Here is a 114,892-nt window from a genome sequence, read left to right as displayed (position 1 = left end):
TCGATCAGTGAGGAAGATCGCGCACGTGCCCAGATGTACCAGTTACTCAGTTCCCTGCTCGATGGCCCACCGTCGGCTGACCTGCTGCAAGGCTTGGCCTTCCTGCGTGGTGATGACACGCCTTTGGGATCTGCCCTCAAAAATCTGGCGGTGCTTGCGGAACGCACCGAACCCGGTGATGTCGAACGGGAATACAACAGCCTGTTTGTCGGAGTCGGTCGTGGCGAACTTCTGCCCTACGCCAGCTACTACCTGACCGGCTTTTTGAACGAAAAACCCCTTGCAAATTTGCGGACCGATCTGATGACCCGGGGCATCAAGTCGAGCAGCGGAGTCAAAGAACCTGAAGACCATATCAGCACGCTGTGCGAAATCATGGCGGGCATCATTACCGGTGAGTACCTGTGCGACAGTGACTTACCCTCACAGAAAGCCTTTTATGACGCCCACCTGGCCAAGTGGGCAGCGTTGTTTTTTACCGATTTAGAGAACGCCAAGGCTTCCGTCTTCTATGCCCCGGTCGGTTCGCTGGGGAAGGCGTTCATGGAAGTGGAGGCTGGCGCCTTTGCAATGCAATGACCGGGAGCGAACCAATCCCTTAAACCAGGTGGAGGTAACCGATGGACAAACAACAAGGTGAGAACAGTCGTCGCCGTTTCTTGCTGATGGCCGCATCCGCAGCTCCGGCTGCCGTTGCCATGGCCGTCGCACCAAACGCAGCCGCCCAGGTCGTCAACGACGCCCCGAAAAGCCGTGGCTTACGTGACACTGAACACACACGTAAATATTTCGAATCGGCTCGCTTTTAAGGAAGCGTGAATCATTCAAGGTTGCGAAAGGCCCTTGAATGGTCACACCTCCAGAAAAACGAGAATAACGAGAGAGGAATGAGACATGTTACGGAAGAAGACCAACGGGGTAGCGAAAGGCCCCCGTGCAGGATCTTTACTTTCATCCCTCGCGGCAAAGACGATGGACCGTCGGGGATTTCTGGCGGCCTCAGGCGTCACCGTGGGTGGTTTGGCCGCTTTGTCACTGACGAGCAAACGCGTTGAGGCTGCTACGCCATCGGATTCCGGAGGCAAAACCGAAGTCAGGAAATCGGTATGTACTCACTGTTCGGTTGGCTGCACGGTCGAAGCCGAGGTTCAAAATGGCGTCTGGACCGGACAGGAGCCCGGCTGGGACAGCCCGTTTAATCTGGGGGCCCATTGTGCAAAAGGTGCTTCAGTACGGGAGCACGCTCATGGGGATCGTCGCCTGAAGAGCCCGATGAAAATGGTCAACGGGGAATGGCAGAAGATTTCCTGGGACGAGGCGATCAACGAGATCGGCGACAAGATGCTGCAAATCCGCGAGGAGAGCGGCCCTGATTCGGTCTACTGGCTGGGCAGCGCCAAGTTCAACAACGAACAAGCCTACCTCTACCGCAAGTTCGCCGCCTACTGGGGCACCAACAACGTAGATCACCAGGCCCGCATCTGCCACTCAACCACGGTCGCCGGCGTAGCCAACACCTGGGGCTACGGGGCCATGACCAACTCCTACAACGACATCCACAAGTCGAAGGCAATCTTCCTGATCGGGGGTAACCCTGCGGAAGCACACCCGGTGTCGTTGCTGCATATCCTGAAAGCCAAGGAAGAAAACAATGCGCCGCTGATCGTCTGCGATCCGCGCTTTACCCGCACCGCCGCCCATGCGGATGAGTTTGTGCGTTTCCGGCCGGGCAGTGACGTCGCGCTGGTCTGGGGCATTCTCTGGCACATCTTCGAGAACGGATGGGAAGACAAAGAGTTCATCCGCACCCGTGTGTGGGGCATGGACGACATCCGGGAAGAAGTGAAGCGCTGGAATCCTGAAGAAGTAGAGCGGGTTACCGGAGCCCCGGGAGCGCAGCTTGAGCGTGTTGCCCGCACCCTGGCCAACAACCGCCCGGGCACGGTCATCTGGTGCATGGGGGGTACCCAGCACACCAACGGCAACAACAACACCCGGGCCTACTGCATCCTGCAGTTGGCACTGGGTAACATGGGCGTTACCGGCGGAGGCACCAACATCTTCCGTGGCCACGACAACGTGCAGGGCGCAACCGACCTTGGCGTTCTGGCCGATACCCTGCCCGGCTACTACGGTCTGGCCGCCGGTTCCTGGGCGCACTGGGCACGGGTCTGGGAAGAAGACCTGGATTGGCTGAAAGGTCGCTTCGCCACACTCGACCGGGGCGGCAAGTCCAAACCCATGATGAACGAGAAAGGCATTCCGGTTTCCCGCTGGATCGATGGGGTTCTGGAAGCCAAGGAAAACCTGGAGCAGCCCGATAACACCCGGGCCATGGTGCTGTGGGGCCATGCGCCCAACTCCCAGACACGGATGCTGGAAATGAAGGAGGCCATGGAAAAACTCGACCTGCTGGTCGTTGTGGACCCCTTCCCGACCGTATCCGCGGTGTTGCATGACCGCAAAGACGGCGCTTATCTGCTACCAACAACCACCCAGTTCGAGACCTACGGTTCGGTCACTGCCTCCAACCGCTCGCTACAGTGGCGTGAGAAGGTGATTGATCCGCTGTTCGACTCGAAGGTTGACCACGAGATCATGAAGCTGTTCGCGGACAAGTTCGGCTTCACCGATCGCATGTTCCGGAACATTGCCATTGAGGGTGACGAACCGTCGATTGAGGACATCACCCGGGAATTCAACCGGGGCATGTGGACCATCGGCTACACCGGTCAGTCGCCCGAGCGCCTGCAGAAGCACATGAAGTACCAACATCACTTCGACAAGACCACCCTGCGAGCCGCTGGCGGTCCCTGCGATGGTGATGTCTATGGTATGCCATGGCCTTGCTGGGGCACTCCGGAAATGAATCACCCGGGTACGCCGAATCTCTACGATATGTCGATGCCGGTATCCGAGGGTGGTCTCACCTTCCGGGCCCGGTTTGGTGTCGAGCGTGACGGCGAGAACCTGCTGGCCGAAGGTGTTTACTCGAAGAATTCCGAGATCAAGGACGGCTACCCGGAATTTACCATGCAGATGCTGATGGATCTGGGCTGGGATGGCGACCTGACGGACGAGGAGCGCTCAGCCATTGAAGCGGTGGCTGGGCCGGAAACCAACTGGAAGACCGATCTTTCGGGCGGTATCCAGCGGGTGGCCATCAAGCACGAATGTGCGCCCTTCGGTAACGCCAAGGCGCGCGCCGTGGTCTGGAACTTCCCGGATCCGGTCCCCATTCACCGTGAACCCCTGTACACCTCGCGCCGGGATCTGGTTGAGGATTACCCGACCTACGAGGACAAAACCTTCTGGCGCGTACCGACCATGTACGAGTCCATTCAGAAGAAGGACTTCAGCAAGGAATACCCCATCATTCTGACGTCCGGCCGTCTGGTTGAGTACGAAGGTGGTGGTGATGAGACCCGTTCAAACCCGTGGCTGGCCGAGTTGCAGCAGGAGATGTTCATCGAGGTGAACCCGCGGGATGCGAACAACCTGAACATTCGGGACGGCAACGACGTCTGGGTGTCCGGCCCTGAGGGCGCGCGCATCAAGGTCAAGGCCATGGTGACCGAGCGGGTTGGCGAAGGCGTTGCCTTCATGCCATTCCACTTCGGCGGGCACCTGGAAGGCAAGGACCTGAGGGAGAAATATCCCGAGGGCGCTGATCCCATTGTTCTGGGTGAATCCACTAACACCGTTCAAACATACGGGTATGACTCGGTCACGCAGATGCAAGAGACCAAGGCCACCCTGTGTTCGATCGCGCCGGCATAATGGAGGGGTAAACCATGGCACTTGAAGGACAAGCACGAGCGAAATTCCTGTGCGATGCCGAACGCTGCATCGAATGCAATGCGTGCGTCACGGCCTGTAAAAACGAGAACGAGGTCCCCTGGGGCATCAACCGTCGACGCGTCGTCACCATCGAGGATGGTAAACCTGGCGAGCGTTCGATCTCGGTAGCCTGCATGCACTGTTCAGACGCGCCCTGTATGGCCGTTTGCCCGGTGGATTGCTTCTACCAAACCGAAGACGGGGTGGTGTTGCACTCCAAGGATCTGTGCATTGGCTGCGGGTATTGCTTCTATGCCTGCCCGTTCGGCGCTCCTCAGTTCCCCCAGGCGGGGAACTTTGGCAGCCGGGGTAAGATGGACAAATGCACGTTCTGTGCCGGGGGCCCCGAAGAGGACAACTCTGACGCAGAGTTCTCCAAGTACGGACGCAACCGTATTGCCGAGGGCAAGCTGCCACTCTGCGCCGAGATGTGCTCGACCAAAGCACTGCTGGCCGGAGACGGCAACGAGGTAGCGGACATCTATCGCCAGCGTGTCGTAAACCGGGGCTTCGGTTCCGGCGCTTGGGGATGGGGCACAGCTTACGAGAAGAAGGGTGCATAAGCAGGCCTGAGCGTTCCGGGACCCTCCAGGGGGTCCCGGAATTCATCGAGGCAACGAAGTCTTCTTGTTGATTCCGCTGGAGTGCTTTCATGAATTCAAAACTGCTGGGTGCCGTCATTCTGTTACTGACGACACTGATCTGTCCCCCTGCGCTGGCTCAGGAGTCCGCTTCGGTTGACCGCTCCTCGACCGGCGGCGCGCAAACCCTTGAAGACATTATGGCTCGTCAGGAACAGCTTAAAATTGACGAGTCCTTCCGCTCTGAAAATCTGGGAAACCCTGACAGTGCGGCGCCGATCAGCGAATCGCTCGGTACGCTGGGCGGTCGCTCTGACGCCGACATCTGGCGCTCTATCCGCTATAACAAGATCGATCCCTCCATTCAGTCACCCGGACCCGCCAACAGCGTTCTGATTCAGGACGCCGGCATGCCCTGGTACAAGCTGCGTGAGGGACCGTTGATCAGCTATGGCGGCGGCGCACTCCTGGCCGTTATTGCGCTGCTGATCATTTTCTACTTTGTGCGTGGCAAAATCATGATCGACGGTGGCCCAGCCGGCACCACCGTCGAGCGATTCAAGGCGATCGAACGATTCGGTCACTGGCTACTGGCAGGCTCGTTCATCGCACTGGCGATCACAGGACTGATCACCCTCATGGGGCGCAGCTTCCTGATTCCGGTCATTGGCAAAGAGGCCTTCGCCCCGCTGGCGAACGGCTCCAAATGGCTGCACAACAACATTGCCTGGGCCTTCATGCTGGGCCTGGTGATGACCTTCTGCATGTGGGTGGTGCACAACATCCCCAGCAAGCTGGACTGGCAGTGGCTGAAAGCCGGTGGGGGAATCTTTACCAAGTCCCACCCGTCGGCGAGGAAGTTTAATGCCGGACAGAAGATTATCTTCTGGACCGTGATGCTACTAGGCCTGTCTGTCTCCTTGTCAGGTCTTTCCATGTTGTTCCCGTTCGAGATGCCGATGTTCGCCAAGACCTTCAACGTCATCAACAGCATCTTCGGAACGGATTTGCCCACCGTACTGGCCCCGCATGAGGAGATGCAATACGCCAATATCTGGCACTCGATTGTCGCGTTCGCCATGATGGTGGCTATTATTGCCCACATCTACATCGGCTCGGTTGGCATGGAGGGTGCGTTCGATGCCATGGGCACCGGCCAGGTGGACCGGGAATGGGCCCGCCAGCACCACGACTTGTGGGTGGCCGAGGTGGAATCCAAACAGGACAGGGGGAATTCATCGTGAAAGTTATGTTTTCCGCATTTGTCGCTGCCCTGGTGATCGCCTTTGCAGCACCCATGGTACTGAACCAGTTCGGCTGGTCCGTAGCCGAGCAAACCAGCAGTGCGAGTGTTCGACTTGACTGATCAATCCGCGGTACACCAGATCGATGCGGTGGGTCTGGTGTGCCCCCTTCCCATCCTGCGCTTCAAGAAGCGCACTCAGGATCTTCCCCGGGGCACCCAGGTTGAGTTTCTCGCCGACGATCCCAGTGGCCGAAAGGACTTACAGGCCTTGTGCGAGCTCACCGGCCACCGGATAGAGTGGATCCGCGAGGAAGATGCCGGGGTTATTCGTTATCGTATCTCGCTCGCCTGAACGCCCGCAGCCTTCTCGCTGAAGGCCTGCCTTTCCTGCTCGTCCTTAGCTGCCAATCGGACACTTTTCTCTTCGGTGAACTTTCCCCTACATTATATGGATATAACCAATTGGGAAGGATGCACCCATGCACCTGGCACCTCACATCAGGGTTTTGACCCTTATTGCGCTTTGGTGCGGCCTGCCAACGACTGCCAGCGCAGAACAAACGGCTCCGGTACAAAAGCGGGAACTCGAGGAAGCGGTCCGTCTTGATGGCCTGATCGAAGCCGTTCAGCAAAGCACGGTCTCTGCCCAGACGACCGGTACGGTGGTCGAGCTTCCCTACGATGTCGACGACTCGGTGGAGGCTGGCGCACTGATTGTCCGGCTCGACGACACCGAACAGCGGGCCCGCGTTGGCCAGGCTCAGGCGGGTCTGGAAGAAGCCCGTACTGGCCTGGCAGAAGCCCGCCGGCGGTTCGAGCGCATCAAGGAGATCTTCGACCGTGGCCTGGCCTCGCGGGCGGAATTCGATCAGGCTCAAACCACGGTGGACACCGCCCGCGCCCGTCTCGAACGCGCCCAGTCCGCTGTTGAGGAAGCCAACGAACAGCTGAACTACACCCGGGTTACCGCACCCTATGGCGGCATTCTCACCGAGCGGCATGTGGAGGTTGGCGAATCCGTGCAGCCAGGACAACCACTGCTGAGCGGCCTTTCCCTGCAACAGCTCCGGGTTGCGGTGGATCTGCCTCAGCGCTACGCGGATCTGGCCCGCCGCGAACGCCGGGCCACTGTGGAGCTGGGTAACGGCCGGCAGCTGCAAACCGGCAAAATGACGTTCTTTCCTTACGCCAACGAGCAAACCCATACGTTCCGCCTGCGCATGGAACTGGAAGCCCCTGATGGCAGCCTCTATCCGGGCATGCTGGTGAAGGTGAACGTCCCAGTGGGCTCACGCCCGGCGCTCTGGATTCCGCAATCGAGCGTGGTACACCGTGGCGAAATGCGAGCGGTCTATGTTCAGCGAGCAGGGGCCGAACCCAGGCTTCGCATGGTCCGGCTTGGCTCCCGTTCAGACGATCAGGTCGAAGTACTGTCAGGGCTTAGCGAAGGCGAACAGGTCATCGTGCAACCTGAACTACCGGCGCCGGACACCAACGAAAACACAGACGATGAGGAGCCCGGTCTGTGAGTGGCGAACTGCGCCCTGTTGGTCCATCCGGACAGATTGCCAGGGTGTTCCAGAACTCGCAGCTCACGCCTCTGCTGGCCATGGTCGCCATCCTGGCGGGCATCCTCGTGGTCATTGCGACGCCGAAGGAAGAAGAGCCGCAGATTGATGTCACCATGGCAGACATCATGGTGGGCTTTCCCGGCGCATCACCACGGGAGGTCGAAAGTCTGATTGCCACGCCCGGTGAGCAGATGCTGGACGAAATCAAGGGCATTGAACACGTTTACTCGGTGTCCCGGCAAGGACAGGCATTGTTGACGGTACAGTTCGAAGTTGGCCTGCCCCGTCAGGAAGCACTGGTTCGCCTCTATAACAAGGTTTATTCCAACGCCGACTGGTTGCCAGCCAATCTGGGTGCATCACAGCCCATCATCAAACCACGGGGCATTGATGACGTCCCCATCATGACCCTCACACTGTACGATCCCGAACAACACCAGGGCGCCGAGCAGCTGACCCGCCTGGCCCATGCGCTGGAAGTTGCGCTCAAACGCGTACCGGGCACCCGGGAGGTGTACACCGTCGGCGGTATTGCCGACCGGGTGGATATCCGTTTTGATCCGGCGCTGCTGAAAGGATTCGGGCTGGCTGTCACCGATATCCAGCAGGCGCTGCAGGCGGCCAATGCCAGCACTCAGGAAGCCCGGATTACCCGCAACGGCGTGTCGATTCCCGTTCAGGCCGGAGGTCTTCTGGAATCGGTGGACCAGGTCAGGCAACTGGTGGTGGGTATCAACCAGGGCGCCCCGGTATTTCTGGCGGATGTGGCGCAGGTTATGCGCGGCGGTACGGTGGCCGATCAAAGCATCCTGATGGGCTTTGGCCCGGAAGGCAGCCGGGCGGCGGGCGAGCTCTACCCCGCTGTCACACTCGCCATTGCCAAGAAGCCCGGCGAGAACGCGGTCGATATCGCCGCCGCCATTGAGCAGCAGCTGTCGAGACTGAAAGGCGAACTGATCCCAGACCACGTGTCCATTGCCATTACCCGGGACTATGGCAAGACGGCAGCCGACAAAGCCCGGCAACTGATCAATGATCTGATCTCCGCCACCCTGGCGGTGATGCTGCTGGTACTGGCCGCCATGGGCTGGCGCCAGGCACTGATTGTCGGCACCGCGGTGCTGGTAACCCTGCTGCTGACGCTGGTGTTTTCCTGGGCCTGGGGCTTTACCCTCAACCGGGTATCGCTGTTCGCCCTGATCTTTGCCATCGGCATCCTGGTGGACGACGGCATCGTTATCACCGAAAACATCAATCGTCGCCTGCAGTCGTCCCATTACGACCCCAGGGACTTGGTGCCCCGTGCGGTGGATGAGGTCGGTACGCCGACGATCATGGCCAGCCTGACCATCATGGCCGCCCTGCTCCCCATGGCCTTCGTCTCCGGACTTATGGGCCCCTACATGAGCCCGATTCCCATCAATGCCTCGGCGGGCATGGTGATCTCGCAGATCGTTGCCTTCGTGGTGGCGCCCTGGCTCGCGCTTCGACTGTTGAAACGACGCCAAACAGAACAGGCATCCAGGGACGACGAAGACTCGGCCTCCGGCGTCAGTAACGCCGCGCTCAAGCTTTTCCAGGTGGTGCACCAACCCTTCCTGGGCCCACACCGGTGGCGGCGGTGGTTACTGTCTGCCGGCGTGATTCTGCTCACTCTGGCAGCGGCAGCCCTGCCGGTCACACAGTCGGTCATTCTCAAAATGCTGCCCTTCGACAACAAGTCCGAGCTGCAAGTGGTGGTGGATCTGCCGGAAAACACACCCGTGGAACAGACCCAGCGGGTGTTGTCCGAGATGGGACAGCATCTGGAAGGCGTTGCCGAGGTGCGCGACTGGCAGGCCTATGCCGGCACCGCATCGCCGATCAATTTCAATGGGCTGGTGCGTCAGTATTACCTGCGGCGTAATCCTTACCAGGGCGATCTTCAGATCAACCTGGTCGATGCCGAAAAGCGAGAGCGCCAGTCTCACGACATTGCCCAGAGCCTTCGGCCCCCGCTGAAAAATATAGGTGATCAATACGGTGCATCGGTAAAGATTGTCGAGGTACCTCCCGGGCCGCCCGTGCTCTCGCCACTGGTGGCCGAAGTCTATGGCCCGGACCCCGGGTCACGGGCGGCTCTGGCACGCAAGCTTGAACACCAGATGGCGGATATCCAAGGCCTGGTGGATATCGACACCACCCTGGAGGCCCCATTCAACCGGTGGCAGATCCGGGTGGACCGGGACCGTGCCGCCCGGCTGGGGGTTGCCCAGGCACAGGTCGTCATGGCCCTGCAAACCATTCTGGGCGAACAGGCGGTCAGTTACCTGCACGACGAGCATGCCAAGCACCCCGTCCCCATCCGGGCGATTCTGGCAGAAGGCGACAAGGCCCAGTTACCGGCCCTGCTGTCGTTATCAGTGCGCAGTCGAAGCGGCGAACTGGTCCGGCTCGCGAGTTTTGTCGACATTGAAGAAGTCACCTGGCAGGGCGCCATTTTCCATAAGGATTTGCTGCCAGTCACCTACGTAACCGCGGACATGGCCGGCGAGATCGATTCGCCGCTGTACGGCATGTTCGACCTGGCCGCAGAGTTGCGAAGCGCGCCGGATGGGCCAGAGCAATATTATGTCCGCCAGCCGGACTGGCCCGATAAAACGTCGCTGAAATGGGATGGCGAGTGGCAAATTACCTATGAAACCTTCAGGGACATGGGGATCGCCTACGCCGTCGGTGTGTTCATCATCTACCTACTGCTGGTGGCCCAGTTCAGCTCCTACGGCCTGCCGCTGGTAATCATGGCACCTATTCCCCTGACCCTGATCGGCATCCTGCCCGGGCACGCGTTGCTGGACCGCGAATTCACCGCCACCAGCATGATCGGCATGATCGCCCTGGCTGGCATCATTGTTCGCAACTCCATACTGCTGGTGGTGTTCATCCGTCAGCTGCTGGACGAGGGGTTCGCCGCTGAAGAAGCGGTGTGCCTGGCGGGCGCGGTGCGCATCAAGCCCATCGCACTGACGGCCATTTCCGCGATGGTGGGCGCCTACTTCATTCTTGACGATCCCATCTTCAACGGCATTGCCATTTCACTGATCTTCGGGCTGGCGATGTCGACGCTTCTGACGGTTCTGGTGGTTCCCCTGATGTACTACGCGTGGTTCCTGAGGGGCCGGACTTAGGGCTCGGGATCTATATTGCCTGGCACACCACACCCAAATAAAAAATAGCCAGCAGCGAGCCTTTTGGTTCCCGTGGAAGATAACCTCCCACCACAAGTGTTCGCGACTGCCTCAACCCATCGCCAAATTTCTGCTGAAAAAGTCTGCCCATTGCATTAGGCTCGTTGCCCAGTAGAACAACAAAACACGAGCGATACAGAGGTACGTGCTTTGCTCCTTCTGACAGGATTCGGTCTGGGCTGCCTGGCTTGCCTGTTTTTCATTATTGCCCGGGATTTCCGGCACTTGCGGGTTGGGCAGGTGTTCCTTCTGCTGCTGTGTGCGGCAACCGCCTATCTGGTTGCACCGGTGGTTCCGCAGGAATGGCGATGGGTGGTCGCTGATCTTCAAACCGCGGCGCCCGGCCTCATCTGGGTACTCTGCCAGCTCATTTTTGCACCCAAGCCAAAGTTCCGCTCCATTTGGGGGCTGATGGCCCTGTACAGTTTTCTCGCGCCGGCTCTGGCCAAACCCTTTCTTCCCGACAGCGACGCATCACCGGTGGCCGTTTTCTTTGGCCTCAAACTCGGCCAGTGGTTTGAATATGTGGTGGTTTTGCACGGGCTTTACTATGTGATTCGCTATTGGCGAGAGGATCTCGTTGAATCCAGACGCAAGGCGCGACTGGTCTTTCTCGTTATCGTATGCGGGGCGGTAGGCATCGCGACTATTTCGCTCAATTTCGGTCTGTTGAATGACTACAGCCGCGGAATCATCGTGAGCCTGGCCGCAATGATATCCCTGATCTGCATGGTGAGCGGGCGCGAGGGAATCCTTGCGCTGACGCAGGAAAAGCCGTCCACGGAATTGGAGGCGGCAACACCTGCGACAGAAACCTTCATTGAAGACCTGCCGCAGCAGGCATTTGAACCGGTAAATGATCAGGATCTGGAGGCCCTGAATGCCCTGATGCAAAGGGGATTTTTCACCACTGAAAAGCTGACCCTAAAGCAATTGGCCATTGCTCTAGAAATTCCCGAATACCGGGTTCGAAAACTCATTAACCAAACGTTGGGTTATCGAAACTTCAACGACTACATCAACCATTTGAGAATCAAGGAAGCCGCCAGACGGCTTGTTCTCGAGTCCGAAACACCTATCCTGAACATTTCACTTGATGTCGGATATCGAACACTCAGCTCATTTAACAGGGCGTTCCGGGACATCATGGAAACCACGCCCACGAAATTTCGCGAACAAAATATGGCCAAAACACCCGAGCAAATCCTTCAAAATACAGATTGAAGGATTTGCTCATTACCAAATTTTACACCATTACCTTGTTGTTATAATTAGATTTTCAATATTTGCACAGGCCCAGCCCGGTTCTGCACACCCGTTGTTCTGGCAAGCATCTCCCTTCCCCGCATAATGTTTGATTACGCATCTACAACAAAGAACCAGCAATAACAACAACGGAGAACGTGCAATGTCCACAGGCTCTACCCCCCTCTTTCGCCGCTCAATCCTGGGCACCGCGATTTGCGCGGTCATGCTCACAGGTTGCGGAGGCAGCGACTCTGATTCCGGCATGTCCTTTCCGGAAGGTGCCATCATGCTGCCGGCTGATAACCTGACCCAGGCCGCCAAGGAAGCTTTTATCACCGCGGAATCCGGTGACGTTATCGTATTCCCTGAAGGCCGCTTTGAGATCAGCGATACCCTGACCTTCGACGGCGACAGCGATGGAGACGGGATCCCCATCAAAAACATCACCATTATGGGTTACGGCAAAGACAAGACCATTCTGGACTTTGAAAATTCCGGCGGTGGCGATGGCATCTTTGTCCAGAATGCCGCTGACATCGAAGTCCGCGATCTGGCGGTTTACGAAGCGCCCAATAACGCCATCAAGATGACCAACACCAACGGCATCATCCTGGATGACGTTGCCACCGTCTGGGAAGGCGAACTGAACTCAGGAAACGGTGCTTATGGTCTGTACCCTGTACAGTGTCAGAACATCCTGATTGAAGATTCCTACGTGCGCGGGTCTGCGGATGCCGGTATTTATGTCGGCCAGGCAGAAAATGTGGTTGTACGACGTAACATCGCTGAAGAGAACGTTGCCGGTATTGAAATCGAGAACACTGTGAATGCGGATGTTTATGACAACGTAGCCACAGGCAACACCGGCGGTATTCTGGTGTTCGATCTGCCGATTGGCCAGGGTTACTACGGCTCCAACGTTCGGGTATTCGACAACCTGGTTGAAGCCAATAATACCGACAACTTCGCCAACACCAGCGATTTTGCAGCAGGGGTCCATATCGTCCCGCCTGGCACGGGCGTAATCGTTCTTTCGACGCCTGATGTTGAAATTTACAACAACATCATCACCGATCACGACACCCTCGCCGTGGCGATCACAAGCTATGCGTTAGCCGACTCGGCGGTCGTAGACCCGACGGCAGAAGGGTTCATGGAGTACATGAACATCGTGAACGATGGCTGGCCGGTTGTTCCCCGCAGGGTTCATCTGCACGATAATGACATCAGCGTTTCAGGCACCAATCCCCGCGGCAAACTGATCAGCGACATTATTGCGGGCTACCTGCTGGATCCCTCGAAGGGTGAGATGCCTGCTGTTCTCTATGATGGACTGGGTGAGCTTTTGGCTAATACGGGAGAACTGGAAGTCACTCTTGGCACACCTTTCGCGCTGGACGGCTCTGACTCGAATTGCGCAGCGAACAACGGCAATATTAGTTATGGCCAAGTCTTTGGCACAAACCCAGAAGACCCTCAGAACTGGGTTCCAGTAAGGGACGAAACTGGCAATGTGATTTTGGATGGGAACGGTAACCCAGTCGTAGAACCGGCACCCCGCCTGTTGCTGGAAAAAACCCAGAGCGAACTGCTTGCCTGTGAAAATGTCCCGGCCCGCCTGCCAGCCTCTCAAGCAACCATTGCGGGCAAATCCTACGGCTGTGGCAGTGACGAAACCGGCGACGCCAGCGCCGCCTCCTGTGCACTTTAATTCCTAGTACCCTCTGATCCATGCATACCCATCGGGCTTGTCCCGGTGGGTATGCCTCGGGAGTCATTCATGAAGTTCGAAAACCTTTCAAAAACCACCATTGGTATTGCCGTTGCGGCACTCCTTACCGCTTGCGGCGGGGGTGGAGGCGGCGGTTCCAGCACCGACACCAATGACAACACCGATACCGGCACCACTCAGTCTGCCTGCGAGAGCACGACTGGTACGATCAACCAGCAGGCGCTGGCCAGCGAAAACTGCACATCCTTGTCCAGTTATCGTCTGTTTGCGAACGACGCAAACCCAACCGCGAATCCTAACGGGACAGGCATTCCATTTGACCTGAATACCCCACTGTTTACCGATTACGCCACCAAATACCGGTTTGTTTTTGTGCCGGAAGGCGAGCAGGCGCAGTACAGCGAAAACGAAGCGTTTGATTTCCCCGTTGGCACAGTCATCACCAAAACCTTTGCCCTACCAGCAGACACCGCTCACAGAGGTTATGAAAACGAGACTCTCATTGAAACTCGACTGCTGATACACCGTGAAAATGGCTGGATAGCACTACCTTACGTATGGAACGATGCAGGCACCAAAGCAACGCTTGCCCTGGCAGGCGACGCAAGCGAGCGCTCCATCACCCACAACGGCAGCCAATTCGATTTCACCTATCGTGTACCGGACGCCAATCAGTGCAAGCAGTGCCACCAGTTCAAGGAGGACTCGAACAGCTCGGTCAGCAAGATCACACCAATTGGGCCTAAAGCACGTAGCCTGAACGGCAACTTTGACTACGAAGACGGAACGCTGAATCAGCTGACTTACTGGAGTGACGCAGGCATCCTGGCAGGACTGCCCGCCGATATGAACAGCGTGCCACAGATCCCTGCATACAAGGATGGGGACGAACAGGGATTGGACAGTAAAACCGATGCCGAACTGCTGGATCTGGCTAAAGGCTACCTCGATACGAACTGTGCTCATTGCCATCGTCCTGAGGGTGGCGCCAGCAACACCGGTTTGAACCTGGAGTTCTGGCGTGATTTTGAAACCAACAAAACAGCTCACGGGGTATGTAAACGCCCAGTGGCTTACGGTGGTGGCACTTTGAGCTTTGATATCGTGCCGGGCGATGCCAATTCATCCATTATGCATTTCCGCATGAATTCGGATGAGCCTGGCGACCGGATGCCAGAAATCGGTCGTTCTCTGGTCCACACCGAAGGCGTAGCTCTCATCGGCGCATGGATCAACAGCCTGACAGGCACCTGCGGCGGCTAACTACCGAAGCGGCCTGAAAGGATAGGGGTTCAACACGGAACCAGTTGAACCCCTACCTTCCATCATCGTCATAACCCACAGGACAAAATCCCCATAAGGTTGTAGTCTGAGGGCTACGAAAAAGCACGATCGCCTCTGCAACTGAAAAGGACGTCCGGTGGCAACACAATGAAGCTTATTCAAGCCTGTCTCCTTGCCCTGTTGGGGCTGTCGCTGCCCTCCTATGCCCTCAGCGCAAAGTCCCCCTCTCTGTCCACCGAAGATCTTGGGTATGCCCCCACCGAATCCTGCGCACAGTGCCACCAAACCCAGCAGGAGAGCTGGCGCCACTCTGATCATGCCTGGGCGATGCAGCCCGCCAACAACGCCTCCGTCCTCGGTGATTTCGATGATGTGGAGTTTGATGACGGCTCGGTGCAGGCCTCTTTTTTTCAAAGAGGCGATCAGTACTGGGTAAACATCGAGGGAAAGGATGGCCCGGAAAACTTCCCAATCAGTTACACCTTCGGCCACTACCCGCTCCAGCAATACCTGGTTGAAATGCCAGGTGGCCGCCTTCAGGCGCTCACCATTGCTTGGGACAGCCGTTCAGAAGCTGAAGGTGGCCAACGCTGGTTTTCGCTTTATCCGGGCCAGGCCTTTGCCCCGGACGATCCGCTTCACTGGACCGGTCGCTACCAGAACTGGAATGCCATGTGCGCGGACTGCCACTCCACATTCCTGACCATGGACTACGACCCGGATTCAGACACCTTCGCCACCACCTGGCAGGAACAGAATGTGGGTTGCCAGGGCTGCCACGGCCCCGGCCAACAGCATGTGGAGTGGGCAAAAGGATTGTCACCCGAACCTGGCGCCTCGTACTCCACCAGTGAGATGAAATTACTGGTCGACTTCCCTTCCATGGAACCCGGCGAAGTTGTCGAAACCTGCGCCTACTGCCACAGCCGACGCTCACCGCTGAAAGACGGCCAGCAAGCTCAGGAGGCTTACCTCGACAAAGCACTGCCCGCCGTATTGCGCCCGGACCTCTACCACCCGGATGGCCAGATTCTGGGCGAGGTCTACGTTTACGGTTCCTTTATCCAGAGCAAAATGAGCGCGGCCGGTGTCACCTGCCTGGATTGCCACGACCCACACTCAGGCAAACGACTGGTTGAAGGAAACGGCTTGTGCCTGCAATGCCATAACGAGGCACCCTCGGAGCGCTTTCCCCAGCTTCAGCTAAAAAACTACGATACACCGAACCACCACCATCACCCGGCCGGCTCGCCCGGTGCCCAGTGCGTGAACTGTCATATGCCCGAGAAAACTTACATGGTGGTGGACCCGCGCCGGGATCACAGTTTCCGCATTCCAAGGCCAGACCTGACGCTATCGACCGGGGCACCGAACGCCTGCAACGACTGCCATCAGAACAAAGATGCCCTGTGGGCACTGGAAACGGTGGAAACCTGGTATCCAGACAGCAAGCTCTCAGACCATTTTGCGTCCGATCTGAGCGCTTTTCGGCGAGCGGAGCAGAGTGCCTTCGGCCGGCTCGCCGGGCTGGTCCGGGATCGCAGCACGCCCGCCATTGCCCGCGCCACGGCGGCTGAGCATCTGGCCAGTTTCGGCCCGCAAGCAGTATCACCGCTCCGCTCCGGTCTGTTGGCTAAAGAGCCTCTGGTTCGGGCCTACGCGGCCGGAGCCTTCACCCAGCTATCTCCGGAAGGCAACGAAAGTTTTCTTCTCAAACTGCTCGATCAGGCGCAACCAAGAGCCGTTCGGGATCAGGCATGGAGAGCGCTGGCCGGAGTGGACCTGGAAGGTAGGTCAGAGATCGAACAGCAAGAGATCACTGCGTTCCAGGCAGACTACGAGAACCGACTGGCAAGCCTTGCCGCATTACCCGGCAGTCGATTTCATTACGCCACCTATCTGCACCAGGCCGGGCGATATGCGGAAGCTTCGAAGCATTACCAGCAGGCCCTTGCACTGGATCCAACCTTCACCCCGGCCCGAGTCAATCTGGCAACCATGGCCAGCGAACAGGGTGATCTTCCCCTTGCAGTGGAGACCCTCAAGGCCGGTGCGGACAGACCTGAAATTCCGGATACGGACCGAGGCCACCTCACCTACCTCTTGGCGCTGGTGCTGGTGGAGCAGGGAAACACTCCGGCAGCGCTCAGGCGATTCGAGCAGGCAGCGGAGCTGAATCCGGATAATCCCAGGATCGGCTACAACCACGCGCTGGTATTGGGGCAGGAGAAACGCTGGCAGGACGCCGAGAACGTTCTGGCGAAATCCCTGAAGCAGCATCCGGATGACTATGGCCTGCTGCAGGCTGCAATCCACATTCTCATTGAGCAGGGGCAGCTGGAAAAAGCCCTGGGCTATGCGCGTCGGATGCAGTCGCTATACCCTCAGGACAATTACGCGAACAGTGTGGTCCGAGACTTGGAGTTACGAACACAGTAAAAAAGCCGCCCCGTAGGGCGGCTTTCTTTCCTCCTAGTTTCAGATGTCAAACCGATCCGCATTCATCACCTTGGTCCAGGCAGCCACGAAGTCATTAACGAACTTCTCCTTGGCATCATCCTGGGCATACACCTCCGCCAGCGCACGGAGCTGCGAGTTGGACCCAAAGATCAGGTCCACCCTTGTACCGGTCCACTTCACCTCACCGGTGTTACGATCCCGGCCTTCGAAGACGTCCTCGTCATCGGAGCTCGGCTTCCACTCGGTATCGAGATCTGTAAGGTTGACGAAGAAGTCGTTCGTCAGCTGGCCCGGTGTTTTGGTGAACACGCCGTGCTGACCATGCTGATAGTTGGCGTTCAGCACACGCAGGCCGCCCACCAGCACCGTCATCTCCGGAGCACTCAAGCCCAGCAACTGGGCCCGATCCACCAGCATTTCCTCGTCGGATACGGTGAACTTGGTGCGGCGGTAATTCCGGAAACCATCCGCTTCCGGGCGCAGGTATTCGAAGGAATCTGCATCGGTCTGCTCATCCGTCGCGTCGGTGCGGCCCGGCGCGAAAGGTACTGTAACGGAATGCCCGGCATCCTTGGCGGCCTTTCCAACCGCGGCACAACCCGCCAGAACGATCAGGTCTGCCATGGAGACTTGCTTGTCACCGGACTGGCCGTTGAAGTCGGACTGAATGCCCTCCAGTGTCTGCAGAACCCTCGCAAGTTGCTGAGGCTGGTTCACCTCCCAGTCCTTCTGTGGCGCCAGACGAATGCGGGCGCCATTGGCACCGCCGCGCATGTCAGATCCCCGGAAGGTGGAGGCAGACGACCAGGCGGTGTACACCAGTTCAGATACAGACAGACCCGAATCGAGAATCTTGCTCTTAAGGTCCTCGGCGTCCTGGTGGGTGATCAGCTCGTGGTCCACCTCAGGCACAGGGTCCTGCCAGATCAAATCTTCGTTCGGCACTTCCGGGCCAAGATAGCGGCTCTTCGGGCCCATATCCCGGTGGGTCAGCTTGAACCAGGCCCGGGCAAAGGCATCCGCAAACTCCTCCGGATTATCCCGGAAATGCTCTGAGATCTTCCGATAGTCCGGGTCCTCACGCATGGCCATATCAGCGGTGGACATCATGATCGGCACTTTCTTGGAAGGATCTTCCGGATCCGGTGCCATGTCACTTTCGGTCAGGCCAACCGGCTTCCACTGATGTGCTCCCGCGGGGCTCTTGGTGAGTTCCCAGTCGTACTTGAAGAGCACATCGAAGTAGCCCATGTCCCATTGGATCGGATTGGCAGTCCAAGCGCCTTCGAGACCACTGGTAATGGCATCCCGGCCCTTGCCGCTGCCATGACTGCTACGCCAGCCCAGGCCCATTTCTTCGATGGGCGCAGCCTCGGGCTCCGGACCCACCAGGGCCGCGTCGCCGGCGCCGTGGGTTTTTCCGAAGGTGTGGCCACCGGCGGTCAAGGCCACGGTCTCGTAATCGTCCATGGCCATCCGGGCAAAGGTTTCACGGATATCGTGAGCGGACAACAGGGGATCCGGATTGTCATCGGGGCCCTGCGGATTCACATAGATCAGACCCATCTGAACCGCGGCCAGCGGGTTCTCCAGATCACGCTCACCAGAATAGCGGCTATTGGCCTTATCACTGGTGGCCAGCCATTCTTCTTCAGCGCCCCAGTAGATGTCTTCTTCCGGCTGATAGATGTCCGCACGGCCTCCGGCAAAGCCAAAGGTCTTGAAGCCCATGGTCTCCATGGCCACGTTGCCCGTCAGAATGAACAGGTCCGCCCAGGAAAGCTTGTTGCCGTACTTTTTCTTGATCGGCCACAGCAGGCGACGGGCTTTGTCGAGGTTTCCGTTGTCCGGCCAGCTGTTGATGGGGGCAAAGCGCTGATTGCCGGTGCCAGCGCCACCGCGACCATCGCCGATCCGGTAGGTACCGGCGCTGTGCCAGGTCATGCGAATAAAGAACGGTCCATAGTGTCCGTAATCCGCAGGCCACCAGTCCTTGGAATCGGTCATCAGATCCGCCAGGTCTTTTTTGACCGCGGCCAGGTCCAGTTTTTTGAATTCCTCGGTGTAATTGAAGTCACCCCCCAGTGGATTCGATTTGGGGGCGTGCTGGTGAAGAATGTTCAGGTTGAGCTGGTTCGGCCACCAGTCACGATTCGACATACCTTCGCTGTCGAGTTTCGTCATGGCGCCATGCATAACGGGGCATTTTCCAGCGCCCGGCTGATTTGTTGTTGAACTCATGTCTTTCTCCGGTTCTGCTGCTATGGATGAGGCAAATACCAAGATAGACCACGTTCGTTAAATCGCTGGCAGGACAACGCGCTCTACCACGAAACGCAATCTGTACTCGCGACACTTCGTGTTTGTGTAAACTTATTTGTAGCAACGGATGCGAAGGGCTGACAGTAAGAATTTCTAACTGCAGCAATAGTTTTTGGTTTTCAGGCAGGCGTGAGGGAGTTACAGGTTAGCCCGCGAACGGCATCTCGTGTTACGAAATCGAACTGGATTATTTTTAACCAACTCCGGATAATCGCGGCCAATTTTTAAACAGCCGTTTAAATTTCGAACAGAGGTCCCATGCCGTTATTCAACATCGCCCAAGCTCTGATCTTTATCGCTCTGCTGATTAACACCGTGCACCTGATGCCCGCTATGGGCCGCTGCTTTCGTTCGGCTGAAACCGCTCTGCAATCCGGCCTGTTGGGTGCGACATTAATGGTGCGCCTGGCTCGCAACACCCTCGGCATGGTGCTGATCACCGCCGTAACCGCCCCGAACCCGGAAGTTCACGCCATGGTGCCCAAAGGCATTGCTCTTTTCGTCACCCTCGCGGTCGTTAATGTCCTGCTGACACAACAACGCCAGCGCCGGCAGATGGAAGGACTGCCCTTCTGAGACGGGAATCCAGGTCCGTTTCCAGGTCAGCGAGTCAGGAAATTCTTGTTGGCCCCACCACCTTCGATCACCGTATCTTCCGTTCTGTCCTTTAGCCCCACGCCCGTTAACTTCAGGCGACGGGCTTCCCGCATCAGATAAAGCAGGCGTCTGCTGGCTTCCTCCACAGGCAGCCCTCCGGGCCGCACATTGGATATGCAGTTGCGGCGTTCATCAGTCAGCCCGGCTTCCGGTCCGAAGGTGAGGTAGATCCCCAGACTGTCTGGCGAACTCAAACCCGGACGCTCGCCAATCAGCACTACGACCATGCGGGCATTGAGCCGCTCGCCGATTTCATCTCCGATGGCCACCCGCCCTTGCTCCACCACGGTCAGTAGGGCCAGTTTCCAGTCGTGATCATCCTGTTCAAGCGCGTTCAAAAGTCCGCCGACCATAGAAGGCGCCGTGTTCTGCACACCCACGGACGACAGGCCATCGACAATCACAATGGCCAGGTCCACTGGTTCATCCAAGCTCGCTGACGGTAGCCGGGCCCGGCTCTCGTCACTCAGTTGCCGACCAAGGTCCGGTCGCTGCAGATAGGTGAACCGATCTCCGGCGCAGCTTTCAAGGATAATGGGTGGTTCCGGAAGGTGCTTCTCAATGGCAGGTGTCAGGTTCGCCATCAAACCAGCAACATCCAGCGGCAGGTGCACCGCATCCCGGGCCCGTGCGTGAGCCAGTTGAAAGGCGAGAAGCTCCGGGGTGGGCAGGCTGACACCCGCCCGCCCCAGGCCAATACGGGCGTCGGTAAAACGTCTGAGCGCTCGCCAGTGATTGGCGACGACCGGAGTTTTCGCTTCACTCACTGGCAATCTCCCCTGGCAGCGCCTTGAGTCGATCACGGAATACGGACGGCATGACCGCACTCGGCTCAGACCTACTCACATCCCTGAAAATGTTCATTTTCGCCAGCCACTGCTCGAACTCCGGTGCCGGCTTCAGGCCAAGGGCCCGCCGCACATAAAGGGCATCGTGAAAGGAGGTAGCCTGGTAATTGAGCATGATGTCGTCCGCCCCCGGCACCCCCATGATGAAGTTACAGCCCGCTACACCCAGCAGGGTGAGCAGGTTATCCATATCATTCTGGTCGGCCTCGGCGTGGTTGGTGTAGCAGATGTCGCAGCCCATGGGCAGGCCCAGCAGCTTGCCGCAGAAGTGGTCCTCAAGTCCTGCCCGGATAATCTCCTTGCCATCAAACAGGTATTCCGGGCCGATAAAGCCCACCACCGTATTCACCAGCAACGGGTCGAACTTGCGTGCCACCGCGTAGGCCCGGGCCTCACAGGTTTGCTGGTCCAGTCCATGATGGGCATTGGCCGATAACGCGCTGCCCTGCCCGGTTTCAAAGTACATGACGTTGTTACCCACCGTTCCCCGGTTCAGGGCCAGCGCCGCGTCCCGGGCTTCAGCCAGGTTTTTGAGATTAAAACCGAAGCTGCGATTGGTGGCCTCTGTGCCGCCGATGGACTGGAACACCAGGTCGACCGGCGCACCCTGCTCAATGGCCTCCAGGGTGTTGGTGACATGGGTCAGCACACAGGACTGGGTGGGAATGTCGTATTCCTGAATCACCTCATCCAGCATCTTGAGTAATCGGCTCGCCTGGCTCAGATTGTCGGTCGCCGGGTTGATGCCGATGACGGCATCACCACTGCCGTACAAAAGCCCATCCAGAATGCTCGCCGCGATGCCGGTGAGATCATCGGTTGGGTGGTTGGGCTGAAGGCGGGTGGAGAACCGACCCGGCAAACCGATGGTACTTCGGAAGGCTGTCGTCACCTGGCACTTCCGGGCCACAAGGATCAGGTCCTGGTTGCGCATCAGCTTGCTGACGGCCGCCAACATTTCCGGGGTAAGGCCGGGGCGGAGTGCCTCCAGCGCTTCCGAAGACGCCTGATCGCTGAGCAGCCAGTTCCGAAAATCTCCCACCGTCAGGTGGGATACTGCACTAAAGGCCGAGGCGTCATGCTCATCCAGGATCAGCCGGGTGACCTCGTCCTGCTCATACGGTACCAGTGCTTCGTTCAGAAACACGCTCAGGGGTAACTCCGCCAGCTTCATCTGGGCGACCACCCGCTCTTCGTCCGAACTGGCGGCCACGCCCGCGAGCCTGTCTCCGGAACGGGCTGGCGTGGCTTTGGCCATTAAATCCGCCAGATTCCGGAACCTCCAGGTACGTGCCCCCAATTGATATGCGTATTGATGGTGCATGATGCTCTCTGAAATCCATCCCTGAACTGTCGGCAGCAACAACCATGCCGCGCCGAATTCAGTGTAGCGTGGTCACCAACGTTTTAAGCGCTAGACGTCCACCCGCTGCCAGACCGTCAGTTCGGAAAAACTGTGCTGGAATTTGTTACGGGTTTCGCGAATCACGAACGGCAGACTGCGGGGCTGCCCAAGCAGACGAAAATTCGGTGCCAGCGTATCCCGCAGGCCATCGAGCGTGCCGTACGGCTGGCCATCTTTCAGGAAACCGCCCACCCAGGACTCCCGGGGCGTGTATTCCTCAAGCCAGGTGTAGGGTGAAGCAATGACCAGCAGGCCATCGTGGGTGAGGCGCTCATGGATGGTGGTCAGGAATCTGGCCGGATCGTACAGGCGATCAATGAGATTGCCGGCCAGAACAAGGTCGTAGTCCTTGAACTGGGGTGGCAGATCACAGGCATCGCCCTGGTGGAAAACCACCCGTTTCGGAGTTTGTTCCAGCCCCAGGTGTTCCAGCGTGCGCTCCTGATGGGTAACCAGCTCGCCTTCTTCGGGGCGGGCGTAGCGGATCACCTTGTGGGTGGCCATTTCCTTGCAGGCCTGGACAAACCGGTTGGAGTAATCAATACCATCGACGTGATCGAACACTCTGGCCAGCTCGAAACTGGTGCGCCCGCAGGCACAGCCGATATCCAGGGCCCGCCCAGAGTACCGTCCATCCATCGCCTCCAGAGCCGCATCCGCCAGCTCCTTCGGGAAGTTCGGCTCGCCGTGCCAGAGTTCACCAAAGTGGAACTCCAGATATTGTGCAAGTGCGGCGTCGTGCTCATAAAACCCGTTGGATTGCATATCCATGGCCTCCGCTTAGGCATCAATGAGTGCTACTGACCATCTTACAAGGTTTCACCGGCCCCGGTACGAATCCAGTCGCGCTGGCCGGCTATCATCCCCTCCCTGCAAGCAGCCCATCGATCCAGGGCAGCAAATCAGCGTAGTGGTCCAGGTCCAGCACGAATTCCTGGCCGCGAGCGGCACAGGAGAGGTAACACCAGGGCGATTCATGGTGCCACCGATCGCCTTTCATGTGATAACTCAACGGAGCCCGGTCCGGGCCCGGGAAGAAGGCTTCAGGAAGACGCCACTGAGTGGGCAAACGCCCGTCTGGATCGGTCAGTACCAGTGACTCTTCAAGCATTGGGAAAGCGCCGCTGCCCGGATAGACGCCGCCCTGCCCGGACACCCGGACTCCGTCCGAAGCCAGATAGAGCGTATCGGTCCCATCCCCGTGTCCTTGCAGGTGCGGGTGATAGGCGACCCACGGCAGGCGGTCCGGTGTCTCACTGCTTACCGGCACCACCTCGCCAATGTGCAACCATCCCCAGATCGCATGAAATGGCCGGGTGCCCGGCACAAACCGCCAACGCCTGCTCCGGACTTCTGCTTGGCGAAACACCCCGAAAAACAGGAACAGATCGCCTTCGCCCACCCCCTGGTTGCGCAAGTGGCCCTGGGCGGAGCCCGCCTGACCCAGCACAGGCCGCCAGCCGGATAGCCGGGGATAGGCCGGCGCCACGATATCCGGGTCCAGATGGGCACCATGACCACCACGAACTCGCCCGCCGCTCAAATCATGAACCAGCCTGCCCAGCGTTCGTTCACCGGCCCGAATATCGCCATAACGGATACCGGACCGGGCATCGGGTATGGGTAAAACACACAGACTACCGTCCGGCATGACCGGGCTGGGGCAGCCACCGGCGGAGGAATCAAAACCCTTTCGGCTCAGAATCAAGCGCATGAATCAGCTCGAAATACCTCGTTAAACACAAGAACACAGCATAGGTCAGTGGCTGGACATCCAGGCACGAAGCCGGACACCATAGCTAAACTTCCCCTCAGGTTCACACAGGGTATTGACCATGACAGCCCCAGAGTTCCACGTTTTCCTGTCCCACGGCCTGGAAAGCGGCCCAGGCAGCACCAAGATTCAGGCGATGAAAGACGTTGCCGACGCTTTTCCCGGGGTGACGGCCACAGCCATTGACCATCGAAGCTCCAAAGACCCGGAAGTTCGATTCCGGCAAATGGCAGAGGCGATGTCCGAAGCCGGCGCCGTGCCTGCACGCACCATCCTGGCAGGCTCCAGCATGGGCGGCTGGGTCTGTGCTCACACCAGCAGCCAGACGCCGGTGCTCGGCTGTTTCCTGCTGGCCCCAGCCCTCGCGCTGCCTCAGTACCCGCAATCCAGCCCACAGATCCAGGCGACCTTCACACAGATCATCCTTGGCTGGGAGGACGATGTGATTCCGGTGATGCCGGTTCTGGAACTCGCCCGGGACCAGAGACTGCCGGTGCTGGTGTTGCCTGACGGACATCGCCTTGAAAACAGTGTGGAGCGGGTAGCCAGTGAATTCCGAAGCTTCCTCGGGAAATGCCTTGCAGTGTGAGACAGCGTCGCTTTTCAGCAGCTTACAAGCGGTTCATAAACTCGGTAACACCTTGACTAATTTGGCCAATTTCTTGCGAAAACGTTTACGCTTTGCCAATCTTAAATAACGGAACAATAAAACTCAGACACAAAAGGAACGGAGAAAACCCGATGAGTAGGATGAGCAAATTCAGAAAACTGGCCGGAATTTCCGCTTTCGCATTTGCGGCTATGACCGCGGTTAATTCGGCTAACGCAGCCAACTGGCGTTATGCCCACGAAGAATACGAGGGTGACGTTCAGGACGTTTACGCATACAAATTCAAGGAATACATCGAAGAGAATTCAGACCATACCCTTCAGGTGTTCCGCTTTGGTGAACTGGGCGAATCCGATGACATCATGGAGCAAACCCAGGCGGGCATCCTGAACTTCGTCAACCAGTCGCCTGGTTTTACCGGTTCGCTGATTCCGGAAGCACAGATCTTCTTCATTCCTTACCTGATGCCGACGGACATGGAGACCGTTGTTGAGTTCTTCCGCACCAGTGAAGCGATCAACGAGGACTTCCCGGCTCTTTACGCCGACAAGGGCCTGGAACTGCTGAAGATGTACCCGGAAGGCGAAATGGTGGTTACCGTGGATGAGCCGGTCACCGAGCCTGCCGACTTCAACAACAAGAAGATCCGGGTGATGACCAACCCGCTGCTGTCCGAAACCTACGCAGCCTTTGGAGCCACACCCACCCCGCTGCCTTGGGGTGAAGTATACGGTGCCCTGCAGACCAACATGATCCAGGGTCAGGAAAACCCGATCTTCTGGATCGAGTCCGGCGGCCTGTATGAAGTGTCTCCGAACCTGGTCTTCACCAAGCACGGCTGGTTCACCACCGCCATGATGGCCAACAAGAGCTTCTACGACGGCCTGTCCGACGAAGACAAGAAGCTGGTTCAGGACGCAGCGGATTTCGCTTTCGAAGAGATCATCCAGCACATCGATGGTCTGGCGGACGAATCCCTCGCCAAGATCCAGGAAGCTTCAGACGACGTCACCGTTACTCGCCTGAGCGATGAACAGATCGAAGCCTTCAAGGAGCGCGCTCCGCAGGTCGAAGAGAAGTTTATCGAAATGACCGGTGACAGCGGCGAGGAACTGCTCAACCAGTTCAAGGAAGACCTTGAAGAAGTTCAGAGCGAGTAATCTGAGCCCATCGACTCCGTCAGCACTCGCTGACGGAGTCTAGCTTCAACCACACCCCACGGGGGCCTGGCCTTCCGTTCGGGGCAGCAAGTTCTGGAGAGCATTCCATGGCCGAGAATTCCCCGGATCTCACGGACGATACGAGCGGCTACCAGTCGGGCTTGCCCGGTTTCCTGGGTACCATCGACACCTGGATCAGCAAAATAGAGGCCGTCATGTTGGCCCTCGGCGTGATCCTGATGGCCATCAACACCTGCGTAAACGTGATCGCCCGCTATGTGTTTGGGGAAGGGTTGTTTTTCTCCGGTGAAATTAACCGGATTCTCATCATACTGATCACCTTCGCTGGCATCGGCTACGCAGCCCGTCACGGCCGCCATATTCGCATGTCTGCCGTTTACGATGCTCTGCCGCACAAGGCGCGCAAGGCGCTGATGATCTTTATTGCCCTGTTCACCTCGGCGGTGATGTTCTTCCTCTGCTACTACTCATACCAGTACATCGAAACCCTGTATGGCCGGGGCCGGATTCTGCCGGCGCTTGGCATCGAAATCTGGATGATTTACGTCTGGGCGCCCATCGGCTTTGCGATTACCGGCATCCAGTATCTCCTGACCGCCATCAAAAACCTCACCAGCAAGGATGTGTACCTGTCCACCGGTGTAAAAGATGGCTATAGCGACACTGAAACGGAAGTTCTGTAAAACCCAGCAGCTCATATCAGGTAAGGAAACAAAACCATGGCCACCATAATGATGCTGATCATGATCGGGCTGCTGCTACTGGGCTTCCCGATGATGGTTCCCCTGATAGCCGGTGCAATCTACGGCTTCGTGATGATGTTTGATGGCTTTAGCCAGATGGGGACCTTTGTCCAGCAAATGATGGGCGGTATTCGACCCGCCTCCCTGATTGCCGTCCCCATGTTCATACTGGCGGCAGACATCATGACCCGGGGCCAGTCGGCCGATCGCCTGATCAATATGGTGATGGCCTTCATCGGCCATGTGAAAGGTGGCCTGGCCATCAGTACCGCCACCTCCTGTACGCTGTTTGGCGCAGTTTCCGGCTCTACCCAGGCAACGGTGGTTGCCGTGGGCTCCCCGCTTCGGCCGAAAATGCTCAAGGCCGGTTATTCCGATCCGTTCACCCTGGCCCTGATTATCAACGCCAGTGACATTGCCTTCCTGATTCCCCCCAGTATCGGCATGATCATTTACGGGGTTATTTCCGAAACATCTATCGCCGAGCTGTTCATCGCCGGTATCGGACCGGGCATTCTGATCCTGTTCATGTTCTCTATCTACTGTCTCATTTACGCCTACAGGAACAACGTTCCCACCGAGGAGAAGGCCAGCTGGGGTCAGCGGGCGGTCGCGGTGCGGGAGGCCACCTGGCCGCTGTTTTTCCCGGTCATAATCGTTGGCGGTATCTACGGGGGCATTTTCAGCCCGACCGAGGCTGCGGCTGTGTGCGTGCTCTACGCCTTCCTGCTGGAATTCGTGGTATTCCGCTCCCTGAAACTCGCTGACGTTTACAAGATTGCCAAATCCACAGGTCTGATCACGGCGGTGGTGTTTATTCTGGTGGCCGTGGGCAACGGATTTTCCTGGATCATTTCATTTGCCCAGATCCCCCAGGCCATCCTGTCGGCCGTTGGCGTTAACGAGGCAGGCCCGGTCGGCGTATTGATCGCCATCTGCGTGGCGTTCTTTATCGCCTGTATGTTCGTGGACCCGATTGTAGTAATCCTGGTACTGACACCGATCTTCGCACCCGCCATAGAATCGACCGGGCTGGACCCGGTACTGGTGGGCGTTCTGATTACCTTGCAGGTGGCCATTGGTTCGGCCACGCCGCCGTTTGGCTGTGACATATTCACCGCCATAGCCATATTCAAGCGCCCCTATCTTGAGGTTATCCGGGGCACGCCTCCATTTATTTTCATGCTGGTCGCTGCAGCAGGGCTGATCATTGCATTCCCGGACATTGCCCTGTTCCTGCGTGATCTTGCCTTCCGGGATTAGCGAGGGTGCTGACCGGAATCGCTCAAGGAGAAAGCCATGTTCAACAGGATCCTGGTTGCTGTGGACGGCTCCAAGAACGCACTCAAAGCGTTGGGAAAAGCGGTGGAGCTGCAGAAACTGACCGGCGCTGAAATCTATCTGTTGTGCGTCTACAAGCATCACAGCCTGTTTGAGGCATCCCTGTCCATCGACCGGCCAGCGGGTATGGATATCCCGGACAAGATTCTCTCAGAATACGCACGGGAAGTGGTCAACCACGCCAAGGAGTTCGCCAAGGCCCAGGGCGCGGACTCAGTTCGGGGGTTCGTCAAAGGCGGTAAGCCATCCAAAACCATTGTGGCCTTTGCCCAGGACAAGGAAGCTGATCTGATAGTGACTGGCTCCCATGGCACAAACAGCGACAGGGATGGCCTGGTGCTCGGCAGCGTGTCCCACCGGATTGCTTCACACAGCAAATGCCCCGTTCTGATCGTATAAACCCGCCATAAAAAACGGAGGCCAGCGGCCTCCGTTTTTGTTTCCATCTGCGCCGATTACCGGCCAGATTTCAACATCTCCCAGTATTTTGCATAAACTTGCAGGGCTTCATCGCCAATATCCGTCTGGAATTCTGCGTTGGCCATATCATCCGGCGTCGGATAGCTGGCCCGGTTGCTGGCGATCTCGGGTGGCAGAAGTTCCCGGGCCGCCAGGTTCGGCGAAGCGTAACCGATGTCCTCGCTGATCAGGGCCGAGATTTCCGGTCGCAGTACAAAACTGATGAACTTGTGCGCCGCTTCCGGGTTCTTTGCATTCTTCGGGATCACGAAGCTGTCGAGCCAGGCGATGATGCCTTCTTCCGGATAGACGTATTCCAGGGACGGCAGGGTTTCCTGTCCCATTACGGCCTCACCGTTCCAGATCATGCCAACGTCGGCTTCGCCCTCCAGGAAGGGCATTCGGGGCGCATCGGAGTTAAAGGTACGGACCGACGGCATCAACGCTTTCAGTTTCTCGTAGGCGGCTTCGATCTCTTCCGGGTTGGTGCTGTTGCCGGAGTAGCCCAAGACCCGCAGGCCGACGTGGAACACTTCCCGCATATCGTTGGTCAGGTTCACCCGGCCCTCGAAGCGCTCATCCCACAGATCTTCCCAGGCCTTGACCGGCTCACCATCCACATCGGCGGTGTCCACACCCAGGCCGGTGGTGCCCCAGAGGAAAGGAATGCTGTACTCGTTGTCCGGATCCACATCCAGGTTGACCAGGTCCTGGTCCAGGTTATCAAAACCCTCGATCTTGCTTCGATCAATCGGCATCAGCAGGTCTTCCTGCCGCATCTTGCTGACATAATAGGTAGAAGGCACAGCCAGGTCATAGGCCGCGCTGTCGTCCAGCAGTTTGAGCCGGGCGTACATGGCTTCGTTGCTGTCGTAGGTGGTGTAAACCACCTGGATACCCGTCTCTTCCTGGAAACGATCCAGCACTTCCTGTGGCATGTATTCCGACCAGTTATACAGGTTGAGAACCTGAGCCTCCTCGGAACTACAGCCGGTCAGCACGACGGCCAGCAGACCAGCCAGTGCGAATTTTTTCATCGTTTACTCCTTATCAGGATCCATTGAGACAACATCAGCATTACCAGTGAAAACACCAGCAACAGGGTACCCAGAGCATTTACCTCTGGTTTCAGGCCGACGCGCACCATCGAGTAAATGCGCAAGGGCAAGATTTCATAACTGGGGCCGCTCACAAAGGTGCTGACCACCACGTCATCCAGGGACAGTGTGAATCCCAGCAGCCAGCCCGCCAGCAGGGCCGGCATGATGGCCGGAATCAGCACCGTGCGAGTCATAACGAAGTCCGTCGCCCCCAGATCCCGGGCTGCCTCCGGCAAGCTCTCATCAAAGCCGCTCAGTCGTGCCATAACGGTAATCACCACAAACGGCAGACAGAAGGTGACGTGCGCCAGCAACAGCGACACATACCCCAACTGCAGCCCTACCAGCAGGAACAGGGCAAGCAGTGATATGGCCAGCACAATTTCCGGCGACATCATCACCACAAAGAGCATGCCATTGAGTACTTTCTTGCCCCGGAATCGGTACCGATGCAGCGCCAGAGCAGTCAGCGCGCCGATCAGGGTAGATACCGTGGCTGCAGACAGGGCCAGCCACAACGAGTTCCACATGGCCTGAACCATAGCCGGGTTATTGAACAGGGCCTCGTACCAGCGCAGGCTGAACCCACCCCAGGCATAGCCCGTGCGGGACTCGTTGAATGAAAACACCACCAGAACCAGGATGGGCACGTACAACAGCACATAAACCAGCGTCAGGTAGGCACGGGGCAACCAGCGGATCATGCGCCTTCCTCCCCGAGACGCCGCTTACTGACCCGGTGCGCCAGCAGCAACACCGCCATGGCCAGTGTCAGCACAATGCTGGCCGCCGCCCCGAAGGGCCAGTTTCGGGCATCCAGAAACTGATTCTTGATCACATTGCCCACCAGCAGATTGCGGGAACCACCGAGGATATCCGGCACGAAGAACAGACCCATGGCAGGCAGCAGAACCAGCATGACACCCGCGATGACCCCCGGTAGCGTCAACGGGACAATGACGTGGATAAAGGTTGGCCAACGACCGCCCCCCAGATCGTGGGATGCCAGCAAAAGTTCTTCCCGCAGGTCATCAAACACCGAGTACAGCGGCAGGATCATGAACGGCAGCAACAGGTAAACCAGCCCAATGATGACGGCACCTTCGGTGTAGAGCAGCTTGAGCGGCTCTTCGATCAGTCCAAGAGACATCAGGCCGTTATTCAACAGGCCATTGGTGGCCAGAATCAGTTTGAGCGCGTAGGTCCGGACCAGAGAGTTGGTCCAGAACGGCACAATCAGCAGGAAAATAAGCAAAACCTGCCGTTGCTTGCCCACCTTGGACAGCGCCCAGGCAAAGGGATAGCCGATCAGAAGGCAGATCAGGGTCGTAATCGCGGCCATGTACAGGGAGTGAAGGAAAACTTCGAGGTACAGGGGGTCCATCAACTGCCGGTAGGCGTCCAGGTTGAGCGGCAGAGAAATGAACGACGACGGGTCTCGGGTCATGAGGCTGGCACCCACCACCATCAGGTTGGGTGCCAGAACCAGAAACAGCAACCAGCCCCAGACCAGAGCCAGGACTGCGTATTTAAAGGGTTGTTGGCGGATACTATGCATCGGCTTGCAACGCCTCTTCCACCGATCCTGAAGTTTCCCCTTCCTCTTCCGGCAACAACCACTCCCAGCCATCCACCCAACTGACCTTCACCGGCTCGCCCAGACGATAGTCGAAGTTGGGGTCGTCCTCGTCAAAGAATTCACTGGCCAGGACCTCCGTACCATCCACCAGGTGAATCACTGAATCCAGCGTGCTGCCCTTGTAGTTCCGCTCAACCACTTTGCCCACCAGTCCACCTTCGTCATCAGGCTCCAGCACGCGGATATCTTCGGGGCGCAGAAGGACATGCAGTTGCTGACCATCCCGGATGGTAAATTCCGGACGACGGAGCCGGCGCTTCAGCCCGTGCACGTCTACCACAATGGTGTTGTCTTCCTGGCTCTCGACAACGCCGGGCAAGAAATTGGTCTCGCCGACAAACCTGGCAGTAAACAGATTTGCTGGCCGTTCGTAGACTTCCCGAGGTGTACCCAGCTGCTGGACGAGGCCGTCTTTCATGACCACCACCCGGTCGGACATGGACAGGGCTTCCTCCTGGTCGTGGGTGACAAACACAAAGGTAATGCCCAGCTCCCGCTGCAGACGTTTGAGTTCCCCCTGCATGGTGCGTCGAAGTTTGTAATCCAGCGCCGACAGCGGCTCATCCAGCAACAACAGTCGGGGGCGCTTGACCACGGCCCGGGCAATGGCCACCCGCTGCTGCTGGCCACCGGATAGCTGGTGGGGTTTACGGTTAACGAATTCCCCCAACTGCACCATGTCGAGGACGTCTTTGACCCGCTGGCGGATTTCATCCTTCGGGCGCTTTTCCATTTTCAGGCCATAGGCCACGTTGTCGAAAACCGACATATGGGGAAACAGCGCATAGTGCTGGAACACGGTATTCAAGGGGCGGTATTCCGGCACGACATGGGTCAGATCCGTGCCTTCAAGGGTTATTGTGCCGCTGTCAGGGTGCTCGAAGCCGGCCATTAGCCGAAGCAGGGTGGTCTTGCCGCAACCGGAGGGGCCCAGCAAGGTAATGAACTCACCGTCCAGGATATCGAGATCGAGGGAATCCAGTACGGTTCGATCACCGAAATGCTTTGACAGGCCGCTCAACGAGAGCAATGTCTTCTTCATTGGCACACCCCCTTGAAAAAAGGCGCCATTCTTCCAGAAAGCCTCTGACAACAGAAGCTTGCCAGTGATAAGGGGATGTCAGGATATTCCGAAACCCGGCGCAGACGCGCCGGGTGAATGAATGGAATTTATTCGCCGGCGACGCTGTCCAGATAGGCCTTATCAGAAATATTGGTCCACTGCCGAACCTGCTTCAGATAGTTGCGCTGGGATGAGATGATTTCCTGCGCCAGCGGGTCACCTTCGGCCACCTCTTTCAGGCGCTTATTGGTGGCTGCTCGCAGGGCTTCGATCACCTCCGCCGGGAACGTCCGGTGTGTCACATCCGGGTAATCGTCCTTCATCCGGCTCCAGGCTTCACCACTTGCGTGCGTGCTTTGGATGTACATATCGTAGGCCGCAGTGCGCATGGCGACGCGCAGAATCTCCTGCAGATCGGGCGGCAGCTTCTCCCAGCTCTTCTGACTGATCAGGAACTGAACCTCGGCACCAGGCTCCTGCCATCCGGAGTAATAGTAGTTCGCAATCTGGTGGAAGCCCATATTGAAGTCCAACGCAGGCCCGACCCATTCCACCGCATCGATGGTTCCGCGCTCCAGCGAGGTATACAGTTCGCCCGGCGGGATGTTCGTTACCGCCACGCCCAGTTCTGCCATGACTTCACCGGCGAAGCCCGGAATCCGCATCTTCAGGCCGTCCAGATCCTCTACGGCATTGATCTCCTTGCGAAACCAACCGCCCATCTGGTTGCCGGTGTTACCACCGGGAAACGACAGCAGGCCAAAAGGCTCGTACACCTTGCGCATCAGTTCCATGCCCTCGCCATGATAGAACCAGGCATATTGCTCCGGCGCGATCATGCCAAAGGGCACGGTGGTAAAGAACATGGCGTTGGGAATGCTTCCCTTGTAGTAATAGGAGGCGGTGTGCCCCATGTCGTACTGCCCGTTGCGCACCAGGTCGAAAATGCCAAACGGGGCTTTATGCTTGTTGGCCGGATCGATGCGGATCTGCAGGCGGCCATCAGACATCGTTTCCGCCATATCGGCCATGTGCTGCACCGTTTCCGCCAGAATAGGCGTGTTGGGCCCCCAGGTCTGGGCCAGACGTAAGGTGTGGGTTTCCTGGGCATGGCTGAGCGGCCCGGCAGCAAGCAACAGCAAAGCCACCAACCCGTAAGTCAGACGTTTGATCATGTTGGGCATCCTTCGGAGTTGTTTTTACGATCTTTTTTATTCCATGTGCCCGAATAGTAGCTTGCAACGAACGCCCACGGAAAGCCCCCGCTCCACGACGACTCATCTGGTTTACGGCGCAACGGCGTACCTACTTCAGAACTTCACAGGTTCAGGAGTCTGGCTGGTTGGGAGGTCCTATGACGAATCAGGGCGACACACTGTTTTACGACGGGCGCTGCCCCTTGTGCCGGCGAGAAATACACACCCTGCGCAAGCTTCAGACCGGCGGATTGAGCTTCGTCGACATTCACAAATCCGACAAAGTGGCCGCCGGAATCCCGAGCCGTGAATTGCTGCTGCGCCGGTTGCACCTGAGAACCAGCGACGGCCACTGGGTGGTTGGCCTTCGGGCCAACGTTCGGGCCTGGTCCCACACCCGGTTTGGCGTGCTGTTCAAGCCACTGCTCTGGCCCGGCGTGTTTGCCATCGCTACCCGGGTCTACGAGAACTGGGCCGATCGCCGGTATGAGCGCAAATATCAGTGTGCTGTGCGGCAATCACCCGATCAGTCCTGAGGTTTCAGGTTGGGTGGCCGGTACTCCGGATCCTTCTTCCAGCGTTCATGCACTGAGGGGTGGATGCTGGTGTCGATGCCCTCGGGGTCAAGGTCACGGATCAACGGCTTCTTGAACCGGAATATGTGTCGGCGGGAGTTATGCAGTTTGGCCCGGGCATCGGGCCTGGCGCCCTTGGGCAGGTGGGGCTCGATATCCAGGCCCACTGCCGCCGCTTCGTCAATCATCCAGGCCAGTGCAATGTCGGAACTGAACAGGCCTTTATCGTCCGGTTCGTATCCGCCCCCGATGTCACTGTGGGAACCGGCAAACCAGACCTGCTTCAGATCCAGACCGGCCCGTGGCTGCCAGAGTGTAGGCTCGAAATCCTCCCGGCGTTCATCGATGGCCAGGGCATGGCGGGCGAAAGCAACATTGGGCCCCAGCTTGGTGTCGTAGAACTCATCGGTGCGTTCAAACAGTCCCAGCAGAGAAAACGGCACACCCAGCGCACCGACGGTATCCCAGACACCCACGAAGGTGATTTTCCGGGACGGGTGGCAGTGTTTTTTCCGGAACTGCACTGATTTCTCGCCTTCCGGTGCAAAAGGCTTGCTGGTCCGCTTGTAATGCTCGAAGGCTTCCTGAATCAACGGGGCATTGGGGCGCTTGAGTATGCCGCAGTTGTTGATCAGCCCACACAGGGACCTCACGGTATAGGCGCCGCGACTGAAACCGAAGAAATAGAGCTCAGCCCCGGCCTCGTAGTTCTGCACGATGTAGCGGTACGCATCCATGATGTTTTTGTGGATACCCTGGCCGGTTACTCCGCCAACCACCGTCTGGTAGTAAGAGCCAATCCCCCAGTCGTAGAACACCTGCTGATCGGTGCCGTCACTGGCCACCGGACGAATCGCCCGCGCCATGCGCAGGACGTTGGTAGGGAAATCCTTCTGAAGATCTTCTTCGGGCCGGTTCCAGGTCCCGTCTGCGCAGATCACAATTCGTTTTGCCATGGCACCCTCCATTGCCTGCTCAGCGACCGTCGGGCGTCAGTATAGACCAGCCTGCCGGGCCGGGACGGGCTTTGGCACCTCTTGGTAGGCCTGCTGTCTCTACCTCAGGCAGCAGGCTTTGTACTTTCTCCCGCTGCCACAGGGGCAGGGATCGTTCCGGCCCGGTTTCAGAACGCCTTCCTCGGTATCACCGGAGACATAAAACCAGCGGCCGCCTTCCCGCACGAAGTCCGAGCGCTCTTCCAGAAATCCCCAGCCAGAACCTGCCTGATACATCGCCCTGAAATGTACCTGCCCCCGGTCACCGCGTTGCTGTTGATCCAGCACCTGCAGCGAGGCCCATCGGGGCGAATCGTCCAGGTTCAGAGAACCCGGCCGGGTGCTGGCGTGCCAGGAGGCCAGCAGGTAATCGACAAGCCCGAGAACAAAGGCGCTGTAGCGGGAACGCATCAGCGCTTCGGGGGTGTCCGGGGCCTGCCCGGCGTGGGCCGGCTGGCAGCAGGCTTCATAAGGCAAACCGGAACCACAGGGGCACCTGTCCGGAGTGGTACTGGCTGAATCGCTCATTGGTTTTTCCGTCTGCATGTGATCTGATTGCGGCCCACAGTCTAGCAACTTCAATACCCACTGGCCTGTGCCCTGACCTCGCAACGATTAACCCGGTAGACCATGTTGGACGACATCAGCCTTCTGCAGATTATCCTTGCCAACCTGGCCATCCTGGCCGGTGCCTGCCTGCAGGGCGTGGCGGGTTACGGTATCGGCACCTTGTCGGCGCCTTTGCTGTTTCTGATCAGCCCCCTGTTCCTGCCCGGCCCGCTGATTCTCAACGCCGTGATCCTGACCGTGCTGATGCTGATTCGCAATCGGGCCGCCATACAGGTGCGGGAAGTGCGGTACACCATCGGTGGTGGCGTGGCCGGCACCCTGTTGGCGTGGGCCACACTGCTGGTGCTGACGCCCAAAGGTTTCGAGCTGATCTTCGGGGTGCTCATTCTGATCGGCGTGGCCCTCAGCATCGGTGGCTTGCGCCCGGCACTGAACGCCCGCAACAGTGTGCTGGCCGGCGCCGCGTCAACCTATATGGGCACCATCACAGCCGTGGGTGGCCCCCCCATCGCGCTGATCTACCAGAACGAACGGGGCCCACTGGTGCGCGCCAACATGTCCGCGTTTTTTCTGGTCGCCAGTTTTCTAAGCCTGGGGGCGCTGCTGTTTGCCGGCTACCTGGGCAGCCGGGAGTTTACCCTGCTGGCACTGACCTTCCCGGGCGTTCTGGCCGGTTTCTGGCTGTCCGGTCTGCTGGTCAATCGATTGCCGTTTGAAGGCCTGCGACCACTGATTCTGGCGATTGCGGCCGTTGCCGGGACGGCGGCTCTGGTGCGCGGGCTGATATCCCTGTAGCCATCACCTGGTCCACAGCCGCCCCCGGAATCCCGATTGGCGCCAGAGCCAGGCAATCCAGAGCGCATGCAAGTTAATCAGCAGCGCAAACACCCATTCAAACGCATTGTCGGTTCGGTGATACAGATCGGGACTGACGGCATTGAGAATGACCGATGCAATGCCCACCAGCAGCACCAGCTCGCTCAGCCACAACATGCGCCGGCCCTGACGCTGCCACCGGGGGTGCTGGCATAACGCACCACTGATCAACAATTCACACAGGAAGGTGAAAGAGAGGTACACCACCACACCAATGCGTCGCATCAGATTGAATCCATCGCCTTCGTGGCCAAGGGCCACGGTATAGGCGCCCAGGGCCAGACACGACGTTACCCCCAGCAGCGGCACCCAGACCCGCGCCCGGGGCCCTACCCCCAGATGCTTGAGCCAAAATCCATTCAATATCCAGTACAGCAGGCCCAGCATGGCCGCTGGCAGCATGGTGCCCTTGAAAATGAAATAGGCGGTGCCATGACGCCCGGTCCGGCTGATGCTGGTACAGCTGTCCCAGTAGGGCACGCACAATGCCACATGCCCCTCGACCACGGAGACCAGATACGTCAGGTGAATGGTGATCAGTGGAATCAGCGCTGCCGCCAGCGCCAGCCACCAAAGCCGGATGGCCCTATCCTGCATGCTATACACCTCTTAATAACGCGCCCGGCCTCGCCGAGATGTGCCAATGCCCGCTCCATCGTGATTTAACTAAAGTTTACAATCCGGGTGATTCGAATTGCGCAGTTTAGGTCCAAAATAACAAGGTCAAAGGAATAAGCTGGCATACGGAAACGATGCATACCGCCCATCAGGAAACCGTCGAAAAACGCGTTCACGTGTCCGAACTGTCGCTCGGCATGAACGTGGTGCGATTGGACCGCCCCTGGGAAGAAACCGACTTCCTGATGCAGGGCTTTGTCATCCGCGATGAATCCGAACTCGAAGCACTTCGCCTGCAGTGCGACTACGTCTTTATTGAAGGGCGAGTAGAGCACACCCAAAGAGCTTATCCCGGGAAACCTCAGCAACCACCACCAGCTCCTCGCAAAGGCCTGTTCCGTGGGCGCTCTGCGCCCGCGAACGACAAAAAGCCACGGTCAGAACCGCCTCGTCGCCGGGTGAACTACATCAACAAGGTCGACACCGCCACGGAACTGAGAACGGCCACGGTCAAGTTTAAGGACGCCCAGGAAACCGCCAAGTCCATCATGTCTGGCCTGCGAATGGGCCGCACCCTCGACCTGAACAACGCGAGAGCGGTGGTTGACAGCTGTGTTGATAGCGTCCTGCGTAACGAAAGCGCCCTGCTGCTGCTTACCAAAATCAAGAATCAGGACGAGTACACGGCCGAACACTGCCTGAACGTGGCCATTCTTTGCGCGGCCTTTGGCAAGCACCTGGGTCTGCTGGAGGGAGAAATCCGCAACCTGTCACTGTGTGGCATGCTGCACGATGTGGGCAAGACCCGAATTCCCAATAAAATCCTCAACAAGCCCGGCGCCCTGACGCCGGCCGAGTTTGAGGTCATGCGAGAGCACACCACTCACGGTCGCAATATTCTGATGAGTACCAGCCGCTCATTGGATATGGCCGTGGATGTCGCCTTTAACCATCATGAACGAATGGACGGAAAGGGCTACCCCAGAGGCTTGAACGCGCAGCAAATCCCGTTCTTTGCCAAGATCGTCGGTCTGGTAGACTGCTACGACGCTATCACAAGCAGCCGAGTCTACGATAAAGGACGCGCCTCCATGCAGGCCCTGGAGATCATCCACAAGTATCGGGGCTCCCAGTTTGATGAAGAACTCGCTTTAGCCTTTATCCAGCTGATTGGCGTTTACCCACCCGGCTCCATTGTGGAAATGATGAATGGAGAGGTGGGCATAGTGGTGGAAAATCAGAGACGGCACAAACTCAAGCCCAAGGTTTTGCTCGTGCGCGAGGCCGACAAAACTCCCTTGCCCAATTTCCATACGGTCGACCTGATGCTGGGTAACACGGACGACAATGGCAAACCCTACGTCATCGCCAAGGAAGTGCCCGACGGCACCTACGGTGTGGTACTTCGTGAATTCGTCGACCAGGGGCTGATTTTCTCCAAACCAGCCCTCTGAACGCCCAAATCAAAACCGCCGTTACACCTTCGGCCGGCGGGTCACCGCCATGGTCAGGCGGGAAATGCAGGTCGGCTTACCCTCTTCATTTTCCAGTTTGATTTCCCACACCTGGGTTGCGCTGCCGATGTGAATGGGGCGGGCAGTTCCATATACCCATCCCTTGCTGATCGGACGCAAATGGTTGGCATTGATATCCAGCCCAACCGCCACCGTTTCCGGATCCTTCAGGCAACAGTTCGCCGCCATGCTCCCCAGGGTTTCCGCCAGCAATACCGAAGCGCCACCATGCAGGATGCCGAACGGCTGAACGGTTCGCTCGTCCACCGGCATGCGTCCACGCACGAAATCGTCGCCAATCTCCAGGTATTCGATACCCAGATGATCCACAGCGGTGTTTTTGCTGGCAGCCGCCAGGTGTTCCAGATTCGGGGTGCGTGTCCAGATGGCCATATAGGTGAAACTCCAGTTACAGCATTCGGGTTCGGATTTGGGTTATAAAGAAGCGACAGTCTAACCAGATAGCAAGCGAACGACTATCCCCCGCACATTCCGTTACTCTACCCGAACCAGTTCCTGTTTTTGCCAGCCCAGACGACCGGTTTCGGCGATCTGCCGGCGCATACCCGGTACCGGGCGAATCATGAACAGGTCCCCGTTTCGGCCCACCAGGGTCTTCGACACACCGCAATCTTTGGCAATACGGGCATGCACGTCCATATGTTCGGCCTCACCGTGCACCGGGATGGCGATCTTTGGGCGCACCCACTGATACATGGCCTGCAATTCTTCCTGCGCCGGATGCCCAGAGGCATGGATCGGCACCGGCGAGTCCTCGGCGGTGACCACCCGAACGCCCATCTCCTTGAGCCGGGTGATTAATCCGTCAATGGCTTCCTCATTGCCGGGAATGGCCCGGGCGCTGAAAATCACCGTATCGCCGGATTCCAGCTCCAGATCCGGATGAGTGCCGGCCGCCAGCCGCCGCAATGCAGTGCGGGGTTCACCCTGACTGCCGGTGGCTACCACCAGCACCTCATCCCGGGGCAGGTAGCCCAGGTGTGACGGGTTGATAAGGCGATCGCTGCTGTCCCACACGCCCGCCGCCTTGGCCGCCCCACTCATGTTGATCAGTGAACGCCCCAGCAGCCCCATGTAGCGCCCGGTTTCCCGGGCAATGAGCCCCAGCGTATGCAGGCGGGCAATGTTGCTACCGAAGCAGGTCACCACCACCCTTCCTTCGGAGCAGCGCACCGCGTCGAGTAAGCCCTCATGCAGGGCCGCTTCCGAAATGGAATGGCCCGCCACGGTCGCGTTGGTGGAGTCGCACACCATGGCGTCCATGCCTTCGTCCGCCAGTTCGGTAAAGGTCTGTTTCTTATAGCCATGGCCGACCAGGGGCTGAGCATCCAGCTTCCAGTCGCCGCTGTGGAAGATCCGGCCGATGGGGGTGCGGATCACCAGGGCATTCGGGTCCGGAATGGAATGGGTCAGCGCCAGCCACTGCACGCTGAACGGCCCGATCTGTCGGGTATCGCCGGTGTCTACCTCGATGATGGGCACCCGGTGCAACAGTTCGAACTCGGCCAGCTTGCGCCGCAGGATTTCCGCCGTGAACCGGCTGGTGTAGATCGGGCACTGGAGCAGGGGCCACAGGTAGGGCACCGCGCCCACGTGATCTTCGTGAGCATGAGTAATCACCAGCCCCGCCAGCTGATCACGCCGGTCGGCGATGAACGCGGGATCGGCCATCTGCACCGGTGGCTCGCCCCGATGGTGGACCGTGCCATCAGCTGACACCCGCCCGGGTTTCGGGAAGGTCACGCCGCAATCGACCATCAGCCACTGGCCATCGTGGCCATAGAGGTTCAGGTTCATGCCAATTTCGCCGGTTCCTCCCAGGGGCAGGAACCAGAGGTCGTTCTGATCGGGAGTCATAGAAAGTCCAGCAATAACACAAGCGATTACACTATACCTTTTCGCCTAACCGACAAATCGAACTTTCCCTCAATTACGTAACAGACGGTTGAATTTTCCCGCTTCAGACCAAGTTCTGTAACAGTCGCGAAGCAAGCACACTCACCCTCAAACGATGAAGGAGGGATTGCAGATGAACATCCTGATGGTTCTGACCTCACACGATCAGATGGGCGATACCGGGCACAAAACCGGTTTCTGGCTCGAAGAGTTCACCTCACCCTACTACGTATTCCGGGACGCCGGAGCGAAGATTACCCTGGCCTCGCCCAAAGGCGGTCAGCCACCGGTAGACCCGAACAGCGAGGCGGACGACGCCCAGACCGATTCCACCCGCCGCTTTCAGGAGGATGCGCACGCCAGGGAAGCTCTGGCCAGCACCCGCAAACTGAGCGACGTGGACATGAACGACTACGACGCCATTTTCTATCCTGGCGGCCATGGCCCGCTCTGGGATCTGACCAACGATGCCCACTCGGTAGCGCTGATCAAGAAAGCCTACGAGCAGGACAAGGTCATTGGTGCTGTCTGTCACGCGCCGGCCGTATTCCGGGACGTGGAAGTGAAGCCGGGTCAGAACATCGTGGGCGGCCGCAACGTTACCGGCTTTGCCAACAGCGAAGAGGAAGCCGTGGGACTCACCAACGTGGTGCCCTTCCTGCTGGAGGACATGCTGCAGGAGAAAATGGGCAACTACTCACGGGGTGATGATTTCACGCCCCACATTGTGGTGGACGGCAAGCTGATCACCGGCCAGAACCCACCGTCCTCAGAAGGCACCGCCAAAGCCGTGGTGCAGGCCCTTCAGGACGCCTGACCACTGGCCACAATATGCTCCCCGGCGTGGCTGATCAGCACGCCGGGCGCTCCGGCCTCCAGCCGGGCACGGATGTTGTCGGGGATGGGGGTTTTCTCCATCTTCGACGATCGAATCATCACGTCCGTGATGTCCGCGTCGGCGATGAATTTGTCGTCGCCATAGCGGTAGAACTCCAGATGCAAGGTGAAGGATGTGTTGCCAATACGACCAGCGCGAATTCTGGCTTCCAACACATCATCAAACTGCGCCGGTGCCTTCCAGTTGACGGTCAGGCTGACCACCTGAATATCCAGGTCCTGATCCAGCAGCCGCTGGTAGTCACCGAACAGGGTTCGGATGTACTCGTTGATGGCAATGTCCACGTAATCGGCATAGCGTGCGTTGAACACGACCCCCTGTGCGTCGCACTCGCCATAACGGACTCTGAAACGAAAACGAAACGGCTGTTCTGACGACATATCCCTCTCTCCCCCGATTAATAGCTGGCAATAATGGCAACAGCATCGCACATCCTGTGCTACGTTTTTTGAGACTATCTCAAATCCCGCGAAATCCGGTCCATTGCCATGAGCAATCCCAAGCATACTCTCTTCTGGATGACGCTGTTTCTGGCCGTGGTTGTGCTGGTTGGGGCGCTGATTCACAAACCCCTGATCGCCGCCTTCATGGCCAACTGGGTGTTTAACCTGCTGATTCTTTGCGTGCTCATCGTGGGCATAGCCATGACGTACCGGCAAGTTATGATTCTTTTCCCCGAACTTCGCTGGATTTCCCAGTTTCGGACCGGACACTCGGGGCTGTCGGTACTTCAGGAACCCCGTTTGCTGAAGCCCCTGGCCCGGCAACTGGGGGAAGAGTCCAAACGGGACCGCTTCAAGCTGTCCACCCTCTCCCTGCGGACGGTGCTCGATGGCATTCATTCCCGCATGGACGAGCAGCGGGAAATCACCCGTTATTTCATCAGCCTGCTGATCTTCCTGGGCCTGCTGGGCACCTTCTGGGGCCTGCTGGGAACGATCAATTCGGTGGGCGATGTCATCACCAACCTCAACATGAGCGAAGAGGACTTCGGCAAGGTGTTCGGTGAGCTGCAGGCCGGACTACAAACCCCACTGCAGGGCATGGGCACCGCCTTCAGTTCCTCACTGCTGGGCCTGGGCGGTTCGCTGATTCTGGGGTTCCTCGACATCCAGGCGGGCCACGCCCAGAACCGGTTCTACGATGGCCTCGAGGAATGGCTCACCGGCGTTACCAACCTCGTCGACATCGTGGATGAAGAAAGCCCGCGCTCATGATCGGCTCCAAACGTCGCGCCAGAAGCACCATCAACGCCTGGCCGGGCTACGTGGATGCGCTGTCGGCACTGCTGATGCTGATCATCTTCATGCTGCTGATCTATGTGGTCAGCCAGCTGTACCTGTCCCAGACACTGACCGAACGCAACACCGAACTGGCCCGCCTGAACGAGCGGCTGGACGAGATTTCGTCCCTGCTCGGGCTGGAACGAAACCGGGCCGGGGTGCTGGAAGATCAGCTCAGCGCCAGCCAGGACAGGAACACGCAACTGCAGGATCGCTTGAACGCCACCCGAAACCTGCTGATGCAGCAGACCGCCGAGAGCGAGGCTCAGGCCGAGCGGCTGGCCAGACTCGATGAATCCCTGTCCGACAAGGACGAACTCACCGCCAGCCAGGAAGCCCTGATCCTCAATCTGTCCAACCAGATCATTTCGCTACAGAGGCAGCTGCAGAAAATCACCGCGGCCCTGAAGCTGCAGGAAGAAGAGACCGCGGAGCGGGAAAGCGAACTGGAGGACGTGAGCCAGCGTCTGAATACCCTGCTGGCCGAGCGGGTCAATCAGCTGGAACAGTACCAGTCCGAGTTCTTCGGTCGCCTGCGGGATATTCTGGCGGCGAACGAGAACATCCGGGTGGTGGGCGACCGCTTCCTGCTGCCGTCCGAACTGCTGTTCGCTTCCGGTTCGGCCAAGCTGGGGCCTGAGGGGCAGCAGGAGCTGGACAAGCTGGCTGCCGTGCTGCTGGACGTGGCCGAATCCATCCCGGATGACCTCGACTGGATCCTGCGCATTGATGGTCACACCGACATCGTTCCCATCAACACACCCCAGTTCCCATCCAACTGGGAGCTGTCCACCGCCCGGGCCGTCGCCGTGGTGCGTTACCTGGCCGAGCAAGGTGTGCCTGACCGCCGCATGGTCGCGGCCGGCTTTGGCCAGTATTTCCCGGTCGCCGAGGGCACCTCACCGGAAGCCCTGCAGAAAAACCGGCGCATCGAGATCAAGCTGACCGACCGGTAAATCCGACGCTGTCAGCCCTCGGTCAAAAGTGAATCACCGTGCGGATACTCTTGCCCTCGTGCATCAGGTCAAAGGCCTTATTGATGTCTTCCAGAGGCATATTATGGGTGATGAACACATCCAGCGGGATGTCGCCGCGCTGGGCCTTTTCCACATAACCGGGAAGCTCCGTCCGGCCTTTCACCCCACCGAACGCGGTACCCCGCCACACCCGGCCGGTGACCAGCTGAAACGGACGGGTGCAGATTTCCTCACCGGCGCCCGCTACCCCGATGATGACCGACTCGCCCCAGCCCCTGTGACAGCACTCGAGCGCGGCCCGCATCACGTTCACGTTACCGATGCATTCAAAGGAATAGTCGACCCCGCCATCGGTCATATCGACGATGACTTCCTGAATGGGCTTGTCGTAATCCTTGGGATTGACCACATCCGTGGCCCCCAGCTGGCGGGCAATCTCAAATTTCTCCGGATTGATGTCGATGGCAATGATGCGACTGGCTTTGGCCATGGTGGCTCCCAGAATGGCCGCCAGCCCGATGCCACCCAGGCCAAAAATCGCCACGGTCGCGCCCTCTTCCACCTTGGCGGTATTGAGTACCGCACCGATGCCCGTGGTCACACCGCACCCCAGCAGGCAGACCTTGTCCAGCGGTGCATCCTTGGGAATTTTGGCCAGCGACACCTCCGCCAGCACTGTGTATTCGGAGAAGGTCGACGTGCCCATGTAGTGGTACAGCGGCTTGCCCTGATAGCTGAAACGCGAGGTCCCGTCCGGCATCACGCCCTGCCCCTGAGTGGCCCGAACCGAGCTGCACAGATTGGTTTTGCCCGAGGTGCAGAACTTGCACTGCCCGCACTCTGCCGTGTAAAGCGGAATCACATGGTCGCCTACTTCCACACTGGTGACTCCCTCGCCTACCGCCTCGACGATCCCGCCGCCCTCGTGCCCGAGAATGGTCGGAAACAGGCCCTCGGGGTCCGCGCCGGACAGGGTGTAAGCATCGGTATGGCAGACACCGGTAGCCACAATGCGAACCAGCACCTCGCCTTTCTTCGGTGGTTCAACATCCACTTCAACAATTTCCAGTTTCTGGTTGGGGGCAAACGCAACGGCGGCGCGGGATTTGATCACGACAATTCCTCCAGGCTGGCTTCATGGCTGATTTCCTCCTAACTGTAGCAGCCATAAGGCGGCAAGCACGGTTGTTTCCGGCACCCATCGGCGGGCCGGCGTGATAATCCCCGGCGGGACCGGCCACGTAAACAGTTACATGACACCTGATCGGTACTCTGAAAACCGGCATCATGAAAAAGGAGCCTGCGTGAACACCCTCTATTGGTTTACCAGAGACTTGCGGTTGCACGACAACGCGGCCCTGCTGGCGGCGGCCAAGTCCGACCTGCTGCTGTGCGTGTTCGTGGTGGACCCGCGCTGGTTCCAGCCCGGCCCACGCCAATGCCTGACCATGGGCGACCATCGATGGCGGTTTCTGTGGCAGAGCCTGATGTCCCTGGAACGGAGCCTGAGGCCGGTAGGGCAACGGCTGCACATCGCCTTCGGCCATCCGGAGGAGGTGATTCCGGAGCTGGTGCATCGGCATCGTCTGGCCCGCGTCGTCCGTTCCCGACTGCCCGGCACCCGTGAAGCAAAACAGTGGCTGGCCATCAAGGAACGGCTGCCCGACACTCTGTGCCAGCAATTCGAAACACTCAGTCTGTTTACCCAAAGCACCTTGCCAATGCCGCTGGACGATCTGCCCGATACCTTCTCCCAGTTCCGCAAACTGGTGGAGAAAACCGGCGACCGATCCTGCGAACGCCTGCGCATACGCACCCATTCGGCGCTACCCCCTCCGCCCGGATTTCCAGAGGACAACCGGGGCGACTGCCCGCCCATTTCCGAGCCGCAGCATCCGGGCCGGTTCGCCGGTGGCGAGCAGGCCGGTCTGGCCCAGCTAGAGCGTTTCCTGTTCAACACCCACGGCATCGCCAGCTACAAGGAAACCCGCAACGAGCTGGACCGCTGGGACAGCTCCTCGAAGTTTTCCCCATGGCTGGCCAACGGTTCCCTGTCCGTGCGGGAAGTGGCCGAGACGATCGGCGACTATGAACGTGAGCAAACCAGTAACGAGTCCACCTACTGGCTCTGGTTCGAGCTCCTGTGGCGGGAATATTTCTACTGGTACGCCCTGAAGCACGGGGCGGCACTGTTCCGGCGCGACGGTGTGCAGCGCAAACAACGGCCAGCCACCTTCTACCCCCAGCGGTTCAAGGCCTGGTGCCAGGGCAACACCGAGTATCCGCTGGTCAACGCCGCCATGAACCAGCTTCGGGAAACCGGCTATATGAGCAACCGGGCCCGACAGCTGGTGGCCAGCAGCTTCATCAACGAACTGGAACTGGACTGGCGTTACGGTGCCGCCTGGTTCGAACAGCAACTGATCGACTACGACGTCGCCAGCAACTACGGCAACTGGCAGTATCTGGCCGGGGTGGGGGCGGACCCACGGGGCCTGAGGCAGTTCAACCTCGACAAGCAGGCCGCCCAGTATGACCCTCAGGGCACCTTCGTCGACCGGTGGGGTGGGCACGCTGAGCAGCCCGTGGGATTACATTCGGTGGACGCAGCAGACTGGCCTATTTCCTGACTGCACTCCTACCGCACATGTTTTGACCTCATATCCTGGCCGCTTCGCCTACGCTGTGGTGACATAAGCCACGGGCTCTGTTTACCCAACGCGATCTGGACAGCGGGTGTCGAGCAACGATGACCGCGCAGGCGCTTTAGAGCGGATGATCTATGATGTAGCTGAGTGACTCGTGTCATCACTTGCCGGTTCACAGGAAAAGAAACAATGAAAAAACTAGCCCTTCCATTCCTCCCATTTTTTGGCGCTATTTCATGTTTTGGATCGGTAAATGCGACAGAGACGAGAACCCCGCTCGTTCCGCTTCCCTCTATCGTCGATTTCACAGATGGCGATGGCTGGGGTGTCGGGTTTGGGCTCGGCGTTGAATATGAGTCCGCCTATGAGGGTTCGGACGAATTTGAGTTTGAGGTCGATCCGGCTGGGGGCGTTCAGTGGCGAACGGGCGAACATGTTTTTTTCTGGGCAGGTGAAGCCATTGGGTGGCGAACCGTTGCCAGGGATGCCTGGTTGTTTCAAACCTCTTTAGGCTACGAAGAAGGCCGGGAAGAGGGCGATTCCGAAGATGGCAGACTGGACGGGTTGGGCGAATCGAATTCCGGGGTGACAGTGCTGTTGGAAGTGCGTCGTGCCCTTGCCGAAAACTGGCGTTACTTTCTGGATGGCCGTGTATTGGCCGGAGAAATCGGTACGCTCGGACTGATCGGCGCAGGAACCTGTTTGGGTTGCCAACCCAACGGCACTGGCTGGGAAGTTGGCGCCGCTGTCACTTTCCACGATAGTAAACTGGCCAACCGGGACTTTGGCGTAAACACACAACAGTCGATAAACTCGGGCCTTCCGGAAACCGATGTGGATAGCGGGTACAGATCAACCGGTTTCAACGTTAACTATCGAAATTACCTGAACGAGAGTTGGCAGATCTTCGGTGAAGCTCTTTACGAAATCTATGGGAGTGATGTCAGAGACAGCCCGATCTCTCGAAATGATTATGAAGCGGAAATCGGTATTGGCTTCATTTATGTTTTCTGAGGTTCCTTCATAGGGAATCGCATAAATTCCCGTTCAGTCGCTGTCAATTTTGAGCTTCTGAAGTGGAGCTGGGACCCTCACCCTTTGCCCCCTCCATCCCAATTGTCCGCCTGGGGACCCAAGTGAGCGATTACGGGTGCCAAAGGCATCCAGCCTCCAACAAAAAAACGCCGGCACAGGGCCGGCGTTTTCGGTTTCCCGGACTTTCGGTCAGAGGCTTAATCGCTCTCCGGCCCTTCCTTGATAGCCGCCCCCATGCGTCGACGCAGCAGGGGGCCGATCAGGTAAGGCGCAGCCAGCCCCAGGGCAGCAAAGCCCCACAGGCCAATGGCCAACGGCGAGCCCCAGAGAATGCCCCAGTCACCGTCCGACAACACCAGAGCGTGGCCCAGGTTCTTCTCCATCTCCGGCCCCAGCAGCATACCGAGGATGATCGGCACCAAGGGGATTTCCAGCTTACGGAGAATGTAACCGGCAATACCGAAGGCGATCATGAAATACAGATCGAAGGTACTGTGGCTGATGGAGTAGATGCCCACGAAGGCCACCATGGTCACGATCGGCAACAGGTACATCGGCGGCACCGACAGCAGCTTCACAAAGAAGCCCACCAGTGGGATGTTCAGCACCAGCAGCAGCACGTTACCGATCAGCAGGGCAGCAATCACGCCCCAGACGATGTCGGCGTTCTGGGTGAACATCAGCGGCCCCGGGGTGATGTTGAGGGAAATCAGCATCGCCAGCAGTACCGCGGTAGTACCACTGCCCGGCACACCCAGGGTCAGCATGGGGACCAGCGCACCCGAGGACGCACCGTTATTGCCTGCTTCCGGAGCCGCAATGCCACGGGCATCCCCTTCACCGAAGCGACCACGCTTGCCCAGGTACTGTTTCTCCAGGGTGTAGCTGATGAAGCTACCGAGGGACGCACCCGCACCCGGCAGCACGCCGGAAATAAAGCCCAGAATACCGCCCCGGACCTGGGTCGGTACGGTGGCTCCCACTTCCTTCGCGGTCAGGGTGAGCTTGCCCACCTGAACCTGTTCACGACCGGCACCGGCTTTGGACTCGATGAAGAACAACAGCTCGGAGATCGCGAACAGCCCCACGATGGCCAGGATGAAGTCAATGCCCTCGAACAGTTCCAGCACCCCGAAGGTATAGCGCTGGGTACCGGTGGCGATGTCGATGCCTACCGTCGAGATCATCACACCAAGCGCCGCGGCCACAATGGTCTTCACCGGGTTCTTGCCGGTAATGCCACCGAGGGTGGCAAACGCCAGCATGAACAGGGCGAAGTATTCCGCGGGGCCGAAGGTAAGGGCAAATCGGGCCAGAACCGGCGCCAGCAGGATCAGGCCAAGGGTACCGATCAGACCACCGGAAAACGACGCAATGGCGGAAATGGCCAGCGCATCAGCTGCACGGCCCTTCTGGGCCATGGGGTAGCCATCCAGGCAGGTCATCATGGCCGGTTCGTCACCGGGAATGTTCAGCAGGATGGACGATATCCGCCCGCCGTACATGGCCCCCGCGTACACCGAGGTGAGCAGGATCATGGCGGTTTCCGGCGGCAAGCCCAGGGTGAAGGCCAACGGAATCAGGATCGCCACGCCATTGGCAGGGCCCAGTCCCGGCAATGCGCCAATCAGGGTGCCAATAAAGGCTCCGAACAGCGCGAACATCAGGTTGTAGGGCGTTAATGCGACAGCAAAGCCGTCGATCAGAAACTGTAAGGTTTCCATCACTCAGCTCCCAACGGCCCTGCGGGCAGACTCAGAGACAGGCCATAGTTGAAGATCACAAACACCACGACAGCACTGATCAGGCCGGTCATAAAGGCTGGCAATAGCTTTGCGCCCATACGCCAGCTCAGGGCACCCACGGCCATCGTGGTGGCCGGAATGAACCCCAGGGGCTCCAGCAGGAAGGCGTAGGCAACCAGAATCACCATCGCCAGCCCCAGCTCAGCCGCCGTCTTACCGAGCGGCCACTCGGCATCCGGGTCGGGCTTGAACATCAGGTACAGACTGGACAGGCCCAGGACAATCGCCAACAAGGTTGGGAACGTCTCGGGCCCGACTTCCTCGGCACCGCCGAAGGGCTCGGGCCACTGCTGGGCGCCCCAGCCATAGGCCAGGGCTAGCACCAACAGAATCAGTCCGAGGACACGATCACCGCGATTGCTCATTTAAGCAGTCCGATTTCACGTGACAGAGTTTCTACAGCGTCGATCTGCTGGCCAACAAAGTCGGTGAAGTCGCCTTCCGGCTGGAACGGAATCAGACCGTTCTTCTTCATGACCGCTTTCCACTCGTCGCTGTCGTACATGGTCTGAACCGCCTCAGTCCAGTATTGCTTGGCTTCGTCGGAGGCGTCCTTCGGCATGTAGAAACCGCGCCAGTTGGCACCGATGGCATCCACCCCCTGTTCACGGGCGGTCGGAATATCACCGAACGGCTCCGGCAGGCGCTCTTCGGACAACACCGCCAGCACGCGCAGGTCACCAGACTCCAGGAAGCCGGTCACTTCGGACACGTCACCGGTGAAGGCATCCACCTGGCCACCGACAACCTGGGTCAGGGCTTCGCCACCGTTGTTGTAGGACAGGAAAGGCACCTTGGGCAGGTTATCCACATCCGCCGCCTTGGCCGCAATCAGGACTTTCAGGTGGTCCCAGCCACCACGAGCACTGCCACCGGCAAACTTGACGGAACGTGGGTCGGACTTCATCGCCTCCAGCAACTCGTTCAGGTTCTGGTAGGGGGAGTCCTTGCTCACCGCAATCACGCCGTAATCCGCGCCGATAGCGCCAACCCAGGTCACCATGCCGGCATCCATACCCGGGAACTGCTTCTGGGCCAGACGAGTAGTCGTCGCATTGGAAGCGGCGACGATCAGCTTATCGTCGTCCCGGCGCTTGCTCACGGTGTGGGCGAAGGCAACACCGCCGCCGGCACCCGCCATGTTGATGGTCTGCACGTTACCTGGCACCAGATCCAGATCCTGCAGCACCTGCCCGACGCTACGGCATGTGAAGTCCCAACCGCCGCCCGGATCCGCCGGCGCGATACATTCTACTTTGCCGGACGGTTCCCAGGCCCAGGCGTGAAAACTGACGGCAGCCGCCGCCACAAAAGACAGAGTTCGTTTCATCAGCATTGGTGTCACCTCACGTTTGTTGTTGTGACCGAACCTAAGGCATAGTCAAAAGACCCATGCCTGACCAGAAGGCCGGTTAAGTTGCGAGGGTAAATACTGACTACCCGTGATCGACAGTTTGTGCGCGTAAAGCGTTTAAAAAACGTTTTGCGCGTTTTGTTCATTAAGTTCACGGGCAATTCACCAGCACCTGCATTACCCTCAGGGCCAAATACCTGACGCTGCATTCAGAGAATCCCCCACACCATGCTGCGCAAGCTCAAACTCAAAACCCGCATGATCCTGGCCCTCGGTCTGGTGGGCGCCATGCAGACCCTCCTGATCGGCGGCTTTGCCGGCTACTACCTGAGCGAGTCCCTGTACGAACAGATTGGCCAGAGAGCCCTGATGGTGGCAAAAACCGTTGCCGCCATGCCGGCCGTGATTGACGGGGTGCGCGAAGGAGACAGTCCGGCGCTGATGGCGCTCAGCCAGCGTGTGGCCGAAACCAATCAGGCGCTGTTCATCGTGATCGGCGACCGTGACGCCATTCGCCTGGCCCACCCGGATCCCAACCGTATCGGCCACTCCATGGGAGACGACGACGGAGATTACGGCATCCGCGCCCTGAAACAGGGCGAAGGCTATGTGTCGAGAGCGGTGGGCAGCCTGGGGGACTCCATGCGAGGCAAAGCCCCCATCGTTGACCCCGCATCCCGGGACATCATTGGTATTGTCTCGGTCGGTTATTCACTGGATCAGGTGCTTGCCAGCATTCGCCGGTACGAGCTGGTTCTGTATGGGGTGCTGGGCCTGATGCTGGTGGGCAGTGTACTAGCGGCCGTGCTCATCGCCGGTCGGTTCAAGCGCGCCATCTTTGGCCTGGAACCGGAAGAGATTGCCCGTCTGTTTGAAGAGCAGGCCGCCACCCTGCAATCGGTGCGAGAAGGCATTATCGCCATCGACCGGGACGGCACCATCACGACCTTTAACCGAACTGCCATCGAGAACCTGGGCCTGGACCCGGACATCCAACTCACCGGCCGCGCCATCAGTGCCGTCTTGCCCGATGGGGAGCTGATGAGCGTTCTGGAGAGCGGTGTACCGGATTTCGACAAGGAGGTATGGTTCCGCGGCCAGCAGATGGTGGTCAACCGGCTGCCCGTGCGCCAGGGCGATGACATCATCGGTGTGGTCTCAAGCTTCCGCCGGCGGGACGAACTGGACCAGATCAGCCAGCAACTCACCCGCATCATGGAGTACGCCGATACCCTGCGTAGCCAGACCCACGAGTACTCCAACAAGCTGCACACTATCGCAGGTCTGATTCAGATTGACGCCAAGGACGAAGCCCTGGCGCTGATCGGTAACGAGGTCAGCGATCACCAGGCGTTGATCCACCTACTGCTGGAGGCGGTTCCCGACCCCGTTATTGCCGGCTGCCTGCTGGGCAAATACAACCGGGCCCGGGAAATGGGGCTGCGGTTGGATATCGATCCCGACAGCCAGATGTCCGATGTACCAGCGGACCTGCCACGGGATCAGCTGGTGAGCGTGCTGGGGAACCTGATCGACAACGCCCTGGAAGCCACCCGCCAGTATCGGGGCGCCGGCGGGCGGGTGTGCCTGAGCATGACCGACCTAGGCCATGACCTGATCTTCGAGGTGGAAGATCAGGGGCCAGGGATCCCCGAAGACCAGCAGGAGCGTATCTTCGAACGGGGCGTTTCCTCCAAGGAGCATGCTGGCCATGGCATAGGGCTGTTCCTGGTGCGCCAGTTTGTGGAGCGCTGGGGCGGTTCAGTTACCGTGGAGAACCTGAAGCCGGAGGGCAGTCGGTTTACACTGTACCTGCCCAAAGATCCGGGCAGACAAGATCACCTGTGAACGGAGCAGAAGTGGTGGCCCCCATTCGACTGTTGATTGTGGAAGACGATCGCCAGATTGCTGAAATCCAGCGGCGCTATGTTGAACGCCTGGAGCATGTCGAACTCTGCGGCATTGCCCACACCCTGACCGATGCCCGGGATCAGATCGACGTACTCTCCCCCGATCTGATTCTGCTGGATGTGTATTTCCCGGACGGCAATGGCCTCGACCTGCTCCGGGAACTGCGGGCCAACGACCGGGCCAGCGATGTCATCCTCATTACCGCCGCCAAAGAGGTCGACACCCTGCGCAGTGCCTTGCGCGGTGGTGTCTTCGACTACATCCTGAAACCCCTGGTGTTCGAGCGACTGGAAGAAGCCGTCGAGAACTACCGCCAGCATCACCAGCGGCTGGCCACATTGCACCGGCTTGAGCAGAGGGAGGTGGATACCCTGCTTCCCAGAAGCCTGGCCGAACCGGAGCAAAAAACACCCCAACGGCTGCCCAAAGGCATCGACGCACTGACCCTGGAGACGATTCGGCACGTACTACAGGAAGGTGGCGACTGGAATGCCGAGGCCCTCGGACAGCAAATGGGAGCGTCCCGCACCACCGCCCGGCGCTACCTGGAGTATCTGGTCAGCACAGGCGAACTGCTGGCCGAGGTAAATTATGGAGCCGTGGGGCGTCCGGAAAGACGTTATCGTGTTGCCGGACCACCTTCGGACTAGACTCAATCGACGTCGATAACCATCAGGCGAAGGACAATATGTCAGACAACCAAGCCGATTCCGGTCTCAGCTTGCCCGCGGCACTTGCCGCGGTCATGGATTCGTGCAAACCAGGTTCTGTCGTGAGCTGCGGCACGACGGCCGCCCGAATCACCGAACTCTGGGCCCGGGAATTTTCAGACACCCGGATAACCGATCTGGATCCTAAAGACCCCAATGCCCGCCTGCCACTGGAATCGGTTCACGACCTTGCACTGGTGTCAGACACCCTGGAACACCTGTCATTTGATGAAGGTGCCCTGTTCCTGGGTCAACTGCGCAACTATGGCACTCACCAGATTGCGGTCCTGGTCGGGGAGTCACCGGACTGGGCCTTTAAGGATTTCATTGGCCTCGGATTCCGTCGCCACACAGACCCGGAGCTGGAAACGGGCGCTATTGCGCTCTACACCTACAATCTCGACAACTACAACCACAAACGGCAATGGAATAACTCCAAGCACTGGGCCAATCCGGAGATGTGGGGCAAAGCCTGGTGGTAACCGTTCATCTGGTTGACGGGACTCCGTAATCACCACCATGCCTCGTGACCTGTGCCCTCACTGCAACCTGCACCTGAACATCTGCGTGTGCGCCCACTGCCGTCCAGTGGCGAATCGAACCCCAATCACCATTCTCCAGCACCCAACGGAGGTCGACCGGCCCAAGGGCACCGTGCGGATTCTCCAGCGCTGTCTCGACAGGCTCCGGGTACTGGTGGGCGAAACACCGGACCAGTTTCGCCGGGGCGGCTTCGACCCGACAACGCTGTCGGATACCACGGCGCTGCTGTTCCCCGGCCCCCGCAGCCAGCCAGTTGAACACGCCGATCTGGCCGCCATCAGCCACTGGGTCGTGCTTGATGGCACCTGGCGCAAAGCCGCCCGTATTCTGCACACCAATCCCGGCCTGCAGGCACTGCCGGCGTTTCACTTTCAGCAGGCCCCGCCGTCTCGCTACATCGTCAGAAAGGCCCCGGGGCCTGACGCCCTGTCCACCGCCGAAGCCGTCAGCCACCTGCTGGACATTGTCGAGCCGGGCACGGATACCGGCCCCATTAGCGACGCCATGACCGCCCTGATCGAGAAACAACTGGCGCAAATCCCCGATCACCTTCGCCATCACTACCCGACGCGCTGACCCCATCGGCGGTTGGCATCGGCCCGACCTTGAGCGATCATGAACCCTTAACCTGCACACAGGATGTTTATTCATGGCCCTGTTCAGCCAGAAAAACGCCGAGAAACAACTGAAGGAAGAGTCCGAAAAGGTCCACCGGCAAGACCTGGAGACGCTGCTGGAACGGCAAAAAGCCATTGAAGAGAAGGTCAGGAACAGTGGCAGGCTCGAACGATTCGGCACCGACATCCGGCTGATGTTTTCCATGATCCGCGACTACTGGTACGGAAACTACCGCAGTGTGCCCTGGAAAACCATCGCAGCAGTAGCCGGCGCACTCATCTACGTGATGAACCCGCTGGACGTCATTCCAGACCTGATTTTCGGCTTTGGATTTCTTGATGATGCCGGCGTGGTGGCCTTGTGCCTGAAGTTATTTGAGTCAGATCTGCACGAATACGCCGCCTGGAAAGAACAAAAAGAACAGCAGGAACGGGACAAACTGACACCGGACCAGATCTGACTCGACACAAAAGCAAACCTTAATGGTGCAAGCTCGCACAAACCGCACCACTAAAGTGCACTAATTTCCCAAAGTTCACGCCCTCCTGCCAGAAAACTTGCTGACCAAACCTGCCACCCCTGATTTTGCATCATTTTGGAACGCTATTTGCTTATCTGCACCTCGTTAATGCATAAAGGCCCGGAAGAGGCCCGAACTCACACCAGGAGCGAAAAACCGTGGACATTGCGAGTGCAGTACACACCCTGACCGAAAGCGCCAACACGCTGTTTATCCTTATCGGTGCCATCATGGTACTGGCCATGCACGCCGGCTTTGCCTTCCTGGAAGTTGGTACCGTGCGGCACAAGAACCAGGTGAACGCCCTGGTGAAGATCATCACCGACTTCGGTATTTCCGCCGTCGCCTACTTTTTCATCGGCTATTACATTGCCTACGGCAGCCACTTCATGACCGGCGCCGGTGAACTCACCGCTGGCAACGGCTACGAGCTGGTTAAATTCTTCTTCCTGATGACGTTTGCGGCGGCCATTCCCGCTATTGTGTCCGGCGGTATTGCCGAGCGCGCCAGGTTCTACCCGATGCTGATCGCCTCCGGCCTGATCGTGGCATTTATCTACCCGTTCTTCGAAGGCCTGATCTGGAACGGCAACTACGGTTTCCAGGGCTGGCTTGAGAACCAATTTGGTGCATCCTTCCACGACTTCGCTGGCTCCGTTGTGGTGCACGCGGTCGGTGGCTGGATTGCACTGGCCGCTGTTCTGCTGCTGGGCGCCCGTACTGGCCGTTACCGCAACGGTCGCGTGGTGGCCTTTGCACCGTCCAACATCCCGTTCCTGGCACTGGGCGCGTGGATTCTCACCGTGGGCTGGTTCGGCTTTAATGTAATGTCCGCCCAGACTCTGGATGGCATCAGTGGCCTGGTGGCGGTAAACAGTCTGATGGCTATGGTCGGCGGTGTGCTGGTGGCCATGGTCGTCGGTCGCAAGGACCCGGGCTTTATTCACAACGGTCCGCTGGCCGGCCTGGTTGCCGTGTGTGCCGGTTCTGACCTGATGCACCCGGTGGGCGCCCTGGTCACCGGCGGTATTGCCGGTGCCATCTTCGTCTACATGTTCGAATGGGCCCAGGACAAGATCGAGCGTCTGGACGACGTACTGGGTGTCTGGCCGCTGCACGGTGTGTGTGGCGTCTGGGGTGCCATCGCCTGCGGCATCTTCGGTCAGGAAAGCCTCGGTGGCCTGGGCGGCGTCAGCCTGATGTCCCAGATCATCGGTTCGGTGGCCGGCGTGCTGGTGGCGTTTGTTGGCGGTCTGATTGTGTACGGCATCGTCAACGCCATTTCCGGTCTGCGCCTGACCGAAGAAGAAGAGTTCAAGGGAGCGGACGTGAGCGTTCACCGAATTGGTGCAACCTCCTTCGAATAACCCCCGAGGGCACACGAAAACCAAACAGGCGATCCCCGGATCGCCTGTTTTCGTTTCCGGTGTCAATTGACAGTCTTCACAAGGCCGTGCTTTCCTAAGATACAGTCCTACAAGAAAAAATTCCCCCGGCTGGCGTGGCATTTGCTGTTTAACAGGAAGCCCGCCGGTAACTGCGGAGGAAATGAACGAACACCGTCGAAGGAGACGCACGGAATCATGCATATACAGACACCGGCCCCCGGTTTGTATGACGAGTTGTTCGACGAGAACAACAGAGTCCGCCCCCACTGTCGCATGCTTGAGCAGTGGCTGGAAAAGTCCGACGAAGGCCTCATCGCCGAAAAACGCCGTGAAGCCAACGTGTTATTCCAGCGCCTGGGCATCACCTTTAATGTCTATGGCGAAGACCAGGGCGCTGACCGCCTGATTCCGTTTGACCTGATTCCCCGGATTATCTCTGCCAGTGACTGGCAAAAACTGCAGGCGGGCCTCAAGCAACGGGTCCACGCCCTCAACAAGTTCCTGTTCGACATCTACCACGACTACGACATCGTCAAAGCCGGCGTCATCAGTGCCGAGCAGGTCTTTGCCAATCCCCAGTACCAGCCGGGCATGCAGGCGCTGAAGCTGCCGCGCAATCTGTACTCTCATATCGCGGGCATTGACCTGATCCGCCACAACGATGGTGACTTTTACGTTCTGGAAGACAACCTGCGCTGCCCCAGCGGTGTCTCTTATATGCTGGAGAATCGCCGCATGATGATGCGGCTGTTTCCCGAACTGTTTGCCCACAGCTCGGTGGCACCGGTTGACCAGTACCCGAACCTGCTGGGCGAAACCCTCAGGGCCGCCTCACTTAAGCCGGACCCGACCGTGGTTGTCCTGACCCCGGGCCGGTTTAACAGCGCCTACTTCGAGCACGCGTTCCTGGCCCGACAAATGGGGGTGGAGCTGGTGGAAGGCGCCGACCTGTTCGTGCACCAGAACAAGGTGTATATGAAGACCACCGTTGGTCCCCAGCAGGTAGACGTCATCTACCGCCGGATTGACGACGATTTCCTCGATCCGCTGGCCGGCAACCCGCAATCCATGCTGGGCGTGCCTGGTCTGTACTCGGCGTACCGGACAGGCAACGTGGTGCTCACCAACGCCATGGGCACCGGCGTGGCGGACGACAAGTCCATCTACCCCTACGTGCCGGACATGATCCGCTTCTACCTCGACGAAGAACCCATACTGAAAAACGTGCCCACCTGGCAGTGCCGCAAGCAAAAGGACCTTCAGTACGTGCTGGATCATCTGGATGAACTGGTGGTGAAGGAGGCGCAGGGTGCCGGCGGATACGGCATGCTAATCGGCCCGACGGCCAGCAAGAAAGAAATCTCCGAGTTCCGCAGCTTGCTCAGGGCGCGCCCGGACGACTACATCGCCCAGCCCACGCTGAGTCTGTCCACCTGTCCGACCTTTGTTGACGAGGGCGTGGCCCCTCGCCATCTGGACCTGCGACCGTTCGTGCTGTCTGGCAAGAAAATCCAGATGGTTCCGGGCGGACTGACCCGGGTAGCCCTGAAAAAAGGATCCCTGGTGGTCAACTCGTCCCAGGGTGGCGGTACCAAAGACACCTGGGTTCTGGAGGCCGACCTATGATGCTCAGTCGCTCTGCTTTCAGTCTGTTTTGGATGGCCCGCTACCTGGAGCGCGCAGAAAGCCAGGCCCGACTCCTGGACATGAGCCTGACCATGGCACTGATCGACGTACCAGAAGATCGGGTCGAACAGTTGTCGGTTCCCCTGCTGGTCTCTGGTGCGACCGAAACCTTTTACCAATTCCATCAGCAAATCACCCCGCAGAACCTGCTGGACTTCCTGGTACTGGATGAACGCCATCAATCCAGCCTCTTCAGCATGATTCGCAATGCCAGGGACAACGCCCTGCACGTGCGCGGCAACCTGTCTGCCGATGTGTGGGAAAGCGTCAACCAGGCCTGGCTCGACATGAAGGAACTGCGCAAGCAGGGCATCACCGAATCCAACGCCAGCCAGGTATTTGATTGGGTACGGGAACGCTCCCACATGTTCCGGGGCGCCGCCTATGGCACCCTGCTGCGTAACGATGCCTTTCACTTCCTTCGGCTGGGCACCCTTATGGAGCGGGCCGACACCACCGCCCGGGTACTCGACATCCGCTACGTTATGGCCATGAAGACCATGGACGAGAATTCCACCCAGTCGTTCTTCGAGTGGACTGCGGTGCTGCACTCGCTGGCCGCCTTCGAGGCCTACCAGAACACCTACGGGCACGAATTGGAGCCCATGAAAGTTGCTGAACTGCTCATCCTGAACCCGGATCTGCCCAGGTCCTTGCGCAGCTGCCTGAAAGATATTGCCCTGCTGCTGGAAGAGATAGAAGGCGAAACCGGACGCCGCTCCCGCCGAGCGGCCTCCAGCCTTGCTGCAAACCTGCGCTACGGCGACAAGGAGTACATCGCCGAACGGGGACTGCACGAGTATCTGGTGGACTTCCTCGACCGGATCGAAGGCATTACCAGCCAGATCCGCAACGACTTCATGGGGTGGAAATAATGAAACTGACGATTCACCACGAGACTCGTTACACCTACGAATCCCCCATCGAGGACAGCATCCAGTACATCCGGCTGACGCCCCGAACAACCCCCCAGCAACGCATTCACGACTGGAAACTGCGCACCCCGGGCGAAACCAGCCAGATGGTGGATGGCTTCGGCAACCTGGTCACCGTCATGACCCTGACCGACGCCGCCCCGGAAATCACCCTGGTGGCCGAGGGCGTGGTCGACCTGACCGGCAAGCCCCTGACCAGGGACGACTCCCCCTTCCCGCCCCAGGTGTTCCTGCGACAGACCGATCTCACCGACGCAGACGAGGCGCTCAAGGCCTTTGCCAATGAGTATTCGGCCAACAAGCGCAGTCTGGTAAAACTGATGACTCACTTGCGGGAACACATTTCGTTCATGCCGGGCGCCACCACGGTCACCCACACCGCCCGGGAAGCCTTCGAACTGGGCGCCGGCGTCTGCCAGGACCACACCCACATCTTCATCGCCTGCTGCCGCCACATAGGCGTGCCAGCCCGTTATGTGAGCGGTTACATACACTCGGCGGATGTCGATCATGTGGCGACCCACGCCTGGGCCGAGGCCTGGATTGGCAGCAACTGGCACACTTTCGACGTGGTCAACACCCTGAACGTGGCGGAAAGTCACATCAAACTGGCCGTTGGTCTGGACTACCAGGACGCCGCGCCGGTGCGGGGTGTCCGAACGGGCGGCGGCACCGAGCAGATGGAAACCATTGCCCGGGTGATTCGCGCCAGCAGCCAGTAGGCCGATCGCACGAAGGGCATAAAAAAACACTCACACTTCGTCTGTGCTTGTGATTAGACTACGCTCGATAGACAGCGCGTACCCAGGAGTGCCGAATGACCTATTGCGTAGCTATGCGGCTGGACGAAGGACTGGTGTTCGCATCCGATACCCGGACCAACGCCGGCTTTGACCACATTGCCACCTTCCGCAAGATGCACCTGTTTGAGCAGCTGGGTGAACGCTCTCTGGTGGTCCTGTCCGCAGGCAATCTGGCCACCAGCCAGAGCGTGGTTAAATTGCTCGAGCGCAGGGCGGGCACCAACGAACCCAATATCCTGAACGCCGAAACCATGTTCGACGCCGCAGAACTTGTCGGCCAGACCATGCGCGAAGTGATCCAGCGGGACAACCCAGATGGCAAGATCAGCCACGTGGACTTCAGTTGTTCGCTGATCCTCGGCGGCCAGATCCAGGGTGACGGACACCGGCTGTTTAACATCTACCCGGAAGGCAACTTCATCGAAGCCACCGAAGAAACTCCCTACTTCCAGATTGGCGAATCGAAGTATGGCAAGCCGATCCTGGATCGCGTGGTCACGTACGACACTCCCCTCGATCGGGCGTATCAATGCGCGCTTATCTCCTTCGATTCCACTATGAAGAGCAACCTGTCGGTGGGGATGCCTCTGGACATCGCCATTTACCGGAAAGGCTCGCTACAGCCAAGCCTGATGCACCGGGTGGAAGAGGACTGCAAGTATTTCCAGGTGCTTCGCCAGCAATGGCATCACGGCATCCAGGATCTGTTTTCCGGTCTGACGCCGCCGCCGATGGAACTCTAGACCTCAACGGGCGGAGCTCACTCACTCGACGGTGATCGAGATCTGCTCAGAGGCCACCGGCGGATTGTGCGGCACATGCAGATGGTTGCCCAGCAGAAGCTGCAGTGTGTGCTCGCCGGGTGGCAGCGTGATTTCAGCCTCCGTCTGCCCACCACCGAAATGCTTGACCTGATCGGACGCTGGCAGTGGCTGAGTTAAATCCGACGGCATGTCGGTATCGATCAGCAAATGATGGTGCCCGGTGTTCTCTTTCTCCACACCCGCGGGCGCAACGCCAATATTCCGCAAGCCAAACACCACCTTGAAGGTGCCATCCACCGTTGCACCGTCCATTGGCTGAATGAAATACGCTTCAGCATTTTCCGGCGCATCCGAAACCATACTTTCGGCGAGCGCACAGAGTGGCGCGACCAACAGAGCTGAAGCTAAGGTAAGTGCGATTTTGCCCATGTCTCATCCTCCATTTCATGAGTAGGAATTGAGTATAGAGGGCCCAGGCCACAGGGGTACTTCCGTCGGGGGATTTTTACCGGTGATAAACGTACAGATTGTTCTGTGATCCATTCACTTCGGTCGTGCCACTCAAACGAAAGCCCACACGCTTCAGGAGACGATTCGAACTCAGGTTGTCCGGCAGGGTAACCGCCATAACGGTCTCCAGACCGGCATCCATCATTTCAGTCTGGAGAACCGCTTTCGCTGCTTCAAACCCATAACCTTTGCCACAGAACTCCGGCAAAAATGCAAAACCGAGGTCTGGATACTCCAACTGATCTCGTTTCAGCAGTCCGCACATGCCAATCGAGACGTCGGACCCTTTTAGCGTCACCATATTCAGACCAAACCCCAACGCCCGATAGCTCAATAACGGGCCGTTTTTCAGGTAGGCAATGGCATCCGCTTGAGTGCGCACGTTTTTGTCCGCGATATAACGGATAAAAGACTCTTCGTTCAGCAACCGGAGGATAAAGCCATCATCGTTCAGATCGAACTGCCGAATAACCAGTCGTTCGGTTTCACAAACAACTTTCATGACAGAGCGGGTGTCGGTGAAACACAAGCCATGACAGCAGATCCCCTCAGCCTAGTCACTGGATCCGCGCCGAGTGGTCACCTCGTCCAATCCGACCGGCCTGGCATCCTCTTTCGGAAACCAGGGAAAGAACATGCTCGTTGTCTCCTGGTATTCCCGGTACTGCGGGCGCTTGCGAACCGAGTAGTATTCCGCCGGCTTGGCGCCGGTCAGATACACCAGGGTGATGTAGAGCATAATGGAGGCACACAGAGCGCCGACCCCAAGCACCAGCCAGACGAAGAACGATTCGGTGCCCTGCAGCGCCAGCCAGGATGGTACTGTGGCGATCACCAGTCCGGTCCACACCAGCCATTCGGCAAAGTAGTTCGGGTGGCGGCTGTACTTCCAGAGCCCGACATTGCAGACCCCACCCTTGTTCTCGGACTTGGAAATGAACAGGAGCTTCTGGGTATCGGCGACGGTCTCAAGAATATAGGCAACCGCCCAAACCAGGATTCCGACAATCTCCCAGCCGGAAATCGAGGGGCTGGTATTGGTGGCGATCAAAAATCCCGGCAAGGCAAGAACGGACATGTTGGCAATACCCTGGGCCAGGATCTCGGCGAGCATGTGCATCCTGGCATTCCGGGAGCCGGTTTTCTCGAACATCATCTTGCGGTACTGGTAGCGGGGAAACTCCGTTTTGAAGATGACGCCAGTCGCCCTTCCCATAACCACGGCTCCCATACCCATCCGTAAGCCGATGAACAGGTAAACGGCTCCCACCGCAATCTTGCGCACAATATCGCCATCGGCGAACAGCAGCAGTTGCACACCAATCAGGGCCACGCCGAACGGCCAGGCGATGTCGACGTAAGACATCCGCCCCGTTCTCAGAAACGGAATACAGGCGACCACGATAAACAGCAGCATCTGAACAGCCGCGTTAACCAGCAGAAGATTTGTCAGGTCCTGGGAATGAGCGGACATCGCTACGCCCCAGATGAAAAGAAAGATAACGCTCAGAATGGTGCCGAAATTCATGGATCAGGTTCCCTTATTTTTATAATCAGCGTCGGGTGTCGGTGACCTAGAAGCTTGAATCAGGTTGTTTGAGAAAGTCGACCTCCGCAAGGCTACCCGAGGGTGTTTCACGCCATGGAAAAAGCTCACCCGCACTGGCCTGTGCATGCAACGCACCAAACCGCCGTTCAATCAGCGCATCCAGCTCCGCATCCTTTTGCCACCACTGCTCGGGTTTCAGCTCGGAAAACCAGAAGCCGATAATGTCCTGATACATGCGTGTTCTCCTCTAACTTAAATTCGACATGGGTATCAGGCAGATGGGGATGTTGCATCAGCAGGATTGCTGAGATCTTTCTCATACACGTTTGTCGTCTTCGTGAGCTCAAAGCCCACTGAGGGATAAAACTGGTGCGCCTCCGCACGCGTCACATTCGAGCGTACCACCACCCGCGGAAGCTCCAGAGCCCGCGACCATTGCTCAGCAGCGCTGACCAGAACCTTCCCTACGCCCGACCGCCTGAATCCCGCCCTCACAACCAGCCCCGTAATCTCGGCGATATGACCTCTGCCGAGAGTTATGCGTTTCTCAACAGCAGCCCACCCCACAACAAGGTCACCAGAAAGGGCGACAAACAACTGGTTATTGGCGGAGTTATTCAAGGCATCGAGCCATTCCAGGGTCTGGTGTTCGCTTGCCTGATAGCCCCACTGGAGCACTAATTCGTGGATCCCCGTCAGATGTTCCCTACTGGCAGTCTGAATCGAAACGTCCATAGACACCCCAAGCCCCTGAACAGTGAGTTGGCCACGGCCTGTGTGATTCAGAATCTTCGATGAGTTCGTTATTTCGCAAAGACTCGACCAGACAGTCAGCGCAAATGGTTTCAAAAACAGAACTCTAGCTAACCTTGTCCAGAGACGCTATGCATCCGCCCGATTTCCCTGAAAGGCGCGTTTAATCCTTTGCCCCATCACGGGCATACCCCGTCAGTTCCATATACCCCACGCCCGAATGGCTGCCGTCCACGTCCACCGGGCTTTCCCAGTACGGGAACTGTCCCATATTCAGATAATTGCCAGGTCTGGCTTTCACCGACACGTCCACGCCATAGCCGTGCACCTGTAATCGCCAACGAACAGGGTGCCCGTGGCGGAATTCCTCGGGCTTCAGCTCCAAGGCATCCGGGCTCAGGGGAACGGGCTCCCCATCGGCCGGAAGCCAGGTTCCGGATTTGAATCCCCCTTCTTCCTCGCGAAGCTGGAAGCCCATCAGTTTGTCGCCGGAGTCCAGATGCAGGGCAAACCAGTCCCAGCCCTGCTGGCCGGTTTTCAGGAGCTGGCTGCTCCATTCCCGGTCGAACCAGCCCTTCCCGGACACGGGCACGATCTGCTCACCAAGGGTGATCTGCCCCTCGAGGGCAATGTCCACCAGACTGAAATACATGGAGCCCTCGCCACTGGCGGACTTGGCACTGAACCCCCGATCCCCGTGGGCGACCGGATCGCCATTAATGGTCAGCGTGAGGTCGTACCCCCATTCCCGGGCATGAACGCTCAGGTGCCAAACACCCGGCTTTTGCTGCCGCAGTTGCCAGTTATCCAGCCAGACACGGAGCGGTTCCGGTTCGGCCCCGGCGTGGCCCACATCGCCCCGGGCCAGCTTTTCGGCAAAGCGATGCTCTCCACCAAGACTGATCGCAGCGTGAGCCATCCAGGCAGCATCCAGTGTCCAGCTGCCTGGTTCCGGCGATGGTATCTCGGGCGATCGGGGCTGAATTGCCTGCCGGAACTGGGTCCACTGCAGGCCAACGGGCTTGCCGTCACCCGTTTTCAGATTGGCGGTCAGGTACCACCATTCAATGCGGTGCTGGGGATGAGGGCCATAATCCTCCGGAAAGACCAGCGTATCTCCGGGCCGGGGTTGCAGATACTCACTGGCATCCGCAGTTTCAGCCAGGCCGGCAAAGCCCTGGTTGGTGGTGTCGTCCGAACACCCCGCCAGCAGCAGGAAACCACTCAACAGCAGTATCAGCCTCATCGCTCCCCTCCGGTCACGTCACTGGCGGACAAGGGCCGACTGTGGGCGTGGCGCAACTGCCAGCGCATCAGCCCCGCAATGCTCAGGCCAATCAACAGGCTGAGCACGCCCAGCTCCAGCCAGAAGCCTGGATAAACAGCCATGGGCAATGACCAGCCAAACGCCACGGGATTGATGCGGTGCACCAGCACCCAGGTCAGCCAGATACCAAGTGGCAAGGCCAGCAAAACGATGCCACCGGTCAGACCAACGGCCAGCCGGGCAAGGCGGAAGGTGACCTCACGCTGGCCCAGGCCCCACACGGTCAGTAGCTGGTAATACCAGGCCCGCGTGGAGAAGAAGACCCAGCCCATGATCAACAGGGATACGGCGGCCAACAGCAGCGTTACGAACGTGATCAGACGGGTGAGCAGGAAGGTCTGGTCAAACACCTCGTGGGCCAGGGTTTTGATACGGCCATTGTCACGGATGACGACATCCTCCACCTGCCAGACAGTTTTCAATCCTCGTTCCAACTCATGCAAGCGTGCCGCGGCAAGGCTGACGGAAAGGCTTTCAAACGTGGCCGAAAAGGTTTCCGGCAACCGGTCCATGGGCAGGAGTACCTCGCCCGCCGGTCGGCCGTAGTCGGCGTAGATCGCCAGTACCGACAGGGTCACGGTTTGGTCACCCCACGCCAGGCTCAAGGTATCGCCAACGGATACCGCTTCCCGCATCGCCAGCTGCTCGTTCACCATCAGCCCCTCACCCCGGCTGAACGCAGCCCAGGGGGCATCAATGGCGTCCAGAAACCGCCACTGATGCAACATGTCACTGACAGGGCCGACCGAAAAGACATCGATGCCCTGCGACTTACCTTGCTCCGGCAACGCCAGTGCCGCCCGCCCCCGCACCACCCGATGCCAGGCACCCGGCTCAATCAGGTCCGGTCGCGATGCCAGCCAGCTTGCCGCGCTGGTAGCGTCTGCCGAGGGCGGCACCTCCACGTAATAATCCGCAGCCAGCCGCTGAGACAACCAGTCATCAAAGGTGGATTCGAACACGGTCACCAGAGCCTGAACCGCCAGCACCAGTGCCAGCGCAAACTGTAATGCCACCAGGGGAAAAGCCAGGCGCCGGGCCAGCACATCCAGCTCCGCGTATTGCCAGAGGTTCAGAGGATCGGTCGCCGAACGTGCCCACCAGCGGGCGATGCCGGCAACCATGCCCGGGGCTAGGAATCCGGCTCCCAGAAACACCAGCCCCACGGCCAGGAAGACCACCGGGAGGGATTTACCGGCCCAGACCAGCCCGAGACCCAGAACAAGAACACCAGCGGCGATCGGAACCTGTCGTTGTTTCAGGTTGTCGGAAACAGAGGTGAGCCGGGGTGCAAGCTCATCCAGCAGGCACACCCCCAGCACCACCCCGGCCATCACCAGCGCGATACTCAGCCAGTGATTACCCTGGCCGGCATAGACGGGTGTATCGAACAGAGACGCCATGGCCTGGCCAAAGCCGCCCGCCAGGCCATTCGCCAGCCACAGCCCCAGTGCCACGCCGGGTAGCACGCAGACCAGGGCGAGGGTGAGGGTCTCCAGAAACAGCCCAAGTCGGATCGAGGAATGCGTTACACCGTAGCGAAACAGCAGCGCGAAGCTGGCACGGCGCTGGGCCATGCCCAACTGGTGGACGCTGCGCAGCAGCAGGGCGGTGATCAGCAGCACCAGCACGGCCAGGGCATCCAGGTTTAACAGGAAACTCTCTCCCAGCTCGCCGGTCTCCGGGCCTGTGGAAAAGTCCGTCAGCCGGTACCCCTGGGGCAGGTTGGCCGGCGATATCGAATCGGCGCCGATCAGGTACAGCCGCTCCGCTGCTTCGGGTTCGGTTCGGGCCAGCGAGGCAGCCTCGCCAATGTCCATAAATGGCTGACCATCGAGTGGACTGCCCTGAAGAGCACCAGGCACCGTGTCATCGGCAAGGCAGGCGACCGACAGGGGATCGATCCCAACAATACGCCCGGCCCGGGTGGATGAGTCCACCTCCAGCCAGGGCATCACGCAGGCACCGTCACGCCGCAGGGTGACGAAGTCTTCAACGGTAACGGGTTGCCCATCGGCTCGCTGAACCTGATACCGCGTACCGAGGGCCTGCTCGCTCTGGCCCATGCTGGTGCGCGCCTGAGCGGTCAACTGGCTGACCGCGCTCCATAACATGGTGGCGACCAGAATCATGATCACCAGGGCCAGCAGCTGAAAGGGGTGGCGTCGGTAATGCAGAATCTGCGCGAGGAAGGGATTCATTGGCAATCAGACTGTCGACCCGGATGGGCCAGGTCGAGCCGCTGGCCGCATCGGGCCGCCAACTCGGGATCGTGAGTGGCAAGCACCAGGGCACAACCGGTTTCCTGCTGGAGCCGGAACAACTGGTCGGCAACCTCATCGGCGGTGTGTCGGTCCAGGCTGCCGGTCGGCTCATCGGCAAGAATCACCTCCGGCTGCATGGCAAACACCATCGCCAGCGCCGCCCGCTGGCGCTGTCCACCAGACACCTGATCCGGATAGCGATGTTCAAGGCCCGCAAGCCCGAGACGATTGAGCCACTCGGGACCCTGACCGTCCGGTTGCCCGGCCAGGCTGGCTCGCAGCCGGACGTTTTCAAGCAGGGTGAGTGCTGGCATCAGGTTGGCGTCCTGAAACACCACCCCCAGAGACTGGCGTCGAAGGCCGGCCCACTGCCCTGGCTGTTCCTTCGGGCTGTCGCCGGCAGCGCCAACCCGATGTCCGCCCACCCAGATCTCGCCCTCGTCCGGGCGTTCTAGGCCACACAAAAGGTTCAGCAGAGTGCTTTTGCCGGAACCGGAACGTCCCATCAGCGCCAGGGATTCACCCGCCTTGAGCAACAGGGACACACCGCAAAACACCGGCACCGGCTCGCCACCACTGATAAATTGTTTGCTCAGGCCCGAGGCCTGAAGGGCCACATCCGGCATGATCGCATCCCGTTATTGCTCGGCTCAGTCCTCCGCGCCGAGAGGTCTGATGTCGGTGCCCCGTCGTTCAGCCCACCATTCCCGGGCCTGTTCCAGCCAGGACAACAGGGCCGGTATTACCAGCAAGACCAGCAGGGTCGATAACCCGAGTCCAAAGGCAATGGACGTGGCCATGGGGATCAGGAACTGTGCCTGCAACGAGGTTTCGAACAACAACGGCAACAAACCACCAATGGTGGTCAGTGAGGTTAGCATCACCGCTCGCACCCGTTGCACGGCGGCCTCATTGAGAGCGTCCTGGATATCCAACCCCTTCTGTCGCTGCTGGTTGTAGAAAGCTACGAGGATAATCGCGTTATTGACCACAATCCCGGACAGGCCGAACAGCCCGAACAGGGACAGGATGGTCAGCTGCAGCCCCATCAGCCAGTGGCCCAGAAGCGCACCCACCAACGCAAACGGGATAATCGCCATGACGATCAACGGCAGGCTCCAGGAGGCAAACACCCAGGCCAGCACCACGTACATCAGGCCCAGACCAATCATCAGTCCGGTTTTCATATCGCTCAGGGTTTCGCGCTGATCCGCCGCCCGGCCTTCGAAGCTGTAACGCACGTTGTAGCGGCTGGCGATGTCGGGCAGCGCTTCCGCCTGCAGGCTTTCGAGGATCTGATCGGTTGTGCTGACCCGGGTGTTCAGGCTGGAGGTCACTTCAATGGCCAGTTTGCCGTCAGCATGACGAAGGGCCTGGAAGCCTTGGCGATGATCCAGGTTCATTACCTGAGTCAGAGGTACAAACCGGCCATCCTGGATCCGCACCACCATGCGGGAGAGTGTGGACAGCCGTTCCCGCTGGGATTGTGGCAACTGCACCCGGACTTCCACTTCATCCCGCCCATCCTGGTAGATCTGGGCGATTCGGCCATCAAACGCCGCACGTAACTGGCGGCCCAGATCGGCGGTTGTCAGGCCCAGAGCCTCGCCATAGGCACTGACCTGGTAAATCAGCTGCTCACGGCCCCAGGGCATGTCGTCTTCCACATCCAGCACGCCCGGCAAGGTGCCGAGGGCCTGGGACAGTTCATCGGCGGCTGCTTTCAGGGTTTCAGGATCGTTTCCGGTCAGGCGAACATTCACGTCCCGCCCCGGCGGCCCCGCCTGCCGTTCTGAAATGCTCAGATTATCGAGCCCCGCCGGGAGCGTCAGGCGACTGCGCCACTCGTTAATGAATTCCGGGTTACGCACGGAACGCCGGTCCGAGGGCACCAGTTCCAGCATCATGGCGCCCAGCTCTTCGCCGTTACGGGATCGTCCCTCCGACCCAAGGGTAGCGCCATGCGTGGTGATGGCGTGCAGAATCAGATTGCCACCCAGGGCCTCTTCGGTTTCATTCAGGGTCCGGCGCATATCTTCCAGGAATCCATCCACCGTTCGTTCATCGGTGCCGGACACGAAGCTGACATTGGCGTACAGAATCGACGGCTCCGGTGTGGGGAAGAAGTTAAAGCCCAGGCGGCCGCCCGCCAGCAAGCCCACCGTCAGAATCGCCAGCGCCAGGGCGCCGGCCAGGGTAACGCCCCGATGTTCGAGACTGTAACGGGAAATGTCCCGGAACCGGCCTTGCCGGAAGCGATCGAAGCGTTTCTCAAAGCCCAAGCGGAAACGCTCGATGGGGTGCGGGCTCTTTGCCGGCAAGGCGGCCGACTCCTGCTCCTCGCCCTTGTGCTTGCCTTTATCCTTCTTGACAAAGGCATGGCGCAGATGCGCCGGCAGAACGATGAAGCATTCCAACAGGGACGCCACCAACACACAGATCATTACGGTGGGTATGTCGGACAGGATATTTCCGATGATACCGCCTACCACCAGCAGCGGCATGAAGGCAGCAACTGTGGTCAGCGACGAGGCCAGAACCGGCCAGACCATACGCTTGGCCGCCCCCTCTGAAGCATAGATGGACTCTTCCCCCATTCGGGCATGGGCGTCGGCGTCCTCCCCCACCACGATGGCGTCGTCGACGATCACACCAAGCGCCATGATCAGGGCGAACAGGGAGATCATGTTGATGGAGCCGCCAATGCCCCAGAGCACCGCCATGGCCGCCAGGAACGCGGTTGGAATACCGATGGCCACCCACAAGGCCACGCGGCCGGGCAGGAACAGATAGAGCAGGCAGATCACCAGTACCAAACCTCCGAGGCCATTGGTGACCAGCAGGGAGATACGGTCGTTCAGCAGCTGCCAGGTCTGGTCATAGACCTCCAGCTCCATGGTCGGCGGCAGCGTTGGCCGGGTTTCCTCCAGCCAGTCCTCGAGGGACTGGGCCGCCGCCAGCGAGTTACCCTTTTCCGCCCGCTGCAATTGCAGCTCCACCGCCGGATGACCGTCCCGGCTCAGGGTAATCTGGTCGTCCCGGGCTTCCTGCCGGATGATCGCAATATCCCCCAGCCGAAGCTGAATACGCTCTCCGCTGACCACGGGAATATTTTCAAAGGCCTGGGCAGTGCGCCGCTGCTCAACCGCACGTAGTTCACGGGTGGCATCCTGCTGAGCCATCAGACCCGCAGGTAAATCCCGGGAAATCGACGCCACCCGATCGGCGATCTGTTCCAGTGAAAGGCCCAGGGCCTCCATCCTCTCCACAGGCACGTCGATGCTGACCTGCTGCTCCGGCAACCCGATGATCTCCACCCGGTCGATGCCCCGTTCCAGCAGTTCATCTTCGAAGCGATAGGCCAGGTCACGCAGCTCCCGGCGGTTCACATCGCCATGCAGCAACATCCGGGCGACTGGCTCGTAGCGCTGCACCCGAACCACCTCCGGTTCTTCCGCATCCGCCGGCAGGTTGGTGAATTCATCCACCTGCTGGCTGACATCGTCCAGCGCGGTGATGGGGTCCGTGCCCTCGTAAAACTCCAGCGTGATGGAGGAAATGCTCTGGGCCGAGGTGGAGGTCATCCTCTTCAGACCATCCACGCTGCGCAGGCGCTGTTCCAGCGGGTCTGTGATGCCCTGCTCCACGTCTTCCGCCGAAGCGCCGCTCCACACCACCCTCACAGTGACCACGTCCAGTGCAAACGTGGGGAAGAACTGGATATTCATCCGGCTCAGCGCCAGAAACCCACCCAGCAGCATCATCAACATCACCAGATTGGCCGCCACCCGGTGGTGAACAAAGAAACCGATGACTCCCTTCTTGCGCCTCACTGATCGGCTCCTTCGGCGGCATCCACGGGCTCAACCTTGAGACCGGTCAGGGCGTTGGGCAGGTGCGTGGTCACCAGGCGGGTGCCCCGGGTCAATTCCTCGCCGGCCACCAGCAGCCAGCGCTCCCCATTGGAACCCATGGCTTCGCCGATTCGCTCTATGTCGACCCGGCGCATCCGGTCTTCCTCGTTCACCAGGTACACCGAATCAGCACCGTACAGTGCTGCGAAGGGAATGGTCACCGAGTCGTCCCGCTCCGGCCGCTCCAGATTCACCGGCAACAGCTCGCCCGGCCTTAATCCGGAAGGATCGCCAGCCTGAATAAGGATGGCTTCCGTGCCGGCCGGGTCTGCAATACCGGAAAAACGGTCCAACTCAAATCGATGACCCCCCTTACTGCTGGCCATCAGGGTATCGCCGCGGCTGAGCGCGCCCTGCAGTTCCGGGATGTAGCGGGCCGGCACCCGGGCTCGCAGCTCCAGGCCTTCCAGCGGGTACAGGGACAACAGCACCTGGTTTCGGGCCACCTGGTCCCCCGGGGCGACCTGCACGTCCGTCACCACGCCATCGAACGGGGCGGTCATCCGGGCGCGTTCGGCGTCCCGCCGGGTGGTGGCCAGATTAGCTTCAGCCTGGGCCAGACGGGCCTCCAGACTGAGAACCCGGGCGGGATGATCGGCAATATTCTGTTCCCGGGCGGCAACTGTCAGCTCGGCCCGGGCCAGGGCGTCGGTAGCAGTGTCCAGGTTTTCCTGCGAGGCGAGATTGCGCTTTACCAGGGACTGGGTACGCTCGAACTGCCGGCGGGCGTTATCCCGGATAGCTCGCTCGCTTTTCACCGCCGTCAGATCAGTCTGGTAACGAACCTCTTCGGATTTGAGCTGGGCCTGCAGGTCGGCCACCTGGGCTTCGGCCTGGGCAACCTTGGGCCGGATGTCGGCTTCCGCCAGGGCAATCAGTAAATCGCCTGCCTGCACCTGCTGACCCTCAACCACCGGCCGGTCCTCAATACGCCCTTCCAGCGCTGCGGTCACGGTAATGCTTTCCGGCGCCACCACCTGACCATACAGAGGCAGCACGGGTGTATGGGTCCCCGGCTCCACAGCCTGTACGGTCACCCGCCAGCTCCGTTCGGTGGCAGTGACTTCCGCCGGTTCGGGACGGGTCATTCGCAGCAGTGCGTACCCGGCAATACCAATAGCAAGAATGATCAGGGGTAGGAATCGTTTGGACATTACTCTGCAGCCGGTTAGGGTTATTGGTTTCGGCCCGGCTAAGGGCAAAAATTTACTATACAATCAATGCACAGGATCGGATCAGGGATAGTGACCAACAGCAAAAGTTTGCCCTGATCGGGAACACGGTCGTCCACGACGGAGTAAACCACATTTGAGTGTGCAAGAGCATGTCAGCCTACTCAATATCACCCTAATCAATGCGTTGGTTGTGATGGTGGTGGTACTGATTCATCACGAATCCCTGATTCAGCTTACCGGGTTGCTCGCCCGTATCCGCCTGAACCACAGGTTCCGCCTGATAGTAGCGGTGTTCGGGATTCTGGTGGCGCACACGGTGCAGGTCTGGGTCTTTGCCGCCGCCTACTATTTCATGCATTACAGCGACGGCTTGGGCGAGATGACCGGCAACTTTGACGGCAGCCTGCTCGATTGCGTTTACTTCTCGTTCACCACATTCACGACCCTGGGCTATGGCGATATCGAAGTGTTGGGTTACCTGCGCTTCCTGACCGGCATCGAGGCCCTGACCGGGCTAGTGCTGATCACCTGGAGCGCCTCCTTCCTGTTCGTGGAAATGCAGCGTTACTGGCCGAGCCGTTAGCCATTCACCAGCGCCCGCCGCTGCATCGCCGCCCCTTGCCCCATCTCAATTGGCAACATGACCGCAAGAAACGGGTCGGGCAATGACAGGCTCGTGCTCAGCGGTAGCGTCGCTGATCCAGCGTGGCCAGCATATCCGGGTGAAAGACCATCAGCCCGGTCACCAGGGTGCCGTTGACGAAGCCTTCCGGGAACATCATCAGCGGCAGGTAGATAAAGTATTCATCGACCAGCACATCAAAGGAATAGGTGCCGCTGGTCCACAACAGCAGACACATGATGGTGCCGGCAGAGGCGACCGCAATGCCGGCCCCGAAGAAGCCACAAAAGAAAATGTAAGCAAAGAAATTGCGGAAATTTCGCCGGCGCTCCCAGAGCATGATGCGGTAACTCACCAGTGCCGGAATCATCACCGTGATCAATCCGTTAACCGCGAACATCAGTATCGGCTCGCGGCCGGTGACCACCGTCATCAGCAGTGCCATCAACCCGCATACCACGGCCAGGGCCCAGCCCATCATCAGGGTAATGATGGTCATGCCAAACACATGGATAGCCAGGCCTGGCGAGAGCCCTGCCCGCATATGCCAGAGGAAGCCAAGCGCCACCGCCGCGCCGAAAAAGGTGTGCTGCAGGCTGTTATTACGGCGAAACGCCTGCCAGTTAATCGAGCGTACCGCCCGCAACAGAATGAGGGCGAACAGCGCGAAGGTAATGACCCACTGGCTGCTTGAAAGCAGGTTTTCAGTTAACCCCATATCGCTCGCTGCCTCTGCTAATCCAGGGCTCCAACCATGATACCGGCCGGAACCACAAGCAGGGCAGTCCGGGCCGCTGTTAACCGATCATACGCTGGGGTGACCGGTCACCGATCAACCCCTGCCACGCACCAAAAGTACTGAGGTACACTTGCCCGGATAGTTCCTCAAGCAGATCCGAATGCTTGAGGCGGTCCATCACCGGTCCCTTCACCTCAGACAGATGCAGCGCCACACCCGCTTCCTGCAACCGCTCATTGATGGCTTCCAGGCTTTCCAGGGCCGAGGCATCCACGTGGTTCACGCCCGGGCACACGAGCACCAGATCGGTCATCTCGGGTGACCCGGCCACCAGTTCCAGGACCCGTTCTTCCAGAAAACGGGCGTTGGCAAAGTAGAGACTTTCATCCACCCGGAGGAAGGTGACCTTCGGGCACAGCTCCACATCGTACCGTTGCACGTTGCGAAAGTGCTCGGTGCCCGGCACGCGGCCCACCACAGCACTGTGCGGCCGGCTGGTGCGGTACAGAAGCATGACAACCGATAACAGCACACCGGCAATAATGCCGGCTTCCACACTGTGTGCCAGGGTCAGTAAGAAAGTCGCCAGCATGGCGCCGGAATCGCTGCGGGAGTAACGCCAGGTACGGACCATGGCCGGCAGATCCACCAACTGTATCACCGCCACAATAATGGTAGCCGCCAGGGTCGCCTTCGGCAGATAGGCGATCATCGGAGTCAGGAACAGCGTGGCCAGGGCAATCCCGATGGCCGCATAGGCACCGGCGGCCGGCGTTTCCGCCCCGGCGTCGAAATTGACCACCGAACGGGAAAACCCACCAGTCACCGGCATTCCGCCGGACAGGCCGGCACTGATGTTGGCGGTGCCCAGGCCGATCAATTCCTGGTCCGGATCAATCCGCTGCCGTCGGCGGGCCGCCAGTGTCTGACCCACCGATACCGACTCCACAAAGCCAACCACGCTGATCAGCAAGGCGCTGACCATCACTGGCTGCCACAGTGCCTGATCGAAATCCAGCAGTGTCAAAGCCGGCAGGCCCGACGGCACAAACCCCACCAGGCCAACCCCCTTTTCCCCAAGGCTGAGTTGCCAGGCCAGATAGGTGGTAACGACCACCGCAAAGATGGGCGCGGTGCGGGCAAAAATACCGGCGATACGGGCTGGCACCCCGAGTTTCAGCAGCAGCGGCTTGAGCCCGCTGCGGGCGAACAGCAGGAACAGAAATACCCCCATCCCCACCATCAGGGTTGGCCCGTGCAGCTCGCCCAGGCCGGCAAACAAAGTACCAAACAGTTCCAGCAGGTTGTGACCGGAGGCTGGAATTCCGAGTACGTGCTTGAGCTGGCTGGCGACAATCAGAATGGCCGAGGCGGACATGAAGCCGGAGATCACCGGGTGGCTCAGGAAGTTGGCCAGAAAGCCGAACCGGAAAATGCCCATGACCACCAGCATCACGCCGGACACCAGCGCCAGTAATACCGCCGCGGCAATGTATTGCTCGGTGCCGACGTCCGCCAGCGGCGCCAGGGCTGCGGCTGTCATCAGTGAAATAACCGCCACCGGCCCCACCGACAGGGTACGGCTGGTACCGAAGACCGCATACACCGCCAGCGGCAGGATACTGGCGTACAGGCCCACCTGGGCCGGAAGGCCGGCCAGCAAGGCATAGGCCAGCGACTGGGGAATCAGCAGCACCGTGACAATCAGCGCCGCCACCAGATCACTGCTGGCCTGGCCACGATCGTAATCTGGCAGCCATTGCAGAATGGGCAGGTACCGTTTCAGGTTCATCTAAGGTCAGAACCGGTTGATCGGAACTTTCAGGTAGATCTGCCCATTCTCTTCGGGCGGGGGCATGTGCCCGGCGCGCATGTTGACCTGTACCGACGGCAGAATCAGCCGAGGCATATCCAGGGTGGCGTCCCTTTCGGTCCGCATTTTCACGAACTCGTCCTCGGATACGCCTTCATGGACATGGATATTGTCTTTGATCTGCTCGGCCACCGTGGTCATTGGAACGTACTCTTCGCGGTCCGGGCCTTTGTAGTCGTGACACAGGAACAACCGGGTGCTCGGCGGCAGCGCCAGCACTTTCTGAATGGACTGATACAGGGCCCGGGCATCGCCGCCGGGAAAGTCACAGCGAGCGGTGCCGTAATCCGGCATGAACAAGGTGTCGCCGACAAAGGCGGCATCGCCGATAACGTAGGTCAGGCAGGCCGGGGTGTGACCCGGGGTATGCATGACATGGCCTTCCAGCCCGCCAATGTTGAAGGTATCGCCACCCTCGAACAGGCGATCGAACTGGCTGCCATCCCGGGCGAATTCAGTACCGGCGTTGAACGCCTTGCCAAAGATTTCCTGTACGTCCCGGATGTGAACGCCGATACCGGTCTTGCCGCCCAGTTGCTCGTGCAGGTAGGGCGCGGCGGACAGGTGATCCGCATGCACGTGGGTTTCCAGAATCCATTCCACACTCAGATCGTGTTCACGGATATAGGCAATGATCTGATCGGCGGAATCCAGCGCGGTACGCCCGGAGGCGTAGTCGAAGTCCAGCACGGAATCGACGATGGCGCAGGCCCGGCTGTCCGGGTCGCGAACCACATAGCTGAAAGTGTTGGTGGGCTCGTCAAAAAAGGGCTGCACGATGGGATTACTCATCGTAGTCACCTCCTACTCAAATAAATATTTGAGCATAAGGATATTCTCTTTTGGAATATAAAGACAAATACCGTTTGTTCATATCTCCAGCGCGCCTGATGCATCCACGGCACAGTTACGCCCCGCCTGCTTGGCCAGATAAAGCCGGTGATCGGCCCGTGCCACGAGCGAATCCACGCTCACATTCAGATCATCCCACTCAAGGGCAGAGGCAATCCCCGCGCTGATGGTCACCGAAATTTCCCGGCCTTCGAACACAAATTCCGCATCACGTACCGCCGTCAGGATCCGACTCACCATTTGCTTTACCACCTCCAGGCCCGTATCGGGAAACACCAGCACGAATTCTTCCCCGCCGAAGCGGGCCACCACATCCGATGCCCGTGTAAGCTTCTCCAGAAGCTCGGCAAAGTGGCACAGGGCGTAATCTCCGCCCAGGTGGCCAACGGAATCATTGATCTGCTTAAAGTGGTCGATATCCAGCATGGCGATCGTGAAGTCCTCCCCGTACCGCTGGGCGCGCTCCACCAGCTCCTGGAGACGTGGCATCAGATAACGCCGGTTCAGCAACTTGGTCATGGGATCCCGGACTGACTGACTGAGCAGGGTTTCCTCCAACAGGTGCCGCTCCAGCGCCACCGACAGCAGGCTGGTGGTGATGAACAGGAGATGGTCGAGATCCGGTCGCCGGGGTGTCGAACTCAGAAATTCGAACCCGATAAAGCCCACCACTGCGCCTCGCACCCGTACCGGCACGCAGAACAGCGAGACAAACTCTGGCGTTACCTCGGGCTCCGGCTCAGCGCCTGCCAGGCGGTTGGGTATGGCGGGAACAAACTCCACCTCGTTGTGCTCAATCAGGTCCCGCAAAGGCTGCTTTAGCCCATCAAAGGCATCGAGGGCGAGCGTCTGGTCCACCTCCACCAGTGGCTGTATCCCGGGCGCACACCACTGGTGGGTTTTGGTCATGGTGGTGCGTTCGTCATTGAAGGCGTACAGGTAGACCCGATCCATGGAAAAAAACTGGCCCGACCGCGCCAGCAGTTCGTCGACGCATTCGTCGATGGAGCCGAAGCCCACGTTAATGAACTCCGAAGACATGTCCGCAATGAGCTTCTGGAAGCCGGCCTGGAACGACGATTCCGCCTCCCGCTCGATCAGTTCTTGCTGCAAATCCATGTAATTCTGGATATTGAAAAACTGGCCGTACCATACAGTACTGCCGTCTGGCTGGCGCTCTGGCCGGGCATGGGTTTCGAACCACTGGTAATCGGCATCCCGGAGTTTCAGGCGCGCCCGCCATTGCCAGGATTTCAGGGAGCGCGCCGATTCGAGAACCGCCGCCCGGGAGCCTGGGATGTCATCCGGATGGATATAGGGCAGAATTGAGGCCGCATCCTGCGCGAGCAATGCCGGGTCAAGGCCGAGGAGATCCTTCACCTGATCGCTGACAAAGGGGTAGGAGTGTGCCTGGACATCCGCGCTCAGCCAGTACACAAAGAGGATGTCGGGGATACCCGAGGCCAGTTTGCGAAAAAATTCTGCAGACGGACCCGCCGCCTGCCCTGTATGACTGGTCGCCATTGGTAACCCCGTACTCTGAATGAGGAATCCTGCCCTCGTTCAACAGAGTGTAGTTCAGGGCCAGGGGTGCGGCGAACCGCACCCGTCCTCGATGTACAGGTGCTCCAGAGCTTCCCTTGTCTGAGCTCCGCCCGTACGGGTGCCTGAACGGCTTTTTAGCGCTGGATGCGTGATATTTTCGTGCCCTCAATATTTACACCAGCCATCAAGCCCTGCTGACTGAAGATGAAGGCGTAGGCATCGTCCTTGATGGAAGACGTTGAAAGGTTTTTCGTCACACCTTCATCAACCATAACGACGGTGGGTCCGACCCCCACCTCCCAGCCCTGTGAGGTTTCAAGGTAGTTAACGGCTTCGTCACTCATCAGAAACATCACATACGCGTATGATTGAGCGCCAATCTGGAACCCTAAAGTCCCGGTTACGGAGTTATAGTAGTCGACCACCTCCGAGCCCTTCATCAGCACGCCTTCACCGTAACTGCCACCGAAGACCAGTCCAGCTTTTACAATGTTCGGAAAAACCAGAATGGCCTTGGCGTCTTTACCGAGAGCCTTGGCTGCTTCATTTGTGCCATACAACTTCTCCAGAGCCTGCTGAGCGTCACGATGCAAGTCCTCCGCCGTTGCAGACATCGCGGGATTGCCAGCGGCGAGCAGCACGAGGGCAGCTAACGCCACGACGAATCCCAGCACGTAGTTTGTTTTGTTTTTCATGATGAGCCCCCTGCCAATACCTGTCTCGAAAAGTATAGACCTGGCGGGCGTGAAAAAAGCAGTCCGGCACGCTGGCCGAGCACCTCAACTATCCACGGTATAGGACAAAATACGCGACAGGTGGCTATAGGGCAGACCGGTTTCCTGATGCCACTCATTGAACGCTGCCTGGGCCTGCTCGAGTGCCTTTTTACTACCCGGTGATGCATCCAGTCGCTCTTCCCGATGCAGGGCAGCAATCACATCTCTTGAGAGAACAAAACCATCCCAACCGACCCGACGCAGGAAGTATTGCGCCGATGCACCGCCCAATCGGTCGCCGTGCTTCTTGAACCAGAGCAGCAACCCGGCCTGATCATTGGCCGGCCAGTTGGCCAGAAACGCCCCGAAACTACCGTGCTCCCGCGCAGCATCCACAATCATCCGGGCATTTTCCGGCACCGTCTTGATCTTCTGCATGTTCCGGACGATCCGTTCGTCCCTCGCGAGGTCTTCCAGCACTTCCGGTGGCACCTGCTGCCAGTACAGGGGCACAAAGCCTTTGAAGGCTTCTTCAAAGCCCGGCCATTTATTGTCAATCACACGCCAGACAAACCCTGCCTTGAAAATGCAACGGGTAATCTCCGACAGGTAACGATCATCACCCAATGCTTTCAGTTCGCCGGCTGTGGACACACGGGGCAGTTGCGCCCTGACGGCGTCCTCGCCGCCCTTCTGATCCACGGCCCACTGGTAGATTTTTGTGAACGACATGATTGGTCTGAACCCCTTGCGTGGATTGTCCGTTTCAGCGGGCCGGAACAAACACCGGCGCACCATCCGCCTCGACCGTCACCAACCGGTGGCCGTAAAGCCGCTCCAGCACCGACACTTCCAGCATGGTGTCTGCCGGCCCCCAACAGGCCTCACCGCCCGGGTACAGCAGCAGTAGCTGATCGCACCAGCGGGCCGCCAGATTCAGGTCGTGCAGACACATGAAAACCGCCTTGCCGCCGGCAGCCTGTTCGGCCAGCAACTGCATAACCGCCACCTGATGGTGAAGATCCAGGTGATTGCTCGGTTCGTCCAGGAGCCAGATAGCCGGATTCTGGGTCATCAGCGTGGCGATCGCCACCCGCTGGCGCTCACCGCCAGACAGGGTATCCACCGACCGGTCACGCAGATGCCCTACATCCAGCGCCTCAAGGGCCTGCTCGGCGAAAGCCAGATCTTCCGCGCGCTCCATCTGCCAGGGGGACAGCCAGGGATGCCGGCCGACCAGGGCCGTTTCCAGCACGGTCGCCGGGAAACCATCGTGGTGCTCCTGAAACACCAGCCCCAGCTGGCGGGCAACGTCCCGGCGTTTCATGGCCGCGAGGGAATTGCCATCCACCTGCAACTGGCCGGTTCGGGGTGCCCGCAAACCCGCCAGCGTATGAATGAGGGTGGATTTACCGGCGCCATTGGGCCCCAGCACCCCCCATACCTGGCCGGGCCGGATCTCCAGATTCAGGGGCGACCCCGCCTCCCGGCCGGGTACGTCGATGATCAGGTTGTCCGCAGTCAGCACACTCATCATCGGCTCCGGTACAGCAGGTACAGGAATGTTGGAACCCCCAGCAGGGCGGTAATCACCCCCACCGGCAATTGCTCCGGTGCAATGATCACCCGGGCCAGCATATCGGCCAGCACGAGCAAGGCTCCGCCCGCCAGGGCGCAAGCCGGCAGAATCAGGCGCTGGTCGTTACCCAGCACCAGCCGGAGCATATGCGGCACGACCAGGCCCACAAAACCAATGCTGCCAGCCAGGGTGACGGCGGTGGCGGTCAGCAGGCTTGCCAGCAGGTAAATCAGCCATTCCAGCGGGCGCACCGACACCCCCAGGGCCGCCGCCTGCAGCGGGCCGCGGGCCAGCACGTTCAAAGTGCGCCCTAGAGGAAACACCAGCAGGCACACCACAAAAAGCAGAATCAGCGCTGGCCAGGGATTGCCCGCATGGGACAGATCCCCCATCAGCCAGTACAGCATACCGGGCAACTGGCGGGCGGGGGCCATGGCCAGCATCAGGGTAATCAGGGCACCCCAGCCGGCCGCCACCACCACACCGGTCAGCAGCAGGCGCGATGAGGTCCAGCTGCCACGGCCATGGGCCAGGCCGAACACCAGCAAGGTGGCAAACATGGCGCCGGCAAAGGCCGAACCGGATACCAGCACACCGGCTAAACCAGCCAGCATGGCCAGCAATGCGCCCACGGCAGCGCCGCCGGACAGACCCAGAACGTAGGGGTCCGCCAGAGGGTTGCGCAACAGAACCTGCATCAGCGCCCCGGCCACAGCCAGCAAGCCACCCACGGCGTAGGCGCTCAGGGTTCGGGGCAGGCGCAGCTCAAGCACCAGCGTCCGTTGCAGCTCGGTCCCGCCGCCAATCAATACCTTTAACGTATCCAGCAAACCCACAGCGCTGCTGCCCAGGCTGACGGACGCGATACCCGCCATCACCCCTATCAGGCCAAGCAACAGCAGGGGGCGCGATGGATTAGAGCCGGGCACGGGCTTGTTCCAGGCTGCGGCAAAGATGACGAGTACCCTCCAGCAGGCGCAGGGTGGGTCTGGCCAGCAGGGTCGGTGGTTCGAGAAAGAGGTTGGCGTTGGCAACGGCGGCCAGTTCCGGGAACTGACGCCAGAAATCCAGCCAGGGCTGATTCTGGTCTGGCGAACCGGAGGTAATGATGGCGTCCGGATTAGCCGCCAGCACGGATTCGGTGCTGATCCGGGGTACCAGACGGGGCAAGTCGCCAAAGACGTTCACGCCACCGCACAGGGCGATGGCCTTGCTGATCAGTTCGTCGTTGTTCACCGTCATCAGTGGTTCATGCCAGACCTGATAGAACACGCGGACTGCCTGAACCTCCGCATAAGTCGCACGTAAACTGCCCAGATCCGACAGGAAAGCCGCCGCCCGAGCCTCACCGGTTTTCGGATGGCCTGTCAGCCGCGCCAACCGTTCGATGGTGTGGGCGATATCTTCGAAATCCCGGGGGGCGAGCCAGAACACCGGAATGCCAATGGCCGAAAGCCGGCCAAGCTGTTCCCGGGAATTGCCGTCCACCCAGGCAACCACCAGATCCGGTTCCAGACTTACAATGGCCTCCAGATCCAACCGGTTACTGTCGCCCACTTGCGGCAGCTTGGCGGCTTCCTCCGGGTAGTCACTCCATGCGCTGACGGCCACCACCTGGTCTCCCGCCCCGGCGGTAAACAACCACTCGGTAGCACCCGGTGACAGGGACACCACCCGCTGGGCGGGCGTATCCAGACACAGTCGGGTATTCAGGTCATCCGTCTCACAAAGGGCCGCCGCTGCCGGTCTACCGACAAACAGCGTGGCCAGCAGGACCATGAGCAGGAGCTGCCTTCTGCCGGTCGAGGGCAGACGGCTCAGGTATTCAGTCACACAGGCTCCTGTTCATATCTCAACTCCGATTACTGCCGCCAATCGTAGCGAACCGACAGAAAGACGCTCCGGCCGGCACTGATAAAGTCAGTGTTATCGAAGCGCTTGGCGGTGGTGTATTCCCGGTCCAGCACATTGTCCACAGACAGGGCCGCCAGCCAACCCGGTGCAAATACCCGCGACGCCCGCAAATCCCAGACGCCAAATCCGGCAATCCGCTGACGACCCACTCCAAACAATTCCTCGTAGCGCTCGCTTTCAGCCCGGAGTGTGGTGCCCAGCACCCACTTGCCCAACTCCCGATCGACGTCCAGGCGCAGGATATTTTCCGCCCGGCGGATCAGTTGTTCCCCGGTTGCCGCATTTTCGTAGTCGCCGAAGGTGCCGGCCGCCGAGAGGCTCCAGCCGGCCTGCTGCCAGCCACCACTCAGTTCTACACCGCGCAGGCGGGCTTCCGGCACACTATCGGCCGCATCCTGGCTGGGCAGGGACAAATCGTCCACATCAGAATGGAAGGCCGCAACGTCCCAGAACCACTCGCTGTAGCGGCCTTCAACCCCCACTTCATAACTTTTTGCCTGCTCGGGTTCCAGGTCCGGATTACCAAAACCGGGGAAGTAAAGGTCGTTGAACGAGGGCGCCTTGAAGGACGTTCCGGCGCTCATCCGGACCCGGTGCTGACGATCCAGCTCGTAGCCGAGCCCTGCGCCCCAGGTGGTTTCATTGCCGTAGGCCTCGTTGTCGTCATTACGCAGGCTCAGGTGCACGTTCAGAGGGCCGAAGTTCATCAGCGCCTGACTGAAGACACCGGTGTTGGAGCGGCTGGATTCATCATAGTCGACACTGCTGTCCACGCGATCCACCAGATACTCGGCGCCCAGTACGAACTCGTGGGTGCCGGCGCTGAACCAGTTTTCCAGCCGGGAACTGCGGGTCTGGGTGTTGAAGGTACCGGGAAAACTGCTGAAATCCTCCAGTTCGTCCCGGGCGTCGGACAGCTGACCCGCCACCCGCCAGTGGCGATTCACCGGCACATCCAGGTTCACGCCCGCGGTCTGGAACCGGAAATCCTCTTCACCGCCCTCGTATTCGGTGTTGCCCTCGGCGCCCAGAAAGGTAAATCCGGCCGTCACCCCATTGCTGAACCGGTGGCTGCCACCCAATACGGCAGAGGTATTGTCGTAGCCCTTGTCTTCCCCACCTGAAATCACCGGAGCGCCATCGCTCTGAAAGTGATTGATACCGGCGTTGAGTCGGTAGTCTGATTCGACCGACGAGGCGCCAGCACCATTCTGCTGGCTGTTGAAGTTGCCGGCCCCGGCCTCAAACCAGGCACCACGGCCTTCCTGAGCGGGCAGGGTAAAGGCTTGCACCACCCCACCCACGGCATCCGCGCCATACAGACTGCTGCGACCACCCCGAACGATCTCGATCCGGTCGATCAGTTGCGGAGGCAGGTATTGCCAGGCCGGTCCGCCAACCGTGGCGGAGCGAATCCGGATGCCGTCCACCAGCAGCACCGAGGCATCAGAGGAGTGACCGCGAAGAAACACACTGGTCTGTTTACCGAATGCACCGTTGCTGGTGACGTTGACCCCCGGCTGGGACTCGATGACTTCACGAAACTCTTTCGGTTGCTGGCGCTGGATGGCTTCCCGATCGATCACGGTGACCGACGACAGGCTCTCGCCCACGGTTTTCGGTCCCAGTGTCGCGGTAATGACAATGGGATCCATGCCAGAGACATCCGAATCGGCACTGGTGGTCGTACTGGTATCAGCGGAAACCAGACTGACAGGTATAGAGAACAGCAAGACTGCTCCCGGAAAGGTGTGGGATAACCCCGTTTTGATAGACAACATGGATTGCAACTCACTCGCACTCCGCACGCACCCGTACGGCGTTGATGCTTCTGTTGCGTGAGGGGAGGCAGGGTTGTCAGACGGGCTGGAAGCAGGCCGGCAGAAGGCAGTCACCCCACCGACATTGCCCTCCGCAACGCCAGGTGTGTTGACAGGCCGGTCTCCGGGCTTACGAGCGGTGCAGACTGCACTGGGGTGACCACCTTCCCATGCATCGGTCCTTCCTGAGAGGGACCCTGGCACAGTGGCGCACTTGGTCACCGGTAACTCGCTTACCGTTGCGGGGGCAGCGCCGGACTTTCACCGGCTTCCCGTTTCACCCTTGCGATATCGGCTAACATCACAATAGGGCACCTGAAAACGCGCAGCAAGGCTACCAACCGGTCATCCGTTGGTCAATCTTTTGCATCGTCAGTCAGATCAATAAGTTGGCAATTCTGTGCAAGCACAGACCCGCTCCCACTCGCCTATATTGAGTGTCATGGAGACCGGTAATTGGCCCTGTTATAGTCATTGACCAACCCCATGCTGATCTGGTCAAACGTCCAAGGAGAGTTATGCAGGCTGAGCTCATCGACATCCGCAATCACCTGGCGAATTTCCCGCCCTTTGACGACATGCCCGAAGAGCTGCTCAATCAGGTGGTCAACAGCATCGAGGTGGAGTATTTCCGCGCTGGGACCCAGATTCTCAACTTTGGTGAGGCAAACCACTGGCTGTACTACGTGCGGAGCGGCGCGGTGGAAGTGTTCCGGCGTTCCGGCGAGCTCTATAACCGGGTGGGCGAAGGGGGCGTTTTCGCCCAGTTCAGCCTGCTGCTGAGCAACCGGGTGCGGTTTCCCGCCAAGGCCCTAGAAGACACCCTGGTCTATCGAATTCCCCACGAAGTTTTCCAGCATTTGTTTGAAAATGACGAGAATTTCGCTGATTTTGTCGAAATTGAAGACAGCTCCCGCCTTCGTTCTGCGGTCTCCCGTCGGGAAAAATCCAGCCTGATGACCTCGCGGGTCACGCGCCTGATCAACCGGACCCCGGTATGCGCGCCCTGCACCATCCGACTCCAGGAGGCGGCACGCATCATGACCGAACAGGGTGTATCGGCCCTGCTGCTCATGGACGAAACCCGGCAGCCCGCCAAGCTGACCGGCATCGTGACCGACAAAGATCTGCGTACCCGCGCCCTGACTGAAGCCCTGCCGCCGGAAACCTGCATCGGCGACATCATGTCCGAAGGGCTGGTGACCACTAATTCCAAGGCCTTCATCTTCGAAGCCATGCTCACCATGCTGCACAACAACGTGCACCACCTGCCGATCATGGACCGGGACGAAGTACGCGGGGTGATTGCCCTGTCAGACATCGTCAAGCACGAAAGCCAGAACAGCCTGTACCTGGTCAGTAATATCTTCCACCAGCACACAGTAAAAGGGCTGAAGAAAGTCAGCCTGGATGTACGGAACAGTTTCGTGCGGATGGTCAACGAGGACGCCAACTCGCACATGATTGGCAGCGCCATGGCCGGTATTGGCCGCAGCTTTACCCAGCGGCTGCTGGAGCTGGGTGAGGAAAAGCTGGGGCCGCCGCCGGTTCCCTACTGCTTCATGGCAATGGGGTCCATGGCCCGGGACGAACAGCTGGTGGTGACGGACCAGGACAACGCCATGATCCTGGACGACAGCTTCGACCCGGAACAGCACGATGACTACTTCCTGGAACTGGCCCGGTTCGTCAGTGACGGCCTGGCGGAGTGCGGTTACACCTACTGCACCGGGGACATCATGGCCACCAACAAGCACTGGCGGCAGCCCTTGCAGGTGTGGAAGCACTACTTCACCGACTGGATCGAAAACCCCAAGGCCCAGGCCCTGCTCAACAGCAATATATTCTTCGATCTGGACGGTATTTACGGCCAGACGGAATTTGCCGAGGAACTGAAAACCCTGATTGCGGAAAAGGCCAGCAGCAGCCAGCGGTTCCTGACCCTGATGGCCCGCAACGCCCTGAACCGGACTCCGCCCATTGGCTTTTTCCGCAATTTCGTACTGGAAAAGGACGGCCAGCATCGGAACAGCTTCAACCTGAAGCGGAGGGGTACCGCCCCGCTCTCCGACCTGATCCGGGTGCACGCCCTGGCTTGCGGCTCACGGGCGCAGAACACCTTTGATCGGCTGGAAGCCATCGGCAAAACCAAACTGCTGCTGGACGACGACCTGGGTAACCTGCGGGATGCCCTGGAGTTCATCGCGATTGTTCGCATCCGCCACCAGGCACTGGACATAGAGCACGGGCGCGAGCCGGACAACAATGTGAACCCTGAGGACCTGTCGCCCTTCGAGCGAAGCCACCTGAAAGATGCCTTCCAGGTGGTCAGTAATGCCCAGAAATTCCTGCGCTTCCGGTATAACGCCCAGGTGGGCCGCAATGTTCAGTAAACCGGCTGCGCCACAACCGCAGAAGTCCTGGCCAGAACGCTTTGAAGCGCTGGCCAGAGAGGCAAAAAATCCCCTGTTGAAAAGATTCTACAAAACCGGCTGTGTCTCAGCGGATACGCCACTGAGTAAGGTCCCCATGGTTGCCATAGATTTCGAAACCACGGGGCTGGACCCTTCGCAGCATTCGATTGTCAGTGTGGGCATGGTGCCCTTCACCCTGAAGAGCATTGAACTGGCGGAGGCCCACCACTGGATCGTGCGGCCACGCCAGCCCCTCAGTCAGGCCTCCATCGAGGTTCATGGCATCACCCATTCCGATATTGACCACGCGCCGGACATCGAAGACATCCTGCCGACCATGTTCAAGCTGATGAATGGCCGTATTGCCGTGGTTCACTTTCGCGCCATCGAACGGGAATTCCTGGACGTGGCCCTCCAGTATCGGTTCGGCGAAGGCATTACCTTTCCGGTGATCGACACCATGGCCATCGAAGCCCACCTGCATCCGGACCGGCGACCCACCCGGTGGCAGCAGTTTTTTGGCAAGAAGCCGGTCTCCATCCGGCTGGCGGACAGCCGGATCCGATACCGGCTGCCCCATTATCCGTCCCATAACGCGCTGGTGGATGCCCTGGCGACCGCCGAATTGCTGCAGGCGCAGATTCTCCACCATTTCAGCCCGGAAACTCCCATCGGGGACCTCTGGCTTTAGCCCGTCACCTCATCGATGTACTCGCCATAACCGCGGGCTTCCATCTCATCCAGCGGGATGAATTCCAACGCCGCGGAGTTCATGCAGTAACGCAGGCCAGTCGGGGCCGGACCATCATTGAACACATGCCCCAGATGGGAGTCGGCATAGCGGCTGCGGATTTCCGTGCGGGTCATGAACAGGGAGCGGTCCTCCTTTTCCACCACGGCATCCGGAGCAATGGGCCGGGTAAAACTCGGCCAGCCGGTGCCGGACTTGTACTTGTCCCGGGAGGAAAACAGCGGCTCGCCAGACACAACGTCCACGTACAGGCCAGGCTGCTTGTTATCCCAGTAAGCATTGCCGAATGCACGCTCGGTACCGTCCTCCTGGGTCACCTCGTACTGAATCTCGGTCAGTCGGTCTTTCAGTGCCTGCTGCTCCGGTTTCTTGAAGGTGTCCGGGTTGAAACCGGCGGACTCATCGCTGCCAGACGTTGTTTCCGGTTTGAACTGGGAGAAATCCAACTCGTAGTCCTCGCCATACACGCCCTCGATGAACTGATAGCGGCCGGACTTGAAAGTATAGAATTTGTATCGGATCGGGTTCTTCTTGTAGTAATCCTGGTGGTATTCCTCGGCGTCGTAGAAAGTCTCCAGCGGCACGATTTCGATCACCACCGGGTCGTCATACACACCGGAGGCCTGCAGCTCGGCTTTCGCCGCTTCGGCGAGGCGTTTCTGCTCGGTGTTGTGGTAGAAAATTGCCGGGCGATACTGTTTGCCACGGTCGACAAACTGGCCCTCCGCATCGGTCGGATCCATCATGCGCCAGAGCCCCTGCAACAGGCCCTGGTAGGTCATTTCATCGGGATCGTAGTAGACCTGAACGGCCTCGGTATGGCCAGTGCGTCCGGACGATACTTCTTTGTAGGTGGGATTGGCCTGCTCACCTCCGGCATAGCCGGACACGGCCTCAACCACCCCCGGAATCTTTTCGTAACCCGCTTCCACACACCAGAAGCAGCCACCGGCGAAGGTGGCTACCGCCAGATCCGGGTTATCCGGCGCATAGGCGCTGCCCTCCATATCGTGTTTATCGGCACTCGCCAGGGTGTGATAGCCCACACCGGTCAGAATCAGGGATGCGCCCACTGCCAGGACTGCAAGTTTGTGTTTCATCGTACGTCTCCTCTCATGAACTCCATGCTCACAGCAACTCCATGCTCACAGCTTACCGAGCTACGTTCACGAAACCGTTCAGAGAGTATTACGAAACTATCACAGGGCAGATTTTCGGGGGTCGGAGGGGACTTTTGGTTAGGGCACCCTAATTGTGGCCAGAGGTTTACACCTTGAATTGGCCGCGTGGGTCGCACTTCATAACCGACAAGCCGAGCGACTTGCAAAAGCCCTCCACCAGACTCAAGAGTTCGCTCGCAACGCCCGAACCCCGGTGAGTCTCTGCGACCACTAAATCAGTGACCAACCCAAATTGCCGATACTCCCCCAGCCACAGGCGTTACCGGAACCGGTCGGAACCTTTTCCCTGACCGTTGGCCATGCGTAGGACGACTCCGGTATCGCCGAACGGCGTCCCGGTTTCATTGGCCAGCACGTATAGCTCGCCGAATGCATCCTGGCCAAAGCCCAGCAGTACAAGCCCCAGGCTGTCTCGGTCCCGCAGGTCCAGCTCGAAGATGCGATCGTTCTTTCCAAGGTAGAACAGCCGGCCACTGTTAATGTATGGCTGGAAGTAGTCGCCAAAAACGTAACGCCCCATCAGGTTCGGGATGAGCGACCCCCGGTAGACAAAGCCGCCGATTACCGCAATACCCTCGTCATGATCGTACACGGCCACGGGCTCGACCAGACCCTCCGGCGCGTTGCCAGGCCCGCAGTTGAATACAAACCCCGGCTCGGTGCCGTTGGGATGGAAACAGAAGGCCCCCTCCTTGATGGGCCAACCGTAGTTGCCACCAGGAAAGCCAACATCAACCTCCTCGATGTCATTCTGACCCACGTCAGCGATCATCATCTCGCCAGTGTAGGCATCGAAGGAGAAACGGAAAGGATTACGGAACCCGTAAGCGAAAATCTCGTCGACCGCGCCGGCGTCGCCGACGAAGGGGTTATCCACCGGCACGCCATACTGGCCGTTGGCGGCGTTGCTGCCCTGAGGATCGATACGCAGGATGGTACCCAGCACGTTGCCCGGATCCTGGCCATTGCCCCCGGGTACGTGGCCGACCCCCTGATCGTCAGCCGCCCCGCCGTCGCCGAGCGAAACGTAGAGCATGCCATAGGGTCCGAACGCGAGCGCACCGCCATTGTGGTTGAACTGTGGCTCATCGATCCGTAGCAGCTCCCGACGGGAAGTGGGATCAACAACGGCGCTGCGCTCGCACGACGGCGCTGGAACCCGCCATTCGTTGATGACGCTTTGGTGGTTCGCATCGACCCCAGCCGGCATGGTAGAGAAGTCCGCGGGGCCGGCAACCGGCTCCGATGTGTAGGTATAGAGCAGGCCATTGTTGGCGAAGTCGGGGTGGAACGTGAAGCCCAGCAGGCCCCGTTCATCGAATGTACCCGGCCCGGCGATGCCGAGTGATACCAGTTGGCCGCTGACATCGAGAAGCACGCTCTTGTCGCCAGTGTCGATGTTGACAGCCCAGAGGATCCCGATCTGGTCTGACACCACCAGCCGGTCCTGTAGATTGGTACAGCCGGGCACGTCCCTACCCCAGTTCGGGGCCGTCATGCCATCGGCTGACGTTTCCAGAACGATCCGCACGTGGCCCGAATCTATCGGCTCGGGGATCGGGTCGTCCAGCGCTTCTTGGGCGCCGGCCACCGTCGACAGAGCCAACGTCCCGGCCAGCAATGAGATGGGGAAATTCGCGTTGTATCGGCGAAGCACGTTTCGCATAAGATTCCCTCCTCAGCGCGGGGCACAGACAGAGCCCGTCGGCTGTGGCCTGTTCTTGTCCTGGCCAATGCAATCGGCCGCTAATTCCTACATGCCGCGCCTTCCCATCAACTGCACGGGCACCTCCTCGGCTCTTGGAAAACAGTCGTGCAATGACCCCCTCAAAACAAAAGACTTAAAACCACTTATATTTTAGCACGCACCTCGTGGCTTTCGACCCCGTGACCCACGGCCGAGTCCGAATTCCAGGGTCAGCTATGACCACGCCAATAAGGCCGAGTTTGATGTCGTCAAAGACCTGGTCGCTAAATCGCGCGAACAACTCATGAGCATCAGTTGGTTCATGCGGATATTGAACGAGGGCATCGCCCGGGACGCAAATTATGCCCGCTTTTGATTATTAGCAGGTGTGGAAACAAAGCGGCGGCCAAAATTGGCTGACAAGAACTCTTTGCTCTAGACGACCGGCAGACGAACACGGAACTGGGCCCCACCAGCGGGCCCCTCATTGCTGACGTCGATCTGCCCGCCCTGCAGGGTCACCAGGCGATGGGTGATCGCCAGCCCCAGACCGGCGTGACCGGCGCTCTTTGCGCCTGTGCCCTGATAGAAAGGTTCAAACAGCCGATCGATGTCCTGCGGATCGATACCGGAACCGGCATCGGAGACGGATAGCAACGCGGCCGAGTCGTCCCGCGCGACCTCCAGGATCACCTCGCTGTCGGCCGGCGAATGGACAATGGCATTGCTGATCAGGTTATCGAGGATGCGCTCGGTCATGGCGATGTCTGCCATCACCCGGACGCCCTCGAATACATGGCCAATGCGCAGTCGGACTGACGCGCGCTCCGCTTCAGGCTGGTGCTTCTGCACCACGTCATGCAGCAATTCTGCCAGCACCAGTGGTTCGGGCGAGGGCTGTTTTTCCTTTGCTTCCAGCGCGGCCAGTTCGAACAATTCGTCCACCAGCCGTCCCAGACGCCAGGTTTCCGCCAGCGCCACATCCAGGAATCGGGCCTGCTCATCCGGGCTCAGTTGCGCGTGTTTCAGTTTCAGGGCCTCCAGATAGCCCTGGATGGACGCCAGCGGCGTTCGCAGATCGTGGGACACCTGCGCCACCAGTTGCCGGCGCTGATGGTCCTTTTCTTTCAGCAGATCCACCTGTGCACCGATGCGCCCGGCCATCTGCTCAAACCGGGCGGCCAGGTAATCAATATCATCACCGGGTGCGTTCAGCGCCGGCCGATGCGCCAGGGCCCGGGCTTCGCCGCTCAGGTCGAAGGCTTCCACTCGCCCGGTCAACCGGGACAAGCGGCGGGTCAGCAGATGGAAGAACACCAAACCCGCCATCAGCCCCACCACCAGGCTGATGGCCAGGGCGCCCGCCCCCATCTTCAGAAACTGGTTGCCATGCACCATGTTCTCGACCAGATCGTATTCCTCGCCCCGGAGCACTACATACAGGTAACCGGTCGCGCCACTTTCCAGTGGCACCGTGGTCACGGAAAACACCTTCCGCCGGTCGTGGCTTCTGGGGTCATCCCCCGGTACCGGGAAGGCTCCGGGGTTTTCCAGCAGGGTACCGATGGGCTCCAGGGAGACGCGGTTGCGTTTGATCCTGGCCGGGTCGGCGGAGTAGGACAGGATCTGGCCGTCGGTGTCCAGCAGATAGATCTCGATGCCCGGGTGGATGGTCATGTACAGGTCGAACAGCTTTTTCAGCTCGGCCTGGTTCAACTGGCCATCGGTGACCAGGTTGCGATCCAGCACCAGATTACTGGCAATGTCCCGGTTCAGTTCCTGGTTGACCGCGGCGGTGTAATCGCGCACGGAATAGAGACTGAGAAAGGTAAACAGGCCTCCCACAATCAACAGCAACAGGAACAGACCCACCGCGAGGCGGGCGTAAAGGGTGCGGAACAGGGCAGGCATGGCTCAGTCCATAAACCGGTAACCCACGCCCCACACCGTCTGGATGTAGGTGGGGTCGGCGGGGTCCGGCTCGATCTTGTTGCGGAGCCGGTTGATGTGGGTATTGACCGTGTGTTCGTAGCCTTCGTGGTTGTAGCCCCAGACGGCATCGAGCAGCTGGGCCCGGCTGAACACCCGGCCCCGGTGACTGGCAAAATGCCAGAGCAGGTCGAACTCGCGGGCGGTCAGGTCGATCTCACTTTCCCCGATATAGACCCGATGCCGGGCGGGATCGATGCGCAGCTCACCTGCCACCAACTCTTCCGGTTCGCTGCTGTCCGACGCCCGGGCGGCCATGGCGTCCACCCGCCGGAACAGGGCCTTGATGCGGGCGGCCAGCTCGGCCACGTTGAAGGGTTTGGTCAGGTAATCGTCGGCACCCATTTCCAGCCCGAGCACCCTATCGAGCTCCGAACTCTTGGCGGTGAGCATCAGCACCGGAACATAACCGGGGCAGGAGCGGATCTCGCGGCACACTGCCAGCCCGTCCATGCCCGGTAACATCAGGTCCAGGATCACAAGATCGATGCCACCCTGACGAAAACGGGCAAGGCCTTCGTCGCCCCGGGTAACAAGAATGGCGCGCATGCCCAGGTCAGCCACTTGCATGCACACCAGTTCGCCAATACCGGGATTGTCCTCAATGATCAGAACGGTTCGAGTCATCGTCACCTGGCCACTTCATGCCCTTGAGGGTGGTTTATTCCATGGTGTCCTTGTCCATGGAGTCATCCTCCATGTCCGTGGTGTCCATGTCATCTTTTTTCATGTCATCCATGGATTTGTCCATGTCGTCATCCATGGTGTCCTTGTGCATGTCATCGGACATGGTGCCCCCGGAAGACATTTCGTCGTCCATCATCTTGTCGTCCGATGAGTCCATGTCTCCGGCCAGGGCCAGCGGTGTGCCGAAACCGAGCATGACCAACAACAGCATTCGTGTCAGGGTTTTCATGGTGCTTTCTCCGTGAGTGAAAAGGGGACAGACCCGATGGCCTGCCTCACGAAGAAGATTCGCCGCTGCGGTTTACAGCATGATCACGCGCACCTAAACAGTGTATCCCGGAACCTTCACAAAAGTGTCACGGCGGGGCAGCTGACTCACGACCGAGCAAACGCAGCGCCTGAAACTCTTCCTGCCTCAAACCCAATAATATGGCACCCTTGCGGTCGACCTTAACAGCCAACCGGCCCGAGTTCCTGAGCCGGCGTTTTTGACTATGCTGAAACACCCGAAGTTCACGGAGACCCCATGAAGATTCTTTTTGTTGCTGGCGACCCGAAGCCCGAACGCTGGACAGTCCCCCTCCAACAGCGACTACCGGACGCTGACATACACGTCTGGAATCCCGATGGCGCCGCGGTGGAGGCCGACTATGCCATTGTCTGGAACCCGCCGGCCGAACTGTTCGAACGGGAACCCCAACTCAAGGCCATCTTCAGCCTGGGTGCGGGTGTGGACAAACTGGTGTCCCTGCCTGCCGTAGCCGGGGGTTTGACCGTGGTCAGGGTGGAGGATGCAGGTATGTCGGTGCAGATGGCCGAATACGTTCTGTATCACCTGCTCGAATCTTCTCGACAGATGGACCTGTACCGGGCGCAGCAAGCCCTGGGCAGCTGGAAAATTCACCGCCCCATCCGCCGGCAAGACTGGCCCGTCGGCGTGATGGGGCTGGGCCAGATCGGCAGCCGGGTGGCGAGCACCCTGGCCAGCCTGGACTACCCGGTCAACGGCTGGGCCCGAAGCCCTCACCAACTGGCTGGCGTAAACACCTACCACGGCGCCGACGGGCTGGCAGACTTCCTGGCCAACACCCGGGTACTGGTCAATACCCTGCCACTGACAGAGCAGACCCGGGATCTGATCGATCACCATCTGCTGAGCCAGCTCCAGCCGGATGCCCTGGTGATTAACGTCGGGCGGGGCGAACAGCTGGTGGATGAGGATTTGCTGAACGCCCTGGACGACGGCCAGGTCGGCCGCGCCGTGCTGGATGTGTTCCGCCGGGAACCGCTGCCCTCAGACCACCCGTTCTGGACGCACCCGAAGGTGACCATCACGCCCCATGTGTCGGCGCGGACCCTGCGAGAAGCCACCGTTGAACAGATTGCGGACAAGATCCGGGCCCATGCCGACGGCAAACCGGTCAGTGGCGTGGTGGACATTCAGCGGGGCTACTGACGGCCCCGGAAGTGGCGGATTACGGGGACTGGTATTACGCTCAGAAAACGTCCCGAAAGAAAAACAAATGGAACGGGATCATCCACAAGGAGAGTTTTCATGAAGCGCAGCCAATCCCTACGCACGTTTTTGTATCGACCGGCGTTCTTGCTGGCCCTGATTCTTACCCTGGTCTCATCCTTGGTTCAGGCCGAGCCGCTGACAGACGACACCATCGAATCGTTCATGCAGTCCCTGAACGACGTGAAATCGATCGAAGCCGAGCTGGACGAACTGACCAGGGGCATCGACAAGGAAGCCGAAATGCCGGACTTTTCCCGTATTTTCTCGGCCTCTGTGGAAAACATGGAGGGTGAGCCTGCCTACGACCGGCTGGAAGAGCACGTGGACGAATACGGGTTCGACAGCCTGGCCGAATGGAGCAGCGTCGGCGACCGAATCTACCGGGCCTGGATGGCCATCGAAATGGAAGGCCAGGCACCGGCTGAAAAGGCCGAGATGGAAAAGGCATTGGCCGAACTGGAAGCCGCCACCCAATTGTCGCCTGAACAGAAGGCCCAGATGCGGGCCATGATGGAAAACGCTATGGGCGCAATGGAGAGCGCCCGGGAAGCGCCAGCCGAGGACATCGAAGCCGTTCGCCCCCACGTGCCCATGCTCCGCCAGCAGGCGGAGGGTAACTGAAAGCTCTCCCCCAATTACAAAAAAGCCCGGCCAACATGGCCGGGCTTTTTTGCCTCTTCTGCCTGACGATCAGGCAAACAGGTTGTAGGCAAACACCACCAGCACCGCCACCGGAGTCACGTAGCGGATGGCGTGGTACCACAGATTGAACGCGGTGCCGTCCAGTGCCAGATCCAGCTTGAGGGATTCCTTGGCCACGGCCCAACCCACGAACAGGGCGGTCAGCAGGCCAGACAGCGGCAGCATGACGTTGGCGGTGAAGAAGTCCAGCAAATCGAAAATCGTCTTTCCTTCAAAGCGCTCGAACATGCCCAGGGGCGCAAAGTCTGACCAGACATTCAGCGACAGGATGGAGGCAATACCCAGCGCCCAGCACAGCACACCCACCAGGATGGTGCTGCCGGCACGGGCCAGACTGGTCTTTTCTTCTACCCATTCAACCACCGGCTCCAGCAGGGAGATGGCCGAGGTCCAGGCGGCAAACAACAGCAGGATGAAGAACAGGGTGCCGAACAACCAGCCCATGGGGATGTTACCGAAAGCCAGTGGCAGGGTCTGGAAAATCAGACCGGGGCCGGCACTGGCCTCCAGGCCGAAGGAGAACACCACCGGGAAAATCGCCAGGCCAGCCAGCAGCGCAACAGCGGTATCCATGAAGGCCACACTGATCGCGGTGCGGCCGATGGAAATGTCCCGACGCAGGTAGGAACCGTAAGCCATCATGACCGCCATGCCCAGACTCAGGGTGAAGAAGGCATGGCCGAGGGCAATCAGCACACCATTGAACGTCAGCGCACTGAAATCAGGCGTGAACAGGAAGCTGACCGCTTCGCCGAAATGGCCCGTGGTCATGGCGTAGCCAACCGCCACCAGCAACAGCACCAACAGGGTGGGCATCAGAATCGTTGCGACTTTTTCCAGACCGCCTTTGAGGCCGCGGGATACCACAACGACAACCAGCGCCATAAATACCGTGTGCCAGATCAGCAGCTGAATGGGGCTTGCCAGCAGATCCGAGAAGATGGCGTTGATGGATTCCGCAGTGCCTCCGGCGAAGTCGCCGATCAAGGCATGTTCCACGTAGGACGCGGACCAGCCGCCGATCACCGAATAGAAAGACAGGATGATAAATGCCGCCAGCATGCCGACCACGGCTGAGATCCGCCACTTGGGGGACTTCAGGTTCCGTTCAGCCACCAGGCGCATACTGGTGATGGGGTTATGACGCCCATTCCGCCCCAGGAACACCTCGGCCATCATGATGGGGATACCAATCACCGCAATACAGATCAGGTATACGATGACGAAGGCGCCGCCACCGTTCTCCCCCGTCACATAGGGAAACTTCCAGATATTACCGAGACCAACGGCCGAACCTGTGGCCGCAAGAATGAACGCCAACCGGGACGACCAAAATCCACGGGATGCGTCGTCGCCATTACCCGGAACCGGGTTGGACTGGGACATGATGTTTTCCTGTCTTTATGTAGGCTGAAGTATGGATAGGGAATTCTTTATAGCCTAGGAGCAAACCTAGTTAGCGGGACGGGATTCTGCCAGTCTTCTTGACGCTATGCCAGAGGGACAGGGGAGTGAATTGTCACTCACTCCCCATGACGTTGCTTCAGGTGCCGGGCATCAGCCTTGCCTGCGGGTGGAACCTGGCATTTACCCACAGGGAAAACGCGATGACCCCGCCTCCCAGAGCCAGCCGCAGCAGGTCTGCATCCCGGTTCCAGATCAGCAGATTCACCAGCAGACCCGCCGGCACGAGGGCGTTGTTCATGATGGCCAGAGTGCCCGCATCCACCCGGCAGCCACCCCGGTTCCAAAGGAACAGCCCCAAGCCGGAGGCGGCAAAGCCCAGCCAGGCCAGGATGCCCCATTGCAGGCCGGTGGACGGCAATCGATCTGGATTACCGAAGATCAGGAACGACGGCAGGGCAATGATCAGCGCCCCGAAGAAGAAATACCCGAAGGTTCGGAAAGCCGGCACATCGAGGGGATAACGCTGCATGATGTGCTTGTAGCCCACCTGCCCGGCGGCAAAGGTAAAGTTGGCAATTTGCAGCAGCAGGAAGCCGGTGATGAAGTCTTCGCTCAGGCCGTCGTAACGAATGATGCCCGCCCCCAGCGTGGCGATGGCCGCGGCCACCAGTGCCACCGGGGAAAAGCGCCGGAACAGGGCGTCGTCGATCAGGGTGACGTACAGCGGCGTGAAGATCGTAAACAGCAGGACTTCCGGCACCGTAAGGTAGCTGAATGACCGGTACAGACACAGGTAGGTAACGCCGAACTGCAGCATACCCGTGACCAGGATACCCAGCTTCATGCCCGAAGGAACGCCGCGCCAGCGCAGGAACGGCAGAAACACCAGTGCCGCGATCAACACCCGGCTGAGCACCGCAAAGTCGCTGTCTACCTGCCCCGCCAGGAACTCGCCAATCAGACTGAAAGAAAACGCCCAGAGAATCGTTACGAAAACCAGTAATCCCATTGTTCCAGCTACCTCATTAAAACCAGCCGGTTACTGTACCCATTCCTGATGAAAGGTCCAGCCGACGAATGTCGACCGGCCGTGCCGCCAGCCCGGAAACGGAGTAACATGCCCGGCGGTTCTGTATCGACACCTTTCCCAGCCACAGGAACAATCTGGAACTGCTGCATGATGGACGAAACCCACCAGCCGCTGCCGGCCTCCCGACAGCCGCTCATTCCCCGCACCCTGACGGAATGGCGAACCCTTGGCCTGCTGGGTGGCCCGATTCTCATCGCTCAGGTTGCCCAGATGGCCAACGGCGTGATCGATACGGTGATGGCTGGCCATGCCAGTGCCGAAGACCTGGCTGCGGTGGGTATCGGCAGCAGCATCTGGATGCCCATCTTCCTGTTTTTCATGGGGCTTCTGGGCGCCCTTCAGCCCATCATTTCCGGCTACAACGGTGCCCGTACGTTCGACAAGATCATGCCCGCCACCTGGCAGGGGCTGTACCTGGCTGCCGCCGGGTCGGTGATCATGATTCTGTTGCTGCGCCACGTGCATCCCTTACTGGAACTGCTCAACCTGGACGACAACACAGCCCGGATCAGCCAGGGCTATCTGGACGCCTTTTCCTGGGGCGTTCCCGCACTGCTGCTGATGACTGCCCTCAGAGGGCTTACCGATGGACTGGGGCACACCCGGGTGATCATGGCGTTTTCGGTGCTGAGCACCCTGATTAACCTGCCGTTGAATTACATCTTTATCTTCGGAAAGCTCGGCGTGCCGGCCATGGGCGGCATAGGCTGCGGCTGGGCGACCACCCTGTCGAACGGGCTGGCCGCCATTGCGCTGCTGGTGTATCTCAATCGCAGTGAAGCCTACCGGCGCTTCCACCTTCTGGCCGACCGGGTTCGACCCAACCTGGCAGGTCTTGCCTATATCCTGAGACTCGGCGTGCCGATCGGATTCACCATTTTCGTGGAAGCCAGTATGTTTTCGGTGATCGCCCTGTTCCTGGCGCCGCTCGGACCGGTGGTGGTGGCAGGCCACCAGATTGCCCTGAACGTGGTGTCGTTGCTGTTCATGCTGCCCTTGAGCATTGGCATGGCGCTGACGTTGCGGGTGAGTTTCCTGATCGGCGCTGGTGCACCGGACACCGCCCGGCTGATATCCCGCAGCACCCTGATACTGGCGGGACTCATCGCCCTGATGTTTGCATCCTTACTGTGGGGGTTCTCCGAGCAGATTGCCGCGCTCTACACGCGGGACGTGGATGTGCAGGCGGTCACGGTGCGGCTGCTGGCCTTCGCGGCCCTGTTCCAGATTGCCGACGTCATTCAGGTCACCTGCATCAGTGCGCTGCGCGGCTACAAGGACACCCGGGTGCCCATGTTCATCATGCTGTTTTCATTCTGGGGAATTGGCCTGCCACTGGGCTACGCGCTGACCTTCACAGACCTGATTCGACCGGCCATGGGGGCGGCCGGTTTCTGGGTGGGGCTGACCTTTGGGCTTATGTCAGCAGGGATTCTTCTTGGCTGGCGCCTGGTTCGGTTTGCTCCCCAGAGCCCTTCGCATAGATGATGCGGTCACGGCCAGCCTCCTTGGCCCGGTATAGGGCGGCGTCTGCCCGCTCCAGCCAGCCATCCACGCCCTCGCCAATATCCAGCTCAGCCACGCCGAACGACGCGGTGACCGATTGCCCCTCAACCCTCAGGTGCTTGCGAATGGTCGCCTGCAGATTGCACATAACCTTTTTCACCCCCGGGCCAGCGGTGCCCGGCAACAGCAGGACAAACTCCTCGCCGCCATAGCGAAACAGGAAGTCGGTTCGGCGGGTGTTTTGCTGGATAAGGTTGACCAGGGTCGTAAGAACGTCATCACCCACGCTGTGACCGTACTGGTCGTTAATCCTTTTAAAATGATCCAGATCGAGCAGGGCCAGTGTGTACGGCTGCCCGGTTCGCTCTGCGGCCGCCACTGACATGGCCAGCTCCTGATCCATGCAGCGCCGGTTTCGGACTCCGGTCAGCGGATCAATGGTCGCCAGATGTTCCAGCATGTTGCGCTGGCTGGCATTGCGGTGCGCAAAGGCATAGGCACAGGCACTGACCATAACCGCCGAGGTGAAGAACGACCACAACTGTATGGCCTCGACACTGCCCTGGGCCTGAACCATCAGTGCGGTAATCGTGATCAGGTTGATGCCCGTTGCCAGTCTTGGGGTAGTCAGGAGGAAATTGGTGATCAGGCACGGGAACGCCCAGAGCATGCCTGGCTCGCCGATAAAACGGCCGACGATGACCGCGCAGATAGAGCTGAGCAATGACAGAAGCAGACCACTGGTTCCGGTTCGACCGGTGATCCAGCCGTGGGCCACGGCAGCGAGTACACCGATAACGATGCCGACATCAAACAGACCCACCGCTATCTGCCCCTGGATAAAACGGAATACCGCAAAAGGCGCCACACCAAGCACGGCGCACACCCCGAGCAGGGTGATGATGGATAACCGGAAATCCGTTTTCAGACGGTGGAGCATTTGAGGTCCAAACTCGATAGGTTTTTTGACATGCGGAAGATATATCAAGGCCAGTCATCCGTCTCTATACGGGTACGAGACGTTACAAATCAGCACGCCACGTCACAATAGCGTGAACCAGATCTCATTTTTTGATGCGAAGTTCGCAAGTTGGCCTTGATTTCTTGCTTTTGAGTCCTGCCACTGGGTAACGCCCCTGTCCCCGAGTTGGCTATCGCAGGCCCAGCGCCTGGGCGTGATGATCCAGATGGTCGTCAATGAACGACGAGATAAAGAAATAGCTGTGGTCGTAGCCACGATGCATGCGCAGATGCAGGTGATGGTGGAAGGTTTCACAGACTTCCGCCAGGGTATCCGGGTTTAACTGACTGTCGAGAAATTCGTCCGACGTTCCCTGATCCACCAGCAGGGGCAGGCGCTCGCGGGCGGTGGGAATGAGCAGCGATGCATCCCACTCTTCCCAGGCTTTGGTATCGTCGCCCAGATACGCACTGAAGGCTTTTTTGCCCCACGGGCTTTCCGAGGGATTGGCAATCGGTGCGAAGGCCGAAACCGCCTGGTACCTGCCAGGATTCTTCAGGGCACAGATCAACGCTCCGTGCCCGCCCATGGAGTGGCCGCACACCGACCGCTGGTCGGCCAGTGGCAATTCACGCTCGAGCAATTCGGGCAGCTCGCTCACCACGTAATCGTACATGCGGTAATGCTTCGCCCAGGGTTCCCGGGTGGCGTTCAGGTAAAATCCGGCGCCTGTGCCCAGATCATAATCGTCATCTTCGCCGGGCAACCCGACGCCCCGGGGACTGGTGTCGGGGCAGACAATGGCCAGTCCCAGCTGGCCGGCGCGTTTGAGAGCCCCGGCCTTCTGCATGAAATTCTGGTCTGTACAGGTCAGTCCTGACAGCCAGTACATGGCCGGCACCTTCCGTGGCTCCTTGCCAACCGCGCCGGGCGGCAGGTACACCGCAAACTCCATATCACAACCCAGCGTGGGGGAATGATGACGGTAGCGGCGATGCTCTCCGGCGAAAACGACGTTGGTAGACAGAAGCTCCATGGGATTCTCCGAATTGGGAATAGGGGCTGATCAATCGTCGTCGGCGTTGGCGTACTTGGGCAGTTCCACGCCGCAACCGACACGGGCGAACTCCGCGAGGATCGCGGTCCTGGTGACAATGCCGATCAATTTGCCATGGTCCACCACCGGATAGACCTTGGGTTTGCCGGCCCCGAGGTTCTGGGCCAGATCCACCACCGCCATTTCAGCCGTAATGGTAACCGGTTCCCGGAACATCACATCGTCGACGATCGGATCACCCTCGCAGTGATAGCTACTGACGAGGAGGGCGTGGATACAGTCCTGCTCAGAGACAAAGCCCAGCACACGCCGCTGTTCGTCCACCACCGGCAGGCCCGATACGTGGTTTTGCAGCAACGTTTTCACCACACGGGTCAGCGGCGTGCCACACCGAATGGGCTCAATGTGATTCCACATGACATCCGAGACTTTCACTGAGCGCATGAGTGTTTCTCCTTGCTTTTATTAAACAACCAGACCCGGGGAGGGTCCGTGCCTATAAACATAGGCAATGCCCTGTAGAAAGGAAAACAAAAAGCCCGCGGATATCCGCCCTGCCGGCGCCCGGGCCGCCGCTGGGTCGGTTTACAGGCAGCGGTTATGACCTACACTCATTGGATTCGGGCAGTTCTGATTCCCACCCTCGACGCCTGGAGATTCCCGTGGACACAATTTCAAACTTCATTTCAGACATTAACGGCCTGGTATGGGGCCCACCCATGCTGGTCATGATTCTGGGCGTCGGCCTGTTTTTAAGTCTTGGCCTGAAACTCATGCCGATACTGAAGCTCGGCACCGGCTTCAAACTGATGTGGCAGGGACGATCGTCCGCTGCCGGGGCTGAGAGCGAGGGTGAAATCCCCCCTTTCCAGGCCCTGATGACGGCCCTGTCGGCGACTGTGGGCACGGGTAACATTGCCGGTGTGGCGACGGCCGTGTTCCTTGGCGGCCCGGGCGCCCTGTTCTGGATGTGGCTGACGGCCCTGGTGGGCATGGCCACCAAGTACTCGGAGGCCGTTCTGGCGGTGCGCTTCCGTGAGGTGGACGAGAAGGGCAACCATGTCGGCGGGCCGATGTATTACATCCGCAACGGACTGGGCAAGAAGTGGGCGTGGATGGGCGTTTTGTTCGCGGTATTTGCCGCCATCGCCGGGTTCGGCATTGGCAACACGGTGCAGGCCAACTCGGTGGCCGATGTCATGGAGGCCAACTTTGGAATGCCCCACTGGCTGAGCGGCGTGATTCTGATGGTGTTGGTGGGAGCCGTGCTGATCGGTGGGATCCGCCGCATAGGTCACGTTGCCAGTGCACTGGTGCCGCTGATGGCGATTTCCTACCTGCTGGCTGGCCTGACCGTTCTGGCGATCAACGTGGCCGAGATTCCCGCCGCCATCGGCATGGTCATCCAACACGCCTTCACCCCCATTGCGGCCGAAGGTGGCTTCGCCGGGGCTGCGGTGTGGGCCGCGATCCGCTTCGGGGTTGCCCGGGGTATCTTTTCCAACGAGGCAGGCCTCGGCTCCGCCCCCATTGCCCACGCGGCAGCACAGACCAGGAACCCGATCAATCAGGGGCTGGTGGCCATGCTGGGCACCTTCATTGACACCATCATCATCTGCACCATTACCGGCCTGGTGATCATCACCTCGGGCGTCTGGACCTCCGGCGTCTCGGGTGCCGAACTCACCTCCATGGCGTTTGCCGAAGCCCTGCCCGGCGTCGGCAATTACCTGGTGGCCATTGCCCTGGCGATCTTCGCCTTCACCACCATCCTGGGCTGGTCGTTTTACGGCGAGCGATGTATCGAGTTCCTGTTCGGCGTCAAAGCCATCGTGCCCTACCGGATTGCGTGGATTCTGGCCATTCCCGTGGGAGCCAGCCTGAACCTTGGTATTGTCTGGCTGATTGCCGACACCCTGAATGCCATGATGGCCCTGCCCAACCTGATTGCCCTGGCATTGCTCAGTCCGGTGGTTTTCAAGCTGACCCGGGAATATTTCGATGCCCAGAGGTCGGTGGGCCAGAGCCAGTAGCCCCCTTGTTTTCACAGTGGGCGAGCCCATGGTGGTTAACAGGAACAGGAAAAACGGACCGGCGCTGTCCCATGGTGCCGGTCTGTCCATTCAGTGCCACTTGAGGCAAACCAAGGAGGAGCACAGTTTATGAGTATACGTTTGGGAGACACCGCACCGGATTTCGTTCAGGACTCCACCGAAGGCCAGATCTCCTTCCATGACTGGCTGGGGGATAGCTGGGGGATCCTGTTTTCCCATCCGGCAGACTTCACTCCGGTGTGCACCACCGAACTGGGCCTGACCGCCAAACTCAAAGACGAGTTTGCCAAACGCAACGTGAAAGCCATCGCGCTGAGCGTGGACCCGGTGGATTCCCACAAGGAATGGATCTCGGATATCAACGAGACCCAGGGCTGCACGGTGAACTTTCCGATCATTGCCGATCACGACCGGAAGGTGTCCGAGCTCTACGACATGATCCACCCGAACGCCAACGACAGCCTGACCGTGCGCTCCCTGTTCGTAATCGATCCGAACAAGAAGGTGCGCCTGACGATTACCTATCCGGCTAGCACCGGGCGCAACTTCAACGAGGTGCTGAGGGTGGTCGATTCACTGCAGCTGACCGAAGACCACAAGGTGGCCACTCCCGGCAACTGGCAGCGGGGTGAAGACGTGGTGATCGTGCCCTCGCTGCAGGACGAGGACGAAATCAAGCAACGCTTCCCGAAAGGCTACAAGGCGGTGAAATCCTACCTGCGCATGACACCGGATCCGAAGGCCAACTGGAGCGGCGACTAAATTCATCCGCGCTTGAACGAAAAAAGCCGGGCGGTGGTTACCGCCCGGCTTTTTTATGCCCGTTCAATCAAGACGCGAACTCAGTTGGCCGGAACCACGGCACCTTCGTATTTGTCCATGATGAACTGCTTCACCTCGTCGCTGGCCAGGGCCTCGGCCAGTTTCTTCATGGCATCACTGTCCTTGTTGTCCGGACGAGCCACCAGGATATTGACGTATGGTGAGTCAGAGCCTTCGATCACCAGGGCGTCTTCCGTCGGGTTCAAGCCCGCTTCCAGCGCGTAGTTGGTGTTGATCAGCGCCAGATCCACCTGGCCCAGGATACGCGGCAGGGTCGCCGCTTCCAGTTCCTTGAAGTCCAGGTCCTTCGGGTTGTCAGCGATATCACGCGGCGTGGCGGTGATCTTGCTGGCGTCTTCCAGGGTGATCAGGCCGGCCTTCTGGAGCAGCAGCAGGGCACGGCCGCCGTTGGTCGGATCGTTGGGAATCGCCACCACGGCACCTTCGGCCAGCTCGTCCAGAGATTCGATCTTGCTGGAGTAGGCGCCGAACGGCTCAACGTGCACACCGGTTACGCTCACCAGGTCGGTACCGCGGCCGGCATTGAATTCGGTCAGGTACGGCTGGTGCTGGAAGAAGTTGGCATCCATACGCTCCTGGGCCACCTGGATGTTCGGCTGGATGTAGTCGGTGAACACTTTCACGTCCAGCTCAACGCCCTGCTCAGCCAGAGCCGGCTTCACGAATTCCAGGATCTCGGCATGGGGAACCGGCGTCGCCGCCACCGACAGCTCCTCGGCGGAAACCGCCGCGGAAAACGTCAGGGTTGCGGCGAATGCGGCCAATGTCTTTTTCACGTTCATGATTCTCTCCAGTGTTATTACTTTCGGCTGAAATAAAGCACCAGACGGTCGCCAACCATCTGCAGCACTTGTACGAAAATGACCAGCAGTGCCACGGTAATGACCATGACATCAGTCTGGAAGCGCTGGTATCCGAACCGGATGGCCAGATCACCCAGGCCACCACCGCCGATGACGCCGGACATGGCCGCGTAGGACACCAGGGTAATGGCGGTCACGGTAATACCGGCAATGATGCCCGGCAGGGCCTCCGGCAACAGGGCACCAAACACTATCTGTTTGACGCTCGCGCCCATGGCCTGGGTTGCCTCGATAATGCCCCGGTCCACTTCCCGCAGGGAGGTTTCCACCAGCCGGGCGAAGAACGGCGCACCACCGGCCACCAGCGGCGGTATGGCGCCGGCCACGCCCAGCGAGGTACCGATCAGCATCACCGTGAACGGAATCATCACAATCAGCAGGATGATAAACGGTACCGAACGCAGCACATTCACCACGAACGACAACACCGCATAGGCCACCGGCTGTTCCAGCAGCTGGCGTTTGCCGGTCAGGAACAGCAACACGCCAATGGGCAGGCCAATGACTACGCTGAACAGCAGGGACATGCCCACCATCACCAGGGTGTCCCAGCTGGCCCAGCCGATTTCCGGCCAGTCCACGTTACTCAACAGTTCCGTCAGCAGTTCCATCAGCGCAATACCTCCACGTGTACATCGGCGGCTTCAAAGGCGCTCATGGCCACATCCAGATCGCCGCCCACCAGCGATAGCGTCAGCTGGCCGTAGGGGCGATCCTTGATGTGGTCGATCCGTCCGGACAGGATGCTGAAGTCCACACCGGCTTCCCGGGCGACCCGGCCCAGCAGGGGTTTGTAGGTGGCATCCCCTTTGAACGTCAGGCGCAGGATACGACCTTCCGCCTTGCTCAGATCTTCCTGAAGCTCGTCCCGATCGATGCTTTCGCTTTCGAAGACAAAGTCTCGGGTCGTCGGATGCTGGGGATGCAGGAACACGTCGCTCACCGGCCCCATTTCCACCACACGGCCGGCGTCCATCACCGCAACACGGTCACAGACACGGCGAACCACGTCCATTTCGTGGGTGATCAGAACGATGGTCAGTCCCAGTTCCCTGTTGATGTCCGCCAGCAGTTTCAACACCGACTGGGTGGTCTGCGGATCGAGGGCACTGGTGGCCTCATCACACAGCAGAATCGTCGGACGGCAGGCCAGGGCCCGGGCGATGCCGACGCGCTGCTTCTGGCCACCGGATAACTGGGACGGGTACTTGTTGGCATGGTCCGACAGGCTTACCCGGGCCAGCAATTCCTGCACCCGTTCAGTGATTTCGGACTTCGAGTAGATGCCCGCCAGCTTCATCGGAAACGCAATGTTTTCGGCCACCGTCTTGGAGGACAGCAAATTGAAGTGCTGGAAGATCATCCCCACCTTGCGGCGGAAGGCCCGGAGATCGGCGGAGCCGTAATCGTTGATGGTTTCGCCATCAATCAGAATGCGGCCACCGGTGGGCCGTTCCAGCAGGTTGATCAGACGCACCAGCGTCGACTTGCCGGCGCCGGAATGGCCAACGATGCCAAACACTTCGCCGGTTTCAATGGTCAGATCAGTCGGATGCAGCGCGGGGATCGCCCGCCCCCCGACCTGATACGACTTCTGTACCTGGTCAAATACAATCACGTTCAGCGCCTTGTGGGTGCAGCGTTAAAAAGGGCAGGGATTATAGACTATTTGGGCACCAAACCTGAATCCGGGCACCGTGTGGAATGTGGGTAGTTGCCCGTACCAGGACCGTTAAACGGGCAAAACAGAAAGGGGAAAGGTGTCCAGGAGGTAAAGACGGGAGCTGCGGACCAGCCCCCGATTTGTCTATTGGGGTTTATCTGCCGGAATTATCCGGCCACCATTCGTAAGAGCCATCCGGAGAACTCGCCGGCCTCTGATGCTGGCGAAACATGCCCTGCCTAGTGCAGGGCGCGCATCTGCCGGGGGTACAGTGCCGCACTCACCTCCGGCTCTTCCAGCAGGTTGGCCAGTTCGCGGTCAACCTCGGTTTCCTCACCTTCTTCCGGCAGCGGCTCGAACAGGGTGCTCAGCCAGCTGGCAATGGAGGGTGCCTCGTCCCGAAGGTAATCGGACGACAGCGCCTTGATGCCGCGGAATCCGATGATGCGCTGGTGCTTGGGATCACGGATCTGCTCGAAGCCCCGCCAGTATACCTTGTCCCGGGTGTGAAGCTGGACAAACAGGGTATCGATGGGCTCCTGCCCATCCGTATCCTCGGCCGCAGCTTCAGTTTCGGCGGCCTTGTCTTTGTCTTTCTGACGGATGGTGGTCCACGCCGGGTAAAGCACAGCGACGGCGTCTGCTTCGACGTGTTCCCGCGCGGCGCGCAGAATCAGCCCCCAGCGGGCTTTGTCGGCATCGGTTTCCAGAGAGTTAATGGGCAGGTCGTAGCTTTGTTCATTGGACAGCACAATCGCCATCATCGGGGCGTCCAGCTCCCCCATGGCTTCGGCTTGTGCAACGGACACCACATCATCGATTGCCATCGGTTGGTTCATAAGACGCTCGCCTCCTCGATGCCATCAGGGTCTGAAGGAAGGAACACCCCTTCCTTATAAACAGCATAGCCTGATACGTACTCAAAGATAAACGTGGAGTTTTGCCGAGCAGATCACAACCCCCGTCAGACAAATTTTTGTTCCAGGCGCTCATAGTGGCCAAACCAGGGCGCGACTTCCTCCAGTTGAGCCGCCAGCTGCAATAGCCGGACCTCGTCTCCATGGGGAGCGCCAAACTGCACGCCCACAGGCAGACCAGACTCGGTCCAGTGCAGAGGAACGGACAGGGCAGGCGTGCCGGTGAGATTGGCCAGCTGGGTGAAGGGGGTACGCGCCAGGCTTTCCATGGCCAGCTGATCCACCTGTCCCGACACATGCAGCAGCTTGCCGGCTCGCAGGGCCAGCATCAGCTTACCGAGCATTTTCAGGGTTGCCGGGGTATCCATTTCGCCGATACGCGCCGGCAACTGACCGGTGGTCGGGCACAGGTACATGTCATAACCATCAAAGAACGCTCCGAGTGCCCGGGCAAAATCGTTCCAGCGCTGACGCCGGCGAACGTACTCGGACAATGGCATGCTGTCGCCCAGCATGGCGATCAGGCGGGTATCCAGCTCGAAGTCATCTTCGTTGGCGCCGAACTGCTCCCTGGCTCGCGCAACCATGGCAGAAACCTCGCCACAATAGAGCCCCAGGTAACTGCGGGCCATGGCCATGCCGTCGAATTCGGGCCGCGCGTATTCCACCACGTGGCCAAGGTTTTCCAGCATTTTCGCGGTGGCTTCAACCGCCTCGACACACTCCGGCGCAACCTCGGTGTCGTAAGGGGACGAAGTAAAGACGCCAATCCGGAGCTGACCGGGGGACTGGTGCAAAAGCTCGGAGTACCGGCCCGGCGGTGGGGCGATAGTGAACGGGTCGCCGGGGGCAGGGCCACTGAGCAGGTCGAGCATCGCGGCGCTGTCCCTGACGGTCCGGGTCACCACATGATCGCTCGATGCCCCGGTCCAGGCCTCGCCAACCTGTGGGCCACTGGAAATGCGCCCCCGTGAGGGTTTCAGCCCCAGCAATCCATTGTAGGCAGCAGGAATCCGGATCGAACCACCGCCGTCGTTCGCCCCCGCCACGGGTACGATGCCAGCCGCCACCGCTGCGCCCGAACCACCACTGGAGCCCCCGGGAGTCAGCTCGGTATCCCAGGGATTGCGGGAAGCGCCCCACAGAGCGGACTCGGTAATGGCCTTGAGCCCGAATTCCGGGGTAGCGGTTCGCCCGAGAATCACCAGGCCACCGTTTTTTACCCGACGGACAAATTCCGAATCCCGGGTCGCTATGTTCTTCGCCAGACCTCGGCTGCCATAAGTGCAGGGATGCCCCTCCTGTTCCTGGGCCAGGTCCTTCAGCAGCATGGGCACCCCGGCCAGAGTCCCTTCAGCAGGAAAGCCCTGCCCCTTGGCCTCGTTAAACTGTGGGTGGCAGATGGTGTTCAGGGTGCCATCCACATGGGTGGCACGTTCGATGGCCGCCTCACATACCTCTCGGGCGCTCACCTCACCGCGTTTCATCAGATCAGCCAGTGCTGTTGCGTCGTACCTCAGGTATTCTGATTGCTTCATGATCAGTTCCGGTTGTTATTGTCTCGCCTGGAATATCAGGGATGGAGCGCGTATGGACCCTAATCGCCTGAGCTTACGACAGCAGAGTCTGTTTTTCATCCTGACCGCCTTGTGGGCGCTGTGTGCCACGGCGGAGTCAGACGTCCCGGACGACTCGGAGCGGGACTGGACCCAGGTCGTGCGCAGCTCACCCTACTGGGTCAGCCAGGGTGTCTACACCAACATTCTGACCATCCGCGACTGGGTCCTTCGAGAGTCGGGCTACTGCTCCGAAAGCGACCGCCACATCCTGTTCGATATGCGCGGGCAGTTTCTGGCCTGGCTCTCCGACAAGGCCACCCGGGAAGCAACCCAGGCCCAGCTCAACGATACCCGGCGCTCCTTGCACCAGGACGAACGGGTTGACACCTGGGTACCGGGGGGCAAAGGACAAACGGGGTATCCCTTCGCACTCTCCTGCGACCAACCCCATGTGGACCTTGATAGAGCCCTGGCCCGCTACCTTGGCCGAGCGCCCGCCTACCGGTTGTGGGGCGCCTGGGACGACCTGGCCTTTGCTTCGTCGGCCGAGCCGGGTTCCCTGCACGACGCGCTGAACTACGTTTACAGCACCCGCGCGGAGCAGCAGCGGATCAACCTCGCACCCGGGCTGCTGCCGCACCTGGCCGGACAGATCCTGATTGAAAGCGGCGGCCAGCAACGCGCCCACTCGGCCGCAGACGCCCGTGGCATCATGCAACTGTCGCCCACGGCGCTGTCCGACTGCCAGATCCGGCCCAAGAACTACTGGCACCGGCTGGCGCAAATCGACTGTGCACTGCGCCTGACCAACCAGAACGCGCGGAACCTGCGACCGGCCTTCAATGAACGCTTTGGCCACCTGCCGGAGCAAAAACGGGAACGTCTGTTTAACTTGTTGCTGATCCAGGCTTACCACGGCGGTGCAGGGCGGGTCACCTCGCTGCTGACCGACCCGCAACTGGGCAAACCCGCCGATTACTTCGCCACCCACCATGGGCGTTTTAGCGCCGGCGATATTGCCTTTGGTATGGTGTTTCATAACCTGGGGCGGGACCGGCTGGGTCTGGCATCGCTGTACTATGTGGCCGATGTGGAACTGGCCATGGAAGCCCTGTGCAAAACACCGGAAATCACCGAGACGGACTTCTGTGCATGGAAGTAAGCCTGTTGTTTCCCGAGGCCCTGAGCCTGCCCATTGCCCTGACCCTGCTTGCCTGTTCTGCACTGACCTCACTGATCACCGCCACCCTGGGGGCGGGCGGCGGCGTGCTGCTTCTGGTGCTGATGGCCGGCTGGCTGCCCCCGGCGGCCATCATTCCGGTCCATGGCATGATTCAGCTGGGTTCCAACGCTGGCCGGGCGGCCATGACCGTCCGACACATCAACTGGCCAGTGATCATCGCCTTCGCACCCGGCGTTCTGGTGGGCACCCTGGCCGGGGCATGGTTACTGGTGGATCTGCCCGAGCCGGTCTGGCAACTGGCCGTGGCCGGGTTTGTGCTCTACCTGTGCTGGGGGCCGCCACTGCCCAGGGCATCCTTCGGTAGCGTCGGCACCTTTCTGGCCTCGGCGCTGACCAGTTTCATCAGCCTGTTCGTGGGTGCAACCGGGCCTCTGGTCGCCGCTTTCATCAAGCAGATTCAACCAGACCGTTTTTCCACCGTTGCCACCTTCGCCACCGCCATGAGCCTGCAACATGCGCCCAAGGCACTGGTGTTCAGTCTGGCGGGATTTGTCTTTCCGGACTGGCTGCCGTTTATCCTGGCCATGATCATCAGCGGCTTTGCCGGTACCTGGATTGGCCTGCACCTGCTCAAATCGTTCAGCAACCGGTGGTTTAACCGGCTGTTCAATCTGGTGCTGACGGTGCTGGCATTGAGGCTGATCTGGCTGGCGAGTGCTGACTGGCTGGCCTGACCGCCACTGCGACTCTCAGAATGTTCATGGTCATCGGCCACCGCTGGCGTTACCCTAGAGCCATACCGTTGTAGACCGTCCAAGCGATAAGCCCGACTCATGAGTACCACTGCCCTACCTGCCCGACAACTCGGTGAACTGATGTGCGAAGTCACCGAGCAGATCCTCTGGCTCCCGGCCGCCAACTGGGTCCGGGAACGGCTTCCAGGCAGTACGCTGGCCTGCCGCACCGGTTCCGGCCAGGCCACTTACCACCGCTTTGATCCCCGGAACAAGCAACACCAGATCACCTATGGCGTGCGGATGATCGAGGCCAAGCATTGCGCCGAATCCGCCCACGGCTGGCTGTCCAGTCGCGAAATCCAGCGCAGGGGGTATTTCGACGGAGAAGTCAGCCCGCTGAACCTGCTGGCCCACACCTGCTGCCACGAGTTCGCCCATCTGCTCCAGCAAAGCGCCGGCAAACGCTTTCGGGGCTCGGTCCATAACCGGCATTTCTACAGCATTCTGGATAATCTGCATCAGAGCGGGGGCGCGGAGGCGGCGCGACAGACCCTGGCCGAAAAGGCCGAACACCACTCGCTGAGACTGTCTGACACGCCCCTGGAACTGCCCGGCCCGGTTCATGGCCACCGGCAGTGGCAGGTCGGAGAACCCATCGTTTTCGGCCAGGAACCAAAGGTCATTCAGGGACGAATTCTGCGGGTGAATCGCAAAACCTGCACGGTGGAGGGCACCGGCGCAGCCAAAGGCGTCCGTTACCGGGTACCTATGCAGATGCTTCGGTCAGTCCGCTAACACCTGATCCCGCACTTCGATCGCCCCGGCGTCACCATGGCCCTCCAGCAGGCTGCGAAGCTCCGGGATACAGGACCCGCAATTGGTGCCACAGCGCAGGGCCCGACCCAGCTCCACCACACTCTTGACCCCCTCGCCCATGGCCCGCGCAATCTGTTTTTCGCCCACCTGAAAGCAGCTGCATACCAGCGCGCCATGGTCTTCCAGGTCGACGGTGCGGCCCGCCAGCAGGTACCTGCGTTGATCGTCATTCAGACAGTCTGCACTGAAGCACTCATCCAGCCAGGCCAGATCGGGCAACCCGGAAGACCGGGGATCAACCATGAGCACCGCCTCCAGCCGGCCCGAAACGATCAACGCCGCACGGTAGCGTCCGGTGGTCGCGTCGTTGACGAAGACTTGTGGTCGATCGCCCAGCCAGAGTTCCGCCTCCCGATGCCAGTCCACCGGCTGAACTCCCGCCACCCACCAGCTGTCGCTATGGGCCATGGTCTGCCGGGTCCAATAGCTATCCGGACTCACCTGTTCCGGATGCCAACCACTGCCGGCCCGGCGCATCACCCGTGCCTGCCACCGCGTTGCCACCGGCGCAATCCGGGCCACCCCATGCTTGCTTTCCGGCTGCCCGGAAATGGGGTCGGTCACGGACTGCATGAGCTGCGAGGCGATCCCCTTGGCGGTGTACTGCTGGTTCCAATGAATGGGCACAAACACCTCTCCGGGGCGCTGGTCCCGGGTCACTCTGACCCGCCCGACGAAGGGATAGGGCGTTTCCCCCGTCAGGCTGGCCAGTTCACCGTCTGCCAGTTGATAGCGACGGGCATCCTCCGGGTGGACATCGATAAAGGGTTCGGAGCGATGGTTCAGCAAGCGGGGCGCAAGGGCCGTCCGGGTCATGGTATGCCACTGATCCCGGATGCGCCCGGCGTTCACAATCAGGGGAAGCTCCCGGGAGGGCCGCTGGTCCGGCAGGACGGTGTCCACGGGCACAAAGCGCGCCCGTCCGTCGGGCGTGGAATACTCGCCGTCCGAATACAGTCGTTCGGTTCCGGTCAGACGACCGGCCGAATCCATCTGCACCGGCCACTGAACCGGCACCAGCTGGTCATAGCTGGCCGGAGATAATCCGGCCATGACGCCGATATTAAATCGTCGCCGCCCTCCGTTGGTCGACGCGGACAGGGCGGACAGAGCCGCGTGCTCCCGGAAGATGTCCACAGGCCCGCGGTAGGCAAAAGCATTGCCCCAACCCAGAGTTCTTGCCACCGAACTCATGATCCACCAGTCCGGACGAACCTGTTCCGGCAAAGGCAGAAAGGCCCGTTGCCGTGAAATACACCGTTCCGAATTGGTAACCGTGCCATCCTTCTCTCCCCAGCCAGCAGCGGGCAGAAGGATGTCAGCGTAAGCTGTCGTGTCTGTCTCAGCCATGCAATCCGACACAATGACGGTCTCACAGCCCGCAAGCGCCTCACGTACACGTGAGGAACGGGGCAGACTGACAGCCGGATTGGTACCCATAATCCAGAGTACCTTGATGTCACCCCGGTGCACGGCGTCAAACAGATCCACAGCTTTCAGGCCGGGCCCCTCCGGAATGGCGTTGCAGCCCCAGAACTGGCCAAGCCGTTCCCGTGCTCCGGAGGTGTCGTAATCCATGTGTGCGGCCAGCGTGTTGGCCAGTCCGCCCACCTCCCGGCCACCCATGGCATTGGGTTGCCCGGTGAGAGAAAACGGGCCGGCGCCCGGCAGGCCGACCCGGCCCACCGCCAGATGACAGTTGATGATAGCGTTGCCTTTATCGGTGCCCGCGTTGGACTGATTGATGCCCTGGGAAAAACCGGTCACCGTCCGGGGTGTTTCGGCAAACCAGCGGTAAAATTGCTCGACCTCGGCTTCGGGGAGATCGCATTGCCGGGCCGCCTGCGCCACCGAGGGCGCCGATTGCCGGGCCGCATTGAGGGCGCCGTCGAAACCCCGGCAATGGCTGGCAATGTATGCTTTGTCCACCGCGCCTGCCTGCCACAACCAGACCAGCAGACCATTGAACAGGATGGCATCGGTGCCGGGCCTCAGTTGCAGGTGCAAATCGGCCAGATCGGCGGTTGCGGTGCGCCGGGGATCAATAACGACCACCCGGCGCCCCTCCCGGGCCGAGGCATCCATTCTCTGGTACAGGACCGGGTGGGCCCAGGCGGCATTGCTGCCGGTCAGCACCAGCAGATCCGCGATTTCCAGATCCTCATAACAGCCGGGCACACAGTCCTCACCAAACGCACGCTTGTGGGCGGCTACCGCCGACGACATGCACAGGCGGGAGTTGGTATCGACATGGGGTGTGCCGATAAATCCTTTCGCCAGTTTGTTGGCGACGTAATAGTCTTCAGTCAGCAACTGCCCCGACAGATAAAGGGCCACCGACCCCGGACCGTGCTTCGATACCGCCTGCTGAATCGCCGTTGATACCGCTTCGATGGCCTCCGGCCAGCTGGCGTCCTGCCCATGCACCCTCGGGGCCAGTAATCGCCCCGATGGCACCAGGGTTTCGTGCAGGGCCGAGCCTTTCACGCACAACCGGCCTTTATTGGCCGGATGCCGCTCATCCCCGGCCACGCCGTCGGCCCTGGCCTTCACCCCGCATCCCACGCCGCAGTAGGGGCAAGTGGTCTGGGTCGGGGCCGTAAGCGAATCCTTGGTATCCACGGGGAGTCTCCTGAAAAACGCAAAAAGCCTGTACTCCTGCATCCTTTCTATCGAATGCAAAAGCACAGGCTTCGTCGCCGTCGTTACATTGTTAGCGAAACGGATATCCGTTTTCTTGAGTAAGTATTAGCAATAAAAGGGCCATGGTGAACCGCACCGACGGTTGCTGCCTTACGCACACCATCACTCCCCGCGAACGTGGGCCAGCACTGGCCTGCCCGGCCAACGGCAACTTGCCATGAGCCGGCGTCACCGACAACGACCACTCGCCTGGTCAGATACGCAGCCTCAGGTCAGTGCAGAGCCCCAGGGTCTTGCACCAAAAACAAACACACTGTCCGTGCCCAACCAACCACTGGCCCGGAACAGAAAATGTTAACCCCTGTTTTTACTGAATTTATTATGAGTGGCACGGTGTGTGCTGGTGTGTGCTGACGGTAAAGTGACGAGCAAACACAGCATAAAGAACGGAGCACCTGTACAGCACAAAGCTCCACAGGCATAGGCGCCTGTCTTCCGGTCCACGGAGGACAGGCGTTTTTTTTCGACAGCAGAAAAGCAGAAGGTCGAGAGGTAGGACACCATGAAGACTCACGTGACACACAGTACCGGAACACTCAAGAAATTGGCCGGCGTTGCCCTGGCCGTTTCACTGGTCGCCAGCGTTAGCCCGGTTCAGGCGGCTATCGGCGAACCGGAGAAGGCCGACCTGAAGCTCGGATTCATCAAACTGACCGACATGGCCCCCCTGGCGGTGGCCTGGGAACAGGGCTTTTTTATGGACGAAGGCCTGTTTGTCGAACTGGAAGCGCAAGCCAACTGGAAAGTGCTACTGGACCGGGTGATCACCGGTGAGCTGGACGGTGCGCACATGCTCGCCGGACAGCCACTGGGTGCCACCATTGGCTACGGCACCCAGGCCAACATCATCACCGCTTTCAGCATGGACCTGAACGGCAACGGCATCACAGTCTCTAACGATGTCTGGGAGACCATGAGCCA

The 114,892-nt window shown here is 59.5% G+C and carries 106 protein-coding genes and 1 riboswitch (2 of these 107 cut by a window edge); of the genes, 49 read left to right on the top strand and 57 right to left on the bottom strand.

What is annotated here, in order from left to right:
* The 13 genes from K8I84_RS13620 to K8I84_RS13565 form a co-directional block, all read left to right on the top strand.
* Window positions 1–579: the 3' portion of a molecular chaperone gene (locus K8I84_RS13620; protein ID WP_223795325.1), read on the top strand. 33 nt of this gene lie to the left of the window's left edge; 579 of the gene's 612 nt are visible here — the last part of the coding sequence; its start codon lies off the left edge, out of view; it ends in the stop codon at window positions 577–579.
* Window positions 580–620: 41 nt separating this feature from the next.
* Complete coding sequence (locus K8I84_RS13615; protein ID WP_223795324.1) at window positions 621–809, top strand: hypothetical protein; 189 nt, start codon at window positions 621–623, stop codon at window positions 807–809.
* 85 nt (window positions 810–894) lie between these two features.
* A complete protein-coding gene (locus tag K8I84_RS13610; RefSeq protein ID WP_223795323.1) occupies window positions 895–3,780 on the top strand; it encodes a formate dehydrogenase subunit alpha in 2,886 nt (961 codons plus the stop codon).
* A 14-nt stretch (window positions 3,781–3,794) separates the two neighbouring features.
* Window positions 3,795–4,403 carry a formate dehydrogenase FDH3 subunit beta gene (gene fdh3B, locus K8I84_RS13605; protein WP_223795322.1) on the top strand — a complete coding sequence of 203 codons (609 nt, stop codon included), beginning with the start codon at window positions 3,795–3,797 and terminating at the stop codon, window positions 4,401–4,403.
* An 89-nt stretch (window positions 4,404–4,492) separates the two neighbouring features.
* The gene (locus tag K8I84_RS13600) at window positions 4,493–5,665 is read left to right on the top strand and encodes a formate dehydrogenase subunit gamma (protein WP_223795321.1); all 1,173 of its coding nucleotides are present in this window, start codon (window positions 4,493–4,495) and stop codon (window positions 5,663–5,665) included.
* A complete protein-coding gene (locus tag K8I84_RS16950; RefSeq protein WP_263283171.1) occupies window positions 5,662–5,787 on the top strand; it encodes a hypothetical protein in 126 nt (41 codons plus the stop codon). Before K8I84_RS13600 ends, K8I84_RS16950 begins: the two co-directional genes overlap by 4 nt.
* Window positions 5,780–6,019: a sulfurtransferase TusA family protein gene (locus K8I84_RS13595; RefSeq protein WP_223795320.1), complete on the top strand. Its 240-nt coding sequence runs from the start codon at window positions 5,780–5,782 to the stop codon at window positions 6,017–6,019. The genes K8I84_RS16950 and K8I84_RS13595 overlap by 8 nt, the downstream gene beginning before the upstream one ends.
* 127 nt (window positions 6,020–6,146) lie before the next feature.
* Window positions 6,147–7,196, top strand: coding sequence for an efflux RND transporter periplasmic adaptor subunit (locus K8I84_RS13590; protein WP_223795319.1), 1,050 nt, complete (start codon window positions 6,147–6,149; stop codon window positions 7,194–7,196).
* Window positions 7,193–10,405 (top strand): efflux RND transporter permease subunit, encoded by a 3,213-nt coding sequence (locus K8I84_RS13585; RefSeq protein ID WP_223795318.1) that lies wholly within the window; start codon window positions 7,193–7,195, stop codon window positions 10,403–10,405. The genes K8I84_RS13590 and K8I84_RS13585 overlap by 4 nt, the downstream gene beginning before the upstream one ends.
* A 300-nt stretch (window positions 10,406–10,705) precedes the next feature.
* Complete coding sequence (locus K8I84_RS13580; protein ID WP_223795317.1) at window positions 10,706–11,689, top strand: helix-turn-helix domain-containing protein; 984 nt, start codon at window positions 10,706–10,708, stop codon at window positions 11,687–11,689.
* Between the two features lie 184 nt (window positions 11,690–11,873).
* Entirely contained in the window at window positions 11,874–13,424 is a 1,551-nt protein-coding gene (locus K8I84_RS13575; RefSeq protein WP_223795316.1) for a parallel beta-helix domain-containing protein, read from the top strand.
* A 69-nt stretch (window positions 13,425–13,493) separates the two neighbouring features.
* Entirely contained in the window at window positions 13,494–14,708 is a 1,215-nt protein-coding gene (locus K8I84_RS13570; RefSeq protein ID WP_223795315.1) for an SO2930 family diheme c-type cytochrome, read from the top strand.
* Window positions 14,709–14,876: 168 nt separating this feature from the next.
* Window positions 14,877–17,168 carry a tetratricopeptide repeat protein gene (locus K8I84_RS13565; protein ID WP_223795314.1) on the top strand — a complete coding sequence of 764 codons (2,292 nt, stop codon included), beginning with the start codon at window positions 14,877–14,879 and terminating at the stop codon, window positions 17,166–17,168.
* 39 nt (window positions 17,169–17,207) lie between these two features.
* Here the strand turns inward: K8I84_RS13565 and katG are convergent, their stop codons facing one another.
* Window positions 17,208–19,430, bottom strand: coding sequence for a catalase/peroxidase HPI (katG, locus tag K8I84_RS13560; RefSeq protein WP_263283139.1), 2,223 nt, complete (start codon window positions 19,428–19,430; stop codon window positions 17,208–17,210).
* A 339-nt stretch (window positions 19,431–19,769) separates the two neighbouring features.
* On the opposite strand from katG, the gene K8I84_RS13555 reads away from it, so the two are divergent.
* A complete protein-coding gene (locus K8I84_RS13555) occupies window positions 19,770–20,087 on the top strand; it encodes a hypothetical protein (protein ID WP_223795313.1) in 318 nt (105 codons plus the stop codon).
* Window positions 20,088–20,113: 26 nt separating this feature from the next.
* On the opposite strand, the gene eutC is transcribed toward K8I84_RS13555, so the two are convergent.
* From eutC to K8I84_RS13535, 4 genes are all read right to left on the bottom strand, one after another.
* The gene (gene eutC / locus K8I84_RS13550; protein ID WP_223795312.1) at window positions 20,114–20,935 is read right to left on the bottom strand and encodes an ethanolamine ammonia-lyase subunit EutC; all 822 of its coding nucleotides are present in this window, start codon (window positions 20,933–20,935) and stop codon (window positions 20,114–20,116) included.
* Window positions 20,928–22,340, bottom strand: coding sequence for an ethanolamine ammonia-lyase subunit EutB (locus K8I84_RS13545; RefSeq protein ID WP_223795311.1), 1,413 nt, complete (start codon window positions 22,338–22,340; stop codon window positions 20,928–20,930). Before K8I84_RS13545 ends, eutC begins: the two co-directional genes overlap by 8 nt.
* 90 nt (window positions 22,341–22,430) lie before the next feature.
* Window positions 22,431–23,186 carry a putative 4-mercaptohistidine N1-methyltransferase gene (locus K8I84_RS13540; RefSeq protein WP_223795310.1) on the bottom strand — a complete coding sequence of 252 codons (756 nt, stop codon included), beginning with the start codon at window positions 23,184–23,186 and terminating at the stop codon, window positions 22,431–22,433.
* A 94-nt stretch (window positions 23,187–23,280) separates the two neighbouring features.
* Complete coding sequence (locus K8I84_RS13535) at window positions 23,281–24,135, bottom strand: hypothetical protein (RefSeq protein ID WP_223795309.1); 855 nt, start codon at window positions 24,133–24,135, stop codon at window positions 23,281–23,283.
* A gap of 121 nt (window positions 24,136–24,256) precedes the next feature.
* Here K8I84_RS13535 and K8I84_RS13530 point away from each other — a divergent pair, with 121 nt between their 5' ends.
* From K8I84_RS13530 to K8I84_RS13510, 5 genes are all read left to right on the top strand, one after another.
* Entirely contained in the window at window positions 24,257–24,784 is a 528-nt protein-coding gene (locus K8I84_RS13530; protein WP_223795308.1) for a YqiA/YcfP family alpha/beta fold hydrolase, read from the top strand.
* Between the two features lie 152 nt (window positions 24,785–24,936).
* Window positions 24,937–25,965, top strand: coding sequence for a TRAP transporter substrate-binding protein DctP (gene dctP, locus K8I84_RS13525; protein ID WP_223795307.1), 1,029 nt, complete (start codon window positions 24,937–24,939; stop codon window positions 25,963–25,965).
* Window positions 25,966–26,072: 107 nt separating this feature from the next.
* Window positions 26,073–26,669 carry a TRAP transporter small permease gene (locus K8I84_RS13520; protein WP_223795306.1) on the top strand — a complete coding sequence of 199 codons (597 nt, stop codon included), beginning with the start codon at window positions 26,073–26,075 and terminating at the stop codon, window positions 26,667–26,669.
* A gap of 36 nt (window positions 26,670–26,705) precedes the next feature.
* On the top strand, window positions 26,706–27,992 hold the full coding sequence (locus tag K8I84_RS13515) for a TRAP transporter large permease (RefSeq protein ID WP_223795305.1): 1,287 nt from the start codon (window positions 26,706–26,708) through the stop codon (window positions 27,990–27,992).
* A gap of 36 nt (window positions 27,993–28,028) precedes the next feature.
* Window positions 28,029–28,469: a universal stress protein gene (locus K8I84_RS13510; RefSeq protein ID WP_223795304.1), complete on the top strand. Its 441-nt coding sequence runs from the start codon at window positions 28,029–28,031 to the stop codon at window positions 28,467–28,469.
* A gap of 56 nt (window positions 28,470–28,525) precedes the next feature.
* On the opposite strand, the gene K8I84_RS13505 is transcribed toward K8I84_RS13510, so the two are convergent.
* From K8I84_RS13505 to K8I84_RS13485, 5 genes are all read right to left on the bottom strand, one after another.
* Window positions 28,526–29,566 carry an extracellular solute-binding protein gene (locus K8I84_RS13505; RefSeq protein WP_223795303.1) on the bottom strand — a complete coding sequence of 347 codons (1,041 nt, stop codon included), beginning with the start codon at window positions 29,564–29,566 and terminating at the stop codon, window positions 28,526–28,528.
* On the bottom strand, window positions 29,563–30,333 hold the full coding sequence (potC, locus tag K8I84_RS13500; RefSeq protein ID WP_223795302.1) for a spermidine/putrescine ABC transporter permease PotC: 771 nt from the start codon (window positions 30,331–30,333) through the stop codon (window positions 29,563–29,565). Before potC ends, K8I84_RS13505 begins: the two co-directional genes overlap by 4 nt.
* Window positions 30,330–31,187, bottom strand: coding sequence for a spermidine/putrescine ABC transporter permease PotB (potB, locus tag K8I84_RS13495; RefSeq protein ID WP_223795301.1), 858 nt, complete (start codon window positions 31,185–31,187; stop codon window positions 30,330–30,332). The genes potC and potB overlap by 4 nt, the downstream gene beginning before the upstream one ends.
* The gene (gene potA, locus K8I84_RS13490; RefSeq protein ID WP_223795300.1) at window positions 31,180–32,310 is read right to left on the bottom strand and encodes a spermidine/putrescine ABC transporter ATP-binding protein PotA; all 1,131 of its coding nucleotides are present in this window, start codon (window positions 32,308–32,310) and stop codon (window positions 31,180–31,182) included. The genes potB and potA overlap by 8 nt, the downstream gene beginning before the upstream one ends.
* A gap of 128 nt (window positions 32,311–32,438) precedes the next feature.
* On the bottom strand, window positions 32,439–33,506 hold the full coding sequence (locus K8I84_RS13485) for a TRAP transporter substrate-binding protein (protein WP_223795299.1): 1,068 nt from the start codon (window positions 33,504–33,506) through the stop codon (window positions 32,439–32,441).
* A gap of 179 nt (window positions 33,507–33,685) precedes the next feature.
* Between K8I84_RS13485 and K8I84_RS13480 the strand changes: the two genes are divergently transcribed.
* Window positions 33,686–34,063 carry a thiol-disulfide oxidoreductase DCC family protein gene (locus tag K8I84_RS13480; RefSeq protein ID WP_223795298.1) on the top strand — a complete coding sequence of 126 codons (378 nt, stop codon included), beginning with the start codon at window positions 33,686–33,688 and terminating at the stop codon, window positions 34,061–34,063.
* On the opposite strand, the gene K8I84_RS13475 is transcribed toward K8I84_RS13480, so the two are convergent.
* Together K8I84_RS13475 and K8I84_RS13470 are read right to left on the bottom strand one after the other, a co-directional pair.
* On the bottom strand, window positions 34,054–35,058 hold the full coding sequence (locus K8I84_RS13475) for a DUF2235 domain-containing protein (RefSeq protein ID WP_223795297.1): 1,005 nt from the start codon (window positions 35,056–35,058) through the stop codon (window positions 34,054–34,056). The two genes, K8I84_RS13480 and K8I84_RS13475, sit on opposite strands and share 10 nt — an antisense overlap.
* Window positions 35,059–35,157: 99 nt before the next feature.
* Window positions 35,158–35,625: a YchJ family protein gene (locus K8I84_RS13470; protein ID WP_223795296.1), complete on the bottom strand. Its 468-nt coding sequence runs from the start codon at window positions 35,623–35,625 to the stop codon at window positions 35,158–35,160.
* Between the two features lie 102 nt (window positions 35,626–35,727).
* Here K8I84_RS13470 and K8I84_RS13465 point away from each other — a divergent pair, with 102 nt between their 5' ends.
* A complete protein-coding gene (locus K8I84_RS13465; RefSeq protein ID WP_223795295.1) occupies window positions 35,728–36,462 on the top strand; it encodes a sulfite exporter TauE/SafE family protein in 735 nt (244 codons plus the stop codon).
* 3 nt (window positions 36,463–36,465) lie between these two features.
* On the opposite strand, the gene K8I84_RS13460 is transcribed toward K8I84_RS13465, so the two are convergent.
* Window positions 36,466–37,140, bottom strand: a complete 675-nt coding sequence (locus K8I84_RS13460) for a hypothetical protein (protein ID WP_223795294.1) — start codon at window positions 37,138–37,140, stop codon at window positions 36,466–36,468.
* Between the two features lie 155 nt (window positions 37,141–37,295).
* On the opposite strand from K8I84_RS13460, the gene K8I84_RS13455 reads away from it, so the two are divergent.
* A complete protein-coding gene (locus K8I84_RS13455) occupies window positions 37,296–38,615 on the top strand; it encodes an HD-GYP domain-containing protein (protein ID WP_223795293.1) in 1,320 nt (439 codons plus the stop codon).
* Between the two features lie 21 nt (window positions 38,616–38,636).
* Here the strand turns inward: K8I84_RS13455 and K8I84_RS13450 are convergent, their stop codons facing one another.
* Window positions 38,637–39,068, bottom strand: a complete 432-nt coding sequence (locus K8I84_RS13450; protein ID WP_223795292.1) for a hotdog fold thioesterase — start codon at window positions 39,066–39,068, stop codon at window positions 38,637–38,639.
* 102 nt (window positions 39,069–39,170) lie between these two features.
* On the bottom strand, window positions 39,171–40,553 hold the full coding sequence (locus K8I84_RS13445) for a ribonuclease J (protein ID WP_223795291.1): 1,383 nt from the start codon (window positions 40,551–40,553) through the stop codon (window positions 39,171–39,173).
* A 172-nt stretch (window positions 40,554–40,725) separates the two neighbouring features.
* On the opposite strand from K8I84_RS13445, the gene K8I84_RS13440 reads away from it, so the two are divergent.
* Complete coding sequence (locus K8I84_RS13440; protein WP_223795290.1) at window positions 40,726–41,409, top strand: type 1 glutamine amidotransferase domain-containing protein; 684 nt, start codon at window positions 40,726–40,728, stop codon at window positions 41,407–41,409.
* Here the strand turns inward: K8I84_RS13440 and K8I84_RS13435 are convergent.
* Window positions 41,397–41,870, bottom strand: a complete 474-nt coding sequence (locus K8I84_RS13435) for an acyl-CoA thioesterase (RefSeq protein ID WP_223795289.1) — start codon at window positions 41,868–41,870, stop codon at window positions 41,397–41,399. The genes K8I84_RS13440 and K8I84_RS13435 overlap by 13 nt on opposite strands.
* A 108-nt stretch (window positions 41,871–41,978) precedes the next feature.
* Between K8I84_RS13435 and K8I84_RS13430 the strand changes: the two genes are divergently transcribed.
* Both K8I84_RS13430 and K8I84_RS13425 read left to right on the top strand, forming a co-directional pair.
* Entirely contained in the window at window positions 41,979–42,707 is a 729-nt protein-coding gene (locus tag K8I84_RS13430; protein WP_223795288.1) for a MotA/TolQ/ExbB proton channel family protein, read from the top strand.
* Window positions 42,704–43,729, top strand: a complete 1,026-nt coding sequence (locus tag K8I84_RS13425; RefSeq protein WP_223795287.1) for a peptidoglycan -binding protein — start codon at window positions 42,704–42,706, stop codon at window positions 43,727–43,729. Before K8I84_RS13430 ends, K8I84_RS13425 begins: the two co-directional genes overlap by 4 nt.
* 22 nt (window positions 43,730–43,751) lie before the next feature.
* On the opposite strand, the gene K8I84_RS13420 is transcribed toward K8I84_RS13425, so the two are convergent.
* Complete coding sequence (locus K8I84_RS13420) at window positions 43,752–44,864, bottom strand: S-(hydroxymethyl)glutathione dehydrogenase/class III alcohol dehydrogenase (RefSeq protein WP_223795286.1); 1,113 nt, start codon at window positions 44,862–44,864, stop codon at window positions 43,752–43,754.
* A gap of 190 nt (window positions 44,865–45,054) precedes the next feature.
* On the opposite strand from K8I84_RS13420, the gene K8I84_RS13415 reads away from it, so the two are divergent.
* Window positions 45,055–46,380: a DASH family cryptochrome gene (locus K8I84_RS13415; protein WP_223795285.1), complete on the top strand. Its 1,326-nt coding sequence runs from the start codon at window positions 45,055–45,057 to the stop codon at window positions 46,378–46,380.
* 207 nt (window positions 46,381–46,587) lie between these two features.
* The gene (locus tag K8I84_RS13410; RefSeq protein WP_223795284.1) at window positions 46,588–47,412 is read left to right on the top strand and encodes a MipA/OmpV family protein; all 825 of its coding nucleotides are present in this window, start codon (window positions 46,588–46,590) and stop codon (window positions 47,410–47,412) included.
* A 218-nt stretch (window positions 47,413–47,630) separates the two neighbouring features.
* On the opposite strand, the gene K8I84_RS13405 is transcribed toward K8I84_RS13410, so the two are convergent.
* Genes K8I84_RS13405 through K8I84_RS13395 form a run of 3 tightly spaced genes read right to left on the bottom strand, consistent with a single transcriptional unit; the run spans window position 47,631 to window position 50,574 of the window.
* Window positions 47,631–49,157 (bottom strand): tripartite tricarboxylate transporter permease, encoded by a 1,527-nt coding sequence (locus K8I84_RS13405; protein WP_223795283.1) that lies wholly within the window; start codon window positions 49,155–49,157, stop codon window positions 47,631–47,633.
* Window positions 49,157–49,603 carry a tripartite tricarboxylate transporter TctB family protein gene (locus tag K8I84_RS13400; RefSeq protein WP_223795282.1) on the bottom strand — a complete coding sequence of 149 codons (447 nt, stop codon included), beginning with the start codon at window positions 49,601–49,603 and terminating at the stop codon, window positions 49,157–49,159. Before K8I84_RS13400 ends, K8I84_RS13405 begins: the two co-directional genes overlap by 1 nt.
* Entirely contained in the window at window positions 49,600–50,574 is a 975-nt protein-coding gene (locus K8I84_RS13395) for a Bug family tripartite tricarboxylate transporter substrate binding protein (protein ID WP_223795281.1), read from the bottom strand. The genes K8I84_RS13400 and K8I84_RS13395 overlap by 4 nt, the downstream gene beginning before the upstream one ends.
* Before the next feature lie 246 nt (window positions 50,575–50,820).
* Between K8I84_RS13395 and K8I84_RS13390 the strand changes: the two genes are divergently transcribed.
* The 10 genes from K8I84_RS13390 to K8I84_RS13345 all read left to right on the top strand — a co-directional run bounded on the left by K8I84_RS13390 (window position 50,821) and on the right by K8I84_RS13345 (window position 60,449).
* Complete coding sequence (locus K8I84_RS13390) at window positions 50,821–52,440, top strand: sensor histidine kinase (RefSeq protein WP_223795280.1); 1,620 nt, start codon at window positions 50,821–50,823, stop codon at window positions 52,438–52,440.
* Window positions 52,441–52,454: 14 nt separating this feature from the next.
* Entirely contained in the window at window positions 52,455–53,153 is a 699-nt protein-coding gene (locus K8I84_RS13385) for a response regulator (RefSeq protein ID WP_223795365.1), read from the top strand.
* A 38-nt stretch (window positions 53,154–53,191) separates the two neighbouring features.
* The gene (locus tag K8I84_RS13380; protein WP_223795279.1) at window positions 53,192–53,695 is read left to right on the top strand and encodes a DUF6231 family protein; all 504 of its coding nucleotides are present in this window, start codon (window positions 53,192–53,194) and stop codon (window positions 53,693–53,695) included.
* Between the two features lie 37 nt (window positions 53,696–53,732).
* Window positions 53,733–54,332 (top strand): tRNA-uridine aminocarboxypropyltransferase, encoded by a 600-nt coding sequence (locus tag K8I84_RS13375; RefSeq protein ID WP_223795278.1) that lies wholly within the window; start codon window positions 53,733–53,735, stop codon window positions 54,330–54,332.
* 73 nt (window positions 54,333–54,405) lie between these two features.
* Window positions 54,406–54,834, top strand: coding sequence for a YkvA family protein (locus K8I84_RS13370; protein WP_223795277.1), 429 nt, complete (start codon window positions 54,406–54,408; stop codon window positions 54,832–54,834).
* Between the two features lie 218 nt (window positions 54,835–55,052).
* Window positions 55,053–56,261, top strand: coding sequence for an ammonium transporter (locus K8I84_RS13365; RefSeq protein ID WP_223795276.1), 1,209 nt, complete (start codon window positions 55,053–55,055; stop codon window positions 56,259–56,261).
* A gap of 216 nt (window positions 56,262–56,477) precedes the next feature.
* Window positions 56,478–57,908, top strand: coding sequence for a circularly permuted type 2 ATP-grasp protein (locus K8I84_RS13360; protein WP_223795275.1), 1,431 nt, complete (start codon window positions 56,478–56,480; stop codon window positions 57,906–57,908).
* Entirely contained in the window at window positions 57,905–58,843 is a 939-nt protein-coding gene (locus tag K8I84_RS13355) for an alpha-E domain-containing protein (RefSeq protein WP_223795274.1), read from the top strand. The genes K8I84_RS13360 and K8I84_RS13355 overlap by 4 nt, the downstream gene beginning before the upstream one ends.
* Entirely contained in the window at window positions 58,843–59,625 is a 783-nt protein-coding gene (locus K8I84_RS13350) for a transglutaminase domain-containing protein (protein WP_223795273.1), read from the top strand. Before K8I84_RS13355 ends, K8I84_RS13350 begins: the two co-directional genes overlap by 1 nt.
* Window positions 59,626–59,720: 95 nt before the next feature.
* The gene (locus K8I84_RS13345; protein WP_223795272.1) at window positions 59,721–60,449 is read left to right on the top strand and encodes a proteasome-type protease; all 729 of its coding nucleotides are present in this window, start codon (window positions 59,721–59,723) and stop codon (window positions 60,447–60,449) included.
* Between the two features lie 21 nt (window positions 60,450–60,470).
* Here K8I84_RS13345 and K8I84_RS13340 read toward each other — a convergent pair whose 3' ends face one another.
* The 10 genes from K8I84_RS13340 to K8I84_RS13295 form a co-directional block, all read right to left on the bottom strand.
* Window positions 60,471–60,899 carry a DUF4399 domain-containing protein gene (locus tag K8I84_RS13340; protein WP_223795271.1) on the bottom strand — a complete coding sequence of 143 codons (429 nt, stop codon included), beginning with the start codon at window positions 60,897–60,899 and terminating at the stop codon, window positions 60,471–60,473.
* A 76-nt stretch (window positions 60,900–60,975) separates the two neighbouring features.
* A complete protein-coding gene (locus K8I84_RS13335; protein WP_223795270.1) occupies window positions 60,976–61,482 on the bottom strand; it encodes a GNAT family N-acetyltransferase in 507 nt (168 codons plus the stop codon).
* Window positions 61,483–61,533: 51 nt separating this feature from the next.
* Window positions 61,534–62,508 (bottom strand): DUF1295 domain-containing protein, encoded by a 975-nt coding sequence (locus K8I84_RS13330; protein ID WP_223795269.1) that lies wholly within the window; start codon window positions 62,506–62,508, stop codon window positions 61,534–61,536.
* A 46-nt stretch (window positions 62,509–62,554) separates the two neighbouring features.
* A complete protein-coding gene (locus K8I84_RS13325; protein WP_223795268.1) occupies window positions 62,555–62,764 on the bottom strand; it encodes a DUF924 family protein in 210 nt (69 codons plus the stop codon).
* 35 nt (window positions 62,765–62,799) lie between these two features.
* Window positions 62,800–63,264 carry a GNAT family N-acetyltransferase gene (locus K8I84_RS13320; RefSeq protein ID WP_223795267.1) on the bottom strand — a complete coding sequence of 155 codons (465 nt, stop codon included), beginning with the start codon at window positions 63,262–63,264 and terminating at the stop codon, window positions 62,800–62,802.
* A 181-nt stretch (window positions 63,265–63,445) separates the two neighbouring features.
* Window positions 63,446–64,528: a lipocalin-like domain-containing protein gene (locus K8I84_RS13315; RefSeq protein ID WP_223795266.1), complete on the bottom strand. Its 1,083-nt coding sequence runs from the start codon at window positions 64,526–64,528 to the stop codon at window positions 63,446–63,448.
* On the bottom strand, window positions 64,525–66,810 hold the full coding sequence (locus K8I84_RS13310; protein ID WP_223795265.1) for an FtsX-like permease family protein: 2,286 nt from the start codon (window positions 66,808–66,810) through the stop codon (window positions 64,525–64,527). The genes K8I84_RS13315 and K8I84_RS13310 overlap by 4 nt, the downstream gene beginning before the upstream one ends.
* Window positions 66,807–67,499 carry an ABC transporter ATP-binding protein gene (locus K8I84_RS13305; RefSeq protein ID WP_223795264.1) on the bottom strand — a complete coding sequence of 231 codons (693 nt, stop codon included), beginning with the start codon at window positions 67,497–67,499 and terminating at the stop codon, window positions 66,807–66,809. Before K8I84_RS13305 ends, K8I84_RS13310 begins: the two co-directional genes overlap by 4 nt.
* Window positions 67,500–67,523: 24 nt before the next feature.
* Window positions 67,524–70,706 carry an efflux RND transporter permease subunit gene (locus K8I84_RS13300; RefSeq protein ID WP_223795263.1) on the bottom strand — a complete coding sequence of 1,061 codons (3,183 nt, stop codon included), beginning with the start codon at window positions 70,704–70,706 and terminating at the stop codon, window positions 67,524–67,526.
* Complete coding sequence (locus K8I84_RS13295) at window positions 70,703–71,941, bottom strand: efflux RND transporter periplasmic adaptor subunit (RefSeq protein ID WP_223795262.1); 1,239 nt, start codon at window positions 71,939–71,941, stop codon at window positions 70,703–70,705. Before K8I84_RS13295 ends, K8I84_RS13300 begins: the two co-directional genes overlap by 4 nt.
* A 214-nt stretch (window positions 71,942–72,155) precedes the next feature.
* Here K8I84_RS13295 and K8I84_RS13290 point away from each other — a divergent pair, with 214 nt between their 5' ends.
* On the top strand, window positions 72,156–72,545 hold the full coding sequence (locus tag K8I84_RS13290) for a potassium channel family protein (protein WP_263283163.1): 390 nt from the start codon (window positions 72,156–72,158) through the stop codon (window positions 72,543–72,545).
* Window positions 72,546–72,642: 97 nt separating this feature from the next.
* Here the strand turns inward: K8I84_RS13290 and K8I84_RS13285 are convergent, their stop codons facing one another.
* From K8I84_RS13285 to K8I84_RS13240, 10 genes are all read right to left on the bottom strand, one after another.
* Window positions 72,643–73,302, bottom strand: a complete 660-nt coding sequence (locus tag K8I84_RS13285) for an energy-coupling factor ABC transporter permease (RefSeq protein ID WP_223795260.1) — start codon at window positions 73,300–73,302, stop codon at window positions 72,643–72,645.
* 79 nt (window positions 73,303–73,381) lie between these two features.
* A complete protein-coding gene (locus K8I84_RS13280; RefSeq protein WP_223795259.1) occupies window positions 73,382–75,115 on the bottom strand; it encodes a SulP family inorganic anion transporter in 1,734 nt (577 codons plus the stop codon).
* A 6-nt stretch (window positions 75,116–75,121) separates the two neighbouring features.
* Window positions 75,122–75,988, bottom strand: coding sequence for an MBL fold metallo-hydrolase (locus K8I84_RS13275; RefSeq protein WP_223795258.1), 867 nt, complete (start codon window positions 75,986–75,988; stop codon window positions 75,122–75,124).
* 78 nt (window positions 75,989–76,066) lie between these two features.
* Window positions 76,067–77,572, bottom strand: coding sequence for a diguanylate cyclase (locus K8I84_RS13270; RefSeq protein WP_223795257.1), 1,506 nt, complete (start codon window positions 77,570–77,572; stop codon window positions 76,067–76,069).
* Between the two features lie 155 nt (window positions 77,573–77,727).
* Window positions 77,728–78,288 carry a YSC84-related protein gene (locus K8I84_RS13265; protein WP_223795256.1) on the bottom strand — a complete coding sequence of 187 codons (561 nt, stop codon included), beginning with the start codon at window positions 78,286–78,288 and terminating at the stop codon, window positions 77,728–77,730.
* 84 nt (window positions 78,289–78,372) lie between these two features.
* On the bottom strand, window positions 78,373–79,041 hold the full coding sequence (locus tag K8I84_RS13260) for a DNA-3-methyladenine glycosylase I (RefSeq protein WP_223795255.1): 669 nt from the start codon (window positions 79,039–79,041) through the stop codon (window positions 78,373–78,375).
* Window positions 79,042–79,075: 34 nt separating this feature from the next.
* Window positions 79,076–79,843 (bottom strand): ABC transporter ATP-binding protein, encoded by a 768-nt coding sequence (locus K8I84_RS13255; RefSeq protein ID WP_223795254.1) that lies wholly within the window; start codon window positions 79,841–79,843, stop codon window positions 79,076–79,078.
* Window positions 79,843–80,817: an iron ABC transporter permease gene (locus tag K8I84_RS13250; RefSeq protein WP_223795253.1), complete on the bottom strand. Its 975-nt coding sequence runs from the start codon at window positions 80,815–80,817 to the stop codon at window positions 79,843–79,845. Before K8I84_RS13250 ends, K8I84_RS13255 begins: the two co-directional genes overlap by 1 nt.
* A complete protein-coding gene (locus K8I84_RS13245; protein ID WP_223795252.1) occupies window positions 80,804–81,721 on the bottom strand; it encodes a cobalamin-binding protein in 918 nt (305 codons plus the stop codon). Before K8I84_RS13245 ends, K8I84_RS13250 begins: the two co-directional genes overlap by 14 nt.
* Before the next feature lie 29 nt (window positions 81,722–81,750).
* Window positions 81,751–83,583 (bottom strand): TonB-dependent receptor domain-containing protein, encoded by a 1,833-nt coding sequence (locus K8I84_RS13240; protein WP_223795251.1) that lies wholly within the window; start codon window positions 83,581–83,583, stop codon window positions 81,751–81,753.
* Between the two features lie 136 nt (window positions 83,584–83,719).
* Window positions 83,720–83,956: riboswitch (cobalamin riboswitch) on the bottom strand.
* A 184-nt stretch (window positions 83,957–84,140) separates the two neighbouring features.
* Between K8I84_RS13240 and K8I84_RS13235 the strand changes: the two genes are divergently transcribed.
* On the top strand, window positions 84,141–86,015 hold the full coding sequence (locus K8I84_RS13235) for a putative nucleotidyltransferase substrate binding domain-containing protein (protein WP_223795250.1): 1,875 nt from the start codon (window positions 84,141–84,143) through the stop codon (window positions 86,013–86,015).
* The gene (locus K8I84_RS13230) at window positions 86,005–86,727 is read left to right on the top strand and encodes a 3'-5' exonuclease (protein WP_223795249.1); all 723 of its coding nucleotides are present in this window, start codon (window positions 86,005–86,007) and stop codon (window positions 86,725–86,727) included. The genes K8I84_RS13235 and K8I84_RS13230 overlap by 11 nt, the downstream gene beginning before the upstream one ends.
* Here K8I84_RS13230 and msrA read toward each other — a convergent pair.
* The 6 genes from msrA to K8I84_RS13200 all read right to left on the bottom strand — a co-directional run bounded on the left by msrA (window position 86,724) and on the right by K8I84_RS13200 (window position 92,560).
* Entirely contained in the window at window positions 86,724–87,794 is a 1,071-nt protein-coding gene (gene msrA, locus K8I84_RS13225; RefSeq protein ID WP_411722685.1) for a peptide-methionine (S)-S-oxide reductase MsrA, read from the bottom strand. The genes K8I84_RS13230 and msrA overlap by 4 nt on opposite strands.
* 259 nt (window positions 87,795–88,053) lie before the next feature.
* Window positions 88,054–88,194: a GNAT family N-acetyltransferase gene (locus tag K8I84_RS17055; protein ID WP_223795247.1), complete on the bottom strand. Its 141-nt coding sequence runs from the start codon at window positions 88,192–88,194 to the stop codon at window positions 88,054–88,056.
* 33 nt (window positions 88,195–88,227) lie between these two features.
* A complete protein-coding gene (locus K8I84_RS13215) occupies window positions 88,228–89,634 on the bottom strand; it encodes a PQQ-dependent sugar dehydrogenase (RefSeq protein ID WP_223795246.1) in 1,407 nt (468 codons plus the stop codon).
* A 456-nt stretch (window positions 89,635–90,090) separates the two neighbouring features.
* Window positions 90,091–91,566, bottom strand: a complete 1,476-nt coding sequence (locus K8I84_RS13210; protein ID WP_223795245.1) for an ATP-binding protein — start codon at window positions 91,564–91,566, stop codon at window positions 90,091–90,093.
* Window positions 91,567–91,569: 3 nt separating this feature from the next.
* Window positions 91,570–92,271 (bottom strand): response regulator transcription factor, encoded by a 702-nt coding sequence (locus tag K8I84_RS13205; RefSeq protein WP_223795244.1) that lies wholly within the window; start codon window positions 92,269–92,271, stop codon window positions 91,570–91,572.
* 34 nt (window positions 92,272–92,305) lie between these two features.
* Complete coding sequence (locus K8I84_RS13200) at window positions 92,306–92,560, bottom strand: hypothetical protein (RefSeq protein WP_223795243.1); 255 nt, start codon at window positions 92,558–92,560, stop codon at window positions 92,306–92,308.
* Between the two features lie 297 nt (window positions 92,561–92,857).
* Between K8I84_RS13200 and K8I84_RS13195 the strand changes: the two genes are divergently transcribed.
* Together K8I84_RS13195 and K8I84_RS13190 are read left to right on the top strand one after the other, a co-directional pair.
* Complete coding sequence (locus K8I84_RS13195) at window positions 92,858–93,787, top strand: 2-hydroxyacid dehydrogenase (protein ID WP_223795242.1); 930 nt, start codon at window positions 92,858–92,860, stop codon at window positions 93,785–93,787.
* Window positions 93,788–93,886: 99 nt separating this feature from the next.
* On the top strand, window positions 93,887–94,471 hold the full coding sequence (locus K8I84_RS13190) for a hypothetical protein (RefSeq protein WP_223795241.1): 585 nt from the start codon (window positions 93,887–93,889) through the stop codon (window positions 94,469–94,471).
* A gap of 69 nt (window positions 94,472–94,540) precedes the next feature.
* Here K8I84_RS13190 and K8I84_RS13185 read toward each other — a convergent pair whose 3' ends face one another.
* Together K8I84_RS13185 and K8I84_RS13180 are read right to left on the bottom strand one after the other, a co-directional pair.
* Window positions 94,541–95,938, bottom strand: coding sequence for a sodium-dependent transporter (locus K8I84_RS13185; RefSeq protein WP_223795240.1), 1,398 nt, complete (start codon window positions 95,936–95,938; stop codon window positions 94,541–94,543).
* A gap of 157 nt (window positions 95,939–96,095) precedes the next feature.
* A complete protein-coding gene (locus K8I84_RS13180; protein WP_223795239.1) occupies window positions 96,096–96,968 on the bottom strand; it encodes a carboxylate/amino acid/amine transporter in 873 nt (290 codons plus the stop codon).
* A 171-nt stretch (window positions 96,969–97,139) separates the two neighbouring features.
* Between K8I84_RS13180 and K8I84_RS13175 the strand changes: the two genes are divergently transcribed.
* The gene (locus K8I84_RS13175) at window positions 97,140–98,537 is read left to right on the top strand and encodes an MATE family efflux transporter (protein ID WP_223795364.1); all 1,398 of its coding nucleotides are present in this window, start codon (window positions 97,140–97,142) and stop codon (window positions 98,535–98,537) included.
* Here K8I84_RS13175 and K8I84_RS13170 read toward each other — a convergent pair.
* From K8I84_RS13170 to K8I84_RS13160, 3 genes are all read right to left on the bottom strand, one after another.
* Window positions 98,467–99,495 (bottom strand): GGDEF domain-containing protein, encoded by a 1,029-nt coding sequence (locus K8I84_RS13170; protein WP_223795238.1) that lies wholly within the window; start codon window positions 99,493–99,495, stop codon window positions 98,467–98,469. The two genes, K8I84_RS13175 and K8I84_RS13170, sit on opposite strands and share 71 nt — an antisense overlap.
* Before the next feature lie 211 nt (window positions 99,496–99,706).
* Window positions 99,707–100,552, bottom strand: a complete 846-nt coding sequence (fghA, locus tag K8I84_RS13165) for an S-formylglutathione hydrolase (RefSeq protein WP_223795237.1) — start codon at window positions 100,550–100,552, stop codon at window positions 99,707–99,709.
* 30 nt (window positions 100,553–100,582) lie between these two features.
* Complete coding sequence (locus tag K8I84_RS13160) at window positions 100,583–101,017, bottom strand: CBS domain-containing protein (RefSeq protein WP_223795236.1); 435 nt, start codon at window positions 101,015–101,017, stop codon at window positions 100,583–100,585.
* Window positions 101,018–101,235: 218 nt separating this feature from the next.
* Here K8I84_RS13160 and K8I84_RS13155 point away from each other — a divergent pair, with 218 nt between their 5' ends.
* Together K8I84_RS13155 and K8I84_RS13150 are read left to right on the top strand one after the other, a co-directional pair.
* Window positions 101,236–102,606: an alanine/glycine:cation symporter family protein gene (locus K8I84_RS13155; protein WP_223795235.1), complete on the top strand. Its 1,371-nt coding sequence runs from the start codon at window positions 101,236–101,238 to the stop codon at window positions 102,604–102,606.
* A gap of 129 nt (window positions 102,607–102,735) precedes the next feature.
* Window positions 102,736–103,389: a peroxiredoxin gene (locus K8I84_RS13150; protein WP_223795234.1), complete on the top strand. Its 654-nt coding sequence runs from the start codon at window positions 102,736–102,738 to the stop codon at window positions 103,387–103,389.
* Between the two features lie 80 nt (window positions 103,390–103,469).
* Here K8I84_RS13150 and K8I84_RS13145 read toward each other — a convergent pair whose 3' ends face one another.
* The 5 genes from K8I84_RS13145 to K8I84_RS13125 form a co-directional block, all read right to left on the bottom strand.
* On the bottom strand, window positions 103,470–104,252 hold the full coding sequence (locus K8I84_RS13145; RefSeq protein WP_223795233.1) for a MetQ/NlpA family ABC transporter substrate-binding protein: 783 nt from the start codon (window positions 104,250–104,252) through the stop codon (window positions 103,470–103,472).
* A gap of 17 nt (window positions 104,253–104,269) precedes the next feature.
* Window positions 104,270–104,944 carry a methionine ABC transporter permease gene (locus K8I84_RS13140; RefSeq protein WP_223795232.1) on the bottom strand — a complete coding sequence of 225 codons (675 nt, stop codon included), beginning with the start codon at window positions 104,942–104,944 and terminating at the stop codon, window positions 104,270–104,272.
* Window positions 104,944–105,951: a methionine ABC transporter ATP-binding protein gene (locus tag K8I84_RS13135; protein ID WP_223795231.1), complete on the bottom strand. Its 1,008-nt coding sequence runs from the start codon at window positions 105,949–105,951 to the stop codon at window positions 104,944–104,946. Before K8I84_RS13135 ends, K8I84_RS13140 begins: the two co-directional genes overlap by 1 nt.
* 284 nt (window positions 105,952–106,235) lie before the next feature.
* The gene (locus tag K8I84_RS13130) at window positions 106,236–106,835 is read right to left on the bottom strand and encodes a hypothetical protein (protein ID WP_223795230.1); all 600 of its coding nucleotides are present in this window, start codon (window positions 106,833–106,835) and stop codon (window positions 106,236–106,238) included.
* 125 nt (window positions 106,836–106,960) lie between these two features.
* Window positions 106,961–108,451: an amidase gene (locus K8I84_RS13125; protein ID WP_223795229.1), complete on the bottom strand. Its 1,491-nt coding sequence runs from the start codon at window positions 108,449–108,451 to the stop codon at window positions 106,961–106,963.
* Window positions 108,452–108,503: 52 nt separating this feature from the next.
* On the opposite strand from K8I84_RS13125, the gene K8I84_RS13120 reads away from it, so the two are divergent.
* From K8I84_RS13120 to K8I84_RS13110, 3 genes are all read left to right on the top strand, one after another.
* The gene (locus K8I84_RS13120) at window positions 108,504–109,634 is read left to right on the top strand and encodes a lytic transglycosylase domain-containing protein (RefSeq protein ID WP_223795228.1); all 1,131 of its coding nucleotides are present in this window, start codon (window positions 108,504–108,506) and stop codon (window positions 109,632–109,634) included.
* Window positions 109,625–110,389 carry a sulfite exporter TauE/SafE family protein gene (locus K8I84_RS13115; RefSeq protein WP_223795227.1) on the top strand — a complete coding sequence of 255 codons (765 nt, stop codon included), beginning with the start codon at window positions 109,625–109,627 and terminating at the stop codon, window positions 110,387–110,389. The genes K8I84_RS13120 and K8I84_RS13115 overlap by 10 nt, the downstream gene beginning before the upstream one ends.
* Window positions 110,390–110,488: 99 nt before the next feature.
* Complete coding sequence (locus K8I84_RS13110; RefSeq protein ID WP_223795226.1) at window positions 110,489–111,187, top strand: hypothetical protein; 699 nt, start codon at window positions 110,489–110,491, stop codon at window positions 111,185–111,187.
* Here K8I84_RS13110 and K8I84_RS13105 read toward each other — a convergent pair.
* Window positions 111,176–113,890, bottom strand: a complete 2,715-nt coding sequence (locus K8I84_RS13105; protein ID WP_223795225.1) for a molybdopterin-dependent oxidoreductase — start codon at window positions 113,888–113,890, stop codon at window positions 111,176–111,178. The two genes, K8I84_RS13110 and K8I84_RS13105, sit on opposite strands and share 12 nt — an antisense overlap.
* A 583-nt stretch (window positions 113,891–114,473) precedes the next feature.
* Here K8I84_RS13105 and K8I84_RS13100 point away from each other — a divergent pair.
* Window positions 114,474–114,892: the 5' end (the start) of a CmpA/NrtA family ABC transporter substrate-binding protein gene (locus K8I84_RS13100; protein WP_223795224.1), read on the top strand. Its footprint extends 970 nt past the window's final position; only the first 419 of its 1,389 coding nucleotides appear in the window; it begins with the start codon at window positions 114,474–114,476; its stop codon lies beyond the right edge, outside the window.

This window comes from Marinobacter sp. F4216 (assembly GCF_019931195.1).
GTDB lineage: Bacteria > Pseudomonadota > Gammaproteobacteria > Pseudomonadales > Oleiphilaceae > Marinobacter > Marinobacter suaedae.
This window is presented reverse-complemented; position numbering and strand designations above follow the sequence as displayed.

What these genes read in the sequence shown, in the direction of transcription:
- K8I84_RS13615 (WP_223795324.1), top strand. Translation starts at nt 621, where the DNA reads ATGGACAAACAACAAGGTGAGAACAGTCGTCGCCGTTTCTTGCTGATG.
- K8I84_RS13610 (WP_223795323.1), top strand. Translation starts at nt 895, where the DNA reads ATGTTACGGAAGAAGACCAACGGGGTAGCGAAAGGCCCCCGTGCAGGA.
- fdh3B (WP_223795322.1), top strand. Translation starts at nt 3,795, where the DNA reads ATGGCACTTGAAGGACAAGCACGAGCGAAATTCCTGTGCGATGCCGAA.
- K8I84_RS13600 (WP_223795321.1), top strand. Translation starts at nt 4,493, where the DNA reads ATGAATTCAAAACTGCTGGGTGCCGTCATTCTGTTACTGACGACACTG.
- K8I84_RS13590 (WP_223795319.1), top strand. Translation starts at nt 6,147, where the DNA reads ATGCACCTGGCACCTCACATCAGGGTTTTGACCCTTATTGCGCTTTGG.
- K8I84_RS13575 (WP_223795316.1), top strand. Translation starts at nt 11,874, where the DNA reads ATGTCCACAGGCTCTACCCCCCTCTTTCGCCGCTCAATCCTGGGCACC.
- K8I84_RS13570 (WP_223795315.1), top strand. Translation starts at nt 13,494, where the DNA reads ATGAAGTTCGAAAACCTTTCAAAAACCACCATTGGTATTGCCGTTGCG.
- K8I84_RS13565 (WP_223795314.1), top strand. Translation starts at nt 14,877, where the DNA reads ATGAAGCTTATTCAAGCCTGTCTCCTTGCCCTGTTGGGGCTGTCGCTG.
- katG (WP_263283139.1), bottom strand. Translation starts at nt 19,430, where the DNA reads ATGAGTTCAACAACAAATCAGCCGGGCGCTGGAAAATGCCCCGTTATG.
- K8I84_RS13555 (WP_223795313.1), top strand. Translation starts at nt 19,770, where the DNA reads ATGCCGTTATTCAACATCGCCCAAGCTCTGATCTTTATCGCTCTGCTG.
- K8I84_RS13545 (WP_223795311.1), bottom strand. Translation starts at nt 22,340, where the DNA reads ATGCACCATCAATACGCATATCAATTGGGGGCACGTACCTGGAGGTTC.
- K8I84_RS13540 (WP_223795310.1), bottom strand. Translation starts at nt 23,186, where the DNA reads ATGCAATCCAACGGGTTTTATGAGCACGACGCCGCACTTGCACAATAT.
- K8I84_RS13535 (WP_223795309.1), bottom strand. Translation starts at nt 24,135, where the DNA reads ATGCGCTTGATTCTGAGCCGAAAGGGTTTTGATTCCTCCGCCGGTGGC.
- K8I84_RS13530 (WP_223795308.1), top strand. Translation starts at nt 24,257, where the DNA reads ATGACAGCCCCAGAGTTCCACGTTTTCCTGTCCCACGGCCTGGAAAGC.
- dctP (WP_223795307.1), top strand. Translation starts at nt 24,937, where the DNA reads ATGAGTAGGATGAGCAAATTCAGAAAACTGGCCGGAATTTCCGCTTTC.
- K8I84_RS13520 (WP_223795306.1), top strand. Translation starts at nt 26,073, where the DNA reads ATGGCCGAGAATTCCCCGGATCTCACGGACGATACGAGCGGCTACCAG.
- K8I84_RS13515 (WP_223795305.1), top strand. Translation starts at nt 26,706, where the DNA reads ATGGCCACCATAATGATGCTGATCATGATCGGGCTGCTGCTACTGGGC.
- K8I84_RS13510 (WP_223795304.1), top strand. Translation starts at nt 28,029, where the DNA reads ATGTTCAACAGGATCCTGGTTGCTGTGGACGGCTCCAAGAACGCACTC.
- K8I84_RS13505 (WP_223795303.1), bottom strand. Translation starts at nt 29,566, where the DNA reads ATGAAAAAATTCGCACTGGCTGGTCTGCTGGCCGTCGTGCTGACCGGC.
- potC (WP_223795302.1), bottom strand. Translation starts at nt 30,333, where the DNA reads ATGATCCGCTGGTTGCCCCGTGCCTACCTGACGCTGGTTTATGTGCTG.
- potB (WP_223795301.1), bottom strand. Translation starts at nt 31,187, where the DNA reads ATGCATAGTATCCGCCAACAACCCTTTAAATACGCAGTCCTGGCTCTG.
- potA (WP_223795300.1), bottom strand. Translation starts at nt 32,310, where the DNA reads ATGAAGAAGACATTGCTCTCGTTGAGCGGCCTGTCAAAGCATTTCGGT.
- K8I84_RS13485 (WP_223795299.1), bottom strand. Translation starts at nt 33,506, where the DNA reads ATGATCAAACGTCTGACTTACGGGTTGGTGGCTTTGCTGTTGCTTGCT.
- K8I84_RS13480 (WP_223795298.1), top strand. Translation starts at nt 33,686, where the DNA reads ATGACGAATCAGGGCGACACACTGTTTTACGACGGGCGCTGCCCCTTG.
- K8I84_RS13475 (WP_223795297.1), bottom strand. Translation starts at nt 35,058, where the DNA reads ATGGCAAAACGAATTGTGATCTGCGCAGACGGGACCTGGAACCGGCCC.
- K8I84_RS13470 (WP_223795296.1), bottom strand. Translation starts at nt 35,625, where the DNA reads ATGAGCGATTCAGCCAGTACCACTCCGGACAGGTGCCCCTGTGGTTCC.
- K8I84_RS13465 (WP_223795295.1), top strand. Translation starts at nt 35,728, where the DNA reads ATGTTGGACGACATCAGCCTTCTGCAGATTATCCTTGCCAACCTGGCC.
- K8I84_RS13460 (WP_223795294.1), bottom strand. Translation starts at nt 37,140, where the DNA reads ATGCAGGATAGGGCCATCCGGCTTTGGTGGCTGGCGCTGGCGGCAGCG.
- K8I84_RS13455 (WP_223795293.1), top strand. Translation starts at nt 37,296, where the DNA reads ATGCATACCGCCCATCAGGAAACCGTCGAAAAACGCGTTCACGTGTCC.
- K8I84_RS13450 (WP_223795292.1), bottom strand. Translation starts at nt 39,068, where the DNA reads ATGGCCATCTGGACACGCACCCCGAATCTGGAACACCTGGCGGCTGCC.
- K8I84_RS13445 (WP_223795291.1), bottom strand. Translation starts at nt 40,553, where the DNA reads ATGACTCCCGATCAGAACGACCTCTGGTTCCTGCCCCTGGGAGGAACC.
- K8I84_RS13440 (WP_223795290.1), top strand. Translation starts at nt 40,726, where the DNA reads ATGAACATCCTGATGGTTCTGACCTCACACGATCAGATGGGCGATACC.
- K8I84_RS13435 (WP_223795289.1), bottom strand. Translation starts at nt 41,870, where the DNA reads ATGTCGTCAGAACAGCCGTTTCGTTTTCGTTTCAGAGTCCGTTATGGC.
- K8I84_RS13430 (WP_223795288.1), top strand. Translation starts at nt 41,979, where the DNA reads ATGAGCAATCCCAAGCATACTCTCTTCTGGATGACGCTGTTTCTGGCC.
- K8I84_RS13425 (WP_223795287.1), top strand. Translation starts at nt 42,704, where the DNA reads ATGATCGGCTCCAAACGTCGCGCCAGAAGCACCATCAACGCCTGGCCG.
- K8I84_RS13410 (WP_223795284.1), top strand. Translation starts at nt 46,588, where the DNA reads ATGAAAAAACTAGCCCTTCCATTCCTCCCATTTTTTGGCGCTATTTCA.
- K8I84_RS13405 (WP_223795283.1), bottom strand. Translation starts at nt 49,157, where the DNA reads ATGGAAACCTTACAGTTTCTGATCGACGGCTTTGCTGTCGCATTAACG.
- K8I84_RS13400 (WP_223795282.1), bottom strand. Translation starts at nt 49,603, where the DNA reads ATGAGCAATCGCGGTGATCGTGTCCTCGGACTGATTCTGTTGGTGCTA.
- K8I84_RS13395 (WP_223795281.1), bottom strand. Translation starts at nt 50,574, where the DNA reads ATGCTGATGAAACGAACTCTGTCTTTTGTGGCGGCGGCTGCCGTCAGT.
- K8I84_RS13390 (WP_223795280.1), top strand. Translation starts at nt 50,821, where the DNA reads ATGCTGCGCAAGCTCAAACTCAAAACCCGCATGATCCTGGCCCTCGGT.
- K8I84_RS13380 (WP_223795279.1), top strand. Translation starts at nt 53,192, where the DNA reads ATGTCAGACAACCAAGCCGATTCCGGTCTCAGCTTGCCCGCGGCACTT.
- K8I84_RS13375 (WP_223795278.1), top strand. Translation starts at nt 53,733, where the DNA reads ATGCCTCGTGACCTGTGCCCTCACTGCAACCTGCACCTGAACATCTGC.
- K8I84_RS13370 (WP_223795277.1), top strand. Translation starts at nt 54,406, where the DNA reads ATGGCCCTGTTCAGCCAGAAAAACGCCGAGAAACAACTGAAGGAAGAG.
- K8I84_RS13360 (WP_223795275.1), top strand. Translation starts at nt 56,478, where the DNA reads ATGCATATACAGACACCGGCCCCCGGTTTGTATGACGAGTTGTTCGAC.
- K8I84_RS13355 (WP_223795274.1), top strand. Translation starts at nt 57,905, where the DNA reads ATGATGCTCAGTCGCTCTGCTTTCAGTCTGTTTTGGATGGCCCGCTAC.
- K8I84_RS13350 (WP_223795273.1), top strand. Translation starts at nt 58,843, where the DNA reads ATGAAACTGACGATTCACCACGAGACTCGTTACACCTACGAATCCCCC.
- K8I84_RS13345 (WP_223795272.1), top strand. Translation starts at nt 59,721, where the DNA reads ATGACCTATTGCGTAGCTATGCGGCTGGACGAAGGACTGGTGTTCGCA.
- K8I84_RS13340 (WP_223795271.1), bottom strand. Translation starts at nt 60,899, where the DNA reads ATGGGCAAAATCGCACTTACCTTAGCTTCAGCTCTGTTGGTCGCGCCA.
- K8I84_RS13335 (WP_223795270.1), bottom strand. Translation starts at nt 61,482, where the DNA reads ATGAAAGTTGTTTGTGAAACCGAACGACTGGTTATTCGGCAGTTCGAT.
- K8I84_RS13330 (WP_223795269.1), bottom strand. Translation starts at nt 62,508, where the DNA reads ATGAATTTCGGCACCATTCTGAGCGTTATCTTTCTTTTCATCTGGGGC.
- K8I84_RS13325 (WP_223795268.1), bottom strand. Translation starts at nt 62,764, where the DNA reads ATGTATCAGGACATTATCGGCTTCTGGTTTTCCGAGCTGAAACCCGAG.
- K8I84_RS13320 (WP_223795267.1), bottom strand. Translation starts at nt 63,264, where the DNA reads ATGGACGTTTCGATTCAGACTGCCAGTAGGGAACATCTGACGGGGATC.
- K8I84_RS13315 (WP_223795266.1), bottom strand. Translation starts at nt 64,528, where the DNA reads ATGAGGCTGATACTGCTGTTGAGTGGTTTCCTGCTGCTGGCGGGGTGT.
- K8I84_RS13310 (WP_223795265.1), bottom strand. Translation starts at nt 66,810, where the DNA reads ATGAATCCCTTCCTCGCGCAGATTCTGCATTACCGACGCCACCCCTTT.
- K8I84_RS13305 (WP_223795264.1), bottom strand. Translation starts at nt 67,499, where the DNA reads ATGCCGGATGTGGCCCTTCAGGCCTCGGGCCTGAGCAAACAATTTATC.
- K8I84_RS13295 (WP_223795262.1), bottom strand. Translation starts at nt 71,941, where the DNA reads ATGTCCAAACGATTCCTACCCCTGATCATTCTTGCTATTGGTATTGCC.
- K8I84_RS13290 (WP_263283163.1), top strand. Translation starts at nt 72,156, where the DNA reads ATGGTGGTGGTACTGATTCATCACGAATCCCTGATTCAGCTTACCGGG.
- K8I84_RS13285 (WP_223795260.1), bottom strand. Translation starts at nt 73,302, where the DNA reads ATGGGGTTAACTGAAAACCTGCTTTCAAGCAGCCAGTGGGTCATTACC.
- K8I84_RS13280 (WP_223795259.1), bottom strand. Translation starts at nt 75,115, where the DNA reads ATGAACCTGAAACGGTACCTGCCCATTCTGCAATGGCTGCCAGATTAC.
- K8I84_RS13275 (WP_223795258.1), bottom strand. Translation starts at nt 75,988, where the DNA reads ATGAGTAATCCCATCGTGCAGCCCTTTTTTGACGAGCCCACCAACACT.
- K8I84_RS13270 (WP_223795257.1), bottom strand. Translation starts at nt 77,572, where the DNA reads ATGGCGACCAGTCATACAGGGCAGGCGGCGGGTCCGTCTGCAGAATTT.
- K8I84_RS13265 (WP_223795256.1), bottom strand. Translation starts at nt 78,288, where the DNA reads ATGAAAAACAAAACAAACTACGTGCTGGGATTCGTCGTGGCGTTAGCT.
- K8I84_RS13260 (WP_223795255.1), bottom strand. Translation starts at nt 79,041, where the DNA reads ATGTCGTTCACAAAAATCTACCAGTGGGCCGTGGATCAGAAGGGCGGC.
- K8I84_RS13255 (WP_223795254.1), bottom strand. Translation starts at nt 79,843, where the DNA reads ATGAGTGTGCTGACTGCGGACAACCTGATCATCGACGTACCCGGCCGG.
- K8I84_RS13240 (WP_223795251.1), bottom strand. Translation starts at nt 83,583, where the DNA reads ATGTTGTCTATCAAAACGGGGTTATCCCACACCTTTCCGGGAGCAGTC.
- K8I84_RS13235 (WP_223795250.1), top strand. Translation starts at nt 84,141, where the DNA reads ATGCAGGCTGAGCTCATCGACATCCGCAATCACCTGGCGAATTTCCCG.
- K8I84_RS13230 (WP_223795249.1), top strand. Translation starts at nt 86,005, where the DNA reads ATGTTCAGTAAACCGGCTGCGCCACAACCGCAGAAGTCCTGGCCAGAA.
- msrA (WP_411722685.1), bottom strand. Translation starts at nt 87,794, where the DNA reads ATGGAGGGCAGCGCCTATGCGCCGGATAACCCGGATCTGGCGGTAGCC.
- K8I84_RS13215 (WP_223795246.1), bottom strand. Translation starts at nt 89,634, where the DNA reads ATGCGAAACGTGCTTCGCCGATACAACGCGAATTTCCCCATCTCATTG.
- K8I84_RS13210 (WP_223795245.1), bottom strand. Translation starts at nt 91,566, where the DNA reads ATGCCTGCCCTGTTCCGCACCCTTTACGCCCGCCTCGCGGTGGGTCTG.
- K8I84_RS13205 (WP_223795244.1), bottom strand. Translation starts at nt 92,271, where the DNA reads ATGACTCGAACCGTTCTGATCATTGAGGACAATCCCGGTATTGGCGAA.
- K8I84_RS13200 (WP_223795243.1), bottom strand. Translation starts at nt 92,560, where the DNA reads ATGAAAACCCTGACACGAATGCTGTTGTTGGTCATGCTCGGTTTCGGC.
- K8I84_RS13195 (WP_223795242.1), top strand. Translation starts at nt 92,858, where the DNA reads ATGAAGATTCTTTTTGTTGCTGGCGACCCGAAGCCCGAACGCTGGACA.
- K8I84_RS13190 (WP_223795241.1), top strand. Translation starts at nt 93,887, where the DNA reads ATGAAGCGCAGCCAATCCCTACGCACGTTTTTGTATCGACCGGCGTTC.
- K8I84_RS13185 (WP_223795240.1), bottom strand. Translation starts at nt 95,938, where the DNA reads ATGTCCCAGTCCAACCCGGTTCCGGGTAATGGCGACGACGCATCCCGT.
- K8I84_RS13180 (WP_223795239.1), bottom strand. Translation starts at nt 96,968, where the DNA reads ATGGGATTACTGGTTTTCGTAACGATTCTCTGGGCGTTTTCTTTCAGT.
- K8I84_RS13175 (WP_223795364.1), top strand. Translation starts at nt 97,140, where the DNA reads ATGGACGAAACCCACCAGCCGCTGCCGGCCTCCCGACAGCCGCTCATT.
- K8I84_RS13170 (WP_223795238.1), bottom strand. Translation starts at nt 99,495, where the DNA reads ATGCTCCACCGTCTGAAAACGGATTTCCGGTTATCCATCATCACCCTG.
- fghA (WP_223795237.1), bottom strand. Translation starts at nt 100,552, where the DNA reads ATGGAGCTTCTGTCTACCAACGTCGTTTTCGCCGGAGAGCATCGCCGC.
- K8I84_RS13160 (WP_223795236.1), bottom strand. Translation starts at nt 101,017, where the DNA reads ATGCGCTCAGTGAAAGTCTCGGATGTCATGTGGAATCACATTGAGCCC.
- K8I84_RS13150 (WP_223795234.1), top strand. Translation starts at nt 102,736, where the DNA reads ATGAGTATACGTTTGGGAGACACCGCACCGGATTTCGTTCAGGACTCC.
- K8I84_RS13145 (WP_223795233.1), bottom strand. Translation starts at nt 104,252, where the DNA reads ATGAACGTGAAAAAGACATTGGCCGCATTCGCCGCAACCCTGACGTTT.
- K8I84_RS13140 (WP_223795232.1), bottom strand. Translation starts at nt 104,944, where the DNA reads ATGGAACTGCTGACGGAACTGTTGAGTAACGTGGACTGGCCGGAAATC.
- K8I84_RS13130 (WP_223795230.1), bottom strand. Translation starts at nt 106,835, where the DNA reads ATGAACCAACCGATGGCAATCGATGATGTGGTGTCCGTTGCACAAGCC.
- K8I84_RS13125 (WP_223795229.1), bottom strand. Translation starts at nt 108,451, where the DNA reads ATGAAGCAATCAGAATACCTGAGGTACGACGCAACAGCACTGGCTGAT.
- K8I84_RS13120 (WP_223795228.1), top strand. Translation starts at nt 108,504, where the DNA reads ATGGACCCTAATCGCCTGAGCTTACGACAGCAGAGTCTGTTTTTCATC.
- K8I84_RS13115 (WP_223795227.1), top strand. Translation starts at nt 109,625, where the DNA reads ATGGAAGTAAGCCTGTTGTTTCCCGAGGCCCTGAGCCTGCCCATTGCC.
- K8I84_RS13110 (WP_223795226.1), top strand. Translation starts at nt 110,489, where the DNA reads ATGAGTACCACTGCCCTACCTGCCCGACAACTCGGTGAACTGATGTGC.